The organism is Cognatundibacterium jejuense, assembly GCF_014284255.1.
GTDB lineage: Bacteria > Pseudomonadota > Gammaproteobacteria > Burkholderiales > Burkholderiaceae_D > Undibacterium > Undibacterium jejuense.
Window position 1 is genome coordinate 230,687 of sequence record NZ_JACOFV010000002.1, and the last position, 115,343, is coordinate 346,029.

A 115,343-nucleotide genomic window follows, 5' to 3' on the forward strand; every position below is an offset into this window, starting at 1 on the left:
CGAATTTGCAGCGGCTTGCCTGGATTCAATTGCCTGCCTGATACTGCCAATTTTGCTGGAAATTTCAGCAATCTGCTGCTTCCCCTCCGGGGTTTTAGCAGAATCACAATTAACGCAATCAGATAACTGATGCTGATATTGATCTAATTGTGCCTGCAACGCACCAGCAGACGCTGCCGCAGAAGCAGCGCCACCGCTCGACGAACTGGAAGGATCTATCGCTTGTACCATATTGAACTCCTGATCAAAGTCATATCGTCGTCAAATAATGAACCCGGCAAATCAAGACGATGTTTTCTTTGGTCGTACGACAGAACCTTTACTTACACAAAACAATAAAAATTTTTATAGCTCAGGCTTTTCAATTTGTTTCTTGACCAATTTTGCCTCTGAGCTGGCTGTCCAATCAGCAATACCTTTCGCCATAGAAACAAATTCGCTCGGCATCATGATAATCGTGGTGGTGTTTTGCTCCGCGCCAACTTCGGTGATCATTTGCATGCGACGTAGTTCCAGACCGGCTGGGTTTTCCATAATCAAACCCGCGGCTTCGCGTAATTTGAGTGCAGCTTCGAGTTCCGCTTCAGCCTTGATGATACGGGCACGTTTCTCACGCAATGCCTCAGCTTCTTGTGCCATGGCACGTTGCATCGATTCCGGGATTTCGACATTGCGCATTTCTACGCGGGTGACTTTAACGCCCCAGGGTTCTGTCGCGGTATCAATCACCTTACGCATATCAGTGCCGAGACGTTCTTGTTCCTTGAGCACATCATCCAAGGTATGACGACCAATCACGTTGCGCATTGAGGTTAACGCCACTTGCACTACGGCGCCGCCCACATCAACGACTTCAATGACTGATTTAATGGGATCAGTCACCGAATACCAGATCACCACCGTCACTTTGACAGGCACATTGTCTTTGGTGATGGTTTCTTGCTGATCAACCGAGGTGGTTATCGTTCGAATATCCACCATTCTTTGCCATTCGATTGCAGGGATCAGCCAGTACAAACCCGGACCACGGATGCCTTGTAATTTACCCAGCCTGAATACGACCCCGCGTTGATATTGATTCGCGACTCTAAAACCAGCCAGTACAAAAATAAGGACGACAAATAAGACGAAGAACATGATATTTCTCTCTCAATGAAATCTGCACTTGCGCTGCTTCGAATGAAACAGCAGCCTGAACAAAATTGCTAAAGAGATTGTATGCCTTGCATCGGTACAAGTCACTGAGAATTACGCGCAACCAGGGCCGCGATGAAATACCAACTCCTCTACCGCTTCTCCGCCAACCAGATGCTGTTCAATGATCTTATCCATGTTTTGCGGCGTGACATTGTAGTACCACAAACCATCCGGTTGCACGCACATCACCGGCCCACCTTTGCAGGCAGCGAAGCAACTCACGCGGCTGCGCTTAACCCGTAACTCACCTTCACTCAGACCAGCCGCCTTGAATTTATCCCCAAGGCTATCGAATAAGGCCTGTGCTGCGCCGTCTTCAGCACAACGTGGCCCCGTACAAATCAGAATATGCCGTTTGTATGCGCCAATTTTTGGTTTCACGACTTCACTCATGCTTCCCCCTCCATCACCATTTCTGTCGCACCATCATTGCTTGAAGATTCCACCGCTTGTTCCAACGTACTCTGTATATAGTCAAGCGGCAAATGGTGGCGCTTTGCTAATTCGATCGCACTGATACCTGCTTGATGATCCGCATGCAAATTCTCCAGCCAGCCAGTTAAACCAGTCGATAAAGAGCGACCTGCTTTTTCACCTTCATGGGTAGCATGACCATCCATAGAGTATTTGTTGGCATAACCACGCGGGGTTACCATGCGCCCTTCGCGGATGAAGGTATTACTGTTACCAATCAACACCGTCGTCAACATGCCAATGTCGCAATCGCTCATTTTTTCCAGGGTAGTGAATTCGATTCTCTGCTTGGGACGATAAGCTGATTTCACGATAGCGACTGGCGTATTCGGATCGCGGTGTCTCAAAAATAATCGTTGTGCCTCAACAATCTGTTGTGTACGGCGACCACTCTTAGGGTTGTACAAAGCACAAACAAAATCTGCGGCAGCCGCAGCATCCAGCCGGCGTGCAATGACAGTCCACGGTGTCAACAAATCAGACAAAGAAATCGAACAAAAATCATGCGTCAGTGGTGCCCCGACCAATGATGCGCAAGTGTTCAGGGCAGAAGCACCGGGAACGATTTCAACCTCAACGCCAGTCGCTGGTGTCCAGCCAGCCTGAAATAAGACCTCAAAGGTCGGCCCTGCCATACCATACACGCCCGCATCGCCAGAAGAAATCAAGGCGACCTTTTTGCCTTGCTGCGCAAATTCCAGCGCATGAATTGCTCTGTCCAATTCTTCGGTCATGGATTTACGGATGATTTCTTTACCAACAATCAAATCCGCAACCAGCTTGATGTAAGTTACGTAGCCGATGATGGTGTCGGCTTCGGCGATGACATCACGCGCTCGCTGGGTCATGTGTGCGTGACTGCCGGGACCGATGCCGACCAGAGAAATTTTCCCGCCAGATTGACGCGATGGTGATATGTCGATTTCCTCGGCAGTAGCTTGCTGCTCAGTCTGAACTAGTTGATTCATGATGGAATTTCCGCAATTGAAATAGTGACGTTCTTACCGCAAACGCCTTGATGTTTATATTTCTCCAGAACTAATGCTGGAGCTGCCTGGGTTGACTTTTGTATATTCATCGCTGGCTGATAACCCGCCCCCAATAAAGCTGCCGCTTCTGATACCGAAGGCGTGCCTACGTACTTCAAGACCGTCATTGATGGATTAGCAACCGGCACTTTAGCTAACTCATGTGCGGGGTAACACTGCCAAGCTAAGCCAAGACGTTTTGCCAAGGCGATGAAAGCAAATTCATCTGCCTTCAGATCAATCGTTGCGACACACATGATCTGCGACTCATGTGCAGATATCAGTTGCAAGGCTTGCGTCAAAGCCGTCTGCACGGTCAGCAAAGGTGTGTCGCGGTCACATCCGAGACCAATACTGTAATAGCGCATATCAGGCAGTAACCGGAGGACGGTAAACAACCAGACGTTCATGCAGTTGTTCCCAACAGGCGCGAGTGATAACTTGATGCGTGACCCATAACACCGCTGAGAATTTGCTGACATCGACGTCGTCAAAGCGGTCAAACAAATGAATATTGGGGGGCAAGGGATTTGTCCGATTCCACCAGTTTTTTTGTCCGGCTTCCTGCACAAAAGCAATTGCATCGCCGTTCACCACATGAGCAGAGACGCGGGTGATATTGATTTTGGGTGCTTCCACCTGCCAACCCAAGTCACGACCGAGAATATCAACCGGAATTGTTTTACCTACGTCAGATGCGGTGGTCAGTACAGGGGTCGCCTGCAATAAGGTGGCAATCTTTTCTGCCCATTCGTTCGCACCGCCCACATGACCCGACAAAACGGGAATAACGAATTGCGCGGCATCGTCGACCACAATCACGCCGGGATCCTCGTCTTTGTTTTTCAGATGAGGCGCGATCAAACGTACTACAGCACCAAGTGATACAAAAAATACGACCTGATCAAAATCCGCCATCAATACCGCAATTTCATCGCGAAACGCGCCCGTATAGGCGCGTACCGGATTGCTGATATTGTTCATCAAACCAGAAAATTTTTCTGCAACACAGACATGAGCCTGAGGCAAAAGCTGCGCCAAAGCGGCTGTTTGCTGTGCGCCATGCTTTGTAATCGCTACCAAGACAATCCGTGGTTCATCCGGAGTAAACTGAATCACTTCGTTATTTGTATTCATGCTGGGATTTCCTGTCTATTTTCGTCGAAAACTACACTTTCATTGGCAACCAAGCTGTCGATTTTCCGGCAGCCACGTAACAACTCACCGCGTTCTCGCTGAGGATTTTTAACGATGAGCAAAGACAAATAATTGACCTTCTCACCTTTGAGCGTCGCCACATCCGTCACGATACGTTCGACTGGCGAACCGGCTTTTTCTATGAAGCGTGCATGTGGTAATAAATCACGGCGTGCTAATAAATCAATCAGGTCATCGAGTAAAGGCTTCACCTTCATCAGCACCAAGGTGTCGAAATCATTCAACATACTTTCCACCGCGCCGATGCCGTAAGCGGCAGGGACAATCGCAATGGTGTCGTCTTGTTCCGACAGCGGTATTTGCAAAGTTGCGCAAGCTGCATTGAACGAATTCACGCCAGCGATAATCTCAATATCCGCTGTCGCATCAAGCTCGAGCAAAGTACGAGCGAGATAACAAAAGCTGGCGTAGGTTGAAGCATCGCCTTCAACCAAAAATAAAACATCGCGTCCGGATTGCAATAATTGTTGAACTGTTTGCGCAGCCTTGAGCCAATGACGTGCGAGCTTTTCGACATCATGCGTCATCGGGAATAACAAAGCCTGGTGCTGTTCTGGCAAAGGCAAACCAGCACGTAGAACGATATCTAAGGCGTAGCTTTCTTTGCGCAAACTACGGATAGGATAGGTCCACACCGTATCAGGGCGCTGTAATTGCAGCCACGCGCTACGCGTGATCAAACCAGGATCCCCCGGCCCCAGCGATAAGGCAATCAACTTGCTCATACGTCCGCCCTGGCTTGCGCACACACCAGCCACACAGGATTTTCTGCCGCCATTCTATGCATATGCAATATTGGTTTGCTACGTGACGCTTGCAGGCTGATCACATCCCACTCTGCATCCGTCTGCTTTAAGACGGTGATGGCGGTGGAGAGATTTTCGAGTGTGACGAAATTCATTACTAACTTGCCATTTGGTCGAAGACGTTGCAAACAAAGTGAGATGAGTTCATTCAACTCCCCGCCAGAACCGCCGATAAAAATCGCATCAGGCACTGGCCAATGCTCCATGCCAGCAGGCGCTTTGTCGTGGACTAAGGTGTAATTACTGAGGCCAAACCGACGCCAATTCGACAAGGCGATTTGACTATCTTCGGGATTTTTTTCTATCGCATAGACATGACCACGGCGACACAAGCGTGCCGCCTCCAAACCGACCGAACCGGAACCTGCGCCGATATCCCACACAATGCTATCCGCACGCAATTGCAGACGCGCCAGCGATACCGCGCGAACTTCTTGCTTGGTGATCAGACCCTTTTCTGGATGTCTTTGATGAAACTGGTCATCAGCAAGGCCAAACAGCACCGGTTCTCTTTGCATATCAGTGCGCCACAGCAGCATCACATTTGGATCACCAAAGCGCATTTCAGTCGCGGCAGAGACACTAATATCGGTGACGATACGTTCCTCATCCTGACAAAGGCGTTCACATACCGCCATCTCATAATCGTCTTGCAGACCTTCGATGACCAACATACGTGCAATCCTGTCCGGTGCATTGTCTGGCCCGGTTAAGATCGCTAGCCGTGCATGCTGCCGTATATCTTGCATCAAACCGTACATACCGTGACTGGCGTCGCTACCTTGCGTCCATTCACCCGCATCTTTTGCATGTACTGAACTAAATTTCATTTGCTGCCACGGCATGCCCAAGCGGGCACACGCCAATTGCAAGGTCGATACATTGGGAATCACTTCTATCGCTTCGATACATAAATGCGCAGCCAAATAGGCAGCGATGCCATAGCATAAGGGATCGCCTGTCGCCAGCACCACCACTCTTAAGCCATCGCTCTGCGCGGCACGTATCCATTCAGGGACCTGAGATAGTGCGCCGCTCAGCGGCCTTTGCTCTGCTGTGGGTGCAATATGGTTTTGAAATATTTCCAGCGTGCGTCGTGCACCGATAATCATCTGCGCATTTTGTATATGCAACAAAGCATTAGCGGATAAGCTGGCGATGCCGTCGTCGAGCACCCCAACAATACGGCAGCGTGGATGGGTAGGTAAGCTGTCTAACATAAATTTTCTGACCTTACTTCTGCAATCTTGCGACCATCGAAATCGCAGACCAGTACATGTAATTGAAATTGATCCGGATAGCGCGCGTTCAGCGTCTCAATCACGCGCTCCGCCAATACCGTATGAAATGCCACAGAAAGACCTAGTAATTCCATCTGCTCGCTGGCATACCTCGCGGTTTCTCCGGCAGCAATCGCCGCGCAGACTTCAGCTGGTGCGCCGAGGCCAGTTGCAATGTTTGCCAACAAACCGGTATCCACTTCAGCGCGTCCGGCGTGGGTAATTTCTTCACCTTGGGCAATCTTGGTGAGCTTGCCGACCATGCCACCGATGATGACTTTTTTGATGTGATGCCGGCTGGCAGCACTCATGGCATAGCGTAAAAAATCGCCCATTTGCACAAACGCCGCAGCGGGCAAATGCGGCATTTCGTCCATGACAAATTTTTCTGTACGACCGCCAGTGGTCAATACCACGACATCATGCCCCAGCGTGCTTGCGACTTGCACGCCTTGCACCACACTGGCTCGATAAGCCGCCGTTGAATAAGGTTTAACGATGCCAGTGGTGCCCAGGATAGAAATACCACCAAGAATGCCCAAACGTGCATTGAGCGTCTTCTTCGCCATTTCTACGCCTTGCGGAACAGAAATCATAATTTCTATCCCGGCGTCGTCCAATAAGCCTGAAGCGACGGCCTTCACATTCGCAAGAATATTCTTGCGCGGCACTGGATTAATGGCCGGACCACCAACCTCTAAACCCAAGCCCGGCATGGTTACTGTACCAACACCAAAGCCACCCGAGAGCAATAATTGCCCCGCCTCCGGCAACAAACGCAAATCGGCAGTCAGATGTGCTTTGTCGGTACAATCGGGATCATCGCCAGCATCCTTGATCACCATGGCATGGGCACGTTGTCCGTCGCAATATCCATCCTGTACCGCAAAAGCCACCAGATCACCATTCGGTAAACAACATTCAACCTGATCCGGTACGCTGCCAGTGACTAAGCCTATCGCAGCAGCCCGTGCCGCCGCAGCAGAACACGCACCCGTCGTAAAACCAGTACGGGTACCACGCGGCGTCTCTTTCTTCATCATGGATGTTCAGCAGCCTCAGCCAGACCAAGTAAGGCATGAATCGCTGCCACTACTAAGGTCGACCCACCTTTACGACCACGAATCACGATCCAGGGCACTTGCTGTTCCAACGCCATCAAGTCTTTCGATTCCGCCGCCGAGACAAACCCGACTGGCATCCCCACCACGAGTGCAGGACGTACCCCGCGTTCATGAATCAGTCTGACCAGTTCGATCAAGGCAGTCGGTGCATTGCCTATACCAACAATCGCGCCATCCAATAAACCTAAATGATGCGCACGTCGCATCGCCTGAACAGCGCGCGTCGTTCCTTGCTCTTTTGCATCAGCAATGACTTGTGGCTCCGAAATAAACTGATGCGTTGTCATATTGAAATGCGCGAGTCGTGGTTGCGATAAGCCGACGCAGATCATTTCTACATCAGCAACAACACGCGATGTTCTGCTGCGTATCGCCGCCACACCCGCACGTATCGCATCGGGGTGAAAATCCGTTAAGCCATTGAAATCAAAGTCTGCATTCGCATGAATCATGCGCCTGACGACTGGCCATTGCTCCGCAGTATAAGAATGGCTGCGCACTTCACTGTCAATCACGGCAAACGAATCATGTTCTATCGCGCGTCCGGCAGCGGTGAGCTGTTCGGTGATCACGTTATTGTTCATCATTTATCCTGCTACCGAATCTGCGGCATGGGGGTGGTCGTGGTGATCATGATGTTCATGGTGGTGCGCATGGTACGCATGTCCGTGATCATGAGTATGCTCATGATCATGGTGGTGATGCTGCGCATCATCGTGATGATGTCCACCTAAACCATGTTCGACCGCAAAATCACGGAACTTACAGCCATCACAAGGCATTTTTGAATCCTGATGTCCATGCTGCAAATCATGTACACGCTGTTCCAGCAATTCAAAGACTTCTTTTTCAAATCCAAAATAAGTGCTCGCGGTAAAGCGTATGTGTGGATATTGCATCTTCAAATGCTCAACCTGACGTTTGATGCGTTCGACCAGCGTGCCGTTGTACAAATAATAAGGCAGCACAACAATCTGCGTCATTCCCAGCATGTTTTGCCGTTGAACGACTTTTTCTATACGAGGATAAGTGATGCCGGTGAAAGCCAAATCGACCAATTCATGATCACCTTCTTCCATTAACCAGCGCGCCATTTTTGCCATGTCACCGTTAGCTTGACGGTCAGACGAGCCGCGCCCCAAAACGATGACACCTGTCGTCGTCGGATCGGGCATATCTAAAGCTTGCATCGCTTTGCGTAAGCGGCGTTTGAGGATGCTCAGGATAGGATCACAAGCCGTTAAGTGCGGTGCGTATAAAAACAGCGTTTGCGGAAACTTGATCCGCGCGCCATCAATCGCTTGCGGAATATCCATTTTCACGTGCCCCGCCGCATTTAAAATAAGCGGCAATACCAACACACGATCTGCGTGTTCTGCGGCGCGTGCCAGGCCAACACTCATCGTGACTTCAGAAAATTCGATGAAGCAAACCTCAATGCGCCAATCAGGTTGACGCAAACGCCATTGCGCTGCGAACTCTAAAATTTCATCATTGCCGGAAGCCTCGCGGGAACCATGTCCGACTAACAAAATCGTATCTTTTTTCATAAACTCTCTATTGAATGAGGAGTGGCCGCGCTATTTGCATCAGGCGACGAAGGGGCAGCATCAGCATTGGTGGTCGCCGTGACACTGGCGCGACGAAAGCGATGAGTAAAACTAGCGTCATACAGCTTTGATTTGATCAGAGTCGTCCATTGCCGCGCCCCTAACGTCGGGCTGGCAATAATCATGGCCTGGCTTGCCACTTTCGCTTCACGACACAATTGTTGTATCGTTGAAATCGTGCCACGGATGATTTTTTCCTGTTCTGGCCAACTGGCTTTGTGGACGACCAATATTGGTGCATCAGGAGACCAGCCAGCGGCGATCAGCGATGCCGTTACCCGTCCGAGTAAAGTGATACTCAAGAAAATGCACAGCGTCGTGTGATGGCTGGCAAGTTCTTCCAGCGATTCACCTTCTGGCATCGGCGTGCGCCCTTCCACTCGCGTCAAAATGACGGTTTGGGTGATCTCGGGTAAAGTCAGACTCTCGACCGCAGCCGCGGCGGATGCCATTGCCGACGACACGCCAGGCACGACTTGTACCGCAATACCCGCTGCATCCAGCGGTTGAACAACTTCAATCAACGCACCATATAAACCCGGATCTCCGGTTTGCAGTCGTATCACGGTTTGGTGTTGATGTGCCTGCGCTATCAGCCATGTCGCCATTTGCTCCAGAGTCATTTCTTTAGAATCAGCAATCACGCAACCAGGCGGCGCCCAGCGCGTGGCGGCTTCATTCACCAGTGACCCGGCAAACAAAATGGCACCAGCACGGGCAATCAGATCGCGTCCTTTGACTGTCAACAGATCAGGATCACCCGGTCCCGCACCAACAAACCAGACCGTGCCGGGTTTGTCAGTCGTCTCAATCTGCTTCATACGTCAGAACTAGACGCGATGGAAGGAGCAGACAGCGTGCCTTCGGACAAGCACAAGGCGACTAATTTGCTATGCGAGAAACGACGTACCAGCCATAAAATACCCAGGCTAAAAACCGGCTCCAGCAACACCAAGCTCAGATAACTGGAAGCAAATTGAGCCCATGCCAGAAGCGAGGTCGCGGGGTTGGAAATCGCTAACCAAAAGCCCACCATCAAAGTAACGCCGCTGTAATACATGGCATCGAGTTTGAGCAAGGTAGTGACATTAACGCTCTGCAACTTGCGTCCAAAGCTGTAATGCATCGCCATGAGAGGTACTGCAAGGCTCAGACTATTCACTGCCAGATGCACCAGATCTTGTGGTTCAAATAAAGCGCCTTGCAACAACAAGCCTAGTGCAAAGCCAAACAAAGTAGGCAAAAATCCAAAACTCAGATAAATAGGAATAGCACCAATAAAATGCAGTTCCGATGGCCCCACTTGCATGTGGAAGGCCTGCATAAACATAGAGAAGAAAATAGCCGCCAGCGCTGTACGCAATAGCAAAGCGGGGCGACAAAATAATTGCGGTAAATAGCCGAGATATACTGCGGATGCAGTCACAGCGGCAAAAGCCAGTTTAGCCGGAGCAATAATGCCTGGTTCGATATGCATAGCGATTCCTCATCAAAAGAGTCAATCATCGCCAGCGCGTGTCATCATCAAGAATGATGAATAGAAAAAAATAACATCTCTCTTTGATCCTTAGCTAAGCCAGAATCAAAATCAAAACAAAGGCGCAACAGCATATAGCAAAAGCCAAAGCAAAAGCCAAAGCCATTGAAACTCAGGAACGCCAATTGAGAGTACGAACGTCATTTTTCACCCGCACACCCGCGTGGCAAAAAATGGCAATCTGGGAAAAGAAATGGATACGGAACGCGTGCGCAAGCACGGATTACGCAAGCATCGCCCACCGCGAAATTGCCGCTAGTGCATAAGGCCGGTATCAGGACTGATGAGCGGAAAAAATTCCAGCTGACGCGCCTTCCCATGTAAAAAACACAGTGGCATATTGCGCAGCATTAACCGAAGTTAACTCATTTACCTTTGCGGGGGCAGTGCCGGGTTTGCGATGAAACTGAAATCATCGACGCACCGGCTTCCCGTTTAATTTTTTTGCGGAAAACAAAAAAACACCTTAACACGATAAGAATTCTACCTGATTTTTTTATGAATCTGAAACAACTTATTGCGCTGATTTTTCAAAACGCTTTGACAACACAGAAATTCTGAAACCGTTTTAATGCGTAATTCCGCCGCTGACGTGAATATCATGCGCAGTGTGCAGTGTTGTTTCTAACATCAATCGTATTGCTGCCGTCATCGTTGTGACTGCCATGCTTGCTGCCCCCGGATGAGCAGCAGCCTGATCCGGTGTATACGGCACATGAACAAAACCCGCACGCTTTACGCTTGGGTGGTTAGGCAATAAATGCATCAAGCCATAGAACACGTGATTGCAGACATAGGTACCGGCGGTATGCGATACCGATGCCGGAATACCGTGCTGCCGCAAAGCTTGTACGATGGCTTTGATCGGCAAACTACTGAAATAGCCTACCGGGCCATGTTCTGCTACCGGCGTATCGATCGGTTGCTGCCCGATATTATCGGGAATTCTCGCATCGTTAATATTAATCGCTACCCGCTCAACCGTGATATCGGCACGCCCCCCAGCCTGCCCCAGACTCAACACGACTTCTGGCTGGTGCGCACGCATTGCATCCTCCAGCACTTGCAAGCAAACATCGAACTCAGATGGAAGTTGAAGGCTGATAATCCGTGCATCGTCGATCATCTGGCCATCGAGCACCTGCACCGCATCCCACGAGGGATTCGTCTTCTCAGCACCAAATGGGGCAAAGCCGGTCAATAAAATTTTTCGCATCAAAACCACCACACTTCATTTTAAAAAAGCTAAAAAGTACATCAGCACAATATTGCAAGCCAATACCATCAGCGCCGTTGGTATCTGTGTCTTAATTACCAGATACTTATCTTTTAACTCCAATAATGCTGCAGGCACAATATTGTAGTTGGCGGCCATTGGTGTCATTAAAGTACCACAATAACCGGAGAACATCCCTATTGCGACCACAACAGCAGGATTTGCATGTTGACCAATAATCAAAAATGGCAATGCTATCCCGGCGGTCATAATCGGAAATGCCGCAAAGCCATTTCCCATAATCATCGTCATGATCGCCATACCAACACAATAAGCAATGACAACGCCAATACGACTTTCCGGATTGACCACCAGACTCATCAGGTTTTGTATCGACTGACCAGTATGTGCAGCAACGAAAACCCCACCCAGCATCGCCAACAATTGTGGCAACACCAAAGCCCACCCCAGCGCATCAATCAAACGACGAGACTCGCGCACTGCCTGCAACGGAGTGCCACGTGTCACTAAACATGAGAAACCCAATGCGCCAATACAAGCAAGAATCAAAGAAGCCAGCGTCAAATTAGATTGATCCAGCAAATACCAATCACCGAAGCATATCGTTTTACCGAACAAGGTCAGCAACACGGTCAACACGGGGATCGCTAACGCGGGCAAGAAAATTTTCATGCCTATTTTTTTTAATTTCTCCTGGAATTCTGCATCCGGCAAAAAACGATGCGCGCCCATACCTAGAAAATTAAATCCCGCAATCAGTGCCAGCAATAAAACGATAACGCCATTGATGCGATAAGCGAGTGATTTGCCAAGCTGCGCGACCATCAGGTCACCGAATAAAAAACTGACGCTGAACAAAAACCAGAACAAACCGGTTGCTCCGCGTTTAGGATTCGATTCATCGCGCCATGTCATCAATGCGACCAACAGCAAAATCGTACCGATGACATAAAAAATAAAGTGGATATTAAAAATGCTATTCATTATGCGCTCGCTTTCACAATTGCTTGCTGTGCCAGACGCCATGCCTGAACCTCGGTCGCAATTTTTGCGTCCAGACGTGACAGTCTGACCAGATGAATCAGCAAGGCGGCAATCGCGGTTGGCAGTCCCCATAAGCCGACGGTCAATGGTTCAATCTGGCCAACGCCGTTTTCTTTCAAAAATGTCGTCATCAATAACACAGCGCCAAACGCAATAAAGACATCCTCACCAAAAAACAAGGCGATGTTGTCACAGGCCGCTGCATGCGCCGCAATCCGGTCGCGGAGTTCTGGTGGCAAATCACCGTAAGCATTTTGCGCCACACCTTCTGCCATCGGTACCAACAAAGGACGTACTGTCTGCGCTTGTCCACCTAAGCTTAACAAACCCAGCATTGCAGTTAATTCACGCACAACAAAGTACAGCATCAAAATTCTTCCGGTGGTGGCGCTGCGTATGCCACTGACCCATTCTTGCGCGCGCTCGCGCAAGCCATAGTGTTCTAAAAGACCAATAATGGGCAGAATAAGAATAGAACTGGACAACTGCCGGCTATTTAAAAATTTCTCGCCAAAGGTTTCTAATAAAGTGCCAAAATCCAGACCTACCGCTAGACCTGTCACCAGCCCGGCGAGCGTGACGACCATTAAAGGATTAAAGCGAAAAGCAAATCCAAGCACGATGATGGGAATGCCGATGAGCGGTAAATAAAGTTGTATATCCATGTGTTTGTCTCCATCTTTTTGTAGTGCGAGTGCAACCCGCACAGATTTTAGTTTTACGGCTTTTGGCGGATTCCACCCGCTCTATAGACTTGCCGTTACTACAACTCCTTTTTGTTGTAATTGTTCTTGCAAAGAACGTGCGAGTTGCAATGCATGTGCACCGTCGCCATGCAGGCAAAGGGTGTCTATGTTCATCTGTAACTCTTTGCCGTCAATACTGATTACGCTCTGTTGCTCCACCATGTGCATTGCTTGTTGCAGAGCCAACTCTACTTCATCAATCGTTGCACCGGGTAGTTTGCGCGATACCAGACTGCCATCGCTGTTATAACGACGATCTGCAAATGCTTCTTCTGCAACGTTCATACTTGCGCGGCGCGCGGCATGAATTAATTCACTGCCAGCCAGACCGACTACTTTCAATTGTGGTCCTGCGGCAGCAATCGCTTTAACTATCGTTTCGGCAAGCCTGACATCACGTGCCGCCTGATTATATAAAGCACCGTGTGGTTTGACGTGAACTAGCTCGGTGCCTTCCGTTTTGCAAATACCCTGCAACGCACATATTTGTTCCAACACCTCGTCGTAGACTTGTTGCATAGGTAAATGCATTTCAGTACGACCAAAGTTTTCACGATCAACAAAACTAGGATGAGCACCGATCGCCACACCGCATGCCATCGCAGCGCGTACCGCTACACGCATGCTGTGCGCGTCACCGGCATGGCCACCACAAGCGATATTGACTGAACTGACGCAAGCCAGAATCGCCGCATCATCAGCACCGCCTTCACCTAAATCAGCGTTTAAATCTATCGTTCTACTGTTCAAGATTTTATTTTCCATACAAACTCCATTCAAACCGGTATAGCTCATTTTGCCATTGCTTACGGGCAGCTTTTGCGCCGTCCAGATCAGTTTCTACAAAGCAGAATTGTCGCCCCAACGGCGCTTGTGCAAGCTTCCACAAATCGGCAGCAATCACTACTGCAATGCGCGGATAGCCGCCAGTAGTCTGGGAATCCGCCAGCAATACGATGGGCTGCCCATTGGGTGGCACCTGCACCACGCCTGGTAAAACGCCATGTGATAACAAATCGCAGCTTTCACTTCTTTGCAAAGCTGTGCCCTGCAAGCGGTATCCCATACGATTACTTTGAGTACTGACCGTCCATGCCTGTTTAAAAAAACTTTGACGGCTGGCTTCATCAAACAAATCAAATTCAGGTCCACGTAATACCCTGACCTCGGGCGTCCATTGTCGTTGCGGCGTTCCTAACTTATTTTTTAATGGATAGGTAACGCCTAGCGGTAAGCGGTCCCCTTTTTTCAAAGCGCGCCCTGCATGACCGCCAAATCCGGCTCTGATGTCAGTGGAACGTGATCCCATCACAACTGGCACATCAATACCGCCATCAAACGCCAGATAAACACGGGTGCCCGATTTGGGACCCCGTAAGCGTAACTTTTGTCCCTTTTTGACTGGATAACGCCAGCCGCACACCAAGGCTTGCTCATCCAGCGTTGCATCAAAATCAGCACCACACAAAGCGACCCAGCCGTCGCGCATAAAGCGAATTTCAAATGGACCGGCAACCACTTCCAAACCTGCCGCCGTGCCGGCATTGTTCACCAGACGATTCGCCAGCCACATCGCAGGCGCATCCAATGCCCCTGCCTGGGCGACGCCCAGGTGGCGAAAACCGCTACGCCCTTGATCCTGAACGGTAGTTTGTATGCCTGCACGTAGAATCTCAAGCATGTTTATCTCCCATCTGTTCTGAAGCGTCAACGGGAACAAATCGTACGATATCGCCGCTTTGCAAAAGGCTGGGAGCCCGCCGATGCAAATCAAATAAGCGCACATCAGTGCGCCCGATAATTTGCCAGCCACCGGGGCTGGTTACCGGATAAATGCCAGTTTGTTGCCCACCTATCCCGACGGATCCGGCAGCTACTTCCAGACGCGGTTCGGCACGTCTTGGCGTTGCCAGCGTTGCGGGCAACCCGCCCAAATAGGCAAAACCTGGCTGAAAACCCAAAAAATAGACCCGGTATTCCGCCTGACTATGTGCAGCGATAACGGCTTGTTCGCTCAAGCCCGTGTGAACAGCCACTGCCGCCAGATCGGGGCCATATTCACCGCCATAATGAACCGGAATTTGAACTTCACGTGGTGTAAATTGTTCAATCTCGACCAATTCCCATAGTGTTTTCAGGCGTGCCAGCAAGGCCTGACCTTGTTGAAGTTCGGGATCAAAAATGAGCGTCAGATTATTCATTCCCGGCACCACATCGATACATACGGCCTCACTGATGATCACCTGAGCGATCGCCCAGATGCGGCGTTGGCAATCTAAATCGACCGGGGAACGCGAATACAAGACTGCGGCGTTTTCGCCAGACAAATAAAAATCGACGGATGTTTGCGGCAGGATATTTTTCATATTGTCCAGGTCATTTGCGCTTAGGATGAAATTGAATTCAGACAAGAATCCTAACAGAATTGCGTGACGGCGAAAAAACAAAAAATTTCATCTGTCGCCGCGTATTGTCTTTCTATTGCCAACGCAATTGGTGCTTACATTCAGGCCGCTTCTACGATATATTCTCAGCAATAAATGATCTCTGCACCGGTTTTCCCCAGGAAGGACTTTCCTTGCGCTTTATCCACACATCTGACTGGCATCTAGGCCAGACATTGCATCAATTTGAACGTAACACGGAGCATCAGGCTTTTCTCGACTGGCTGACAGCCACGCTGGTGCATCAAAAAGCCGATGCTTTGCTGATATCCGGTGATATTTTTGATACCGCCAACCCTTCAGCCGCAGCACAAAAGCAGTTTTACCGCTTTCTGCAACAAGCCAAAGCCGCGCAGCCGCATCTGCAAATTGTGATTATTGCCGGCAACCATGATTCTCCGGGGCGCATGGAAGCACCTGCACCACTGATGGAAAGTCTGGACGCTACGGTCATCGGCTTTGTACCACGCAATCCAGATGGGAATATTGACCTGCAACGTTTAATAGTGCCACTACGCAATGCAGCTGGCGATATTGCGGCGTACTGCATGGCGATTCCATTTTTGCGTCCCGGCGATGTGCCGCGCATTGAAGATGCCAAAGATCCTTATATGGAAGGTATTGCACTACTTTATCAACAGACACTGGAATACGCTTTGCGCCTGCGCCAACCGCAACAAGCAATTATCGCGCTCGGGCATTGCCACATGACAGGCGGTGAAATTTCAGAAGAATCAGAACGCCGCATTGTCATCGGCGGCACTGAAGCTTTATCAGCAAACATGTTCGATAATCAAGTGGCATATGCTGCTTTAGGGCATCTGCACCTGGCACAAAAAGTCGGCAAACAAGACCATTTGCGTTATTGCGGCAGCCCGATCCCCTTATCATTTGCCGAAGTCGATTATCAACATCAAGTGTTGCAAGTTGATCTGGACGGCGAGCACGTCAGCGACATTACACCCTTATTTGTGCCACGCGCCGTGGAACTGTTGCGGGTGCCGCGTCAACCTCAGGTGTTAGCCAAGGTATTGGTGGCTTTAACCGCACTCGATATCCCGCGTGATACACCTCCCGATCGTATGCCGTTTCTGGAGGTGCGAGTCTTACTTGACGCCCCAGAACCTGGTTTGCGCGCCACCATAGAACAGGCACTGGAAGGAAAACCTGTCCGATTAGCGAAAATCGAAACCAGCTTCGTCAAAAAAAATGCGCAAGTCAGCGATAACAATACCATGGCTGAACTAGAAAAATTGCAACCCGATCAGATTTTTGAGCGGCTGTATCAAAGTAAATATGGCACTGAAGAAGGCACCACAACACCACCAGAATTAAGCAAAGCATTTGCCGAACTGATGCTGGGAACAAGCGGAGAACAAGCATGAAAATTCTCGCGCTCCGCGGAAAAAATCTGGCATCACTGGCAGGCGAATTTGCCGTCGACTTTGAACAAGAACCGCTGCGTTCGGCTGGCCTGTTTGCAATTAGCGGTCCGACAGGCGCAGGCAAAAGCACCTTGCTTGATGCCCTATGCATGGCCTTGTATGAAAACACACCACGCTTGGTCAGGGCTGGCGGCAACAAAACGCTGCCAGATGGCAAAGAACTGATCTCGCAGCAAGATACTGGCAATCTTTTACGTCGCGGCACTGGCGAAGGTTATGCTGAAGTAGATTTTGTCGGTAACGATGGTGTGCAGTATCGCGCCCGCTGGAGCGTCAGACGTTCGCGCAACAAAGCCAGCGGTAGCTTGCAACCAACCACCATGACACTGCATCAGCTACCTGAGCTGCTACCGATTGGCGGTAAGAAAACAGAAGTCAAAGAAGAAATCGTTAAACGTATAGGACTCAAGTTTGAACAATTTACGCGTGCAGTGTTATTAGCGCAAAATGAGTTCTCCAGCTTTCTAAAAGCGGATGACAACGAGCGTGGTGAATTGCTGCAAACCTTAACCGGTAGTGTGATTTATGAAGAACTGTCAAAACGCGCATTTCAACGCGCCAAGGATGAGCGCGACGCGCTAGACCGTTTTCATTTGCGTCTGGCTGATAACAAACCACTCAATGACGAAGATCGCGAACAACTGAAAAAAGATATTCAGCTCGCATCAGAAAAATTGAAACAGCTTGATGCCTATGTGGAAGCAATCGATCTGCATTTGCGCTGGCATCAGGATGCCATCAAACTTGCGCAGCAAGAACAATCAGCATCAGAGGCCGCACAACAGGCTGAACAAGCACAAACAGCCTGCGCTCCGCGTTATGCCTTGTTGCAACAATTGGATGCGGTGCAGAGCGCACGCCCTATCGTCGCTGATCTCCAGCGTTTAAGTAACAACATTATCCAAGATACGGCGCGCATACAAAGTACACACATACAGCTGGAAGAAATCAAACAGCAAGAAGCGTTAGCAAAAACTGCATTGCAAACTGCCGCAGAACAATTACAAGCAAGCGAACAAGTCCAGGCAGATGCCGCAGGTGATCTGGACCAGGCAAAACTGCTTGACGCTAACATTGCACATTTGCAGCCGGTACATCAGACTTTGCAACAACAATTGGCGCAAGCAACCCAACAAACCGGACAAGCGAATGTCAGCTTTAACGATAAACAAGTCCTGGTAAAACAATGCGAGAAACGTGCGCAAAACGCACAGACGTGGTTGCAACAACATGCATCACTGCGAGTGTTGGCAGAACAATGGCCAGGTTGGGAGCGCCTGTTTAAACAAGCGGCGCAAAACCAACATGAACTTCAAACGCAACAGCAGCGCGTTGCACACTTTGATGAGTTCCAGCAAACACAGCAAGCGACGTTGGAACTACAGCAACGCACCTTCATTGACGCCCAAGAGCAACTTGATGCCGCAGAACTGCAACGGCAAACGTCAGCAAAGTTGTATGCAAGTATTGATCTTGCTGCGCTTCAACACGCAAAGCATAGCGCCGAACAACAACGCGATCAGATTCATTCTGCCACGCAGCTAGTGCATCAAAGACACGAACACCAACAACGCGTAAATAAGTTACAAGCGCAGATAGCACAGTCAGACGAGGCAATCAAACAAGCGAACCGTGAGGCAGAGCAAGCGCAAACGCTGCTTCCGGCAGCAAGCGCCGCACAACAACAAGCGGAGCAAGCGCTCAAAGCTGCCGAACTAGCGTGCGCAGCAAACGTTGAAGCCTTGCGACATCAATTGCAAGACGATGCGCCTTGTCCGGTTTGTGGCGCAACTGAACACCCGTATGCGGCGGAACAACCGCAATTACACGTGCTGCTAAAAACACTGCAAGAGCAAATGCACGCATGCCGGCAACAAGAGCAATATCATCGCGACCATTTGCATCAACATCAGACGATCGCCAACCAACAAAGCCAATTACGCCAGCGCTTGCAGCAAGAAGCCGATGGCTTACTTCTTCAATGTCAGACACACGAGCAAGCATGGCGACAACACCCTTTGAACCGGACCGCACAGAAAATCAAATTAGCGACAAGCGAGGCGATATTAGCGTGGTTTGAGCAATCCTTGATCGATGTTGATCAGCAACTGCAAACATTCAAAAATAGCGAGACGCAGCACCAGCAAGCAATGCGTGCAAAAGATGCAGCGCAAGCCGCGTGGGATAAGTGTCAGATTTTTTTCACACAAACTAAAGAAGCACTGCAAGCGACGCAACTCGCCTTACAACACACACAAACGCAACGCGACCACGCTGCAACACAGGTGCTGAATGCACGACAAACCTTAGGTCATACGCTTGATGAATTGGATGCCGCTTTTATCGTCCGCAACGCACATAGCGATGTCGAGGACAACGAAAACAATCTGCGCGATACCTGGCGTGATCTATGGCAGGCTGCACCTCTGGCGTTTCAGCAAAATTGCGAACAACAAGCGCAACAATGGCATAGCCAACAGCATCATCTGCAACAGGCGAGTGAAGAACTGACAGCACTGCAATTAGCACTTAATACGCTCGCCAGCACCCAGCAACACGCGCAACAAGAGCAGCAACGCCTGAGCCATGAATTGCAAATATGTGTACAACAATTGCAAACACTTCAGCAACAACGTTTGCACTTATTTGAAGGTGAAACTGTCACCAACGTCATAGAAAAATTCAACGCGGCAATACAAACTGCAAAATCACAAGTAACGACAAACACCGAACATCTGAGTACACAACAACAAGCACTGATTCGGTCAAATGAAGCTCTGGCACAAGCACAGCAACGACTCGCACAACATCAGCAAGAGCAAGGTCAGACGCAACAGCAGTTAAATCATTGGCTGCAACAACAGCATCAAAAAAATTCAGACAGTGTCCTGGATGAAACCGGATTAAACGCCTTGCTGCAGCATAGCAATGAGTGGATTACTACTGAGCGTCATGCATTGCAAGTCATCGCTAATGCCAACCAGCATGCGCGCGCCGTGTGGCAAGAACGCCATCAGCAAAGCGTGGCACACCGTGAGCAATTACCAGCTGCCTTGCCCGCGAACATGGGCACTGATGGCGAAACGCTGGAAATTGCTACCGACGAAGAAAACAATACGATAGATGTCTCTGAACGCTCCACAACGCAGAGTGATATGCTCAGTGTGTCTTCTCTGCAAGAACGCCGGGAGGTGTTAAGTCAGCGTCAGCAGCAAGCACAGGCAAGTCTGATTCAGCTACAAGCAAATATCAGGCAAGACGATCAACGCCGTATGCACGCTGCTGACCTGCTTGAAGACTTGCAAACACAAGAAAATCGTTACCGTGTCTGGGCGCAATTAAATGATTTGATCGGCGCTGCCGATGGTAAAAAATTCCGTAACTATGCGCAGCAATATACGCTCGACGTCTTGCTCGCTTATGCCAATCAACACCTGCATCAACTCGCCCGCCGCTACCGCCTGCAACGCATACAAGATAGCCTGGGGCTGATGGTCATCGATCAGGACATGGGCGATGAAAACCGCTCGGTTCATTCCTTGTCCGGCGGTGAATCTTTCCTGGTTTCATTGGCACTTGCACTTGGACTCGCATCACTGTCAAGCAACCGCGTCAAAGTGGAATCCCTGTTCATCGACGAAGGCTTCGGCAGCCTCGACGCCGACACCCTCAGAGTCGCCATGGACGCCCTCGACAGCCTGCAAGCCCAAGGCCGCAAAGTTGGCGTGATCTCGCATGTACAAGAAATGACGGAACGCATTGCGACCAAGATTATGGTGCAGAGAACGGCGGGGGGAAGAAGTGTGGTTAGCGTGGGGTAACAAGAGTTCACAAACGTTTTAGGTATCAGAAAAAACAACCTATGCATAAAAAATCAGTCAGCATTAAAATACCAACAGCTTAAATTATCAGGAATCCAGCATGCAATTTAATGAAGTTTTATCCGCCCTGCCAGAGATCAACCATCTGGCGGCGATCGAATTATTTGATGGCGACACTTTGATAGCGAGGATCGACAACAAACCAGGTTCAGCAGGAAGCGTGCGTGTCTATCATGCTTTAGCGCAGGAGTTTGAAGTGATCAATACTGCTGCGGCAGCGAAGGGATTGATCTTGTACGCGGAACACACCGCTGACGCGATTGCGTTTCCGGGTAAGCATCCGAACATCGACCGCTTGCTGAGTGTCGAAGAGAATCAGCAATGGACGGTAAAGCTTATCCCTTTGGAACAAGCGTAATTTTGTAGGGCGGGTGCAAGCCGCCCTGGCGTAACTCTTACACCATCATCGAAGCACTCTTAGGACTACGCAATAAATCCGTCAGCACTTGCCAACGTAAATCCTGATCTTGCGTACCTGCACGTCGCTCTATGTATGCCTGCACCACGTCTTGCCCCAAATTGTAGTTAATGACATAGGAGCGCAGATTTTCGATAAAGCGCACACGTTGTTCTGAGCGTTCAGCATCCGATAGACTGTATTTCATCAACATGGCAATCGCTGTTTCACGATCTATTTCACCATCAAGGTATTGCTTGGCGACCATGTTCCCGGCATAAGATAATTTTTGCAGCACCGCCTGAATTTCATAATAGCGCTCGGCTTTATCAGGATCGATTCCCGCTAAAGGAAACAAAACCTGCTTCTCAAATTTCATACGTTCGGCATGCGGGAAAGCGACTTCGATTCCGTAATTGGCGCTACCCTCGGCGAGGAAAGACATGGGTGAATATAAAGGTGAAATTGCATATTCAATCCAGGCTTTTTCTTTCACTAATTCATTCTCGATCAATACATTAAACACGTGATGCCCCGGATAAGCCTCATGGCTGGCCAGATCAATCGCACGACTGATAAACATCGGAAAATCGGTATTCACTTCGATCAGACTATGGCTATTGCCTTTGTACCAGTTGTAAGCGCTCCAGACTTTATCGGTCACGTATTCAATCTGAAAACTTTCATGCTCAGGCAAAGCGATATATTTTCTGGTGCGGGCACGTGCTTCGTTAATCGCTGCGGTAAAGACAGCATCGAGTTTTTCACGCGGGATTTCGAAATCTTTATTGTAGGCAGACAACCGTGGATTCAGTTCTCCGCTGCCGGGCAATAAATCATTTAACTGTGCCAGCGTCAAATCCAGATCTGCCGGAGTCAGATGGGGTGACACGGCATCATACAAAGCTTTGGTCTCATCATCGAAAGCCAGCGTATGTCCTGCCAAACGACCCACATGGGCGCATACGGCACGCAGTTGCAAAATCAAAAACGCTTGTCGTTCAACCTGGTCAGCGGGAGCGGCAGGTAAATTTTTTGCTTGTTCCAACAACTCATCGGCGTGCGCTTGCAATTCAACAAGTGGCTTCTGAGTCATTTGCTCACGCCATTCTGCAGGGCCGATATAGGCATCGACGTAGCTGTCGTCATGTTGGCCAACAGCAAGCACCAGCTTGACGTAGGCTTCGGCGATTTGATTTAAATTCATACCTTGCTCGTTTCAGTTTTTTTGATAAATTGAATGGGAAGAATCGTTCTCAACAGTAAGCACAAATCTTAAAAAGATACTCAAAGTCGTAAGCATATACCATTAGGCTGGTAGCGAGTAAATGTAGGCAGCAGCACCGATTGAACCGAACACATATTGCTTTATTTTTGCATACGGCGTCTAATTCGGCTTTCGGGTTTGCGTGGGCAAGCCTTTACTTTTTCGACAGATGACACATGATAGATGCTTTAATTTCAGGAAGAATGTACGGTCGCGCTGATGAGCGTAGCGGACAAGGTGGTTCATTGTATGTGACATGCAAAGTACGCGCCACCACCGACGAAGGCGATACGCTGATGTGCAATGTGATTGCTTTTAACGATAACGTTCGTAACACCTTGCTCGCTTTAGAAGATGGCGAAAGCGTAGCACTCTCAGGCGCACTGACACCAAAAGTGTGGACCGATAAACAAGGGAAGACAAGACCTGCCGTTGACTTAATCGCGCATGCAGTGTTGACGAGTCATTTGACACAAAGAGAAACGGACTTCGAATAATCTCAAAGCCCGTTCTTCGTATTTGTTTTTCTTTACCTCTTTGATTCGTGTGGCTTTTAAGCAAAGACCGAGGCTGCATGCAAAATGTAAATTACGGCAAACCGTTACGCCCTTACTGCATAAACGCTGCACGCAAACTGAGTCGCTCATATTTGCATTTAGAAAATCTTCATATGCCGGTTCCAGTTTTATATACTGGCCGCAATGACTTGCTGATCGGTGTAGCCTGAAATTGATGGGGACTTAATTTTCAGAGGAGAGAATTCAGTTTTTTTTACTTTATTTATCAAAAATAAAACACGGTAAAACAATACGCAGAAAAATACGAAAAAGAATAATTGAAGTCTAGTTCCGATCGCACATTATTTAACCTTATTTCATATAAATAGCATTATTAAAATGCTCCTCATTATAGATGTAAAAATTTATTTAAAATCCAGAAAAATTAGTTGACCGCAGTAAATCTCAGGAGGACACTTAGTACCTCTTGCTGCGGGTAAAGCGATGAGCATCTTACTTTCACCAGATATACGCACGGTCATTTTATTGCTATTTGCTGGCAACCTGCTAGCGATCGTGATGCTGAGTGCTTATCGCCGAAAAGAAGGTCTGGAGTTAGCTTACCGTCGTTATATCGCAGGAAAAATTTTTCAAGCACTCGCCTGGATGCTGATCGGTGCGCGAGGCACCATCCCTGACTGGCTATCGGCAGATGTTGGCAATGGCAGTCTGTACGTGGGATTTGCTTTTGAGGGGCTGGCTTTTGTCCTGCTGGAACGACGCGAAAAAAAGTTCACCCGTTTGTATGCCGCCGTGACCATCACGGGCATTTTCCTTTTTTCGATGTTTAGTACCACGCCAGCACTGAGAGTCGCACTTTCATCAGCGTCCGTCGGATCAATTACCGCAATGACGGCGATATTGATGCTGTACTCAATACAGGCCTCTCGCTTACGTGTTCTGGTTGCATGTTTCTACATCGCCTTCAGTATCATGCTTGCCTGCCGCGTTGCTTATGCCGTTCTTTATCCCAATCAAATATCGGTATTTCAAAATGGGCCGATTCAGGCTTTCACCTACTTGATGACATTTGCATTTACCTTGGTTGGTGGTGCTGGTTTTTTATTGTTACTCAAGGAACAAAGCGATGATGCCCTCGCCATCGCAGTCAATGAATTGCAAATCAGAGAAACCTTGCTCACCAATATTTTTAATACTTCAAGTGTCGCCATATTTTTGGCAAATGACGATGGCTATATCAGTATGGCCAATCAACGTATGGCAGAAATGTTTGGCCGCACGATAGATAGCTTGATCGGTAGCCCTTATTTAGACTGTGTTGCGGAAGCGCAAAAAGATGAAGCGCATGACCAACTACAAAAATTACTCAGTAGTGAAATCTCTTTTCTCAAACTAGAGCGTGAATATAGTCGCCCTGACGGTAGTCATTTCTGGGGCCAGTTAACGGCCACTCACATGCATGATGGTCAAAAAGTCGGGCATCAGTTAGTCGGTGTCATCGCCGATATCACGGATCTTAAATTAGCTGAAGTTAATATGCGGAAAATGGCGCATCACGATCCGCTCACCGGATTGGCCAATCGCGCCTTATTTTCTGATCGGCTACAACAAGCAATGATGGTTGCAAAGCGAGATCAGACCCGCTTCGCTTTACTGTATATTGATCTGGATAAGTTCAAACTGGTCAATGATAGCTTTGGTCACCAAGTCGGTGACAAGTTATTGCAAGAAGTGGCTCTCCGAATATCTCGCTGCGTGCGTGACTCAGATATTGTGGCACGTGTTGGCGGTGATGAATTTGTCGTTTTGCTGCGGTCTGTGAACACAACTGAAAATGCTTTATTGGTAGCAGAAAAAGTACGTATAAGCCATGCCAAAAACTTTAAAATCGAAGAGCATGACTTAGCTATTTCTTGCAGCATAGGCGTCGCTATGTACCCGGATGATGGTACGAGTGAAACCGAACTGTCAGCAAAATCCGATGAAGCGATGTATAAAGCTAAACATGGTGGTCGTGATCAGGTTCAATTTGCTACTATCACAACTACCAACAATTCACTATAGTTCATCAACGAATTCATTCTTTGGGTAATGGCATCGCGGCACGATTTGCAATGTCTTGCGCCGCCATCTGATCACGCTGCAAATGGGCAATCAAAGGCTGATTGGGATCGGCATTTCCCCATTGATCAAAATACACCAGCTCTTCAATCGGCAAACGCGGTAACCAGCCTTTGGTTTCCAGTTCCGGCTTGGGATAAAAATGGCTCACATAACCTACACACAAATAGGCAATCGGAACGATATGTTCTGGGATTCCCAGCGCTGCTTGCAATTCATGTTCATGAAAAATGCTGACCCAGCCTACCCCTAAACCTTCAGCGCGGGCAGCTAACCAGAGATTTTGAACAGCACAAACGCTGCTGTATAAATCCATCGTTTTCATATGCGTGCGTCCAAGCACCACGCTGCCAGTGCGTTCGCGGTCACAGGTAATACAAATGCCTATCGGCGCATCACGTATGCCCTCCAACTTTAGCTGTTGGTACGTATTGCGCTTTTCGCCTTCAAACATCGTCATTGCTTCGGCATTGGCTGATATATAAGCTTGCTGCACGCGGGTTTTGATTTCTTCCGATTTGATCAGTAAAAAATTCCATGGTTGCATAAACCCGACCGAGGGGGCGAAATGTGCCGCGGTCAAAATGCGGCTTAACACCGCATCATCAATGGTCGTGGGTAAAAACTGACTACGCACATCGCGTCTGGAAAAAATCGTGTGGTAGATCGCATCACGCGCTTCTTGCGAAAAGGTGTGAATATCCGAGGTGTCGGAAACTGGAGTTGTTTGCATGAATTCCCCTAATGCAAATAAATTGGGGGCAGCCTGACCAAGCTCCCGGTGACATTTTCAGGCCGGTCTTCTGACTCAGATTCATTTGAGACTGGCACCTTCCCGCACATTTTATGTCGCAGTGGCATTTTACCAATCACATCCTCTTTACAGCGTTGGGCACGTGACGGATTCACACCGTCTTCCCGATTCTCCCGACATGATTGCCAGGCACCTGAAGGGATGGATGATGCTGCTGAATGGCCCCGATTGTCAAGGCAATCATGGACTTACGCCATTTTTGAATAAACGGCATGAATATAAAAAAAACCCGGATCAACAGGGGCGCGTTGATCCGGGAAAAGGGTGAGTACTCGATGATTAATTCAAATTAAAAGCGATAAGTAACCGATGCCTCAAACGCACGACCAAAAATGGGGCGCGCCATAATCACACCGGAACCAGCGCCCAACACACGGGAATCGCCCTCCGTCAAACCTAAGGTATTGTTGAGATTGGTACCAGTTAAACGGAACTCAAGCTTGTCGCCGACGACAGCAAGAATGCCAGCATCCAGCGTATTGTAAGAGGGTAAAACTTGCTGATTCTGAATATCCGAATAGCGTTTTCCAATGTAGCTGTAGGTGCCGTACATCTTAATAGAACCCCAGGAAGTTGGAACACGGTAGCTCGGTGTCAAACGTGACTGGAATTTTGGCTGACGTTGCAGTTGATTGCCGTTATTGCTTGTGCCGGTAGAGCTATCGATGCCTTGAAAGCCGGTATATTTTCCATCTTCATAGTCACCCGAAAATGCCAACTGAAAATTAGTGAAAGGTCGCCATGCACCTTCAAATAAGGCACCATTAGTCTGTGATCCATAGTTGTACCAGACCGTAGAGCCATTCGTCAAAATCTGGCTTTGTTGAATCCCCGTAAAGTCTTTATGGAACACTGAGGCATAGAGAGAAAATTCAGAATTGACTGCCTTAATCCCAACTTCATAGGTCTTGATATCCTGCACCGGTGCTGTGGCAGATGTTCCTGCATCGCCACGAATATCGTCAAACTGTGGCATTAAATGACCTGAATTGACGCGTGCATACAGATTCACATTCGGTGTCAGTTTATAGCCGCCACCAAGTGTCAGGGAGGTCGCATGGTCGGTCTGAGTGACGGACTGATAAGTACCCGTAAGTATACTTGTGCCTTGGTTATAAAGATGCAGTGGGTTGCTATCGATATTTCCGGATGTGATATTTCCTAAGGTTGCATTCACTCTTTGGGTCTCATAGCGCAGACCTGCGTCCAGTGTCAGTTGAGGATTCAGCTTCCATTGATCCGCTATAAAAAAAGCCGTTTTTTGCCCGTTGTAGCTATCATGCTGCGCATACGAGACCGGACCATCGATACCATTATTTGAAATCACCGCACCATTATTCAAAATGACGTTGATAGGCTTAGGATTGGATGTCGCTGTCATCAACACGCTATTGCCGAGATACCACAAATCTTGTGAAGAATAATCAGCCAGGAAAGTACCAAACGTAAAGGTATGATCTTTCATCAATTCTTTGCTAAATTTGAGTTCATCGGTTGTCGATCTGATTTGCTTATCGACGTACCACGCACCTGCATTGAGCACTTGCTGGTTAGGATCTACGGCACCGCTGCCATCTGTGTAGGTAGCGGTACCGCCAGTTGCCAGGCCACCGGCTATCACAGTTGCGCTATTACCGTTCGCTTTAGTCAGGGCGGCATTGAGGTAACTACTCATCGTCTGCGGAACACTACCAGTGAAAAACGCATTGGTTTGCATATCGCCGCTGACGTAATTCAATTTGTTACTGACTTCCCAATCATGAATTTTTTGATTGAAGTCAATGCCAAACGTATGCACATCAGCACCACGTCCGTTTGCCATATCAATGTTTTGCGTCTGACCGGGAGCAGTTTGTATGGTGAAGAAGCGTGTTTCGTTGCCGTACAAGGATCCGGTTAAAGGATCAAACCCGGGAAAGGCACCAGTGGGTACGCCCGCCGCTGAAGCGCTGACCGGAATGGCTGTGAAAAATAAATTCTTATCTTTCAAGGTTCTTGCATATAAGGTCACTTTGCCATCATCTAATAATCGGGTCAGCGTGCCAGTGAGTTGGTAACCATCATTGGTAGGAAACTGGCTATCACGAACGCCGTTATCTGTGCGATAAAAACCGCCGATCGTCGCAAACCAGCCATCCGAAATTTTGCCGCCATAATAGGCATCGTAGCGTCGTGCATTTCCCGTCCCAAACGTGGTACGGAGCAAACCTTCATCGCCGCCTTCTCCTGTCTTGAGAATAAAGTTCATCGTTGCGCCTGGCTGTCCGTTCGACAGTACGGTATTTGGCCCACTGACTAAGGCTTCCATATGATCGATGGTGTCATCAAGACGGAACATCGAGGAGTTATCCATGAAGGACAAGGTAGGAGCAGGAAAAATCGGTGCGCCATTCAATTGTATGGTCACATAATTGGCGTCGCCGCCACCTGGAAAACCTGCGACCTCAATGTTAGGGCCGGTTTGACCACCAGAGGTTTCTGCATACACGCCCGGAACGATTTTAAATAAGTCTGCGGTGGAGAGGGGCGCAGCTTCTCTCATCTGTTCTTCTGTCGCAGTGGTGATGGAATAAGGCGCGTCGACCTTGCGCAAACCGCGCCCCAAGGCGCTACCAGTGACAACGACTTGTTGCGCTTCGGCAGGCTTATTTTCTGGTGCAACGAGAGTGCTGCTGACTTCGCTGGAATTTGGTGTGGCATCCGCCGCACTCGCCTGATTAATCAGGCTAAGCACGGCCAAAGTGATACTGGAAAGTAAAAATGGACGATGAACTTGCATAAGGTGTCTCCGATAATTTTTAAAAAGGTGGTTCTATTCTGAACCTTGGTGAAACTGAGAAATTCGCCCTGGGACGACTTCTATTTTGTTGCGTTAAATTGTTTGTGCACTCTTTTTACTCATCACTTTTTGGTCACGATCTTTTTTTGTAACCTGATCAATTTTTTGATCAAACAGTGGCGGATAAGCATATTGAAACAGTCAATGTTATCGATGTCAATCATTAAGTGTTATCGATAACATTTGATTTAAATTGATGTTGCTTTTTACTGAAAATTTTCTGAAATACAAACTCTGAAACCACTGCAACAGTGCGGCTAAATCAACTTTAGCGAGCACTTAGTCAACTGACGGTGCTAGTTTTTTTGCTATGCCGTGCCAAGACTGACCTGCTCGACTTCTGATTGAGCGTCTAACGCCCTTCTGAAAAGGAACAATGAAGGAACCATAATACCAAGCGGGATCAGCGTCAGATAGAACGCCGTTTGTCCGCTAAAATGGGCAAACACTAATCCTGTAATCAATGATCCCGTCGTTCCGCCAAGTGCCGAGAAAATGACAATGAGTCCTGTCATTGCCGCATGTTGATAGGTCGGCAGAGCACTCAAAATCAAAGAATTAATGACCGGATATATCGGCGCCATAAATATACCAATCAATGGAAATATGAACGCGGCTAAAGGTGCATTTCCCCATCCAGTCACCGCTTCCGTATGCAATGCATGCGTCAATGGCAAGGTCAGGAATATCAATCCTGCCATAAGACACAGGCAAGCACTCAACATCGTTAACCAATGCACTTTTTTGAGTAATAAACTAAATCCCATGCGACCGATCGCACTCGATGCGGCAAGAATACTTGTCATTTGTACCGACAAGCTGAGTGGCAATTTCATAATTTCGTTATTAAACGTTGGCAACCAGGAGGTAATACCTTGCTCCACCAGGACCGATAAAAAAGCTGCAATCAGAAATAAATATACGAGGGATTTTCTAGTCAGTATCCACATCAGCGAGAAGCCTTTTGATTCAGAGGTACCCGCTATCCTGCCATCCGGACGCGCCGCACTTTCATCAAGCGGCGTTGTTGCGAGCAACGCAAACGCCGCAGCGCATAAGCAGGCCAATACCCAATACACTTGCAGCCAATGACGCGATGTCATATCCGCAGAATCAATGAAATAAGAAAATACCCAATAGCCGCTAAGTACGCCAAGCATGAATATTCCTTCAAGCATATTCATGAACTGCGCGTGCTCCTGTGCCCCCTTGGTAATGAGGCCAATCGTGGAATAAATCGATACCTTGATCAAAGAAAATGAAATACCACAACACATAAAAAACAAACGCGTACACATAAAGCCTGGCCACAAAGGCATGGCAATACACGCAAAAAACATCAATCCCAGTGCGATCAGTATCGATTTTTTATAGCCAAGGCGTGGTAAAAAAGCGGCACCGAGAAACGATGCAGCAGCAATTGATAAATCTTTAAATGCCTCCAAAATACTGGCATCTGATTTACTGACATCAAAACTATTGATCACTTGCAAAATGACGGTGCCGACGCTGTTCAGTAGCATGGCGAAGAGAAAATAAATCAGGAATAGGGCGATGCCAATACGTGAATTTTTCATTTGTTAGCTCTTGTCTCTGATGTTATATATTTTTATGCATTGTTAGGTCTTACATTCGCTTGCATCTCTTCGTATGCATGATCGAAACTTTAAATCGCTAATTGACGGCATAGTCGTTTAGCAAAAAATGTCGCAAATCTGGAATAACCAGATCTGCGTCTGTCAACACATTTGCAGAACCAATACCAAGTGCAAACATACCCGCAGCCTTAATCGATGTAATTCCCGCCAATGAATCTTCAACACCGATGCATGCGCTTGGATCGATGCCAAGATGATTTGCTGCTGTTAAAAAAATTTCTGGATGCGGCTTGGTATGGGTCAATAAAGCAGCATCAACGACATCGTCAAAGCAATCACGTATTTCTAATCTTTCCAGAATAAAAAAAGCATTTTTGCTGACTGATGCAAGACCTGTTTTCAAGCCAGCAGAACGCACTGCTTCTAATGCTTCGCGCGCTCCTGGTAAAAGATCGGCAGGAGTCATTGTGGCAGTGAGTTGCTGATAATGCTGGTTTTTTTTGTTCGCCAACACTTGCTTTTCTTCATGCGTGTAGTTGCGAGATGACTGACGCAATATCAATTCCAACGATGCCATTCTATCGACACCTTTCAAGCACTCATTAAAGGTTTCATCAAAATCAATCCCCTGTGTTTGCGCCAATTCTCGCCATGCTAAAAAGTGGAAGTGCGCCGTATCCGCGAGCACACCATCTAAATCAAAAATAACGGCTTCAATTGCTTGCTTATTCATCCTCATACTCATCTTTCTATGTCTATTTCAAAATAAAAACACATCGCTGTTCCGGATTGAGGTGCATACTTTGTTCACCGTGATGAAAATGTATTTCATCACCATCAACCAGGCGATATTCGGTGCCCTCTTTATCTATCCGGATGTTTAATGTGGCACGCTTAAAGTTAATTTGAAATTGATAGTGCTGCCACTGCTGAGGTAAATTGGGTGAAAAATGCAGTTCTCCGTTGATCATCCGCATACCGCCAAAGCCATAAGCGATACACATCCAGGTTCCTGCCATTGCAGCTGTGTGGATACCATGTTTAGTATTGTTATGTGTGTCATCAAGATCGAGGCGCGCCGTTTCCATAAAGTAGGAATAAGCTTTTTCATGTTCACCAATTTCTGCTGCGATAATGCTAAAAATGCAGCTAGAGAGTGATGAATCATGCGTCGTGATTTTTTCGTAATACTCAAAATTACGACGCTTTTCAGGTAGCGTGAACTGATCGGTCAGCAATAGCATAGCCAATAATAAATCAGCCTGCTTACAAACCTGATGGCGATAAATAACGAGGGGATGGAAATGTAATAAGAGCGGATATTTATCATCCGTTGTATCTGAAAAATTCCATATTTTTTTACTCAGAAAGCTATCATCTTGCGCATGAATTTTTAACGCTTCGTCATACGGCAAGTACATGCTTTGCGCGGCTTTACGCCACGCGATGATTTCTTCATCTTGCAAGCCGATATGTTTCTTAATCCGCGAGTAGTCAGCCGCAGATTTTTGCTGTAATTGTTCTACCAGACTCAAGGCAAACTCTAAGTGCGCTTTTGCCATCGCATTGGTGTAGTAATTATTATTCACTAGCGCTGTGTACTCGTCGGGGCCGGTTACTTCGTTGATGCAAAAAACCTCAGGTCGGCTTGTCGGATAATGTCCCAGATCTAACCAGATACGCGCTGTTTCCCAAACCATTTCGGCAGCGCCGTTGACGATAAAATCATTATCGCCAGTGGCCTCAAGATACTGTTTGACCGCATAGGCAATATCTGCGTTGATATGGTACTGCGCCGAGCCTGCAGGAAAATACGCCGAGCATTCTTCGCCACCAATGGTCCTCCATGGGTAGAGTGCACCTTGTTGATGTCCCATTTCTCGCGCTCGCTGACGCGCGTGAGCTAGACCGCGATATCGATATTCGAGAAGTTTTCTGGCTATTTCTGGCTTGCTGTATAAGAAAAAAGGCAGGATGTAAATTTCGGTATCCCAGAAGTAATGTCCCTCATACCCCTCACCACTCAACCCCTTGGCAGCGATATTCGTCTGGCCATCACGCCCAACTGATTGCAGCAAATGAAATTGATTAAAGCGTATCCCCTGCTGAAGCGCTGGGTCGCCTGCAATTTCCACATTTGCTTTCTGCCAGAACGCATCCAAATATGCCGCTTGTTGCGTTGCCAGATAATCAAACCCTCGCTGGCAGGCCTGCTCAAGATATTCAGCACTGCGTTCCATCAAACCGTTTGCAGGATAATCACGAGATGAGAAATAGCTACCAAATTTGCATAAGGACAGACAGCGGCCTTGTTCAATCTGTGCACTGAAGTAGCGTTCTAGCACCTGCTGCTCGGCGCTGCCGGTGGTTTCTTCTGCTGTCCAATCCTCGCTGGCATGAGCAATGGCGCTCACGAGGTGAAATTCGCTATGGGTCGTTTTATGCTCCATTGCCTGCATCGTTGGCGTATTTTGATACCGCTGGATCTTTAATGGCGGTGTGCTGATTTTAGAACCAACGCGCGGATCGTCCCCGGCTGCTAAATTTTGTACATTGGCGTCAAGTGTCGATACAAGACGTAATGTCGCATTGAAATTGAGTGCCGTTACACGATAGCGTATCGCGTACAAATGGCGCTCAACAAAACTCACGAGGCGTTCAGATTGCACCTCAATTTGACGCCCTTTGGGCGACTCCCAACGTACGATGCGCGTCAATATTCCTGTTTTAAAATCCAGCTCACGCTGATAACTAAGAATTCGTCCATTCGCCAGATTAAACACCTCATCCGCCAGCCACAACTCCAACCCTTTGCCATTCGGCAGGTTAAGCATAAAGTGGTTATTTCTTGCCAATCCGAACGCATTTTCGGGATAAGTAATTGGCTCCGACTCATAAAAGCCATTGAGATAATTGCCCTCTTGTGAACTACCCGCCGGACCGCAATATGACTCTTCATGCGTCCCACGCAACCCTATCGTGCCATTGCCCTGCGCAAATAAACTCTCCAACAAATAGTTATTTTTAACATCGTAACTTCCTTCGGAAATTTTCCAGGAATCAAGCGCAAACGTGTGATGAGAATCGACAGGTAATGACACGGTAATTGTCTCTGTAATTGAAATTACGTTCATTGAAACAAAAAATGTTATCGATGTCAATTCAAATTAAATCAAAAAAAAATACCGTTTTAATAGTTACATTTAAATTAATTTATATAAAGAAAGCGCAATAAAGATAACTAACTTATCCCCATGGTCTCTGCTGATGGCAGTCAAGCATATTCATCACAAGCAAAGTCAACATGAAATAATTTGGCAGCAAGATGGACGCTTTTTGAGAAGTAATCATTGAAATTAGCTATGTGCTTTGCCGAACAGAACCAATGCTGAACAACATGTAAAAGTAATTGCATGCGGTTCGAATTACAAGACGCGCTTTGCCGACGGTTCGAAACAGGCTAAAAAATGCTACTCCTCACAATTAAAGGATTTAAAATGAAAATCGCAATCACATTGTTATTGGTAGGAGGCTCAATTGCCTTCGCTGCGCCAGTAATCGCGGCGACGGCCGAAGCCCAAACAACCTATGATGCTGCCAAAAATAGCGCCGCTGCAGACTATAAAATTGCCAATGCGCGATGCGACGGAATGGCGGGAAATGCAAAAGATGTTTGTGTTGCGGAAGCTAAGGCTGCACGCATTCAAATCGAAGCCAATGCTAAAGCGGTGTACAAAGGTACTGTAAGTGAACGAAGCAATGCCCGCAAAGACATTGCAAATGCTAACTATGATGTAGATAAAGCTAAATGCGAAAACCAAGGTGGCAATCAAAAAGACGTATGTATTAAGCAAGCCAAGGCGACCATGACGGCTGCCAAAGCCGACGCAACCGCTGATAAAAAAGTGATCGACGCGCGCACTGACGCACGCGATGATAAGCAAACAGCTAATTACAAAGTCGCAGTAGAGAAGTGCGATACACTATCTGGCGCAAGCAAAAATACTTGCATAGATTCTGCTAAAACAAAATACGGACAATAGTCGCATAGGCTAAAAAAAACGCAGTGCAGTAGCCGAAATTTAGGTAAAAAATGGCACTGCACAGCGACATTTTTCGCCAGCTTTTTGTTCCTTCTTTGAGCATGTATCCAACTTAAGCGGCGATGATCGATACCCGGAATCTCTGGGAGCACTAACCAATAATTTTACGTTCTACAATTTGTTCCGTCATGAATAAAACATGCTTTGGAGAAGACAATGAACCTGCTTTTCAAAACGGCCTTTATGACCGCGACCCTGACTTTGTCAGCACAAGCGATGGCACAAATCACGCTTTATGAAAATAACGAATGGCGCGGACGTGCTTTTTCAACTTCACGTGAAATTGGCGATTTGAATCGGTATGGTTTCAATGATAAAGCCTCGTCTATCATTGTCGAGAATGGCCGTTGGGAAATATGCGATAACGCTGGTTTTGGAGGCAAATGCATGATTCTCCAAAAGGGGAATTATCCCTCACTAAGTGCTATGGGTATGAATGACCGGATATCCTCAGTAAGGCCCGTCAATCATAGCGATCACTACGACAATGAGGTGCCACAGCAAACAGGACCTGCATATGAATATCGCCGTCGTCCAGATGAAGATATTTTTCAGGCGCAAGTTACCTCAGTACATGCAGTGTACAGTGCTGCAGAACAGCGCTGCTGGACCGAACGTCAACAGGTTAATGAACCTTCCCATAACAATGTCGGTGGCGCAATCGTTGGAGGCATCCTCGGCGGCGTGCTTGGCCATCAGATAGGCGGCGGAACCGGTCGTGATATCGCCACTGCAGGCGGCGCCGTTGCGGGCGCAGTTCTTGGTTCCAACGTTGGGTCTAACTCTGGAGAAAGCTATTCAAAAAACGTTCAGCGTTGTCGGACGGTACCAAATCAAGAACCCGATTCATGGGACGTTACCTACGATTTTGGTGGTTATGAACACCATATGCAAACACGCCATGCGCCAGGAGCGACCATTTCTGTGAACCGCAATGGTGAACCTCGGCAATAAATTTTCTTCTGAAGTATTTGATAGCATAAAGATTGAGCATTATTGGGCTCACAGGAACTGAATAGAAACTATCAATAACAAATTCACGTTCAGCTTCGACAACATAATCAACTAGTCCTACGATTAAATCATGCTTAAGCTATCGATGAGATTGAATATCAAAATATATCAAACTTCAATTTAAAATTGAGGTTTCGCTCGGGTAATGCCACCGCGTTCTATCGCTTTGATTCAACACGTCCTACGTAAAAACTCCATTCTTTGCTACTAACCTCATTCGCGTTCGTTAGCGGATCCTTGATAAACGATAGGATTATTTTCAACACCAAAAATTCTTAGTTGCGTAGTAATCAATATTAATTCAGCTAAACTACGAACCTCCTTGTTTTGATATTACAGCGCCGGTAAACTTAGACGATGGAATCAGAAATCCGCAATTGGTCAGCAATTTCTTTGTTTCATTCACCCTTGAATACCAAGCGAAGAACTCCGGATTCTTGCATAGATAAAAGATGATTTTCATCGACGCAAGGCGGAGCAGCAAATACAAATATCGGCCAATTTTTCTGTGAATGCCTGGGTTATTTCCCCAAAGCAGGCAGATCGCACTCTCCGGACCATTCATACAGAATCAAAGAAAAAATTTTGATCGACAACTTTGAGATGAACAGTCTCTTGATAGCTTCTTTACAGACATCGGCTATTTTTTTGTAAATTCTTTGTACGTACTTTTGTATACTTAGATTGTGTCAGTCAATTAGTGACTTATGCCAACAATATGCCATATTTGTTCTGACAGTCAGTCAATTATTTTTTCTCGTTATCCATATGAAACTTCAACCGACAATGTATCACTTGTGCGGTATGGCCATTGCTTACGGTATCGTTTTATTTTTACCGATGCTGGTTGATTTTATGTATGAATCTCAAACCGAATTAATGATGATCGGCTGGCTCAATATTGGATTGATAGTCATGGTCACAAAACGGATTCCTTTTCCTGCACCAGACAGAAAACGTATCGATGTGATTGGCGCACTGAAAACTTTATGGTGGGCATTTTTCTGGCCAAATTATCTGGTGAAATAAATTGAGGCTTCTTGATAAAATCTATATAAATTCGCGCCAAAAATTAGCAACATCTTGAGTTCATACTTATTACGATAGAGGCCATATTCATTTTACTTAACAGGTAAATTATGCGTCTCTCACAACTTAAATATCATGATGACCGTTCAATGCTCAGTGCCAGAGAGCGCTTTGAGAACGCGCAGAAATTAAAAACCCTTAAGGTCTATCTTTTGGTCGAAGTCATCGCAGTGGTATTGATCGCTTACCTGGCAACAAATCTCAGCTAAGGTACGTTGTTATTTTGTGCCACCGCGGCACTGACATAATCGTGCAAAAATATCCATGAGCACCTTGCGTTCACTCGTCGCTGGCTTTAGTTTAGCTGGGATATTTTTGCTGATGATCTGTAGCGCGGATATCGTAAGCAGAAAAAAAACTGCACTCAAACATCAATTGCCAGCATTGCCAGGAATGTACTTTTCTGAGATCGAGAAAGATTCTCAAGCAGATTTGATAGTTCCCTACGCCACTGCGATAGCCAACACAAAAAGCATCAATCAGCGTAATGTAAATCCGCTGAATATCTCTCTGAATGAGGCGTTAGCCCAAGTCGCAAAAATTGCACGCTTGCGGCATATTGAACCTTCTGCGTTGAATGAGCTGGTGCGACAAAGCCAAATGCCTGCTGATGCAAGTCGTCGTGAGTATCAGGTGAATCTGCTTGTACTCAATCTCTGTCTTGATCTGTATGTCACCAACAAAGCAAACCATAAAGAAGATTTAAGTCTGACCCAGGTAAAGAAATCAGGCCGCTAGCCATTAATGCAATCCATGGTTATGCAATAGTAAATCGTTTCATTTGAACTCCTTGCCTCCCACCTATAAGCTTAAATCAAAATTAGTCTCCATTTTTACGCCACTTTTACAGGGCATCATCAGCATTTTAGAGATTCTTTACGTACATAGGGCTATCTTTAACAGGTCGCCAATAATCACTGAGCACAACATGAATCATACAAAATCAGCTTCACAGCAAGCGCGCTTTCCATGGAATAGCTATGGCAATAGTCAAAGTAATGCCGTCAACAGTACACCAAATTTCAGGAATAACAATAAGTCTAATGTCGTAGGGCCTAATGTCGCAGCACCTAATGTCACAGCAGTGGCCTATCGCGTCAAACGTCACACGATACAACAGGATTTCATGATGCGCATCACAATAGACAGCGACAGCGCCAGTCAATTCAGGCATTTAATTCTCAACACTTGTGGTGAACAAGTAACCTTTATGCGCATGCAAGCAATTGAACATGCGAGCCGCCTTAAAGTCTGGCTATGTTTATCCAAGCCAATTGCCGACGAAATCATTCATGCAATTGTTAGTACCTTACCCAATGCAGAATTCGGTCGTATGACACCATTGAATACAGCATTACGTCACTGATTTCATAAAAAAATTAGAAACTTATTTGGTAACAAAGGTAGCAGCATGAGTATATTTGAAGGCATCTGGGTGCCAATCGTGACACCGTTCCGTCGACAAGAAGTTGATCTTAACGCGATACAAAAGCTTGCGGGAGATTTGTACAAATCCGGTGTCAACGGTATCGTCGTCTGTGGCACCACAGGAGAAGCCGCGATGTTAGACGAAGGCGAAAAAGCCCAAATCCTGGCAGCCATACAAGAGGTCGTCCCTTCGACGTTCCCTCTCGCTATGGGAATTCAAGGTAGCGATACTCGCAGTACTGCGGAAAAACTCACCAAATTAGAAAATTTTGGACAACCCCCAGCTGCTTACCTGATTTCTGCTCCAGCCTATGTAAAACCTTCACAGGAAGGCATACGTTTGCATTTTGAAGCGATGTGCGCAGCAACAAAGCTGCCTATCATCATCTATAACGTTCCATCCAGAACGGGCGTCAATATTGAGTTTGAAACAGTGAAAGCTCTATCGCAATATGGACAGCATGAGCAAATCCTGGCGATCAAAGAGTGCAACGGCAAACTGGAACAAACGGCGCGTCTGATCAAACAAACGAAATTACAAGTCTTATGCGGTGATGATGTCAGCCTGTTTGACTTTTTGTCGATAGGTGGTCATGGCGCGATCTCCGCTGCCGCACATTTACGTCCAGATTTATTTTCGTATCTACGACATTTGATCATTGCCGGAGAAACCTCCGCCGCCGTGCTGCTGTTTAATCAAATGCTGCCAATGATACGGCTGTTGTTTTGCGAACCGAATCCTGTGCCTATCAAAGCTGCTCTCTCATTGTTAGGCTATCTTCAAGAAGAATGCCGCCTGCCCATGACTCCCATGTCAAAAGTTGGAAAGCAGTTTCTGGCCAGAGAATTAGAAGTATTTATGGCAATCAAAAAGCCAGAAATAACACCACCAAAAGTCTCCTATGCGTATCACCCTGCATTAATCCACTAAGCGGCGCAGATCATGATCGTTACTATCACCAATGACAACGGGCAAATAGATCAATCAATGTTAGCTGACGCTCGCGCTACTTTGCGTGTCAGTTCTGGCAGAAGCGTGATGGTATATCCATGATTTCCATCACGTCCTTCGTCGTGTTACTTTTTGTATTGATCTCTTCATCCACAGTGAAAAATTTCAAGCTAAAAACTAACAAGGCCTCTGAGTTAGAACCGACAAGAACTTCCGGTGACCAAAACCGTTTATTTTTATTATCGATCCTGTTAATTGGTTTGATCTGTGCGTACGTCATTTCGTCGTTAGCTGTCTGGGACAAAACCAACCAGGCCAGCCTACAAATTGGTGCCGGCATCTTGCTGTTTTTACTCGCCATAAAGACCAATTTCACACCTCACATTAAAGAAAATATTCGACAACAACAAATCACCAGAATAGTAGAAAACACCGGCATGATGAGCGGCGTTGCAGTCTTAGTTTTGTTATGTATGTCGCAAAACAGCGGTCTGAATGATTACCTAATGAGCTTCTGTTCTATGGCAGCGGGGATTGTCATCTTCGAGCAATTTTCGAATAAATGGGGCCAATGCAACACATTTTTAATGCTGATATTAAGCATACAAAAAACCCTGGGATTACTGCTATGTGCAATTGCGATTGAAAAAATTCTGCGAGGATTACATCTGTATATTTCTTGATTTTCTCAGCTTAATTAAGATGAATAAAAATCAGCTTGCATGAATCAAAAAGAGAAAATCCTGTTTGTGAATATCATTCTTTTTCTATGGAGAATCTGATGCTGGTCAATATCATTGCCAGTCCCGGCGAACTCTCTTATCTTTATGCCTCTGAGCTAAGCAAAACCTTGAGTCTGCAGCGTGCCAATGCAGGTCGTAATGTTCTTTTTGTTTCACAGAAAAAACCCGTGTGGAATATCTACGAAGTAAAACATTATCCGACGCCGTACAACGTAGTATCTGGACATTTACTTAAAGAGCTGGAACGGGTACGACCCTATTACAACGATGTATTTGTAACCTCTCCTCTGCATCATCAGGTCGCTAAGCCGTTGAGCGAAATCAGCGATATGACAATTCTGAATACCGACGCTTCTTATCTGAGTCAAGAAAATTTAGAGAATTTAAGACAGCAAATAAAAGAAGAAAATTCATCCTCAAAAAAGCATACGCTGGTTATTGTCGTTAATTCCAATACTACTGACGATACCACCGACGCTAACGATTTAGCTAAAAATACGCAGTTATATCTCAAATCCATAACGCAACATATCTCAATTCAATTACTCTTTTATGGAAAGGGTAAAAGTCTCGACAGCATAGCGAAAGACTTGTATCAAATCGTATTCCGCAATCACGAAATCTGTCACATCAATCAGCATTAGTGATGAAGAAACGATTATTTTTCCGTGGCGAATATAGGAGATAGCAAAGTCTGACAGGAATACTATGCAACTTATCCATAGCCTGATCGCGACATTCTGTCCATGTGGCACCAATATCAATGATTTTATATAGAGGTGTTAAACCGTGTTGAACAAAATTCAGCCTCAAATATTTCTAAACTCTTCGCAGATCATGGAAACAACGATGCACATCAACTTCACTGCCATCAAATTTGCACGGCACTACTTAATCATTTAGTATTTGTGGGGGAAAACTACTCAAATGCATAGTACCTCCAACGCGATTCACTTTTCACTTTATTCTTTTTTCTCAACGCCTGCGGAAGTGAAGCTTAAACATGAACCAAAATCCCACCAAAAGCACTTCTTTTAAATCTACCGTTGTTGTCGCCATGGCTGCCATCGGCATTGTTTTTGGTGATCTTGGTACGAGCCCACTCTATGCGTTACAGGCAGCGTTTGAAGGAAGCGCAGCGGTATTGCCAAACGTAGCTAATGTCACCGGCATCGTATCGCTCTTTTTGTGGTCATTAATATTGATGGTCAGTCTAAAATACGTGTTTGTATTAATGCGTGCTGACAATCGCGGAGAAGGCGGTATTCTGGCGCTCATGGCCTTATTGGTTGGCAATAGCACGACCGGTAAGTCAAAGAAAAAAACCATATGGATTTTATTAGCGCTGGTTGGCATGGCGATGCTATATGGTGACGGAGTGATTACGCCTGCGATATCAGTCTTGAGTGCGATTGAAGGGGTAGAAGTCGCGACGCCCGCTTTCCATCCTTATATAGTTCCACTGACGATTGTCATTCTGATTGGCTTATTCGCAATTCAACCATACGGATCAGGCAAGGTGGGTGTGGCGTTCGGTCCAATTCTGCTAGTCTGGTTTATCGTTATTGGTGCCATGGGGATCGTCTCAATATTTGAAACACCCGCAATATTGAAAGCGTTCAATCCTATTTATGGCGCAATCTTCTTCAAAGAGAACGGCGGTAAAGGCTTTATCGCTCTTGGCGCGGTGGTACTTTGTTTAACTGGTGGAGAAGCGCTGTACGCCGATATGGGGCATTTTGGCCGCAAACCAATTCGTCTTGCATGGTACGCAGTCGCCTTGCCCGCATTGGCACTCAATTATCTGGGTCAGGGCGCTTTGCTGTTGCGTCAGCCAGCCGCAGCCAGTCGCCCATTCTATTCACTAGTACCAGATTGGGGTTTATATCCTATGGTGATTCTGGCGACATTAGCTACCATCGTAGCAGCACAGGCCTTAATAACTGCAGTATTTTCTTTAACCAGTCAGGCAAGTCATCTGGGACTTTCACCACGCGTTAAAACCGTGCACACTTCTGACAGTACCGTTGGTCAAATTTACTTGCCAGGATTGAATTGGGTATTAATGCTGGGTACGATTGCCGTAGTGTTGATGTTCCCCTCCTCCGCGCAATTAGCGGCGGCCTTCGGACTTGCCGTATCGACGACGATGGCAATCACTACGATTTTATTCGCAGCTCTCGCAAAAAGCCGCTGGAAATGGTCCAACTGGAAAATTGCCGCCGTTGCCGGTGTCTTCTTTACCATCGACCTCGCGTTCGTTGGTGCAAATAGCTTGAAATTTATGGAAGGTGGTTGGTTATCAGTCCTCATCGGTACTGGTGTTTTACTGATTACCTATAGCTGGTTCAGAGGTAGCTCGGTACTGTATTCTTTGCGTGACAACTCAGGTATCAGCCTTGAAAGTCTGGTTGAAAGCCTTGCGATATCACCTCCATATCAAGTCAAAGGAACAGCCGTATTTTTGACTGAACAAATAGTCAACGTACCAACCGTATTATTCCACCACCTGAAACACAATCAGGTTTTGCACGAAAAAACGATTATATTGACTTTAAAAACCGATGAAACTCCACGAGTTGATGATAATGAACGATTGGTGATTGATGAATTACAACTTGGTTTCATCCGCATCGTAGCCCGGCATGGTTATATGGAAGAACCAAATGTCCCACGCATGTTGGAACTCGCAGAGCTAAAAACAGGACACCATTTTTTTGATGAGATGACTACGTCGTTCTATCTCGGTCATGAGACGCTGGTCATCAATGAGGGTAGCGGCAACTTACTTCGTCGGCTGATATTGAATATATTTATATGGTTTCGAAAAAACGAAAATGATGCCACTTCACGCTACCACATTCCGCCTAACCGTGTAGTCGAGATGGGGGCAAGATTAGAACTGAGTGAAGCACGCTAATTCAACACAACATAGTTATTCAATTTTAAATCGATCTTCCTTAATGCACTTAAAAGTGTTGATGGGGCAACTCAATCGTTGCCCTTTCTGCGCATAATGTAAAGCCAAACTCGTCACCACATGCTAACTTTCTGCCAAATGCAGAATAGCAATAAAATGGACGTTTCCCTTCCCAAACGGCATCGCAACGTGTCGGAACGAGAACGGGTTGCCCCCTCCCTACGCAATGAATAAGCTGCGATCAGCAAGGCATGACAACACAGACAGTACTCCAGTACGGCAAGGCGTCATAACGCAGTTAGGGCGGTTTTATATTTCCGGATAGAGGGCTTACGTAAAATCGTCCCAGCAAGGCATGACAACGCAAACAGTACTTTAGTACGGCAAGGAGTCATAACGCAGTTGGGGCGGTTTTACGTAAGTCCTCTTGGTTTAAAATCAATTAATCTGCCATAATCAACACCACTGCCATTACCCCACAGATCGCCCCGCAATACTGAAAGAACCGGAATGCCAAATCAGCCGAAGACCACAAAAAAAACCGACACCAACCGCACGATGGAAGATTTAGCGGCGCTCGCCGGGGTCTCGTCGATCACCGTTTCTCGCGCCTTGCGAAATAGCCCCTTAGTTACGGAAAAAACCCGTGAAAAAATTCAACAAATTGCTGAAGCACAAGGCTATCGTCTGAACTTAAGTGCCCGCAATTTGCGCCTGCGTAGCAGTTATTCGATCGCGGTTGTAGTTGAAATGACGCCTGCTAAAGATCGTCCTATGTCGGGCTCTTATCCTTTGGAATTATTAGGCGGAATCACGCAAGAGTTGACTTCTGCCGGGTACAGTGCGGTACTGACGTCCAAACAACTGATTAATACGTCACCGGTACAAGGTGCGGATGGAATTATTCTGCTTGGTCAGGGTTCGCATGGTGAGGCGCTGAAAGAAATACAGAAATGTGGTTTGCCGCTATTGGTCTGGGGTGCGCCACACAAGGATTTTTCTTGTATCGTCGTCGGTAGTGATAATTATGCTGGCGGTGCCAGTGTTGCTGAATATTTTCTTGCAGATGGTCGCAAGAAATTTCTTTTTCTTGGCGATATTAACCACGCTGAAATCGAACAGCGTTATTTAGGGTTTGAACATATTGTTGCGCAATCTGGTTGGCAAGTTGAGAAGATGCAACCAACTGCGTTTACTTTTGAAGCTGGTTACGATTGCTTACTTCAACAATTACAAGCACCAAATTTTCCGTTCGATGGCATTTTTGCTGCGAGTGATTTACTGGCGATGGGAGCAATCCGTGCTTTAACTGAACACGGCTTAGATATTCCTAAACAGGTTTCAGTGGTTGGCTATGACGACATTCCTAGTGCGGCTAGTTTTGTCCCTCCACTGACCAGTGTGCATCAATACCTACACGATGGCGGTGTTCTGCTGGCGAAAAAAATTCTGTCGCTGATTCAAGGAGAAAATGTTGAATCGGAGATGTTACCAACTTTGTTAGTAAAACGTGAAACCTGACAGTTGGTATAAAAAAATCTTAAGACACAGCAATAAATGGCGACTATAAAATTCATGTTGCCTTGCATTCTGTATCGTTGTTTGCGATATGAATAAATACCAATTTTTAAAAATTAAAGGAATTTACCAAAATAATCAATAACTTAGCAAGTTGTAACAAAGTATAATAACGCTACTCAAGTAGTCCACTTTGCAAGATAATAATATTTCTCATAAGAAAAATAATGTAGCTTTGCGATTTCAGTTGACGTAGAGAATTTGAATTTTTTTGCTTCAGCTTGCCTGGTTCCACATGACATTAAGACATTCCATCATCACGACTGAAACTGGATTCGATGCGCTCGCGTCAGATTGGCGCACGCTTGAAGCTGAAATTCCTGATTTGCTGCCGTTTCAGACATTCGACTGGAATCGCCTGTGGTGGCGTTTTTTCTCAGACACTTCTTTGTTTCACCGCGATGAACTAGCTATTTGTGCGATGTATGACAATGAAAAACTGGTTGCGGTAATGCCATTATGCAATACCCACATAGGTTTTTACCGGTTTCATGTTTATCGTTATGTCCGTCCGTTCGGTGCTGATCCCAATTTAACCGAACTGAGATTACCTCTTGCATTGCCAGCATACAAAGATAGCATTTTGCGATTTTGGGAGACTATGTCGAGGCAAGAAATAGTTGGCCTGGCGGAGTTTCAATTGATTCATACGCAGGCGCATGCTGAACATTTTTTGACGCATAATCAAGAAATACATCCTTTAAGTAGTCGTACTATTCCTAATTTCGTTCTCCACCTGAACGACGATTGGCACACATTTAAAGCGAAGCTCAAGCGTAATATCAAAGAATCACTCAGGCACTGCTACAATTCATTAAAACGTGATCAGTTACATCCAGAATTAAAGCTGATCGAAGGTTCAGAAAATCTGAAGCTAAACATCACAAAGTTTTTTGCCTTGCACACTGCGCGCGCTTCTGCGGATGCTGATGTGTCACATCCTGACTATTTTGCAAAAGCTCAACACAAGGATTTTATCCTCGCACTTCTTGATTCTGAGTTTTCCCGTCGTTGTATCATGTTTAGCCTGGAATTAAATGGCGAACCTGTCGCTATGCGCTTGGGCTTTAAAATGAACGATGAGTTGTATTTATACTACTCAGGCTATGATCTCACTTATAGCAAATACAGCGTGATGACCACATTGGTTGCAGAAACCATTCAATGGGCGATAACACAAAAAATTCAACGCATTAATTTGTCTGTTGGAGAAGACGTTTCAAAGACCCGCTGGGGTCCTGAGGTGATCAATTATGTGGAATATCATTGTGTGAGAAATAATTTTCTACGACGCACTTTTGGACAAAATATATACCGCTTGCGACAATGGCGAAAAAATACCCTGCTCAGAAAATTAAATCAGGCCTGAGAATATCAATTAACTATCCCAGATACCAATCGGTAAGAGCAACATAGCCATCCTGGCAAGCGACAACCACCGTTAATCCATTCGTCTGCACAACTTGTCCCGGTTGATGGGTGGGCGGCTCTTGCCAGGCATAACCCGTTTTGATAAAAAGTCGTTTCTGATTGACGTAGGCAATGCACTCCAAAAGACCAAAGGCTCGCAATTGCTTTTTGATGACATAAGCAGACTGATAAAAATCTAAGGTTCTGTCTTCATCTTTAAACAGTGGCCAGTATTCACCTTCGGTCTGCGGTTTTGCACTTTGCCACAAATTGATAAAGTTTAATGCCACGCGCAAACCAAGACGAGCTTCTGCCATCTGCAATTTGATACTCAAGCTTTCGTGTGTATCGTACTCGTCGAGAGCAAAATTTTCGCTATCAAGAATCGCACCTGTATCAAACTCGTGTTCTATTTTGTGACAAGTCACCGCCCATCGCTGATGCTTATCTAAAATCGCTTTAATCTGAGGATAAGGTCCACGTCCAAGCGGGAGTGGGGCTGGATGGAAGTTAATCGCAAACGGAAAACTAGAACGCCAATCTGGAATGCGCCAGTTATAGCTCCCAACTACCAGCACATCGCAACCCAGATCCTTTAGCGCCGTTAGTTCCTGCTCATTAACGCGAGATAACTGAATAGGAATTTTGTTTAATTGCGCCAAAGCCACTATCGCTTTGTTACTACTTAAATGATTTATTTCAGGAACAGAAAAAAGTTTCACCGGTTGCCATCCGGCCTGCATCAGCATTTCGAACAATTTAAGGTTTCTGTCACAACCGGCAAATGCAAAGCGCATGATTTTCTCGTTCTTAAAACGCTGATTCTGTGGATCCGTTTTCTGCTGAGTTCGACACTGTCTTTGTGTACGTGATGTCGTTAGCATTTACAATATGATGCGACATTAAACTGTTTGGTATGTAACTTTTTGGATCGGCATGTATGGAAGTTTTGACACACGCTCCCACAATTGCTTAATCATGTTTTGATGCCAGATAACAGAACATAATTGAACGACGGGAATCGATGACTAGTCTTGAACAAATTGCCAATCGTTGAAAACAACAAAGCCGTCTTTGCATGCAATCACAATGTTAGACGCATATTCATGCGCCACCTGACCAATCGCTAAATTATGCGGCTCAAACCACGCATAGCCGCTTTTCACGCGGGCTTCCTGATGATTGACTCTCGCACAGCATTCAAGCTTGCCAAAAGCCTGTAATTGCAAGCGTATCTGATGCACAGAAGTAGCGAAATCGATGGTGCGATCAGCCGCTGAAAACAAGGGCCAATAATCGCCCTCTGACTGTATGCTAGCTGCGTCCCATAAAGCACCGAATTTCTGACCAATCTGTGCCGCTAGTTGGGCAGCAGCGATTTGAATTTTAATATTCAAACTTTCATGCGTATCAAATTGATCGATTGCAAATGTCTGGGCTGCAAGAATTGCCCCTGTATCATAGGTGGCGTCGATCCGATGACAAGTGACCGCCCAGTGGCGATGTTCGTGCAAAATCGCATTTACTAAAGGATATGGGCCTCGTCCTATTGGCAATGGCGATGGATGAAAATTGATTGCATACGGCAAATGCTCATTCCAGTCAGGAATTTTATAGTTGTAACTACCAACGACCAAAATATCGCAAGCAAGCGCTTCCAGCGCCAGCAAATCATGTGGGCGCAAGGGATCGAGTTGCAATGAGATGTGATGATCATTAGCACAAGCGAGCAAAGCGCCGTGATAAGCAATGCCTTCTTGTTCAGGAACAGAGAAAATTTTGACTGGTTGCCACGATGCAGCAACCAGTGCCTCAAAGATGCTCAGATTTCTATCGCAACCTGCAAAAGCAAAGCGCATAAAATAAGCTCAAAGTGAATGACGTTTTTGCGAAAATACAGACATCAATTTAACCAACTCCCCCCGATTTACCCTAGCATGTAGGCGCGATCATTGTTATCACTTACAACACCCGATACGCCAGTCGATCAAGTCGGACGGAACTTAAACGTGCAAGCAACTTACGCACTTCATGCGGATAGTCGCGTACTTTCTCTAATTGGCGGTAATGGTTAATGACCGAAGTATGTTGCATAATGCTCACCAGTTCGGCATTTCTCTGGTTCTGCAATTGATGCTGAGGATCGTGGATCAACAACGCATTTTCCAAATCTAGCCGGAAAGCACGCGGATTAAGGTTATTACCCGTCATCAGCGCATAGTCTTCGTCGATCCACATCCCCTTCAGGTGATAGGTATTATCCCCGTCCTTCCACAAGTGCAAATTCAATTGCTGATGTTTGATTTCTGACTGATGTGATTTCGCAAAACGACGCAGATTCGCTTCATACAAATACGGTAAGGCAGCAATCACCTTGAACGGCTGATCGGGTGGAATGTAAAAATCATTTGCTGCTTTATCACCGACGATAACATCGACCTTCACACCACGCTTTAAAGCGCGATTGATTTCTCGTGTGACAGCTAACGGGAAATTAAAATACGGTGTGCAAATCGTAATTTGTTTTTTACTTGCGGCGAGTAACTGACATATCACGCGATTAAGCGGATTATTTTTACCAACACCAACGAGAGGAGAGACACTCAATACGTCAGTATTTTGCTTAATATCTGCATCAAAACTGTAACGTGCTTTTTTTAAATTTGCCCGAAAATCGCGTATTTCGGCACGAATACTGCGCGTGCCTGGTGGATCAATTCTATCCAAGCGATGAACCGCAGCACTACACAATAAATGCCTGCGAATGAAGTCCACCATGGTGTTGGCCAAGGTCGCATTTTGGATCAACAGGTAGCGATCATGCCGGTATTTTTCTTGTTGATGCAAATAAACATTATTGATACTGGCGCCGCTATAAATGACACCGTCATCAATGACAAATCCCTTTAAGTGCAAAACGCCAAACAATTCGCTGGTCTGCACCGGAATGCCGTAAATGGGTATGCATCCTTGATGTAGGGCGCTTTGTTCCTGATACCAGGCGGCATTGCCCATCATCTTGCCAACTTGCTTTGCTTCACCGATCAAACCACGCTGCGCCCTATGCCAATCGACCAACAACGCAATATCCAGCGCAGGTCGCGCTGCCTTTGCCGCATACAAGGCGGCCAAAACTTGGGCACCAGCTTCATCATGTTGCAGATACAGACTACATAAGTAAATCCGGTGTTTCGCTTTGGAAATTTGCTTCAGTAATTCTTGACGATATTCTGCCGCACTCAGCAAAATCTTGACCGATTCCGGCTTCATAGGAATAGCGGGCAATTGTTCAAGTGCAGAACGCGGACGTTGGAAGCGCATAGCGGAATCGTTAGTTAAAAACACGCTGATAGTAGCATTGTGACTGAGGCTAAAACAGTCTCCACGTAAAAAAATTGTCTTTTTTAATACAAATTAACGGCGGCGCCAGACTTGCCACCGTTCTTTGCCAGCAAACACGGGAATGGAGTCAGAAACTGAACTGTCCTCTAGCAACTCAAAGTACGGCTCAAGCAATTCTTTCCAGCGTTCTCTATGAATAGAAAATGGTGGACCTTTCTTACTGGCGTCAGCCGCATCATCAAAAAAGAAATAGCCAGCCAATAAACCATCAGCTGATAGCAATTGAGACCAGCAGTTCACAATTTGTTGACGCAAATCCGGTGGTAAGGCACAGAAAAAAGCACGCTCGTAAATCAGCTCCAAAGGCTGTTTGGGTACATAGGTGAAAAAGTCTGCCTGAACGATATGCTTACCCAAACTACCTAAGGCTAACTGGGCACTCTGTACGGCTGCGGGTGAGAAATCAATGGCAGTGACATCCCACCCTCTTTCAGCTAACAATGCGACTTCATAGGCATTACCACACCCAGGTATCAGGCAACGCAGAGCAGCAGATCTGGCTGCTACAAAGTCTCTGAAATCTTGTGGCACATCGCCCTTGTCCCAAGGCATAAATTTTTTCTCAAAACGTTCATCCCAAAAGTCTGGATTGGTAGGATCGCGTTGCATAAAATTTGCCATGGCCATCCGCTTATTCGACGAAATAAAAATGCAGCAATAATTGTGCGGCAATAATACCGATGAATAATCCAGCACCAAAATAAACGATCACGCGCAATAGATTATTGGTGCGACGCTGTTCAATCAGCAATGCATTTAATGCGTCTGAATTGTCAGTTCGCTCGCCAATTCTGGTCAATGCCTGATGCGCCAGACGTGGTAACTGCGGGAATATATGGCTGTAACGTGGACCTTCTGCTTTCAGTTTATCCAACAAACCGCGCCAGCCGACTTGCTCATTCATCCAGCGTTCCAGATAAGGTTTCGCGGTTTTCCATAAATCCAGATCGGGATCAAGCTGCCGTCCTAGTCCTTCAATATTCAATAAAGTTTTTTGCAGCAACACCAATTGCGGCTGAACCTCAACATTGAAGCGACGTGATGTCTGGAACAGGCGCAATAGCACTTGTCCAAATGAAATATCCTTCAATGGACGATCAAAAATCGGTTCGCAGCATGCGCGTACCGCCGCTTCTAATTCATCTACGCGGGTTTCTTTTGGCGCCCAGCCAGACTCAATATGCGCTTCAGCCACGCGCTTATAATCGCGACGGAAAAACGCTAAAAAGTTTTGCGACAAATAATCTTTATCAAAATCATTCAAGGTACCGACGATGCCAAAATCAAGTGCGATATAACGTCCAAACGTCGCCGGGTCAGTCGACACCAGAATATTACCGGGATGCATATCAGCATGAAAAAAGCCATCACGGAAAATCTGCGTAAAGAATATCGTCACGCCATCACGCGATAGTTTTGACATATCAACACCGGCTTCGCGCAAGCGTTCTGTTTGCGAAATCGGAATACCCTTCATACGCTCCATTACGATGACGGAGGATGAACAATAATCCCAATGCATTTCCGGCACCAGTAGCAAGTCGGAATCCAGAAAATTACGGCGCAACTGACTACCATTGGCAGCCTCACGCATCAGATCCAATTCGTCGTGCAAATATTTGTCAAACTCGCCGACTACTTCGCGCGCTTTTAAGCGTTTGCCATCTGCCCACAAGGTTTCTAACCAACCGGCGGCGACCTGCATCAAAGCAACGTCTTTATCTATCGTGTCCTTCATGCCCGGCCGCAAAACCTTCACAGCCACTTCACGCCCATCTTTAAGTGTCGCAAAGTGAACCTGAGCAATCGATGCAGAAGCGACGGGGATGCGCTCAAAGTTGGCAAATAATTCATCCGGATGCGCGCCCAGCGATTTTTTTATTTGGGCAATCGCCAGATCAGGATCAAATGACGGAACGCGGTCTTGCAGCTTAGATAGCTCATCGGCGATGTCTGGTGGCATCAAGTCACGACGCGTTGAAAGTACCTGACCAAATTTAACGAAAATCGGTCCCAGATCTTCTAACGCCTTGCGCAGACGCTCGCCCCGGGGCGCGGATAAATCACGCCAGAACAACAAGGTTTCTACGAATTTTGCAGTGCGAGGAATTTTAAGACCCGAGATCGCAATCTCGTCGATACCATAACGCAGTGTTACACGGACTATTTTTATTAAGCGCAAAAATTTGAAAATCATCCACGCATCCTTTCTAGTTTTTCGATGCGCTTGATCAAACGTTCAACATCATCGCGAGTTTTATTTATCAGAGTTCCAAAAGAATTTACTTCCGCTGGGCGTACCAGCAAAGGGTTTTCTTCGAGAAAATATTCCGCCAGATTTTCCTGGATTTTTTGATGCGTTTCTTGTGCAGTTTTGGCCAGATACTTAGCTCCAGAAACCATACGCACAGCCGCAACATCACCGAACAATTTACTTAAATCTGACTCGGCTTCCCAGCGTAAATTTTGACTTACATAAGAAATTGTATTGGCAAAGTCAGCATCGCCTTCGATTTTTACATACGAAAAGGCTTTTTCGCGATTCTGTGCCATCAAGGGTAAATCACTGGGTTTAACGCGTATCGTCACATCAGGTGTGGTGGATGCTTCAGCATTTTCTAATAAGCCATCCGCAGCCACTTTTAAGCGTATTTGCATTACTTGTATATCAATACAAGCGATTTTTCCAGCGTGCGGCAGAAGTTTATCTCTGGCCCATTTTTCTTGTGCCAGCAAATGATTAATAAAGGGTGCGCTTGAGATCATATCGGGTTGAAAAGACGATAGCAAAATGGTTCCTGAGGATAAGCCCTGCTGCATTGGTGGCTAAGCCGGTGTGACAGAAATGCTTATTTTCAGTTGGAACAAGAATTATGCAAAATCAGCGTTTAGGGTGATGGACAATGTCTTAACATCCTTGTTGTCCAAAAAACCACCTAAGACAACGCTATTTTTGTATAAGCCCTATAAAAAACCGCCCGGCAATGCTGCGGGCGGTCTCAAGTTTAACAGCTAATCGAATTATTGATCTTTGATCTTTGATCTTCGATCTGCATCAGGATAAGTGCATTTGATCAGAGCTGTTGAATACCTGCTAAGACCCAACCACCTTGACCATTGACTGGTTTAGTCAAGTTCCAGACTTCAGTAAATGGTTCTGCCGGTGCGTTTTGTGCCTCTTTGATCATGCCTGTGAATTTCACGCTGGCCAGATGATCGTTACCCGTATTTTCGATTCCCAGCAATTCAGCATCGATAGATACGACATCCGTGACGTTTGCCGTTGTACCACGTTCCTGAATTTCTAATTTCAATTCAGCATACATTTCTGGTGTGGTGAATTCACGCAAATCATTAATATCTGCTTTATCCCATGCAGCTTGCAAACGAATAAAGTAGGTTTTTGAATTGCGCAAAAATGCTGGTACGTCGAAATCAGCAGGAATATTCCAGGTTGCAGCCGATACTGGCGCTGCAGCAGCACTTTGCATAGGTTGCGGGTCAATACGTGAACCTATCTCTGGCGTTGCAGTATTGCTCATACCCGCATACGCAGGCTGATCAAAACGCGATGCAGAGCTTGGCGCATTGCTATTGCCACGGAACAAACGGATCACAAAGAAAATCGCAAAACCGATCAAGGCAAACGTCAGCAAAGAACCTAACATACCAGCAGCCGCGCCACCAAAGCCAAAGTGTGACAAAGCCGCACCTAACAAGGCACCGCCAACCAAACCGCCAACAATACCTTTCCAAGGGCTGGCTGGCTTAGGCGGCACAGCAGGTGCTTGTGGAGCTGCCGGAGCCGCTGCAGGCGCAGCCGGACGTTGTTGATTCAGATTATTGGTATTGGACGGTGTCGCCGGTGCTGCCTGACGAGACACATTGTTTGACTGGCGGCCAACAGAGCCACCGCCACCCATGCGTTTTGCGTCGGCGTCATGCATCGTCATTGCCAATGTACTGGCAACCATTACCATGGCGATTAAAAATTTTTTCATTTTGTTCATTCCTTCAGAGTGCTGAGTAGTAACTAAATTGCGAGCTAAATTGCGAACTAAGCTGCGAACTAAGTCGCAAATTATCCTGCAAACTAAGCTGAGATTCCTCTTGCAGCACACAACAGGTATGCTGCTACAGCTTAATGCCAGTGTGCAAAGCTGCCACGCCAGCTGTTAAATTGAAATACTGAACTTTTTCAAGCCCAGCAGTTTCCATCATGTTTTTCAGGGTTTCCTGATCCGGATGCATGCGTATGGATTCCGCCAGATAACGATAACTTTCGGCGTCTCCTGCAATTTTTTGCCCCATCCAAGGTAAGATTTTGAATGAGTACAAGTCATACGGTTTCTGTAAGACATCAGGAACCTTAGAAAATTCCAAAACTAATAATTTTCCACCCGGTTTTAATACACGCTGCATTTCTGCCAGAGCCTGATCCTTGTGTGTCATGTTGCGCAGACCAAAGGCCACCGTGACGCGATCAAAATAGTTATCAGGAAATGGTAACTTTTCGGCATCACAGAGCAAGGTGGGGGTAATCAAGCCTTTATTCAAGAGGCGATCGCGTCCAACTCGCAGCATGGACTCATTAATATCGGTATGCCAGACCTCACCCGTCTTACCAGCTTGTTTGACAAACTCTTTGGTCAGGTCGCCAGTGCCGCCAGCGATATCGAGCACTTTGAAGCCCGGGCGTACGCCAGCCTGGGCGACGGTGAAAATCTTCCAGATGCGATGCAAGCCGCCAGACATTACATCGTTCATGATGTCGTATTTGGCAGCAACCGAGTGAAATACCTCAGCAACTTTGTGCACTTTTTGGTCTTCTTCGACTGTGGTGTAACCGAAATGGGTAGTATTGCTCATGATCTCAAGACTCCTATGGGATGCGGCATTATAGGGGAAGTAGTTGCGAAAGGCATCAATTGGAAAGGAATTAAATTGCAATTAATACAATTTAATTCCTTTGTGTAAGCTATCACGGCGCGCAGATTTGTTAATAATGAGGGGCGAAATTTGACGTGTCGTAAGAACCGAGGCAAAACTTAATGGCTGAGAAAAGCATTATTTATCAGCTTTTCTACCTTCCGGTATATCAAGCCTCCTCATCCCTGCCCTCGTCTCTGCCGTCCTCCCGCTTGCGGGAGAAGGTTTTTTTAGACATTATTTGCGCATGATCAATGACTCTGATGCTCATGTTACCCCGAGTATTTCATGTTGTTGAATTAAGCTTTATTCGCTTGCTTGCGGCAACGCAATACTACGTAATTGAAAGCGGCCATCGTCGTTAAACAGCCAGGTTTCGGAAACATCAAAACGACCGCCTCGCAAGACACGAGGATTAGGGGCTGGAAATGGCGCGCTATTTTGCAGACTAGCGAGCGCCGTCGTTTCCGCATACTTATCCTGATTACTGCGGACTATTTCAGCCTTGACTAAGCGACCGTCTGCCGCCAACACATAATGAACAACGACGACCGAACGGAGCATCGCTTGTGGATTGCCGACATACACAAAATTGGCATTCATTTGCGCTATTTTGCTGGCAATTTCTACTTTGTAGTTATCAACAGAATCTGCGACAGAGCGCGTACTACTTGATGCTTTTTGTACTTCCATGTTGCGACCGGAAGTACCCGAGGGCAAGGGAGCCGGTCTGGTATAGAAATCATTCGGGTATTGACTAACGCAGGCGCTCAGCAAACCCGACATCGTAGCGATGATGAAACGCTTTTTCATGATTGTCTCCAGAAAAAAACGCTGACCTTTAAGTTATTGTTAATCAGTCAGAACTGATACGGTTAACGTCACTTGCCGACATGACGCTGACCCTAAAATCATCTATCTGGTAACTTAAAGTAAAAATCAATCGCTATCAATGCACTAATGTGAGTGACCACAAGAACTGGCCTTTGCTTGCATAGGTGCATCGCGTCCCGTTTCATCGGGGTATCCTGCGGCTTGCAAGCGCTGTAAATAGTCCTGCCATAGCTGCGCCTGATTATCACCCAACCAATACAGGTAATCCCAAGTAAAAATACCCGAACTATGTTCATCAGAGAACATTGGCTTTACAGCGTAATTGCCAACTGGCTCTATGCCGATCAATCCCACATCGCGCTTACCGGTTTGCAAGGTTTCTTGTCCTGGGCCATGCCCTTTGACTTCAGCGGATGGAGAATAAACGCGCATTAGTTCAAACGGGATAGAGAATGCTTTGCCGTCGTCAAAACTAATTTCGAGCACGCGTGATTGAGTACGTGCATTGAGGGCGGTAGGTTGTGGTTTGTCGTGACTCATCGTTTGCAGTTTCAGTTGTTCAGTTTAGCGCGTATCGCTGCGCGTAATTGCGGCAAGAGTTTGCGCCGTGCATCTACGGTGCTGACTTCAGGTGCGCTAGCATTTGCTGCCGCCCATACTGGATTTGGGAAATGCGCATCGTCGGTATAACGTGGAATCACATGCCAATGGACATGTGGAACCATATTACCCAAACTAGCCAGATTGATTTTATGCGGCTGCATGATTTCTCGAACCACGGCTTCAGTTTGCCATACGACTTGCATCAAAGCCCCTCTGTCAGCATCACTCATGTCCGTCATTTCTTTAACATGTGCATTCCAGATCACACGACAAAATCCCGGATAATTTGCATCATCAACCAGAATAACGCGCCACTGAGCGTTACTGACAATCACATCGCCACGGCTACTATCGCAGAGTTCGCACCGCACTTCTTTACCGTCAATACTCACACTAAGACCCTTTCTATACCGCCGTTGTTGGCTTTGGCAACGTATTCAGGCATCCAGTTTTCGCCCAGAATATGCTTCGCCATTTCAACCACGATGTAATCAGCATCGGTATTGCTGTCATCGTTATAACGTGACAAACCTTGCAAACACGACGGGCACGAAGTCAGAATTTTGACATCGCCAGTAAAGCCATCGGCACGCAACTTATCTGCGCCCTTGGTCATTTCGCTCTCTTTACGGAAACGAATCTGTGTAGAAATATCCGGACGCGTCACTGCCAAGGTACCAGACTCACCGCAACAACGATCATTCTTTTCGATTTTGACATCGCCATTGCTGCCGGTAATCAAGGCATTCACGGTCTTCAATGGGTCTTGCAATTTCATTGGCGTATGGCAAGGGTCGTGGTACATATAACGCGTACCAGTGACGCCTTCGAGTTTGACGTTTTTCTCCATCAGATATTCATGGATATCAACGATACGGCAACCCGGAAAAATCTTATCGAATTCATAGGTCGACAATTGGTCGTAACAAGTACCGCATGACACGATGACGGTTTTAATATCCAGATAATTAAGCGTATTGGCCATGCGATGGAACAAGACGCGATTATCGGTCATCATTTTTTCCGCTTTGTCGAACTGGCCACTACCACGCTGCGGGTAACCGCAGCATAGATAGCCTGGTGGCAGTACGGTTTGCACGCCAACATTCCACAACATCGCCTGCGTTGCCAAACCGACTTGCGAGAACAAACGTTCTGAACCGCAGCCAGGGAAATAAAACACTGCTTCTGTATCGGCATTGGTCGTTTGTGGATTACGAATAATCGGTACTACTTTATCATCTTCAATATCTAACAATGCGCGCGCAGTTTTCTTAGGTAAATTGCCCGGCATTTTTTTGTTGATGAAGTGAATCACCTGCTCTTTGATCGGAGCTTTACCGACGCTGGCCGGAGGTGCTTTGGTTTGCTTCTTGGCAAATTTTTTCAGCAAATCATGGCCAAAGCGTTGGGCTTTGTAGCCCCAGCCTATCATTACTTCACGAGTCATATTAATCGTCGCCGGATCCGTCGCGTTCAAAAAGAACATCGACGCAGCAGTACCCGGATTAAATTTTTTCTGACCCATTTTACGCAGCAGATTGCGCATATTCATCGACACATCACCGAAGTCGATATCGACCGGGCATGGGTTCACGCATTTATGGCATACCGTGCAATGATCAGCCACATCAGAAAATTCATCCCAATGTTTGATCGAAATACCGCGGCGGGTTTGTTCTTCGTATAAAAAGGCTTCGACTAACAGGGATGTCGCCAGGATTTTATTGCGTGGCGAGTACAACAAATTCGCCCGTGGTACGTGCGTCGCACACACCGGTTTGCATTTGCCACACCGTAAGCAATCTTTAACGCTGTTAGCAATCGCACCAATATCGCTTTGCTGCATGATGAGAGATTCATGCCCCATCAGGCCAAATGAAGGCGTGTAAGCATTGCGTAAATCCGCAGCAAAATCCGGCAGGTTCAGCAATTTACCTTTATTGAAGCGCCCTTCAGGGTCAATGCGTAGTTTATACGAACGGAAATCTTTGATTTCGTCTTCGGTCAAAAACTCAAGCTTGGTAATACCAATGCCATGCTCACCCGAGATCACACCATTGAGCGAACGTGCTAAGACCATGATGCGTGCCACTGCATGATGCGCAACTTGCAGCATGTCGTAGTCGTCAGAATTAACTGGCAAATTAGTATGTACATTGCCATCGCCTGCGTGCATATGCAAAGCGACAAACACGCGGCTACGCAAAATTTTCTTGTGAAGTGCTACGCACTCATCGAGAATTAATTTAAACGCTGCACCATTAAATATCTGGCGTAAATGCGCACGCACTTCGGTTTTCCATGAAATGCGAACAGTGCGATCCTGTACGATAGAAAATACGCTGGCGTCCGGCTGACGTTGTAATCTTTCATCAAACACAAATGCCAGCTTATCGAGACCGAGTTCTAGCAAATCTGCCTTTGCATCAGCCAAGGGCTTGTCCAGATTGTTCAGTAGGTAAGTCCAGCGTGCCTGCGTTTGTTTCAGCAAGACCTCGGTCTGATTAACGCGGTCTTCCAGCATTTCTTCAGCAGAAATTTCATCCGCTTCTGCATCTTCATTTTTACCTAGCGGCAAATGTGGTTTAGCAAAAAACTCTTGCAAGGCCGTAACCAGTGCTAGTTTATTTTGTATCGACAATTCGATATTGATGCGCTCAATGCCATCGGTATATTCGCCCATACGATCGAGCGGGATGACTACGTCTTCATTGATTTTAAACGCATTGGTATGTTTGGAAATAGCGGCCGTTTTTGCGCGATCGAGCCAGAATTTTTTACGTGCTTCCGGACTCACTGCCACAAAACCTTCACCCACACGCGTGTTCGCTATGCGGATCACTTCCGAAGCGGCTTGCGCTACGGCGTTTTCATCATCACCAACGATGTCACCAAACAGCGCCATCTTAGGCAAAACACCACGCTTGGATTTAGTGGTGTAACCAACGGCACGCAGATAACGTTCATCCAGATGTTCCAGGCCAGCCAGAATCGCACCGCCTTTTTTTGTTTCACTATCGAGGTAATCTTTGATTTCTACGATGCTTGGAATCGCGTCACGTGCCTGACCGAAAAATTCCAGACAAACAGTACGTGCGTATTTTGGCATCTTGTGCAAAATCCAGCGCGCCGATGTAATCAGGCCGTCGCAACCTTCTTTTTGCACACCGGGCAAACCAGCAAGAAACTTATCGGTAACATCTTTACCCAGACCTTCTTTGCGGAAGACGCGGCCTTTGATGTCGAGTTGTTCGGTTTTGAAAGGCTGCTTCTCACCGGGGTGTGTCCATTCCAGTTTAAACTTGGCAAGTTCAACATCGTGAATCTTGCCTAGGTTATGTTCCAGACGAGTGACTTCCAGCCAATCGCCATTTGGATCAACCATCTTCCACGAAGCCAGATTATCGAGTGCCGTGCCCCACAACACCGCTTTTTTACCACCGGCATTCATGGCAACGTTGCCGCCTATGCAGGATGCTTCAGCGGAAGTCGGATCAACGGCAAACACAAATCCCGCCTTTTCAGCCGCATCAGAAACCCGTTTGGTCACCACGCCAGCACCGGAATAAATCGTTGCGTAATCACGATCCACACCTGGCAAGCGCGTCATTTCGACTTCGCCGAGTTGTTCTAATTTTTCGGTATTAATCACTGCCGACATGGGCGTCAATGGAATCGCGCCGCCGGTATAACCGGTGCCACCGCCGCGAGGGATAATGGTCAGACCGAGTTCAATACAGCTCTTAACCAAGCCAGCCATTTCATCTTCAGTATCCGGCGTCAACACAACAAATGGATATTCGACGCGCCAGTCGGTTGCGTCAGTCACGTGTGAAACACGGCTTAAGCCATCAAATTTGATATTGTCTTTGGCTGTATAGCGTGACAATAAGCGATTCGCTTTTTTACGCAAATCGTAGGTATCGCGAAATTCTTTAGAAAAATCGGCAACCGCTTTACGCGCTGCCTGCACTAGCGTTTCTACGCTATTGCTGCGTTCCGCATCGTCGTCATTCGCTGTGTTGACGCGGCGTTTTTCGACTTCTGCCAGACGATGATTTAAAGCGTCGATCAAATCCTGACGGCGCTTAGGATTATCCAGCATATCGTCTTGCAAATACGGATTGCGACGCACCACCCAGATATCACCCAGCACTTCGTACAACATGCGTGCGGAGCGGCCTGTTTGACGTTTGCCACGTAATTGATCCAACAATTGCCAGGCATCTTCGCCGAGCAAGCGGATCACAATTTCGCGATCAGAAAACGAGGTGTAGTTATACGGAATTTCCCGGACACGGGTCGGTGCGGCACCTTGCGGCGAATCTGCAAGCAAGGCCTGAATGTGGGCTGGAGCGTTCATCAGAGACGTGGTTAGACGGATTGCAGACCAATACCTGAAAGTTCAGCAAACCGCGGTTTACTGAGTCGGCGTGGTATCAGTCCTGGATTTAAAGACTCATTCTAGCGTATTGCGATGCACCATGCGGCAACAGCCTTGAAGTTTGTAAGGCAATGATAGGTATTTGTGGCAATTTTCCAAAGCTTATTCGGGGAAATGTACGATTTATTTTCAAAAACCGTCTTTAGTTGCAAGATAGCAATGCAAATTATGAAGCCTATTAAAACTTGCGCATCTTAATGTCTAAAAACATGTAAAACCTGTCTACATCTGGGATAAGTGATTGTGCAAGCACAGAAATTTGTATGTACTATTTGACACATAGTGCAAGCTTGGCTTTACACTGTCACTCCGTTATTTTTTTACCAGGGGATCACTTTGTTAAAAGATGTTGTCCGTAGGCTGCTTGGATTATCAGGGTTGCTATTGTGTGGTGCAGTACATGCAGAAATTACGCCATGTCGGTTGCCTGATTTTCCGCAAGAACTTCGTTGCGGTAAAGTCGAGCGGCCTTTAAATCCAGATGACGTCACTGGAAAAAAAATCGATATTCAGTATGTCATTTTGCCATCGCAAGATAAAAATAAATTACAAGACGCGATATTTTTACTCGCTGGTGGTCCTGGGCAAAGCGCAATCAATGTCGCCAGTTTTGGGCAAGCAATACTGAGTCGCCTTAACAAACGTCGTGATATCGTGTTTGTTGATCAACGCGGTACTGGGCGCAGTGCATCGCTGGCTTGTCCTGAAGTTGAAAACGCCGCTGATGTCGAGAATGAAGATCAGATGCTGAAAAAAACCGAGGCATGCCTGGCACGGTTAAAAAAGCTTCCTTACGGTGATTTACGATTTTTTAGCACCAGCATCGCGGTGCAAGATTTAGAAGCGGTCAGAAAGCAACAAGGCTACGACAAAATTAATCTGGTGGGTGCATCCTACGGCACACGGGTTGGCCTTGAATATATGCGGCAGTTTCCGCAATCAGTGAAGCGTGTTGTACTTGATGGCGTGGTGCCACCAGAGATGAGTTTGCCATCGGGCGATGCGCAGGCGGCACTTGATGGCGTGTTTGCGGATTGTGCAAAGCAAACTGCATGTAATGCCAGCTACCCAAATCTGGCGCATCGATGGCAGCATTTGTTGGCGAGTATGCCTAAACAAATCAGTGTCATTCATCCACGCTTAGGCACGCCATTGAACTTTGAAATGCGCCGCGAGTTATTGCTGAGTCTGGTGCATAAAACTTTATACACATCGACGACTACTAGTGCTTTGCCTTATGCAATTACGCAGGCAGAACATGGAAATTATCAAGCGTTGGTGACTTTAAGCGGTGCCACCAATTTACCTGGCCCAGGCTCAATTAATTATGGCATGCACTTTTCTGTCTGGTGTTCTGAAGCTTTCTCTCATCAGTTGCCACCGGCTAAAGATGAGTTTGAACAAATGATGAATCACATGTATGAGCGCACGTGTAAAAACTGGCCGCGCGCAACAATTCCGCCAGAATTTTTCACCATCCCCCCTGCACAGTCACCTGTGCTTTTGCTCAGCGGTGGGATTGATCCGGTGACACCAATACGTCATGGCGCGGCGGTAGCAACAGCACTGGGTGCAAATGCCATCCATGTCACTTTGAACAATGCCGGGCACGGATTGATGGCACAAGGTTGTGTACGCGATGTTGTGTACCGTTTTTTGAATACGAAACAAAATAGTGATGCTCTGAAAATTGATAGTAGTTGCGTGCGACCTATACCCCGCCCTTTAGCCTGGCAACCGTTGCAGGAATCTAAGGAGCAACAACCATGATTATCGTCAATGACTTACATAAAAAATTTGTCCGCCACGACAACCCCAGCATTAAAAACTTGCGTGACCTCACACGCCTGATTGGTTTGCAAAAGAAAACTGAGCAAGTTGTCTATGCCGTCAATGGCGTGAACTTTACCGCAAATGATGGCGCGATCACAGGCTTACTTGGTGCCAATGGCGCAGGTAAAACCACGACATTGCGTATGGTGGCTGCATTGTTGCAACCCGATATGGGAGACGTCATGGTCGATGGTGTTCAGGTACGGGCTGGCGTGTCATCGACGCAATCGCAAATGGGCGTATTATCTGACGCCCGTGGTTTGTATCCACGTCTGACTGCACGTGAAAACATCCACTACTATGGCATTTTACACGGCATGACACAGGAAATGACTATTCACCGTACGGAGCAGCTCGCCGAATGGCTGGATATGCGGCAATTATTGGATCGCCGCACAGATGGCTTTAGTCAGGGCGAACGCATGAAAACTGCTTTGGCACGCGCCTTAGTCCACGATCCTAAAAACATTATTCTCGATGAGCCAACCAATGGACTTGATGTCGTGGCCACACGGGCATTACGTGAATTCTTGCGCTGGTTGCGCTCTCCGGAAGGCGGTGCAAAATGTATCATCTTCTCTACCCACATCATGCAAGAAGTAGAGCGTCTGTGCGATGACGTCGTGATCGTGGCGCAGGGCCGCAATGTGGCGCGTGGCAGTGTAGAAGAATTGATGCAACAGGCTGATGAGTCGAATTTTGAGGACGCCTTCGTGCGCTTAGCATTTTTAGAAAAGCAGAACTTGACTCAAGGAGGTCATCAATGAAAGCGTTGCTGGCTATCATCCGGAAAGAGCTAAAAGATGCGTTGCGTGATCGCCGGACCTTAATGACGGCGTTGTTTAGCTCATTACTCGGCGCACCGTTAATATTGCTGGTGTTTTCTACCGTGCTTTCACAAGTCGAATCACAAGAAGATAAGCGACAGGTGCTGGCGGTCGGTATGCAATACGCACCGCAGTTAGAAAATTTTATTTTGCGTCAGGGATACCAGATTAAAACTGCTCCTGTTGATTACGAAGCAAAGTCGCGCAGTAAAGAAATTGATCAACCTGTGCTGATCATTTCCGCTGACTTTGAAGAAAAATTATCACACGGTGAAAAAGTGAATCTCGAAGTCGCCTACGATACCTCGAATCGGAACGCAGAATTTGGTGTCCGTCCACTACGGCATTTGCTCGATAGTTATAATCAGGAAGTCATGTTAATGGGGCTGACCATGCGTGGCATTTCATCCGAACTGCTGCAATTGATAGAGGTGAAAGAGCGGTATTTACAAAAACAGGAAGAACGAAAAACTTCAGTAACTGAGATGTTGCCGATGATGGTTTTGATGGCGATTGTTGTTGGTGGCATGTATGCAGCAATCGACACGACCGCCGGAGAACGTGAGCGCGGATCACTCGAGCCTTTGATGATGAATCCGGTCAATGGGTGGCAACTGGCGGTCGGTAAATGGAGTGCTGTTGCGCTGGTGGGTGTGGGGGTCGTTATATTGACAATAGCGAGCTTTTTTCCATCGCAATGGCTGATCAAAAATGACACCTTAAGGGCTGAGTTTCAGTTTAATTTTAAAGACGCCATGTTTTTTCTGATGATTTTGATACCTCTGGCAGCGAGCGTCGCAGCGATGCAAATTGCCGTTGCGCTTGACTGTAAAAGTTACAAAGAGGCACAAGTCAGAAACCAGATCGTGTCCATGTTTATTCCTTTCGTTTCACTCATACCCATCATGTTTCCAGGAAGAGAGCCAGCGTGGTTCAAATGGATTCCGGTACTGGCGCAAAATCAAATGATGAATCAGGTCTTGCGCGGGGAAGCATTGAATTATCTGACAGTTACCATTGCTTTGTTCGTATGTGCTGGATTGACATTCCTTAGCCTTGCCTATATTGCACAAAAAATGCGTAAAGTGGTGATGAGTTAGAGCATTAGGTGACATGAAAAACCCCATTGATCAACAATGATCAATGGGGTTTTTTTATATCGCATCGATTCGGTATTGCCTAGTTAAAGACGCCGGTGTCTGATCAATACTTGCTCAGTTTTCTGAAAATATTTTGTCAGCTTTTCAACCATATAGACGGAACGGTGTTGACCACCAGTGCAGCCTATAGCAACAGTCAGGTAACTGCGATTATCTTGTTTAAAAGCAGGTAGCCACTTAGTAATGAAGTTCAGGATATCCAGATACATATCTTGCGCCATTTCCTGATTATCCAGAAAACGTATGACTGGTTCATCGCGGCCAGTAAGAGGACGCAATAGAGGATCATAGTGTGGATTCGGAATCATACGGACATCAAAAACCAGATCGGCATCCAATGGTACACCGCGCTTGAATGCAAATGATTCAAACATCAGAGTTAATGGTGAACGTTGAATCTGCACTACCACTTTTACCCAAGCACGTAACTGATTCGCGCGCAAATCTGTCGTATCAATTACGTGCGCCAAATTTTGAATACCAGCCAAAATTTCCCGCTCTTCTTCTATACACTCAACCAGACTCAGGTCGACATTCGAAGCCAACTCCATCGCCAGACGATGTGACAAAGGATGGCTGCGACGGGTTTCGGAAAAGCGTGCGACCAAAGAATCGGTGCTAGCGGTTAAAAACAATACCCTGACATCATGTCCCAGATCACGCAGATCCTGTAGTGTTTGCGGCAAACCTGAGAGTAAATGTGCGCTACGGGAATCGATAGAGATTGCCGCGTTGGTATGATCTTCCTGGCTCAGAGTTTTAATCAGACCCGGTAATAAGCTGGGGGGCAGGTTATCGACGCAATAGTAACCAGCATCTTCCAATACGTTAAGCGCAACCGACTTTCCGGAACCGGAGATGCCTGAGATAAGTAATATCTGCATATTAATCTCCGGCTTCCATCGCCCGACGTTGTCTTTCCATGAAGTCTTCTAACGTATTAATACCGCGTAGTTGTAAGATAGTATTACGCACCGCCGCCTCCAACAGAACCGCAATATTGCGCCCTGCAGCGACAGGAATTACCACTTTACGGATAGGCAAACCCAATACATCTTCGGTTTGCGAATCAATTGGCAGACGTTCGTAATTTTCTTCCAACGTACTGCGTCGAACCAGATGCACAATCAGTTTCAGACGCATTTTGCGACGCACTGCAGTTTCACCAAAAATGGTTTTGATATCTAGCAAGCCCAGACCGCGTACCTCTAGCAAGTTTTGCAGTAATTCAGGGCAGCGACCTTCTATCATGTTCGGTGCAATACGCGAAAATTCGACCGCATCATCTGCGACCAAGCCATGGCTACGTGAAATCAGTTCTAGCCCCAATTCGCTCTTACCTAAACCTGATTCACCGGTAATGAGTACACCAACGCCCAGTACGTCCATAAAAACACCGTGCATCGTGATACTTTGCGCGAGCTTTTTAGACAGATAAACTCGCAAATAATCAATCGCCTGTGCTGATGGATAAGGCGTAGAAAATAGTGGGATATTATTGTCGTCGCAGGTGGTCAGAAACGGTGGTGGTGATTCCAGCCCTTGGGCTACGATCAATGCAGGTGGGCCGCCAGCGACCAGTTCACGGATCAAATTTGCGCGCGAGGCGTTGGATAAGCGGTTGTAATAAGCGAGTTCCTGATGCCCCAGCACTTGTATGCGTCCCGGATGGATCAAGTTAAGGTGGCCGACCTGATCTGCTGATGAAGCTGCATCGCCAGTAATTTGCTTATCTGCACCTGCAAAACCGGCAAACCAACCCAGTTGCATGATGTCACGATTGTCATCGTAGATTTTTTGTATCGTTAATTCGGTAAATAAGGGCATGGCGATAAAGTAAATCCAGCGACAACAAACAGGTTAATCAGGGTGCGGCTGATATATCCGGGCGCCACGCGAGAATTTTCTCGTAAATAACACTGGCACTCGGTTCAGAATTGAGTTCATTACGAAAGCTCTCGTTTGAAAGCATTTCTGCAATTTCAGATAATATCTCAAGATGCTGTTGCGTGACATTGTCCGGCATTAGCAGGAAAATCAATAAGTTTACGGGTTGCGCATCCGGAGACTCAAACGGAATGGCTTCTTTTAACCTGACCAGTGCGGCGATCGGTGCTTTGAGTCCCTTGATTCTGCCATGTGGTACAGCGACACCGTGGCCTAAGCCAGTGGATCCCAAGCGTTCACGGGCAAACAGATTATCCGAAACTGTAGAACGGGCAATGCTGCAATTATTTTCAAACAGCAAGCCTGCCTGTTCAAAGGCCCGTTTTTTACTGGATATCTCTAAATCCAGAAGTACATTGGCTAAAGGAAGAATTTTTGCAATATTGGTCATGGTGCAAGATCTGGTTACAGCAATAAAATAGGTGGCGCGGCGCTGAATTGAACCAAATTATAGGCTTCTTTTTATAAACTTGTTTAAATAAACATGCTCTTACAACTGCCTGTTGTTCTGAAGTAGCTTCTCAAATTGTTCCACAGGCAGGGGTTGACTAAAATAAAAACCTTGCATTTCCTGGCAACCAGAGTCAGTCAAAAAGAGCATTTGCTCAGCATTTTCTACACCTTCTGCGGTCACACTCATTCCTAAAGCCTTGGCCATCGCAATAATTGCATGGGTCAACACGACAGAATCCTGATTAGCCGGAATTTTATGAATGAACGAGCGGTCAATTTTTAGATTATCGATAGGAAAACGCTGGAGATATGAAAGCGAAGAGAATCCAGTGCCAAAATCATCCAATGAAATACTGACGCCAAGTTTTTTAATGGATTCAAATACCGGCAACAGTAAATCCAATTCCCCCATTAACAAACCTTCGGTAATCTCTAACTGCAATGCGGATGGAGGCAATTTTGTTTCTTGCAACGTATGTTCAATAAATTTACACAGACTCGGGTCTTGAAATTGCTTAGGCGATATATTGACACTGACCACAATATCTGGTGCCAGATGCGCACGCCATGCGCAGGTTTGCCGACAAACCTGCTCTAACACCCAACGCCCTAAGGGCAGAATTAAACCAATTTCTTCGGAAATAGGAATAAATTCAGTTGGCGGTATGAGTCCCATGCCGGGCATTTGCCAGCGTACCAAGGCTTCGGCGCCAACGATACGTGAAGTTTCCAAAGAAATTTTTGGTTGGTAATACACCAAAAATTCTTGTTCTGTCAGCGCCCGGCGCAAGTTGGTTTCCAGCGCATAACGATGCTGAGCCCGCACATTTAATTCAGTAGTAAAGAATTGATAGTTATTTCTTCCCGACTCTTTAGCATGATACATCGCTGAATCAGCGCAGCGCATCAACGTTGCGGCATCACTCCCATCGTGTGGGAATACGCTGATACCGATCGAGGTGCCAAGATGATATTCATTGCTATCGATCAAAAATGGATCGCGCATTTTTGCCAGCACACGCTCCCCAAGATCACGTAAAAACTGGGCATCAGGAACGTTCTCGACAATAATCACAAATTCATCACCTCCCAGGCGCGCTAATAAATCGGTCGAGCGTATGCAAGAATTTAAACGTCCTGACACGTCTCGCAATAACATGTCACCAGCTGCATGTCCGGCTGTATCATTCACATTTTTAAATCGGTCGAGATCGAGAAATAACAGAGCTACGCGTTGCTGATGTCTATAGGCATCGCTTAATGCTTTTGTGAGTCTGAGATTCAATTGATGACGATTTGGCAGCCCGGTTAATGCATCAAACGATGCCATAAAGTTGAGCTGACGCTGGGTTTCCCGGACTTCGGTGGTATCGGTAAATGAAATTAACACTGCCGAAATGGAAGCATTACTCTTCTTAAAAATGGGCAAACAATTCACCAGTAACCAAACAACCGATCCATCGCTAAGTTCGACACCGGTAGAGAGATTTAAAATTGGAGTACCATTCTTAAAGACAAAAGAGGCAGGATCATCACCCAGCTTTAGCATCTGTCCGTCTTCACCAAAAATGCGTTTGAAATAGCGATGACGACGTCCAACGTTATTGACATCACCAATTTTTAAAATACGCAAGGCGCTAGGATTGCTAGTGATAATTTGACCACCTGGCGCAATCACCATGATACCTTCAGATAAATTGGTGACCACGGAGCGATAGCGTTCTTCGCTTTCCTCCAGGCTTTGTTCCATATTTTTTTTATCGATCGCCAGACCAATCAGGTCACAGGCATCGACTATCATCGCGTGTTCATCGTCGGTCGGGCTATGTGTCTCTTTGCAATACACATCGACAGTGCCAAGTACGCTGTTAAAGGCAGTGGTGATTGGTACGGACCAGCACGAACGCAAACCATGTGCTATAGCGCTAGATTTAAATTTTTCCCAGATAGGACTGACTTCAATATCCTGAACAATAGTCAAGCGATTGTAGAAAATCGCTGCCGCAGATGAGCAACTATTGATCCCAATCGGAATATTGCGTAACTGTTGAGAGAATTCTTCCGGCAATCCCGGACCTGCACCAAAATTGAGTGTCTGCGTACTTTGATCGAATAAGCTGATAGCGCACATGGAACCATTTGCCAACAGACGTTCCATACGGTCGCAGACATCTTCCAAAATATGCGACAAAGGTTTATCCAACGCGATCATTTCGAGAATTTCTTTCTCGTGATGCAGTGCTTCTTGCACCCGGTTGGCTTTGGCTTTGACCGGGTCGCTTAGTGACAGTTGATGAACTTTCGCTGTCGCACCTTGCTGCGGTGCTGCTTCACGCACGCTGATTAAAATCGCGGCTTGCGAATGATAACTAAATTGCCTGCTTTGAACTTCGATATCAATTGATTGACCATCGAGGCGTATGCATTGGTAAAACTGTCTATCCGGTGTATTTGGAGAGCCCGGATTTTTAAGTAGTTGTTTTACTGTTTCGTGATGGCGTGCAACCAGAAAAGTCTCAGGCTTTGAGCCTATCAACTGATGCAATCCGGTTGCTTTCATCAAATCGAGGCCTGCTGGATTTGCGTAGGCAATGCAATCGTCAATTAAAACGTATATTGCGCCGGGGAGATGTTCAAGTAAGCTTGGGTACCAGTCATGGTTGACCATTTGTTCACGGGCACTGGCACTGAGCAAAGTAATGGGCGATATCACGAAAACAATCTAAAAAAAACAATTTAATTTATCTACGATGTTTGTGCGGTCAGGAAGTTTATTTCCGGCAGCAATCATGGCAAAGAGTGCGCATGTTCGTCAACATTTAATTTAAATTTGACGAACTACGTTGTCGGAAATTTCCATCCTCTTTCAAAACTACAGCAACCATGAAGAGAATAAATTAATTTAAGTCTATACGAACAAATAACAAAAGTACGTCACCGTTACCTTTGTTCTTAGACAGACGAGGTACATACGCAGCCATCAGTTTTGTATTTTTTGTACCGATAGAAGCGACCGGCAGTGCGATAGGGAATGGGACGCCTTTAAAATAATCTGTGCGGCTGATCAGCGAATAGGTGTAACCACCGCCAATTTCAATATTACCTGCGATGGGTTTCATCCACTGATAGGCATAACCTGCCATAGGCTGAGGTTTGTAGTGCGAATCAGAAATGATCATTGCATAGAATAATTCTTCATTGTCTTTTTCATCTCGGATGGCTTTAGTAAAACCCAGACCCCAGGCATTTTCGTTGAGTTCTGAAATTTTTTCAGGCGTGTACGTATTGCGTCCATGATGTGCGAGACCGGACAAGTTAAGCGACATTGCGCCTTCATCGACAATCTTTGTCATCTTGCGCTTGGCTCTTTCATACCAACCCGGTTGATCTTCGGCCGGCACTTGAGCCATAGGGGCTCCGGTTGCAGATGCAACTGGCGATGATGCCATCGCGCTTTCTACGACAGGCTGCGGTGTTATTTGTGCCGACGCTGTTGAAGCGACTGCCAGGCTTAAAAGTAATGTAGAAATGCTGATGCATTTGCCTAAAAATGGCGTTCGGGAGTTCATGGCTTAATTTAAGGAAAAATAAAAGAAAATTTAAAAATAAACAGAAATTAGAAAATTATTGGCGCGCATTTCTACCGTTGCCGGGTTGCTGACCGGTTGAAAAATTACTACGCCACGGATTAATATCGAGACCACCACGACGGGTGTAACGCGCATACACTGCTAATTTTTGCGGTTTGCAATGCTGCATAATGTCGACAAAAATTCTTTCTACACACTGTTCATGGAATTCATTGTGATTGCGAAAACCAATCAGGTAACGCAACAAACTTTCCTGATCAATTTGCGATCCTACATAACGAATTTGCACACTGCCCCAATCCGGCTGCCCAGTCACCAGACAATTCGATTTCAGCAGATGCGATAGCAGCGTTTCCTCCACTGGTGCTTCGTCGTGATTGGCGCTTAACAATGCAGGATTAGGAGTATAAGCATCGACTTCAATATCGAGTCGGTCAAGCAAACGACCTTCCAGTTCCTGCATTTTCAGTTGACTAAAATTTTCTGATAAACATAAGCTGACATGTACTGACGCACCAACTGCCGCTGATAAATCTTTTTTGAGTACATCAGTCAACGCTTCCGGACTGGCTAAACGTGTCTGATTAAAACTATTCAAATAGAGCTTGAACGATTTAGACTCAATAATATTTGCCGATTCCGCAGGTACTGTCACTGTGGCAATCGCTACTTGTGGTTTACCGCGTTGATTTAACCACGACACTTCATAGGCGTTCCAAATGTCCACGCCAAAAAATGGCAGGTTCGTAACGACGCCAATTTCCGCGCGCTTTTCGGCGCGCGGAATCGGGAATAGTAGTGAAGCATCATATTCGGCTTTATACGTCGCCGCTTTACCTAACAAAGATTGTTCAGGTGAATTAGTAGAGGTAGCGTCAGTCATTGCAAGTTCTATCGTAGTCAGCTTAAAGTTCGGCCAAAAAAATCAGCCTAAAAATAATTGGTAAACGGGGTTTTTACTCTCATCCCAGTAGCGATACCCGAGTGTGGATAAAAATTCGCGGAAAATTTTCATTTCCTTTTTCGGCACCTGTAAACCCACCAACGTACGGCCATAGTCTGCGCCGTGATTGCGATAGTGGAATAAACTGATATTCCAGTTCGGAGCCATGCTATTAAGGAAGCGCATCAACGCTCCTGGTCGTTCAGGGAACTCGAAGCGGTACAGCAATTCATTTTCCGCCAGTACACTCTTGCCACCCACCAGATGACGAATATGCAGCTTGGCTAATTCATCGTGCGTCAAATCGAGAGTTGCAAAGCCATGCTTTTCAAAATTCTTCGCAATTTTGCTTGATTCGAGTTTGTCATTGACCTGGATACCGACAAAAATATGCGCAGCTTTTTCATCGCTGATGCGGTAGTTGAATTCAGTCACATTGCGCGCCCCAACCAGTTCGCAGAAGCGTTTAAAGCTACCGCGTTCTTCTGGAATGGTGACGGCAAAAACGGCCTCGCGTGCTTCACCGACCTCAGCGCGCTCTGCAACAAATCGCAAACGATCAAAGTTCATGTTAGCACCGCAAGCGATGGTCACCATAGTTTCATTTTTAAGCGGCTTTTTATTCGCTTTGGCGCGTTCGATGTAGGCTTTGCAACCAGCAACAGCCAATGCACCAGCAGGTTCCAAAATACTGCGTGTATCTTGAAACACGTCTTTAATCGCAGCACACACTGCGTCGGTATCGACAGTGATGACCTCATCGACATACAGCTTCGCCAGACGGAAGGTTTCTTCACCGACTAATTTGACTGCAGTGCCATCAGAAAATAAACCGACATCATTGAGAGTCACGCGCTTGCCAGCTTTCAGACTACGCGCCATCGCGTCTGAGTCGGTAGTTTGTACACCGATGATTTTTATTTCAGGGCGAATAGCTTTCACGTACGCTGCAACACCTGCGATCAAACCTCCGCCTCCGATTGCCACAAAAATGGCATGGATAGGTTCCGAGCGTTGGCGCAAAATTTCCATACCGACTGTCCCTTGTCCTGCGATCACATCTGGATCATCAAACGGATGGACAAAAGTCAGCTTACGCTTTTTTTCCAATTCCAACGCATGGCCATACGCATCTGTAAAAGAGTCGCCAAACAGCACAACTTCTACATTCTCGCCACCATGCGACCGCACAGCATCAATTTTGACTGGCGGTGTGGTGGTGGGCATCACAATCACGGCTTTGCAGCCCACGCGTTTAGCACTTAATGCGACGCCTTGTGCATGATTACCAGCGGATGCACAAATCACACCGCGCTTTAATTGGGCTGGCGTCAGGTGAGCGATTTTATTGTAGGCACCACGGATTTTGAAGCTGAACACACTTTGCATGTCTTCACGCTTGAACATAATTCGATTATCCATACGGGCTGACAGGCTGGGCGCAAATTCCAGCGGAGTTTCAAAGGCGACGTCGTAGACGCGGGCAGTCAGGATCTTTTTCAGATAATCGGTGCTCATAAGCTTCAGAAGTAAGGTGAATTAATAGTTGAGATTTTTTACAGTTTTTACAGAAATCAATGACAGCAAACAATCACAGCGTGATAACACGATCTCGTCGACGAAAGTAAGGGTTGTGCCAGTACTTCAGCTATTAACAATGATACCTGAGCACATTTGTAATGAGGCTTTCAGATCATTTCCGACAATTGCTTAATAGTAATTTAATGGTAATTCTTTAGAATAAAGCCTAGCTATTATAATGGATGCCCTTTAGCCTTACCTCACGAATCCATGATAGACGCAGCCATTCATTGGTTATTAAATGTTTTAGCGGTACCAGAAATCGGTTTAACCTCAGTCTTTTTGATCAGTTTCATTTCTGCAACGCTGATTCCTCTTGGCTCAGAACCTGCAGTATTTGCAGTCATCAAAGCTAATCCGGAATTATTCTGGCCAGTATTAATTGTCGCGACGATAGGTAATACCCTGGGTGGTGTGGTTGATTACGGCATGGGTTATGCGGCAAAACAAGCTTTCAGCCGCGAACGCGACAGTTTCTGGTTTGCCTGGCTCAAACGCTTTGGACCTAAAACTATGCTTTTAGGCTGGCTGCCCGTTATTGGCGATCCGATTTGTACGCTGGCGGGTTGGCTGCGTTTGCCATTCTGGTCTAGTGTTGGCTACATGGCGATTGGTAAATTTTTACGCTACATCACAATGACCTATCTTTTATTAAAGGTCCCGGATGGCTTTTGGCATCGCGTCGGTGAATTACTAGGATAAACAGACCGAAGTTGTTTGTTGTTGTGACAAGCTCTTATATTTGTAGTCAAGTTGTCTTATTTCTTGTCTATACTTTTACGACCGTCTATCAGTTTTTGTTTATCCAAACTGACAGGTGTCCAGATAGTTAATGAAAAATCAATATCAAAATAACGATAAATTGATACATTCTGGCAACTAGTCTGGGATAATGACGCTTTCATTTCACTTCATCCTTAAGAGGACTAAGAACATGCAGCAAGCAAATACGCCACGTCGTGGCTTTATTCAAGGCATGATCGCAACAGCTGCCGGTGTGACACTGACAACATCTGCTATCGCTAAGAATACTGATGTTAAAACTGTTGTTTTGGATAACGCCAAATGGTCGCCACGCAACCATGACTTGGTTGCCGCATTGATCGCCAAGCATGGCATTACCAGCAAAAAGTACTCTGCAAAGCGTAAACCGTATGCCGTATTTGACTGGGACAACACCAGTATCATGAACGACTGCGAAGAAGCTTTGTTGATGTACCAAATCAATAACCTCGCGTTCAAGCTGACGCCTGCTGAGTTTTCCGCGATCATTCGCCAAAACGTTCCTGCTGGTAATTTCGCGCCAGATTATAAAAATGCAGCGGGCACAATCGTTGACCTGGATAGCCTGTGCACGGATCTGGATAGCGACTACGCATACTTGCATGCCAATTACAAAGGTATGGCAGGCAGCATGAGCCTGGCACAAATCGCAGAAACGCCACAATTCCAGGATTTCCGTTCCAAACTGTATTTCATGTATGAAGCAGTAAATGACACGCATGGTGTTAATGTTGGTTATCCATGGGTTATTTACTTCTTCGCGAACATGACAGTGAGCGAAGTGGCTCAACTGGCAGAAGCATCCAACGATGCAAATCTGGGAATGGGCTTGTCTAAAGTTAAATACACCAGCCCGGCATCGTTGCCAGGCAAAGCTGGTGTCGTAACGACTGCACATTTCCACGGTATCCGTTTGTGTACAGAAGTTGCTACATTGATGGACACTTTCCGTCAAAACGGCTTTGACGTTTATGTCAGCACTGCTTCGTTGGAGCACGTTGTGGGCGTATTCGCTTCCAATCCAAAATATGGCTACCATGTACCACGTGAAAATGTATTAGGCCTGCGTTTGGAACAAGATGGCGAAGTATTGAAAAATGCTTACCGCAAAGACTGGCCTCTGAACTGGGGTCCAGGCAAATCTGTCGTGATCAAGCGTGAATTGGTTGCAAGTAAAGGCTACGGTCCAGTGTTTGTTGCTGGCGATAGCGATGGCGACTACGATATGTTGCGCGATTTCCAGGACACAGAATTGGGTCTGATCGTGAACCGTCTGAAAAAAGGAAAAATTGGTGAGTTGTCTAAATTAGCTGCCGACAGCATCAAAGAAGCTCATCCACGTTTCGCATTGCAAGGTCGTCAAGAATCGACAGGTAACTGGTTGCCTGTCGAAACCACACTGAAATACGGCAAAACTTCAGTAGCATTGGTTGGTTAATTATTTACCTGAATTTTCCTGAATTTGCCTGAATAGCTTATTGAATAATTTTTCTATAAGCTATATATAAGGCTTTGCACTTAGCAAAAACGCCCATGCTGAACATGGGCGTTTTTTTATTATCCGAGGCTTTCAGTCAAAACACTGCCCACCTGGAATCTCATTTTCATAACATTGACGAAATTGATGCATCGCCCCCAAGCTCAGGAAACGCTGGGTTGAATAAGAGTTTTTATGTTTCAGCTGCTAAAGACATTAACAAAGTCTTGATCGGTGCAGGTAATGCTGCATCACGCATTTCGGATAAATTCATCCAAACATGCGTATCCTCAGAAACTACAGAATATCGCTGATCCAACGCAATAAAGAGTGGTTGAATATGTAATTTAAAATGAGTAAACACATGCTCTATCAACGGCATTTTTCGCATGCTGCCCACTTCGCCAAATTGAGCGATTGCTTGTTGTAATACATGCTCGTCAATGCTATTTTGTGGAACATCTTTTTCCAATGCCGTCATTCCATTCAACTCTGGCAAAGATAACAGACCGCCCCAAATTCCACTGTCTGGGCGACGCTCAAGCAAAACCTGGTTATTGCTGAGCAAAACTAACATCACAGCATGTTTTTCTTTGATCTGCTTTTTCGGCTTACGGGTTGGTAATTCGGCGGTGCGATTTTCCGCGTGTGCCACACATCGCGCTTGCAAAGGGCACCGTGGGCAGGCCGGACTGCTGCGGGTACACAAGGTCGCACCCAAATCCATCAAGCCCTGGGTATAGGCTTCTATGCCAACTTCGGGCAACAATGCCATTGCCCTTTGCCATAAATCATCTTCGATTGGTTTGCTGCCAGGATAACCTGCGATACCAAATACTCGTGTAAATACGCGTTTGACATTGCCGTCCAAAATCGCTGCCGTCGTGCCATAGGAAAAAGCCGTGATCGCCGCTGCCGTCGAGCGTCCTATACCGGGTAGCTGCTCCAGCAACAAAGGATCGACTGGAAAGTGTCCATCATATTTTTCGACAACCTGCTTTGCACATTGATGCAAATTACGAGCACGGGTATAGTACCCAAGACCACTCCAGTGCGCCATGACAGATTCTGCGGGTGCTGCAGCGAGATCAAATACAGTGGGATAGCTTTGCAGAAATTTTTCGTAGTAGGGAATAACTGCCGTTACCTGAGTTTGCTGCAACATAATTTCCGACAGCCAGACGCGATAGGCTTCGCGGCTTTGTTGCCATGGCAGCAGATGTCTGCCATGTTGCTTTTGCCATTGAATGACGGCATGTGAAAAACTGGGATCAACAAATTCAGGATGAATAAAATTGGCGGCCGCAGCCGCCGGAATACGACGTTTCATGTAATTTTTAAGCGGCTGCCCGGAGTGCGTTTAAGTCAGCCGACAAGGCTGCTTTTAATTTATTTTCGAGAGCAAGCAGTGAATTTTTCTGTGCATCTACTTCGCTTTGCAGTGCTTCGAAGGATGCGATTTTATCTTCCAGACTGTCAGTTGCCATGTGAATACGTTGTATCGACTGCATGCGATTTTTCAGTTGCGCTTTATGTTCGCGAATTTGGGCTTCCAACGGCGCCATCACCACTTTCTGCCACGCTTCGACATCCTTATTCGCTTGCAAGAAATTTTGTTTTACACGCGCAGCAACGGAATCAAAAAACTTATGTACCAATGCAACGCGAGTATTAGTTAGCATCGTGGTTGCGCTGAACTGCTTTTGGTAAACCACTTCAATCGCTTCCAATTCTTTAATATATTTTTCCAGAGAAAATGCCATCGGCGCTGACAATGCCAGACCGTGTTCGGTAGAAAATTTGCGATACATGACCGACATCATTTCTGAAATTTCATCGGTCTTTTTATTCGACACAATCAGATTCAATTTAACCTGAGCAAAAAACTGCTTGATCGCATCACGTAAACCAACGGATAAATAACTTTTTTCCATCGTTTCCCGGGTTTTGCGGATTTCTTCACGCAATATATCCATTCCAAGGCTGGTGTAGACCTCGGTCGACAATTTAGTGAAGACCGCACGCGTTCCCTGCATGCGAATCAGACTGGCATCAAATTCTTTTTTCTCTGTATCAACACGTTTCATCATGTGTTCAATGACATTCATATTCTTGCCGCGCAAACTCTTTAATTCCAGCATTTGCTCAACCACATTACGGCCACGTGAGTTGATGATCGCTTGTTGTGCGTTGGTGATCTCAGCAATCTCAGCAGCCAATTGCGAGCGGATAATACTTTGTTTGGCAGGAATCAATTCTTTAGACAGCGCGTATTCGAGTGCTGGCAAGCGGCTCTTTGCCAATAATGGTGCGTCTTTGTTGATTTTAGCAACCAGGCCTTTTTGTGCAGATACTGGAAAAATCTGCTTTTCCTCCAGCGCCAAGGTGTGCGCTACCGTCGCCACCTGACGTGCCAACTGGGTTTCAATTTCTTCGTGGGTGCGTAATTCGTCCCACATACTATCAATTTTATTTAACACCACCATACGGCCAGGACCACTGCCGATATGATTACGCCAGACGTCAATATCGCTCTTGGTGACGCCGGTGTCAGCAGCAAGGATAAACAACACCGCATGCGCGTTCGGGATCAGATTCAAGGTCAGTTCTGGTTCCGTACCGATTGCATTTAAGCCTGGTGTATCAACAATAATCAAACCTTCTTTGAGCAAAGGATGTGGGAAATTCACAATCGCATGACGCCATTGTGAAATTTCAACCATGCCATTTTCATCCACCTCAAGTGCTGCGTCCGGGTCTTCTTCATCAAATAAGCCGTATGACTTGGCAACGTCTATCGTCACCTTCTTCGTCAGGCTAACTTGTTTGAATGCTTCTAACATACCGTCGCCGGAATTAATATTTAAGGGCAAGACCGTCCAGACGTGGCTCTGCCCCTTGTACTCACTGGTCGATTGCGTTTCCGAACGGGTTTCTATCGGCAATAAACGAATGCAAGGTGGAATTGTGTCGTCGTACAACAATTCGGTTGGACACATGGTTGTACGACCAGCAGACGAAGGCAAAATACGCTGACCGTAATCAGCGAAAAAAATCGCGTTAATTAATTCTGATTTACCGCGCGAAAACTCCGCGACGAAGGCAATCGATAATTTATCATCGACCAGACGCTCCATCAGACGCGACAGACGTTGATCTGCCGCAGCATCAGCCATATCTGATCCACCAATCCAGGCACGATATTGCTCGAGCGCCCGGGCGACACCCTTGCGCCATTCGCTGTACTCTTGGAATTTTTGAACCAAATTGCTCATGTTTCCCTCAGTTAATTTTCTATTCGTTTAGTATATATGGAAGCGTGAGAAAATACGCGCAAAACGCGCAAACACGGCGATTTGAGACAACAAAAGCCAATTATTTCTGGCAAAATACACAATAAAAACTACTTCTTTGTCCCTGACGTATTTGTCGAATAGGCGTCTGGCAAATTCGACATGCCTCACCAGCGCGGTCATACACAAAGTAATTTTGCTGAAAATAACCACTTTGACCATTCACACTAATAAAGTCTTTCAGCGTGCTGCCACCCTGCTCTATCGCCGCGGCCAATGTCTCACGAATGGCGCTGACCAGCAAATTATAACGAGCCAGACTGATGCGTTTTGCCTGAATTTTAGGATTAATACGCGCTTTGAATAAGCTTTCTGACGCGTAAATGTTACCGACCCCAACCACAATGTCCCCGGCTAACAACACTTGCTTAATCGGGGCACTACGCGTTCTGCTCTCCTCAAACAGAAGTTCAGCATTAAATCCGGCTTCTAGTGGTTCCACACCCAAGCCACTCAATAAGGGATGATGTTCGATGTTGCCGTCTTCCAACGCATGCCAGAGCACTGCTCCGAAGCGCCGCGGATCAGTCATCCTCAAGCATTGTTCGTCGATAATAATGTCAATATGGTCGTGTTTAGCCGCCGGCGTGTTACGCGGCAAGATGCGTAAGTGTCCGGACATGCCTAAATGAATCAGCACAGTGCCATGGGTAAAGTTCAACAATAAATATTTACCACGACGTCCCGTTGAGAGCACCTTTTGTCCAGCCAAGAGGGCGCGCAAATTTGCCGGGAATGGCCAGCGAAGACCTTCGCGTCGCAAAATAACATCAGTCACCACGCGTCCCGTCAAATGCGGATCCACACCACGGCGCGTCACTTCAACTTCAGGTAATTCAGGCATCGTCTGGAACTTTTATTGAAAAAATGGTTCTACAATTAGCTTTTTACAAGAAAAAACCTTAGGCGCAACAATGTCATAATCAACTTATTCTGTAAATCATCTATGTCTATATCTACGTCTGTTATTCGGGTGTTTACCGAAAATCGCCTTGTCTTTACAATTTGACACAAGACTTATACCGTTTTATCACTGATTAGTCATTGGCGAAAATACACACCTTGAATACTTCAGCGTAAAATCAGCCATCAACGCTCATTTCGGATTCGTCTTGAAAACTATTTCTGCTTCTGTCACTACCTCCATTGTATCCGCACTTCGCCCAGCGGCTTATCTCACTTGTGCTGCGCTATTATCAGCGTGTGCCAGTTTAGGAGGTAAGACCACCAGCACTGGTACTGATACCAATCATGCCCACGAAGCTGCACAAGCGGCATTAGCCGCAGACAAGGATTTGAATGGAGCAGCACCTCCCGTCATTGAAAATAAAGAAAAACTACCAAATGCGGTACTCACTGATGAGCTGTTTTACAAAATACTAACCGCTGAAATTGCCTATCAGCGAGGAAGCTGGCAAGCAGCCTATGTCACTTTACTGACCACCGCACAGCAAACCCGCGACCCCAGACTCGCCCGACGTTCTGCTGAAATCGCTCTAAGCGCCAAGCAAGCGGGCGAAGCATTAGTGGCGATACGCTTATGGCGCGAACTGGCTCCAGATTCCAATGAAGCGACTCAGTACTACCTCGGCTTCATGGTCATGAATAATAATTTGTCTGAGATCAAGCAAGTATTTACAGAAAAATTAGCCAACGCAGATAGCAAGCAATATGGCGTGATCATGCTACAAGCGCAGCGCTTGTTATCTCGCGCACGAGATAAAAATGCTGCATTTGACGTGCTTGAAGAAATTCTTGCACCATACAAGGCATTGCCGGAAGCTCACCTTGCGCTGGCGCAAGGCGCCTACAACAAGGGAGATGGTCAGCGCGCAATCATTGAAGCGAAAATCATGCTCGCGGCACATCCTGAATCGCAATTGGCGATTCTGACAATTGCGCAGGCCTCGGCGCAACCTGATGCGGCACAGGCTTTAGCAGGATTTATTGCGAAAAATCCTGGCGCGCGCGATATTCGCCTGGCATATGCCAGTATCCTCATCGATCTCAAGCAATTCGATAAAGCCCAGGAACAATTTCAACTGCTGTTGCGTGACACTCCGGATGACCTCAACTCGATGTACACACTTGGCGTGTTGGCACTGGGAAAAAATCAATTGCAGCAAGCGGAAGAATATTTTTTACGCTACTTAAAAACGCTTGAAGAAAAATCAGAGGATCGCGACGCTACATCTACCTACATGAATCTGGCGGGGATTGCGATAGATCGTAAAGACTACAAATCTGCACAGGAATGGCTAGCCAAAATCGAGTCATACGAAGGACGCAATCCGGCCTGGTTCAATGCGCAATTGCGGCGCGCCAGCCTGCTTATCAAACTCAGTAACACCGACGAAGCGCTGAGTTTATTGCACGAACTCAAGCCAACAGCAGAAAATGATCAACTTCAGGTAATACAAACAGAAGCACAAATCTTAAGAGATACACGACAAACTGATCGCGCCGAACAAGTTTTCAAAGCAGGTTTAGCAGCACATCCGAACAGTCCGGATTTAATGTATGACTACGCGATGTTATTAGAATCTCAGGATCGTGTACTACAAATGGAAACGCTGTTGCGGAAGGTGATTGAACTAGCTCCCAATAGCCAGCATGCATACAACGCGCTTGGTTATTCCTTTGCTGATCGCAATATAAAGCTCGAAGAAGCCTTGGTGCTGATAGAAAAAGCTAATCAATTAGCGCCGGATGATCCGTTCATTCTTGATAGCCTCGGTTGGGTGAAGTTCCGCCTTGCCAAATACGATGAGGCAGAAACCGCCTTACGTCGCGCCTACGAACTACGTCCGGATGCCGATATTGCAGTACATCTTGGCGAAGTCCTGTGGCGCGCAGGCAATAAAGACAAGGCGGTCAAATTGTGGCGCGAAGCGCGCACCAAAGACCCGGAAAATTCATCACTAAAAAGCACTCTGGATCGCTTGAACGTCCATCTGTAGAGCCTGGACCAGAATCCTTCTTTGACGGCCGAATTGCTTGCATTTGGAAATAAATCAAATGCAAGCAAATTCAGGCCAGCACATACCAATGCAACTAAAATCATCAATACATGATATTCAAATATAGCCGATGGCTAACGCTATCTGTGATGTTCGCCAGCGTAATACTGTGCAGTGCCTGCGCCAGTATTGGCATGCAACAAGGGCAAAATAGCGTCAATGCGACCAGCTTCGATTCGCGCACCTATCAAGACAACATACAACTGAGTGGAAAAATATCGGTACGCTACGAAAAAGATAATAAGCTGCAACAATTGCCAGGCAGCTTTGAATGGGAACAAAGTGGCCAACATCTGCGTATCAATCTCTTATCCCCACTTGGTCAGACCCTGGCCAGAATTACCTTAGACGATAACAGAGCGATACTAGAACAAGAAGGTCAATCTCCACGTTATGCGCAGAATCTCGATCAATTACTGCAAGAGAGTTTGGGCTGGTCACTTCCGGTTGCCGGCATGCGCGACTGGCTACAAGGCTTTATTCCGCAGGAAAATGGTCAGCGCCAGGCTTTAATTCGCGTAGATCAGACTCTGCAAAATAGTGGCTGGACTTTACGCTACGCTAGTTGGCAAGATCATACCGACCTACCAAAACGCATAGAAATAAGTCGCTATACACAACAAGCTGGCAATGTCAGTATCAGTATTTTTATCCAGGCTCCAAACCCTTAAAGCACTTGCTTATCAATATGAAACAAACGCGCATCCATTGTCAGGCACCAGCTAAGCTCAATTTATTTCTTCACGTGACCGGCCGCCGTGCGGATGGATACCACTTATTGCAAACCGCCTTTCAGCTCATTGATCGCTGTGACACCATGGATATTGCAATTCGTACAGATAATGCCATCGTGCGGACCAACGATATTCCCGGCGTATCCGCTGAGACTGATCTGATCGTCCGCGCCGCCCAGCTATTGCAGCAGCACACAAGATGCCAGCTCGGCGCAAATCTCACGCTAAATAAAATTTTGCCTATGGGTGGTGGCGTTGGTGGCGGCTCATCGGACGCTGCTTCGACTCTGATTGCGCTAAATCATTTATGGCAAACCGAACTCAATAAAGCGGAGTTAATGCAATTAGGGTTACAATTAGGCGCTGATGTCCCCTTTTTCATCTTTGGAGAAAACGCTTTTGCAGAAGGTATCGGGGAAGAATTGCAGGTAATTCAGACGCCAGAACGTTGGTTTGTAGTGATAGAACCAGGGGTGCAAGTTCCGACTCCAGCAATTTTTTCTGCAAAGGAGTTGACAAGAGACAGTAAGCCCGTCAGAATAGCGGACTTTTCCAGCACTGCTGAAATGTTTTGGAAAAATGATCTGCAAACAGTTGCCTGCGCACTGTTTCCGGTAGTTGACGAAGCGGTTACTTGGCTGTCACAATTCGGAAACGCGAAGATGACAGGATCCGGAGCTTGTGTTTTTTGTGCTTTTGCCGATGAAGCGGCAGCAGACAAAGTAATTAACCAAGTCCCAGATCGCTGGGTATCATGGAAAGCAAAAGCGCTGAGTCGCCACCCGATGGCAGACTTATTGTAGAAGTAAAAATTTGGTCTGATGCCGATTTGAAGTTGATAAAAAATTCGACAAAAAATCAGGACGACAGACAAACGGTTGTGTAGGGGAATCGCCAAGCTGGTTAAGGCACCGGATTTTGATTCCGGCATGCGAAGGTTCGAATCCTTCTTCCCCTGCCATTAAATTAAAGCCGCCGCATCAATGTGCGGCGGCTTTTTCAGTTTTTATCTTTGATTAATTTGCAAAAAGCTATGTAAATTAATCAAATCCTCAAAAATTCAGCCGATAGGTCCCGCCATGGCAAACGCGCGCGCAAATGACAATATGATGGTCTTCACTGGTAACGCTAATCCTGCATTAGCAGCTGGTGTCGCCAAACAACTGGGCATTCCTCTCGGTAAAGCAGATGTTTCCAAGTTCTCTGACGGTGAAGTGATGGTCGAGATCAATGAAAACGTCCGTGGCAAAGATGTCTTCGTTTTGCAATCCACCTGCGCACCAACCAATGACAACCTGATGGAAATCATGTTGATGGTTGATGCATTAAAACGCGCTTCTGCTGGTCGTATTACGGCAGCGATTCCTTACTTTGGTTATGCCCGTCAGGATCGCCGCCCACGTTCAGCACGTGTTGCGATCTCTGCTAAAGTGGTTGCCAACATGCTGGAAGAAGCAGGCGTTGACCGTGTTTTAATTATGGATTTGCATGCTGATCAGATTCAGGGTTTCTTTGATATTCCGGTAGACAACATCTACGCATCACCAATTTTGTTGGGTGATCTGGTTGCAAAAAATTATGACGATTTATTAGTCGTCTCTCCTGACGTTGGTGGCGTGGTTCGTGCCCGTGCTTTAGCAAAACGTTTAGGTTGCGATCTGGCAATTATCGACAAACGTCGTCCAAAAGCCAATGTATCCGAAGTCATGAACATCATCGGTGAAGTTGAGGGCCGTAACTGCGTGATCATGGATGACATGGTTGACACTGCAGGTACATTGACGAAAGCCGCAGAAGTATTGAAAGAACGTGGTGCCAAGAAAGTATTGGCGTACTGTACCCACCCAGTCTTGTCCGGTCCGGCAATTCAGCGTATTTCGCAATCGCCACTGGATGAATTGGTCGTTACTGATACGATTCCATTGTCTGAAGCTGCAAGAGCATGCTCCAAGATTCGTCAGTTATCTTGCGACAGCTTATTGGCAGAAACTTTCCGCCGCATCACTAAAGGCGAATCTGTCATCTCTTTGTTCACAGATTAATACAACTCAATTTTTTCTGCGCCCTTGCTACTTTTTTAGCAGGGGCGTTTTCTCTGTATCCCTGGTCGCGGGGGTGCAAAACCGCAAGTTAGCTCTTGCATATTTTGGAGTAACACCATGAAAGTTATCGCATTTGCACGCAAAGAACAGGGGACCGGAGCGAGCCGCCGCCTGCGCAATGCTGGCCAAACACCTGGCATCATCTACGGCGGCCCAGAAGCCCCAGTATCCATCACTCTGGATCACAATGCGCTGTACCATGCATTGAAAAAAGAAGCGTTTCACTCTTCTATCCTGGACATGGAAGTTGACGGTAAAGTAGAAAAAGTTCTGTTGCGCGACTTCCAAGTCCACGCATACAAACAATTAGTATTGCACGCTGATTTCCAACGCGTTGATCCTAACCAAAAAATCCACGTTAAAGTGCCTCTGCACTTTGTTAACGCTGACGTATCCCCAGCTGTTAAATTGCACGCTGCTGTTATCAGCCACGTTGCAGTTGAATTGGACATCTCTTGCTTGCCAGCAGATTTGCCAGAATTCGTTGAAGTTGATCTGTCCAAACTGGACGCTGGTCAATCTATCCACGTATCTGGCCTGGTATTGCCAAAAGGCGTTACAGCAGTTGTACACGGTGATGACGCTACTGTTGCTATCGCTACAGTACCAGCTGGTGCCGTATCTGCTGAAGCTGAAGCAAAATAATTTTTGCTTCTCGTTGCAACCGTTTGCAACATGCAAAAATGATGAAAGCCACCTTCGGGTGGCTTTTTTTATGTTGTTGAAAAAATCAGATCTCGAACGAAAATAAAAAGCTCTGTTAGGATGTGGCTAATACATGGCTTACCACAATTCTTCCTGGATCATTTTGTGCTCCCGGACAGTGTTTTATGCCTGCCTTAGAAATAAAGCTCAATTGGAGTGAACATCCGTGATCATCAACAATAAAAATTTCCTCAGATTCGCTATCTTCGCGGCATTCAGTCTCAACGGCCAGCTCAGTCAGGCGCAGATTGCTGCCAATGTTCGTTATGACACCAATTTTCCTATCGTCAGCCCAGTCAGCAACCCCAACGGCATGGTCGTCACCGAACAGGCATTAGCAACGCAGGTTGGCGCAGATATTCTGAAACGCGGCGGCAATGCCGTCGATGCGGCCGTCGCAGTCGGTTTTGCACTAGCGGTCGTATTACCGAATGCAGGAAATATTGGTGGTGGTGGTTTTATGCTGATTCACGATGCCAAATCTGACAAAGACATTGCATTAGATTTTCGTGAATTAGCGCCTGAAAAAGCGCACCGGGACATGTATCTCGACGCCAATGGCAAAGTTATTCCCAATAGTTCAATATACAGCCACAAAGCGATTGGTGTTCCGGGTACGGTTGCTGGCCTTGATCTGGCCTTACGTCAATACGGCACGATGCGCCTGTCTGACGTTATTGCCCCGGCAATCAAGCTCGCGGAACAAGGTTTTAACATCAGTCCGCATCTGGCTTCTTTGCTGGAGGCTGATCAGGAACATTTAGGCAAATGGCCCGCCAGCCGCGCCATATTTTTCAAAAATAACATCCCTTTAAGCACTGGTGAAAAACTGGTTCAAAAAGATCTGGCACACTCGCTGAGACTGATTGCGGACCAAGGTCCGAAAGCATTTTATGAAGGCGAGATTGCAAAAAAAATCGTCGCCGAAATGCAGCAACATAACGGCATTATCTCCGCCACCGATCTGAAAAATTACAAAGCGATAGAACGCATTCCAGTTACGGGAAATTATCGCGGCTATCAAATCGTTTCTATGCCGCCACCTAGCTCTGGCGGTGTACATATTGTGCAGATGTTGAATATGCTTGAGCATTTCCCACTGAAAGAACAAGGCGCCAACAGCGCCAAAACCTTGCATGAGTTAAGTGAAGTGATGAAACTGGCCTATGCCGATCGTTCAGAATACCTCGGCGATCCAGACTTCTTCAAAGTGCCGGTTGCCGGACTCACATCCAAATCTTATGCAGATGCGCTGGTAAAGAAAATCGACCTCAACCATGCGACCCCGTCTGAGAGCATCAAGCCAGGCACCCCGGTCGCCTACGAAAGTGATCAGACAACCCACTATAGCGTTGCTGATAAACATGGAAACGTAGTAGCGACCACTTACACATTAAATTTAAATTTTGGTAGTGGCATCGTAGCGGCCGGTACTGGCATCGTCCTCAATGATGAAATGGATGATTTTTCAATTAAAGCTGGCGAGCCGAATACCTTTGGCTTAGTCGGCGGTGCAGCAAACGCCGTGCAGGCATTTAAACGCCCACTCAGCTCGATGTCGCCAACGATCGTACTCAAAGACAACAAGCCATTTTTAGTCACCGGCAGCCCGGGTGGCAGCCGTATCATCACGACGACACTACAGACCATTATCAACGTGATTGATTTTGACATGAATGTCGCTGAGGCAACTATTTCTCCACGTGTACACCAGCAATGGATGCCAGATCAGCTGCGCTACGAAAAAGGAATTAGTGCAGATACCTTGTCTATTCTGGAACAAAAGGGACAGCACCTGAAACAAGCTCAAGTTCTGGGAAAGACGCAAACCATACAAATCGGTGAAGGTATATTTTTCGGCTTTTCCGATCCGCGCAATCCAGATGGAAGCGCGCTGGGGTATTGAAGTGCCATGGCAAGTTTCAAATTGGATAGGGTTTAACTATATTCACTAAAAAAACTGCGCCATGCACTGTATGTAAATGTAAAGTGAAGGAAGAACAGAGATAAACACGTAATAGGTTGCAACGTAAGACATGAGACTCAAAAAGAGATTGGCAATGTCAGCATACTAAACCTGACCTTCCTTCGTGAAAACGAATTAAAAGTGTGTTGTATATACGATTTTTGACATAAAAGACCGACACGTCAGTTAAATTCTAAAAGTTCCTGCTCGGTCAAAATTTCATGCATACGAATGTCATGTACTCCACGATCAAATTCGCTAAGAGCCGAATGATAGGCAATACCTACCGCATGACATTCGGTGTGCAAAGCCAGTGTACGGTCATAATAGCCGCCGCCATAACCCAGACGATATCCTTGCGAAGTAAAGCCCACACAAGGAATCAATAACACCTCTGGTACGATCAAATATTCACGTTGAGCGGGTAAAGGGATGCCATAGTCATCCCTCGTCATCGAATCACCCTCCTGCCATGCCAGAAAGCGCAAGGGCGCATTTTTTTCAACAACCCAAGGCAATGCCAGTTGTATGCCCATTTGCGTCATTGGCGAATAACAAGCGCGTAAATCGGGTTCGGCATGAATAGGCCAATAGACACCGACACTGCTTGTTCGATGCTGTTCACACCACGTCAGCAAACTTGACATTAGGAGTTGATCCCACTGTTGGCGGATTTCAGCCGGAGTTTGCCTTCTTCGCGCCAGCAACTCTTTCCTCAACACTTTACGTGTTTGATCGACATTTACATTCGCACTGTGTTCTGGAGAGTTGGGCTGTGTCATACTGTCAAATATGTAAGTGTGCAGGATCAAGTTAAAATTTTCTGAATAGATTATTTCTGAATATTGCCTGAGAGTACAAATCCCCTCTCTTTCAGGGAAATTTTATCTGTGTCTTCTACTATCAATATCAAGATGCCTGTAAAAAAAAGCTTATTTGTAATCACGATGTTAGCAGGTCTGACTGCATTTTCTACTCTATCTGCATCAGCGGCTAGCCTGAATTTCGTCAACGATGATGACCGCTTCATGGCGCTGCGCGATGCGGCATTTCATGACGACCCTGTCAAAGCCGATCTCCACGCAGCTGCACTGACGCAATATGAGATTCACTCCTACGTTGATTATTACCGTATCAGGGCGCATCTTTCCAGAGCATCCAATACCGAGATTTCCGACTTTATTAACAAATACGAAGGCAGCGCGATTGCTGATCGTATGCGTAACGACTGGCTAAGCTTGCTGGGCAAACGAGGAAATTGGGATCTGTTTGACCAGCAATATCCTTTGTTTGTCGTCGCCGATGATAATCAGTTGCGTTGCTACGCCGTGTTGTCCAAAGCGATTAAAGGGCAAAAAGTCGACAATGAAGCCAAAAATTTACTCAATGCCCCACGTGACTACGGGGATGGCTGCTATAACCTGGTCAGCTATCTGACAGATAACGGTCAATTCACACAGGCTGATCTTTGGACGCAAATGCGCATGGCTGCCGAAAACGGCGCCCAGCCATTAGCACAGCGCTTAGGCAAACTACTGGACTTACCTGATAAAAAAGTCAGCCAGATATTTGATAAGCCAGAAAAATTGTTCAAACAAGGTCCGGAAAATAATAAATCCAGCCGCGAACTATTTGTGCTTGCCTTAGGCCGCATCGCCAAAAATGATCCATCGGGCGCAGCGGAATTATTATCGCGTTTTAGCAGCAAACTCAGTGATGCACAACGCAGCAATGCATGGGCACAAATCGCCTTGCAATCAGCCTTAAAGTTAGAACCTGAAGCCCTCGCCTACTGGGTCAGAGCTGATGGCGCGACGTTTTCTAATGAAGCCTACCAATGGCGCGTGCGCACTGCACTGCGCGAAGGTGACTGGAAGCTGGTCAAGAGTGCCATCAATGCTATGCCGCCAAATTTAAAAAGCGATCCTGCATGGGTCTATTGGTTAGGTCGCGCCTTAAAAGCAGAAGGTAAAAATGATGAAGCGCGTCAGATTTTTTCCAGCATTGCAGATCAGATACATTTTTACGGCCAATTGTCTTTAGAAGAAAATGGCCAAAAAATTGGCGTACCAATTACCATCAGACCCATTAGTGCGGAAGAGCTCGCACCGATGGAAAGAAATCCTCATCTGCAACACGCATTGAAGTTCTATTCCATGAATTTGCGTACCGAAGGAACCCGCGAATGGAATTGGGAGTTACGCAAATTCAATGAGCGTCAACATCTGGCAGCAGCAGAATTAGCCCGTAAAAATAATTTGCTCGATCGCATGGTCAACACCTCAGACCGAACCAGAGGGGAAGTCGATTTCAACCAGCGTTATCCAACCCCGTTTAACGAAAGTATGTACAAAACGACACAAACACTCGGTCTGGATATGGCTTGGGTGTATGGTTTGATACGGCAGGAATCGCGTTTCATTATGTCAGCCAAATCCCATGTTGGCGCATCCGGTCTAATGCAAATCATGCCTTCAACAGCACGCTATGTGGCGAAAAAAATGGGCTTAGGAGACTTTGTTCCGGCACAGGTCAATGACGTTGATACGAATATTGTACTTGGTACCAATTACCTGAACATGGTGCTCACTGACTTAGGTGGTTCGCAAGCACTGGCATCTGCCGCCTACAATGCGGGGCCAGGTCGACCACGTGCATGGCGCGCCAAACTCAGCCGCCCTGTCGAGGGGGCAATTTTTACCGAAACGATACCGTTCAATGAAACGCGTGGTTACGTCAAAAACGTGTTATCCAACGCGACGTATTACGCAGCACTGTTTGAAAAAAAACCGCAATCGCTCAAAGCCCGACTGGGAGTTGTAGTGCCGAAAGGCATGTCTGCCAGCGATGCCGATTTACCTGACGAGTCAAAACAATAATGCAAGATACAGAAATCCATCCAGCGCTGGCTCAGATCATGAATGAACATCGGGCACGCATGTTGCTCGTGATTGGCAATAAAAACTACTCCTCATGGTCGATGAGACCTTGGGTATTGATGAAAGCGTTTGGCATTCCATTTGAAGAAATTCGTATATTGCTCGGGCAACCCGACACCACATCGCGCATTGCGGAATATTCAACAGCGGGTAAGGTTCCGGTACTCGTCGCTAACGACATTACGGTCTGGGATTCACTTGCTATTTGTGAATTTTTGGCCGATCAGTTTTCTATTTTAAATTTATGGCCGGAAGATGTTGCCGCCCGAGCACATGCCCGCAGCATTTGCGCAGAAATGCATGCAGGCTTTTCATCATTGCGCTTTGATATGCCAATGAATATACGTGCATCTTTGCCCGGTAAAGGCCGAACACTGGGTGCGCAAGCTGACATTGGACGTATTTGCGAAATCTGGGAAGATTGCTTTTCCCGCTATGGTGCTACCGAATATTTATTTGGATCCTTCTCGATTGCAGATGCTTATTTCGCACCGGTTGTGATGCGCTTCCGTACCTATGGTGTGTCTCTGGCTCCCGCATTGCAAGCTTATGCAGACCGCATTGCGATTCATCCGGCGGTATTGCAATGGATGCGTGAGGCGAATGCAGAAACTGAAACCATGGCATGGCATGACGCTCGTTCAGAAAAGTAATCATGAAACAAACCTATATTGTCGGCGGTGCAGTTCGTGATGCACTGCTGGGCTTACCAGTACAAGATCGCGACTACGTCGTCGTTGGCAGCACACCAGAACAAATGCTGGCAGAAGGATTTCGTCCTGTAGGTAAAGATTTTCCGGTTTTTTTGCATCCCAAAACCAACTCAGAATATGCCCTCGCCCGTACCGAACGCAAAACTGCGGCAGGCTACAAAGGCTTTGTGTTTCATACGGACGAACACGTCACTTTAGAACAAGACCTCATCCGCCGTGATTTAACGATCAATGCCATGGCACAAGACGAAGCGGGCTTGATTCATGATCCTTTTGGTGGTCAACGCGATTTGCAACAACGCGTATTTCGCCATGTCTCGGATGCCTTTGAAGAAGACCCAGTTCGCATCCTACGTCTGGCCAGATTTGCGGCACGTTTTTCCGTCGCACCCCATGATTTTTCGGTCGCACCGGAAACCATGGCGCTAATGAAAAAAATGGTTGATGCTGGTGAAGTTGATGCCTTGGTTCCTGAACGCGTCTGGCAAGAATTAGCACGCGGTTTAATGGAAGTGAAACCTTCACGGATGTTCGAGATATTACGTGCTTGTGGAGCACTCCAACGATTGTTGCCAGAACTAGATGCACTCTGGGGTGTACCGCAACCTGAAAAATATCATCCAGAGATTGATACTGGCGTCCATATTATGTTGGTCATCGACTATGCGGCAGCACAAGGCTATTCGCTGCCGATACGGTTTGCAGCGCTTTTGCATGATCTGGGCAAAGGCACGACACCGCCAGAACTCTGGCCACGTCACCACGGCCACGAAGAACGCAGTGCCAAACTGGTCGATATCGTGTGCCAACGCTTAAAAGTACCCTCTGACTGCCGTGATCTTGCCTATATGACAGCGCGTGACCATGGCAATGTAGGGCGCGCCTTGGAAATGCGACCAGCAACAATCGTTGACATGTTCATGCGTAATGATGCCTTCCGTAAACCTCAGCGCTTTATTGACATGTTGCGTGCAGCAGAATGCGATTGTTTCGGGCGCAGCGGTTTAGAAAATATCGATTTTCCACAACCGGCGTTCTTAGAAGCAGCCTTGCATGCAGCGCAACAAGTGAATGGGGGTGAGATCGCGCACCAGTGCGCAGATCATCCACAACGCATACCAGAAGCCATACGCGAAGCAAGAATTTCTGCGGTGCAGCAATTTAAAAAGTAGATGATTTCTTCGTATTTGAAGGGTTTTCTGGAATAATCGGTAGGGATCGCCTACAATACTTTGTGCGCTGCACCAATTCATCTGCAGCAAGGAGCCATTATGAATCCTACCGATATATTTCCCGTCAACTCTAATCATTTGGGTAATCACTCAAAACCCACCATTTATGTTAAAGAGCTATCAGAAAAGGATAGACACCGCATACTCCGGCATTTTCTTGCACTGGAAGAAAGTGATCGTTTATTGCGTTTTGGCACCTATTTACCAGATGCAATGGTCGAGAAATATGTGGAAGGGCTCGATTTTTCGCGCGACAAGGTATTTGGCGTGATGAGTCATCATTTCAGATTGGTCGGTGTTGGTCACCTGGCATTTGCGCCACGCAGCGAAAAAGACGAAGCCACTAACAAAGATACGGTCGCAGAATTCGGTGTTTCTGTTTCTAAAACCGCACGCGGTAAAGGGGTAGGCGCCAAATTGTTTGAACGCGGCGCGATCCACTGCCGTAACGCCGATGTGGACACACTCTACATGCATTGCCTTTCATCGAATCAAACCATGATCCATATCGCAAAAAAAGCTGGTATGGAAATTCACCGAGAATACGGGGAGGCAGATGCTTATCTGAAACTCTTACCCGCAGACGCTGTGAGCGTGTTGCGTGAAGCAGTACAAGAGCAAGTTGCCGCCATTGATTACACCATCAAAGCCAATGCTCGTGCAGCAGTTAAATGGATCAGACATTTGCCGGGGTTGAAGGAAAAATAAGTCTCGCAGGCAGGTGCAAGCAGCGCTGCTCTAAGGGGCGGACAACATTGGCGGATTGAATCTGCAGTACTGAATTGATGATCTCAACCTAAACCTCAGCCCGCGCCCAACACTGGCAACGCTGTTGTCTCTTTTATCTGTTGCAAAGCAAAGCTCGATTTCACATCCAGCACCGCTGGATGACGCAGCAAGGTTTCCATCATAAAACGCGAAAAATGGTTCATGTCCTCGACATGCACGCGCAATAAATAATCCATTTCGCCCGTCATGGCATAACAAGCCACCACTTCCGGCCATTGCGCAACCGAAGCGGAAAAATCATCACGTGGCGAGCGTGATGCGCCCTTACCCGGGTGATCGCTGTGCTTCTCCAAACGTACGTTGACATAGGCCAGCAAACCTAAACCAATTTTTGCGGGCTCCAACAAAGCAACGTATTTGCGTATCACGCCGCTTTCTTCGAGACGCTTAATGCGACGCAGGCATGGCGACGGGGAAAGATTAATACGTTCCGCCACTTCCTGATTCGTCAGTTGTCCGTCAGCTTGCAGAATAGCAAGAATTTTACGGTCGATTTTATCGAGCACAATCTCAGTCATAAAATGCCATGTAATGATAAATTAAAGCAATATTATTGCGCATATTTAAAAATCTTTGGGTTATTTTGAAATTTTATGGCGCGTTTGTCGGACTATACTGATAGCTTGATCTACGTCAAAGCACTGGTATTTAAACAGCATGGCGTAGCGAGTGATAATGCTTTCCGATCACAGCTTGCAGTTGATCTGAATGACGAAAACTCGACAATATTGACTTACGTTGACACCTTTAGTTGACACCTTATAACGGAGACCAGCATGACATTCCAGACTTGGGAAAACCCAATGGGTACCGATGGCTTTGAGTTTATCGAATATGCCGCACCAGATCCAAAAGCACTCGGCGACTTGTTCGTCACGATGGGCTTTACCGCGATTGCTAAACATCGCACCAAGGATGTCACTTTGTACCGTCAAGGCGATGTCAACTTCATCATCAATGCTGAACCAGATTCTTTCGCACAAAAATTTGCCCGCAAGCACGGTCCATCCGTATGCGCATTTGCGTTCCGCGTGAAAGATGCAAACGCAGCCTACAAACGCGCTTTGGACTTAGGTGCATGGGGCTTTGATAATAAAACTGGCCCAATGGAATTGAATATTCCAGCAATCAAGGGTATCGGCGATTCTTTAATTTATTTCGTTGACCGCTGGCACGGTAAAGACGGCGCAGAAGCCGGCGCGATCGGCAATATCAGCATTTACGACGCCGACTTCGTGGCATTGCCAGGTGTGCCTTCCAACCCGGTTGGCAATGGGCTGACTTACATCGATCATCTGACACACAATGTACATCGTGGTCGCATGAAAGAATGGGCAGATTTCTATGAAACACTGTTCAACTTCCGTGAAATCCGTTACTTCGATATCGCTGGCAAACACACTGGCCTGAAATCGAAAGCGATGACTTCCCCATGCGGCAAGATTCGCATTCCTATCAATGAATCGTCAGATGACAAATCTCAGATCGCTGAATACCTCGATCTGTACCACGGTGAAGGCGTACAGCACATCGCGATGGGTACCGACAATGTCTACAAAACAGTCGGCGACATGAAAGCGGCTGGCGTGGTGTTCCAGGACACCATCGACACGTATTACGATCTGGTTGATCGTCGTTTGCCAGGTCACGGTGAAAACCTCGAAGAACTGCGCAAACTGCGCATTCTGGTGGATGGTAAGAGCACAGAAACATCACGTGAATTGTTATTGCAAATTTTCACGACGACAGTCATTGGCCCTATCTTCTTTGAAATCATTCAGCGTAAAGGCGATCAAGGTTTTGGTGAAGGTAACTTCCGCGCCTTGTTCGAATCGATTGAACTGGATCAAATTCGCCGCGGTGTGTTGAAAGATGACAAGGCTCCTGCCTGATTATCCTGCAACACGCGATTTAATATGAGACAACGACAAAAGGCTGACACTTCAATATGTCAGCCTTTTGTCCTTAAAAAGAAAATATAAAATGGATACGACAACTCTTGATACCACCGTCTCGAATGCAGATTTTCTGGCCACTGTCGCCACCAAATCTGACGGTGCAGCACTGCGCGGCGATTACACGCACGCGGATGAACACTACGTCGTTCAACAAAACTGGGCAGCGTATACCGAAGAAGAACATGAACTCTGGCGCAAGCTATATCAGCGTCAGATGAGCTTGCTTCCAGGTCGTGCTTGTGATGAATTTATTGAAGCACTGCTGCAAATGAACGCTGCCAACGGTATTCCGGAATTTGAAAAAACCTCGAAAGAACTGTATGCCGCAACGGGCTGGACTATCGTTGCCGTGCCTGGTTTGATTCCGGAATTGACGTTCTTTGAGCATCTGGCAAATCGGCGCTTCCCGGTCACGGTCTGGTTGCGCAAACCAGAAGAATTTAATTACATCGTTGAACCTGACGTGTTTCACGATTTCTTTGGTCATGTACCGATGCTGTTCAATCCAGTGTTTGCCGATTACATGCAGTTGTATGGCAAAGGTGGCTTGAAAGCGATGAAACTGGGTGGGCTTGATCAACTCGCGCGTTTGTATTGGTACACCGTCGAATTTGGTCTGATCAATACCAAAGATGGCATGCGAATTTATGGCGCTGGTATTTTATCCTCCGGCGGCGAAGTCGAATTCTGTCTGACACCTGGCACCACATCACGCCATATCCATCTGGACATCGAGCGTTGCCTCAATACCTTGTACAAAATCGACAGCTATCAAGAAACCTATTTTGTCATCGACAGCTTCCAGGAATTGTTTGATGGTACGGCACCCGATTTCAAACCGTATTACGACAAACTCAAGCTGGGCGAAGCATTCCCTGCCAACAGTTTATTACCTGGCGAAGTAGAACTTTTGCCGTAAGCCTTCTTTACCATACTCCCTGCTAGTATATAAAAAACGTCCAAATATCACGTTGATATCTGGACGTTTTTTTCAATTTTATAAGGGAGTATATCTGATTACGTGCTATTGAACTGATATTGGAATCGCAGTCTGACGCCAATACACAGCATCCTCTCGCACCATCAAACCATTGATGATCATTTCACGCCGCAAAGTCGCATAATCTTCATGAAAGCCCAAAAAGAAGCGATTAATTTCCGGTTCAGAATATTTTTTTGCGACATCCAGCTGATTAACCAACCACTGCAAAATCACCAGACGCTTTTTCCGTTGCTCAGGAATTTTAAGCAAACGCCCGTTCTGTATAAACGTCTTCAACACACGCTGCGCCTCCGCCTCGGTTGATTGCAAATCCAAGGCACTTTGTTGCACATCCCAAACTCTTTCAAAACGTTCAATGCGGCTTGCTTGCATACGCTGTTGTGCCAGACGCAACCAGCTAGCTGATGCATAACCAGCCACCAGATCGTTAGCAATCTGCGCCCATACAGGTGCATCAGGAGCTATCCCCAAAGCACTGATGTAATCGGCACTGACCACCAAATATTGATATCGATACGGGAGCAAATACTCCTGCGGTTTTGCTTCTAGCTGTGCGAGAGCCTCAGCGTAATTTGCAAACCAATGATTGGTATAACCGCTGACTTCTGCACCATGCCAGAAATCACCCATATCGGTGTTCGCAACCGAGTTACCACCTAAAACCTCGCGCGCATGTTCCCAGTGCTGAAAGCCACAATCCGCCGCTGCCAGATTCAGACAATGGCGCAACTGCCATTGTTCAGGTATCTCCCAACGCTGCTTGCGGCTCAAAATAAGCGCACGTTTGCTGGCCGCATTGTTGCTACTTTCCAGCAGCTTAAGTAACAACCGGGCACGAGTTTTTATTTCATTCGTCAAGGCATTCATTGCTGATCTCCCGAGCTCATAGCGAAGAGATGAAATGAGGCCGATAAAAATTCCAGATTTTTTTGAGGTGTACGAGAGATAGGAAATGGTCGAACGGTACAACAAGACTTAAACATGACAGGCTCCAATTCGCTTATCGACGACCCGCTGACGTCAAACGAAAATGGCAATATCACATTAATAAAGTGAAAGAGCTGTGTGATTTAGCAGGGTGAGAGCCTCTTGAGCGGGCAGGCGCCCCTTTGCACCTGTGTGGTGATTGTAGGGGCGTTTATGTTAACTTGTCAACGCGCAGATTCCCGCCATAGCAGGAGCGAATATGACTGGATACTAATAGACCGAGGGTTCACCCTCAGGCCGGGTCTTAAATCGCTTATGTGCCCAAAAATATTCTGATGGCGCTTTTAAAATTTCTTGCTCAATAAACGCATTCATCTGACGGGTGGCAGTGGTCATATCATCTTCGCCAGGATAATTATCCCAAGGCGTATGAAAGGTCACTTTCCAGCCGCGGTAATTGGGCAGCATGGTGGCAATCACCGGCACGATTTTGGCACCGGTACTGGCAGCCAGACGCGGCATGGCGGTCAGCGTCGCGGCAGGGATGCCAAAGAAGGGAATAAATTCGGCATTTTTCATACCAAAATCCATATCTGGCAGCATGAAATACGGCAATCCATCCTTGGTCATGGCACGGATGATAGGTTTAACGCCTTCTGCACGGGAAAACAATTTAACCGGGCGAAAACGTGAACGACCACGGCGCAAGGCACGATCAAATACCTTGTTACGCTGTTCGGTATAAATCGAACACAAAGACGATTCCAACATCACCGCAACGCCTGCAACATCCAGACAAACAAAATGCGGGCACATCAAAATGGTCGGACCTGCTTTGATCACGTCCAAGGGCACTCGTGGTTCGATCTGAATCAAACGTTTTAATCGGGCTTCGGAGCCCCACCACAAAATACCGCGCTCAAACACGCTACGCGCATACATCTGAAAATGTTGTTGAGCGATTTTTTCGCGTTCTGCCTCACTCAGATGCGGCATGCATAAACGCAAATTGGTCAAAGCAATATGGCGGCGTTTTGGAATCAAGGTAAATAAAATACTACCAACTCCCTCACCTAAGCGTCCCAACACTGGCAAAGGTAGCCAGTGCAACAACCACATCAACGCGAGCACCAGCCTCATGCTTGCTCCCGCGCTGTTGAAGCCTCAGGGCCGTCAACGCCTTCCGGTTTTTTATAGCGGTTGTAACTCCAGAAATATTGGCCAGGTGAGCGCGCAATCAGTTTTTCCATAGAGCGGTTAATCGCTTCCGCTTGTTGTGTTACGTCGTCCGTCAATTCCTCGTCAAACTTCACAAAACGCACAACATAGCCTTTGCCATGCGGCAGACGCTCAGCATACGTCAGAATAATCGGTGCCCCATTCATGCCGTGTAATTTGGCTGACAAGGTCATGGTGTAGGCTTTTTTACCAAAAAAGTTTGCCCACACGCCCTCACCTTCTTGCGGTACCTGATCTGGCAATAAACCAATCGCCTCGCCTTTTTTTAAGGCCTTGGCCATAATACGCACGCCCGACAAATTGGCAGCCGCCAGCAAGAGATTGTCACGTGCGCGCGCGCCTTCGATCAAAGGCTTCAATGCTGCCTTACGAGGTGGGCGATATAACACGGTCAAACGGGTACGGGCGGCGATCATTTGCGCCACGATTTCAAAGCAACCCAGATGCGGGGTTAATAAAATGACGCCTTTTTTCGCATCTAAGGCTTGTTGTAAGAGTTCCCAATTTTCCATTGTGGCAGTCGCCAAAACCCGTTCCGGTTTGGCGCACCAGATAAACGGCAGCTCTAACACGTTCTTACCGGCTTCGCGGATAGCATCGCCTAAATGTTCAGAAAAACCAGCACGGGCAAGGTTTTCTTGCAGGCGACGACGATAAGATCCTGATAACAAATAGACGATACGTCCCAGTAAGGCACCGATAAAATGCAACACTGGCAGAGGGAAAATTGACAATAATCGGAATAGAGTGACGAGCATGAGGCTGATCAAGAATATAAGAAAAAATGAAGGGTATTCGACACAGCTTGAATAGAAGGCGTAAAATATCACACATTGGCAAGCTTTGGACGTTCTCAGGAACCCTAAAAGCAAGCTACCGCCGAGTTAACAGACAACTTGCGAGGCGGTATATAAGTTCCGCTAAAGCGTCGCAGGTTCTCTTTCCGACTGCGGCACAATTTTTTACGGTCATTTTTTATAGGAGCCTGCGATGGCAAATGATTTCCTTTTTACCTCAGAATCCGTGTCCGAAGGACATCCGGACAAAGTCGCTGATCAGATCTCTGACGCGATTCTGGATGCGATTCTCGAACAAGACCCACGTTCCCGCGTTGCGGCTGAAACCCTGACCAACACTGGTCTGGTTGTTCTGGCTGGTGAAATCACCACCAATGCCCATGTTGATTACATCCAGGTAGCACGCGACACCATCAAGCGTATTGGTTACGACAATACCGACTACGGCATCGATCACAAAGGTTGCGCCGTGTTGGTCGCTTACGACAAGCAATCGAATGACATCGCGCAAGGTGTCGATCGCGCCAGCGACGACTATCTGAATATCGGCGCTGGTGACCAGGGACTGATGTTTGGTTACGCTTGCGATGAAACACCAGAATTGATGCCAGCACCGATTTACTACGCGCACCGTCTGGTGGAGCGTCAGGCACAATTGCGTAAAGATGGCCGCCTGCCATTCTTGCGCCCGGATGCAAAATCCCAGGTCACCATGCGCTATGTCGACGGTAAGCCACACAGCATTGATACGGTCGTTCTGTCGACACAACATAGCCCTGATCAAAGCGAAACAGCGACCAAGATGAAGCAATCTTTCATCGATGCTGTGATCGAAGAAATCATCAAGCCAGTGTTGCCGAAAGAATGGTTGCAAGACACCAAATATCTGATTAACCCGACTGGTCGCTTTGTCATCGGCGGCCCACAAGGCGATTGCGGCTTAACTGGCCGTAAAATTATTGTCGACACCTACGGTGGCGCATGCCCTCATGGCGGTGGGGCTTTCTCCGGTAAAGATCCTACGAAAGTTGATCGCTCTGCTGCTTACGCTGCACGTTACGTGGCAAAGAATATTGTCGCTGCCGGTATCGCCCGTCAATGCCAGATCCAAGTCGCATATGCAATTGGTGTGGCTCGTCCTATGAACGTGACAGTGTACACCGAAGGCACAGGCGTGATCCCTGACGAGCAAATTGCGGCATTGGTGAATGAGCACTTTGACTTGCGTCCACGCGGCATTATCCAAATGCTGGATCTGTTGCGTCCTATCTATTCCAAAACCGCCGCCTATGGTCACTTTGGTCGTGAAGAGCCAGATTTCACCTGGGAACGCACAGATAAAGCAGCCATCTTGCGTGCCGCTGCTGGCTTGAAATAATCATCAGGAGTTGAAGTAGAGATGCAATGGAGTCCGTTGAAAAATAGTTTCATTGCATCTTGCTGCAACCGAATTCGATTCAAACATAAATCTAATGCCGCGCTATTAATGGCGGCTTTTTCAGGCTCACTTTTTGCGGCTACCACACCTGCAAAGCCCGCTGCGCCAGCACCCGTTGTCAAGCCCAAAACCGTCACTGACTGGTGTACCCCTTTAGCAGCAAGGTTACCTAAGGTATCCGTCGACGATTGTCGCAATACCAAATTACAACCAACCGGAACCAATTCATTAAATGGCTTCCCTTTGCTTGCGCGTGATTTAAGCGCCAGCGCCAAACACCCGCATGCCATCAAGGTTTTACTCATCGGCGGAATACACGGTGACGAGCAAACCGCTTCTGCGATTGTGTTCAAATGGCTGGAGAATATCCAAAAAAGTAGCGAACAAGAGTTCCAGTGGAAGGTCGCCCCTATCATCAATCCTGATGGTTTACTGGCCCCTAAACCACGTCGCATGAATGCACATGGTGTCGATTTAAACCGCAACTTTCCCACACCGGACTGGCAAAAAGAAGCGCCCGCTTATTGGTCCCGCGTCACCCGCAGTGACCCGCGCCGCTACCCTGGCAAAGCGCCCATTTCTGAACCAGAAAGCCGCTGGGTCTATGACACCATAGAGAAATACAAACCGAATGTTGTGATCTCAGTACATGCCCCTTTTGGTGTGCTTGATTTTGACGGACCGACATCTCCGCCTAGCCGTTTTGGTCGATTGATCTATAACCGGGTTGGTGTGTACCCTGGCTCATTAGGCAATTACAGCGGTATTCACAAAGATATTCCAGTCGTGACGATAGAACTGCCAAACGCCAGCCAAATGCCCCCCGATGCTGAAGTCCAACGCATCTGGCTAGACATGCAAAAATGGATACGCCAAAACATCGTGACATCAACGAAGACAGTTAAACGTCTTTAAACACGTTTATCACCAGATCTCGCTGTATGAAGGCTCTGACACTGATTGCCTAGCTAGCTATCAGATTGCAGTCAAGACCCGCTCATTGTCGAAACAAATAATCCCCTGATTTTAGTAAAAAGAGTTGATACATTAAGTTACTTTAAATTGAACTTAATTTTTATTTATTTTTTTATCAGAATATTATTTAAAATAAGATCAAATAGCTAAAATTTAAATTATTTCTCAATACGATCCGAATGTTGTTTTGATACATTACGACATATTAGACATTCCTTCGACGCAATTTCTCTGATTAACTCACAGGCGTTATCAGCGATTCGCATTGACATTAAATCTTCAATTTAAACATTGGCACACGCTAATTGCTGGTAATCCACATCAATAAGTTCATAGATAAAAATTACCGGAGAACAATATGACGTCTTGCTTTCAAACGCAGCACTTGTTAAGAACCATCTCTTACGCAGTTTTTTTGCTCAGCTCATCGCAGGCTTTTGCAGCAGAGCGCATCAATCTCGATAACTTTGCGCCCCCAGACCAAGGCAAACAAAGAAGCGTTACGGTAACGCCATTCAGTACGCATCAATTATTGGGTTTATCCAACGATGAGCTCAAACCAGTTCGCAGTCAACAGTATCCAAATGGAAAAGTCGTCACACGTTATCAGCAATATCATCAAGGCGTCGCTGTGTGGGGCGAGACTATTACAGAACACCTAACGCCAGGTCAGTCGCAAGCGATTTTAACTGGCACGATGCTCCGTGACGTTCAAAAGGATATTCCCAATGCTAAGCCACTCTATCAACCTGAACAAGCGTTAAACTTTGCCAAAACACAGGCACAAACAAATAGCACCGAAAATGAGCAAACCCATTTGTATGTGCGTCTCCACAATGATCAGACTGCACAATTAATTTATTTGGTTTCTTTTGTAGATACCTCGCGCCCTAACCAGCCTTCGCGACCACATTTCATTATCGATGCAAATACGGGGGCTGTTCTTCAAAAATGGGAAGGATTAACCCACGCAGAAACTGGAACCGGTCCCGGCGGCAACAGCAAAACCGGACAATATGAATATGGCAGCACACCTGGATTTGGCTTTCTGGATGTCATGGCCAACGGTGGTAATTGCAAACTCAGCAGCACCAATGTTGATACCTACAACATGAACAATAGTAGTTCAGGCACCGGCACCCTACAAACTTTCACCTGTCCGCGCAATACCATCAAACCCGTCAATGGCGCCTATTCGCCAATGAACGATGCCCATTACTTTGGTAATCAGGTATTCAATATGTATCAAACCTATCTTGGCGTACGCCCGATTACACAGAAACTCAAAATGAAAGTGCATTACGGTGTTGCCTACGAAAATGCATTTTGGGATGGCAATAGTATGAACTTCGGTGATGGTGCATCAACCTTCTATCCTCTGACGGCGTTAGATGTTACCGGCCACGAGGTAAGCCACGGTTTTACAGAACAAAATTCCGGATTGATTTATAGCGGAATGTCCGGCGGCATGAATGAAGCATTTTCAGACATCGCAGGTGAAGCGGTCGAGTATTTCGTCAAGGGTAGTAACGACTTTAAAGTCGGCGTGGACATCTTCAAGGCACCAGGCGCATTACGTTATATGTACAACCCACCAATGGACGGCCGCTCGATAGACCACGCCAGCAAATATAACGCTAACCTCGATGTGCACTTTTCCAGTGGCGTCTACAATAAAGCTTTCTATCTGCTCGCCTCAAGCCTGGGCTGGAACACGCGAAAAGCCTTTGAGGTCATGGCAGATGCGAATCGTCTTTATTGGAGTAGTAATAGCACGTTCGATCAAGGCGCCTGTGGTGTAGAAAAAGCAGCAGCAAACCGCGGCTACAAAGTTGCAGACGTCACCACAGCATTTAAAACGGTGGGAGTAAGCTGTGCTTCTGTACCATCAAAGGTTTCGCTAACCAACGGGGTTGCTGTTACGGATATAGCTCTACCACCAGGCGCAACTCAACTCTTCACGATTGACGTACCTGCAGGCACCAAAAAACTGAGTATCAAACGCTCTGGCGGCAGTGGTACAGAGATCTATATCCGTGCAGATAGTGCGCCAAGCACATCCAGCTACGACGCCAAATCTGCAGGCTCTGGCACAACTACCACACTCAGCATTTTGTCACCCAAGTCTGCGACTTATTACGTTTTACTCAATCCAACACAAGCAATCAGTGGCGTTTCTTTAGTCGCTACTTACTAGGCTTGCCACCAATTACTTCTAGCTTTAGAAAAATTCACTCGTTTTAAGAACTTTTAAGCATTTCTATTTCACTTTACTCTGACTCCTTGGAGAATCCGTTGCATAGGGATGCAGCGGCTTTTTTTTAAAGTTTAGATTATGATTCATTGCCGTATAAAAAATGTGCTGTTGATGATGAACGATCATCAACAACCTATCATTCATCGAGACAACACCGGAGAACCAATGAGACACCCATCCCAATACCTTGCCGCTTTTTATCTATGCAGCGTTGCCAGCTTAAGCTTCGCGCAAAGCCAGGACCCATTTTTATGGCTGGAAGATGTCACCGGAGAAAAAGCCCTGGATTGGGTCAAGCTGCGCAATCAGGAAACCCGCGGCAAGCTCGACAATGATGCAGGTTTTCTACAATTACGTGGTGGTTTGCAAGTCATTCTCGACTCAAAAGACAGAATCCCTGGCATCACCAAAATGGGTAATGCTGTCTACAATTTCTGGACCGATGCCGAACATCCAAGAGGCGTATGGCGTAAAACGACCTTAGAAGAATATCGTAAAACTGAACCAAAATGGGAGACTGTCTTAGACATCGATGCATTGGCAAAAACTGAAAAAGAAAATTGGGTTTTCAAAAACAGCCAATGCCGCGAACCAGCCTATGATCGCTGTTTGATTGAACTCTCTCGCGGCGGTGCCGATGCAGTGACCTTGCGTGAATTTGATCTGCAAAAAAAGCAATTCGTCAAAAACGGATTTAACTTGCCGGAAGCAAAAATGACCGTCGATTGGCGTGATCTGAACACTGTGTTTATCGCGACAGATTTTGGCAAAAACACATTGACAGAATCAGGCTATCCGCGCTTGGTAAAAGAATGGAAACGCGGCACACCACTGACCGCAGCAAAACTGATATTAGAAGGTAAAACCACCGACATGTCTGTAGCTGCCTCAGATATTAGTCATGCTGGTCAACACCACGAATTAGTTCAGAGACAAATTGATTTTTATAGTTCTGAACAATATTTGCGCGAACACGGCAAATTAAAAAAGCTCGCCGTACCTGCGCAATCTGATCTCGGATTTTTTGAAGATCAATTGCTGATCACGTTAAGAGAGGCATGGACATTATCAGGTAAAGCCTATCCGTCGGGTAGTGTGTTAGCTATCAACTTCGCTGCATTTCAAAAAGGCGACAGAAACTTTAATACTTTATTCGAACCCAGCGACAGCACTTCTTTCACGGGTATTACAGCGACTCGTCACTATCTACTCTTGCAAGCTTTGGACAATGTGAAGAGCAACCTCAAAGAATGGTCGCTCAAAGATGGTAAATGGGTCATGCGCGAAGTGGCACTGCCAACTTTAGGTAGCGTCAACGTCACTCCGATGGATGCAGAAAAATCAGACGATTACTTGCTCAGCTATTCCGACTATTTAACACCTAGCGTTTATCTGTTGGCACAGGGCGGAAATGACCAGCGAACTATTTTAAAATCGGCACCAGCCTTTTTTGATGCCAGCCCTTATGAAACCGTGCAGCAATTTGCTACCTCAAGCGATGGCAGCAAGATTCCGTATTTTGTTATCAAGCGTAAAACTATTGCTTACGACGGCAACAACCCTACCCTTTTGTATGGCTATGGTGGATTTCAAATCTCGTTGACACCATCCTATTCTGGTTCTTTGGGTAAAGCCTGGCTGGAAAAAGGCGGCGTGTATGTGGTCGCCAATATTCGCGGAGGTGGCGAATTCGGTCCGCGCTGGCATCAGGCGGCACTCAAAGAAAACCGACAACGTGCCTATGATGATTTTGCGGCTGTCGCCAAAGATTTGATTAGTAGCAAAATTACCAGCCCACAACATCTTGGCGCCATGGGTGGTAGCAATGGCGGCTTACTGGCGGGCGTCGCCCTGACCCAACATCCAGAACTCTTCAATGCTGTAGTAAGCCAGGTTCCCCTGTTGGATATGCAGCGCTTTAACAAATTGCTCGCAGGTGCTTCCTGGATGGGAGAATATGGCAATCCCGACATTGCTGAAGAATGGGCTCACATTAAGAACTATTCGCCTTATCAAAATGTCAAAGCTGATACCAGCTATCCTAATGTTCTTTTTATTACATCCACCAGGGATGATCGTGTACACCCTGGTCATGCGCGTAAAATGGCGGCGAAGATGTTAGAGCAAGGTCACAAGAACGTCTGGTATTTTGAAAATACTGAAGGCGGCCATGGTGGTGCAGCAAATAATACCCAACGTGCTGATATGAGCGCCATTACGTATACTTTCTTATGGAATATGCTGAAGTGGGATAATACCTCCTATATTGTGCATTAATCGTACATTCATCGTTCATTGAAATCCGCCATTTCAGGTGGATTTCCTCTGACGATCCGTTATCCTCAAGGGGGTAACGGATTTTTTATTTAAGAATTGACATGACACTGTTTCAACTACTCAGAGAATTCATACGGCGTCACTGGCAACATTATTGTGCTGCTGGTGCCATGTTGCTGGCTGTTGCGGTCATGACAGTCTTAATTCCGCGGCGTGTCGGTGCGGTAATTGATGGCATGGTGAATCATCAACTAGATCAGCACGGCTTACTGGAACAGCTCGCCTACTTACTGTTGATGGGCGTTGCTATTTACTTTCTACGGGTTGGCTGGCGCATGCAATTATTCACAGCGTCGTATCAGCTTGGCGCAGAATTAAGAACCCGCTTATATCAACGACTGAGTTTACAAGGACAAAGTTTTTTCCAACAACAACGCACCGGCGATTTAATGGCTTTGGGAACCAATGATGCTGATGCGATCGAATTGGCGTCAGGTGAAGCCGCGCTGGCTGGTTTTGATGGCTCGTTAACTTTTGCGCTGGTGATCGGCATGATGTTGCTCGGCGTTGATTGGCGACTAGCTTTGGTGGCGTTATTACCCTTCCCTTTAATGGCCTGGGCCTTTAAACGTATTACTCACCATGTCCATGAAGCTTCACGTGATTCACTCGACCGTTTCAGCAAACTCAATGATCAAGTGCAAGAAACCCTGGCCGGGGTTCGCACTTTACGCGCTCTGGGTCTGGAACAACGCAGCGCCAGTCAATTTGCCGAATTGGCAGAAAACGCTGCCAATGCAAGCTTATCTGCCCAACGTTGGGAAGCCGCCTATGAACCGGCGGTCGGTATTACTTTGACCTCGGCTGGCGCACTAACGCTGGCAATGGGCGGCTATCTGGTATGGCACGGTGAAATGAGCATCGGCATGCTGACCAGTTTTACGATGTATCTTGGGCAGCTGATCTGGCCGATGTTTGCTGCTGGCTGGGTGTTATCCCTGTTAGAACGCGGCAAAGCAGCCTGGAACCGTTTAGAGCCTGTGTTGAATATGGAATTATCGATAGAAGATCATGGCACAGTGACGCAAGCACCAAACGGTGTTGTTAGCTTACAGCACATTCACTTTTCTTATCCCTCGCAATCACGCGCTGCACTCGATGATGTTTCAGTATCGATTATCCCGGGCAAAACTTTGGGCATCGTCGGTCCGACTGGCGCAGGTAAATCCAGCATCATCAAATTATTATTACGCCAGATAGAAACCACGCAAGGTCAGGTCGTCTGGGGTGAGCATGCGATCGCCGATTATCGGTTGCAGACCTTGCGTTCAGCAATCAACTGGGTCGCACAAGAACCATTTTTATTTTCCGCTTCCATTGCAGAAAATATTGCCCTTGCCAGACCAGGTGCGACGCGTGCAGAGATTATGCATGCAGCAAATCTGGCCTCAGTGCACGATGACATCATTCGTTTCCCTCAGGGCTATGACACGCCTGTCGGCGAACGCGGCGTGACTTTATCCGGTGGGCAGCGCCAACGGGTCGCCATCGCCCGTGCATTACTCACCGATAGCCCGCTGTTGCTGCTCGACGATGCGCTATCTGCGGTTGATACGGAAACCGAAAGCCGCATACTTCAACATCTGACCACGCTACGTAAAGAACAAAGCAACCGTAGCGCTGTTATTGTCAGCCATCGCCTGAGTGCGGTTGCCAATGCGGATCATATTTTGGTCTTACGAGATGGAAAAATTACTGAACAAGGAACCCATGCCGAACTGCTGGCGGCAAAACATTGGTACGCCGCACAATGGCGCTATCAGCAATTGGAGGCAAGTTTAAATGCCGCGTGATATGCAGGTCTCCGAACCAAAAACACCGCCATCAGAAAAGAAAATGGCCGTGCAATTACTGCTGGAATCAGCACGTCCCGAAAAATCGCAGGTCATCTGGGGCATCCTCTTTTTACTGATCGCGGCAGGTCTGGAAGCACTTGGTCCTCTGCTAGGCAAAGCCTTCATTGATCGCTATCTGTTACCGCATCAAATGGATATGCAAGTTGTTGCTGGTTTGTTGTGTGCTTACGTGATCACAGGCTGGGGCGCTACCTGGCTGCGCTATTTGCAATTAACCCGACTGGCTGGCGTTGCGATGCGCTCTGTACGCCGGTTGCGTGAACGAGTGTATGGACATGTGTTACGCCTGCCGATGGCATTTTTTGATAAAGCCATGACCGGCCAATTAGTCAGCCGCGTCACGAACGATACTGAGGCTGTCAAAAATTTGTATGTACAGGTTTTGTTTGTAATGCTCGATAGTTCTATCGTCGTTATCGGCGCCTTAGCAGCAATGGCTTGGTTGGACTGGCGTTTGATGTTGATCGTGACGATGCTGATACCTGCCGTGGTGATTATCGTCTGGTTTTATCAACGCTGGAGCGCACCAGCCGTCAGCAAAGCACGACAATTGCGCAGCGAGATCAATGCGCAGGTCGCTGAAAGTATTAGCGGCATGAGCGCATTGCAAGCGAGCAATGCAGAGCAACGTTTTGACGAACGTTTTACCACGACCAATCAATTACATTACCGCGCCAGATTGGATGAACTCAGAGCAAATGCGTGGTTACTGCGTCCGGCTTTGGATTTCTTAAATTCAGTCTTGCTGGTGGTCGTCATTTATTGCTTTGGTCAGCGCAGTTTGTCCGGCATCGAAGTCGGTATTTTGTATGCCTTTGTCAGCTATATTGCACGGGTGGTTGATCCGCTGATTCAAATCACTTTGCAATTCGGACAAATACAACAAGCAGTGGTTTCTGCGGCGCGCGTCAATACCTTGTTGCATGAACCACTTGCGCACTCGGCACCGACCAACGCGCTGATGGAATCTGGTGAAGTACACATTTCTCACCTGACGTTTGGCTATGCACCAACGCACCCGGTTTTGCATGACATTAATTTATTTATTCCTTCTGGCTCTTTTTTTGGTATCGTCGGTCATACTGGTAGTGGAAAATCGACACTCATGAGTTTATTACTGCGCTTTTACACGGCACAATCCGGCAGCATCACCATTGATGGTCGCAGTATTGCTGATTTTTCAGATGAGCATTTCCGCGCCAGCGTAGGACTGGTTCCGCAAGAACCATTTTTGCTCGCCGCCAGTGCAAGAGAAAACATCACGATGGGCAGAGACATCAGTGAAGCGGATGTGATTGAAGCAGCCAAAGCTGCGCATGTACACAACTTAATCCTGCAACTGGAACAAGGCTACGATACCCCATTAGGTGAAGGTGGTGCACGCTTGTCTACTGGTCAAAAACAATTGATCGCCATCGCCCGTGCGCTGGCAGGCAAACCAAGAATTTTATTTCTTGATGAAGCCACTTCACACATCGATAGTGAAACCGAACAAATTGTACAGATTGCCTTAAGCGAGTTACGCCATCAAGTCACAATCATTGCCATCGCCCATAGACTGTCGACCATCCGCGACGCGGATTGCATCGTCGTGTTAAACCACGGCAAATTGGCAGAACGTGGCAAGCATCAGGAATTGATGCAAATTGATCGGGGCATCTATCAAAAACTGTATTTGCTGCAAACCCTGGAAGAATAAGGAAAACGAATGAAATTGATACTCGCCCTGGCGGCGTTCATTGGCGCGATGCTAATCGCAACTGCAGCTTATGTATTTTTGGTGCTCGCACCTGATTTGCCAGCACTCGATGCAATCACTTATTATCAACCCAAAATACCACTACGCATTTACACCGCTGACAATGCCTTGATTGGCGAGTTTGGTGAAGAGCACCGCGATTTTGTGCCAATTAAAGACATTCCTGATGTGATGAAAAATGCGTTGTTGTCGATTGAAGACGCGCGCTTTTATGAACATCACGGTGTTGATTTCATTGGTGCCGGACGCGCACTTGTTGCCGATCTTGGCGGTGGCTTTCACCAGGGAGCCTCCACCATTACGATGCAAGTAGCACGCAATTTTTTCCTGTCCCAAGAAAAAACGATCACGCGTAAAATCAAAGAAATTTTATTAACGTTCAGAATTGAAGCAGCCCTGAATAAAGATCAGATTTTAGAACTGTATATGAACCAGATTTATCTGGGACAGAGAACACATGGTTTTTCCAGTGCCGCGAAAACCTACTTCGGCAAACCACTCAATCAAGTCACGCTTGCTGAGGCAGCGATGTTGGCGGGCATACCGCAAAATCCTGTGCGCCATAATCCGGCGGTCAATTTTCAGCGTGCCAAGCAAAGGCAAATGCTCGTACTAAAAAGCATGCTCAATAAAGGAATGATTACTGAAGCGCAATTTGATGAAGCAAGCCACGAACATCTGACCGTCACTGGCAAACAAATATATGACGCGCATGCGGACTATGTCGCAGAAATGGTACGCCAGAACATCGTCGCTGAATATAAAGATGCTGCGTACACCTCTGGCATCAAAGTCTATACGACACTGCTCAAAGCTGATCAGGATGCTGCCTATGAAGCGGTGCGTAAAAATATTATGGATTACGACCAGCGCCACGGCTATCGTGGTCCGGAAGCCTTCATTACCTTGCCAGCGGATGAAGACGAACGTGATGATGCGATCGATGAAGTACTCAAAAAACATCCGGCCAACGATAAGCTGATTGCAGCAGTGGTAACCAATGCCAGCAGCAAAGTGGTGCAAGCTGAAACAGCCTCTGGTGAAAATATAGAAATCAATGGTGACGGCTTGCGTTTTGCAAATAGCGCTCTCCAAAGCAAAGCTAAATCAGATTTGAAGATTATTCCAGGTGCCATCATTCGCGTGATTCAAGACGCTAAAATGCGTTGGAGCATCACGCAATTGCCAGAGGTCGAAGGAGCGTATGTATCACTGAATGCACAAACCGGCGCCTACCGTGCATTGGTTGGCGGTTTCGATTTCAATCGAAAAAAATTCAATCATGTGACCAGCGCCTTTCGTCAACCTGGCTCCAGTATTAAGCCATTTATTTATTCTGCGGCACTGGAAAAAGGTTACTCTCCGGCGACATTAATCAACGACGTACAACTATCTTCAACGACAGAAGAATCCCTCAAATGGGATCCCCGCAATGATGATGGCAAGTATGATGGCCCGGTCACTATGCGTAGCGCTTTAGCACAATCGAAGAACGTGGTCTCAGTCAGGATCTTAAAAAATATCGGCGTCAACACAGCGCTCGAATGGTTACCACATTTTGGATTCAGTAAAGATAAACATCCTAATAACCTCACCCTGGCGCTCGGTACCGGACAAGTCACACCAGTCCAACTTGCCACTGGTTATGCCGTGTTTGCGAACGGTGGCTATCAGATTACACCTTGGTTAATCAGCAAAATCACCGATGCACGTGGTAAGGTACTAAGTGAAACCAAAGCCCCTGCCGTAGCGCAGGATAGTGATCGTGTTATCGATAGTCGAAATGCGTTTATCACCGACAGTATGCTGCGTGAGGTCGCTTTACGTGGCACGGGTGCCGCCGCTGATCAGAAATTAGGCAGACACGATATTGCAGGCAAAACCGGTACCAGTAGTGAAGCAGTAGACGGTTGGTTTGCCGGCTATGCAGACAATATCGTTGCGGTTGCATGGATGGGCTACGATGATCCTAAATCACTCGGTGGACGTGAGTTTGGTGCGACCTTAGCTTTGCCAATCTGGATCGACAGTATGCGCGTCAGCCTCGCAGGAAAGCCAGAAACCCAAAGAAATGCGCCGGAAGGTGTGAGCAATGTCGAGGGCGATTGGATGTACACCGAATTTCTTAATGGCGCCGGAGTCAAAGGCGTCGATTTAGATGAAGCTAGTGCTGCAACACCGGCGGCCTCGACCGGACAAGCAGTGACACCATAACCAGCAAAAAAAAAGCCCGCAGCGTTAAATCTGCGGGCAAATATCCTGACCTTTGGAGGAGAAGCAGTAGGATGGCGTCATGATACTCAACAGGCATGACAAGAATATGACAATTGTCGGCAGCGCTTATCAAAAATACCTGCTAAACAATTTCCCAAATACATTTCACGAATTACGACCTAATTCCCCCTTTGTTCCCTGCCTTGGTTTAACTCGTCCATTTGTACACTATCCCTGATAAAACTACACTCAGGGCGAGCCATGTCGACCGGATACCGCAATTACCGTACCCTCCCTCAAGAACCAAAATTCTTGCACGGCACGCCGGGGAGCATCTATATTTTGCAAAATGACGGCTTGCGTCCAGGCTTATTCAGGATCGGTGCTACACGCCGCTCTGGCGTATCTAAGGCAATGGAATTTAATCGCGATATGCAGAATATGCTACCGGGAAGCTATGAATGCGTATTTGAACTGCATACCAAAGATTGCGGTGCCGCATTAGATGCCATCACGCAAAAATTTTCACTGTGCCGTCATGGCAAAAAAAACCTAGATTTTTACCAACTCGATCTTGAAGAAGCCAGCAATACGATAATGAGCATCATCGCTGACATCAATAACCTGGCGATTGAAAGAGCAAGATCCCGCCAACAGCATGCCCCAGAATTAATGCGCCATTTGTTACCAGAGTTGCCAGATTCAGAACCAGCAAATAACCCTAGCTTCACCCAACCACCGCCAAGCTTTTTGAGAAAAGCATTTGAATGGGTTGCGAGTTAAGCCGGTTAATATTTTTCTCGCAATTAAAAAGGGAGAAAATCGTCAAACGATTTTTCTCCCATTTTTGCATTTTAAGCGGCGTTTTTAAGTCAGAATGGCGGCCCGCACCCGACCTACAAACGCTCGTCTTTTCTGCATGGTTTTATATTTAAGCAACCTGCGCCATCGTCGGCAAAGCACGCAAAGCACTAAAGCCAACTTCCAGATCAGCTAACAAATCTTCTACGGCTTCCAGACCAACGTGCAAGCGCAGCATTGGTGCAGTCCATTTTTCTGCATTGATGGTGCGGTAATTTGATGGGCAAGTCGGCAAAATCAGGCTCTCGTAACCGCCCCAGCTAAAACCGATACCGAACAAGCGCGTACGGTCAATCAATTCTGCCACCTGCTGCTTCGTCACATCACGATGGAAAACTGCACCCATTAAACCGCATGCATATTCGGGGCGGAAATCACGTTTCCATAATTCGTGCCCTGCTGTGCCTTCCATCGGTGGATACAATACTTCGGCGACTTCTGGTTGTGATTGCAACCAACGTGCCACAACTTTTGCGCTTTCGCGATGTACTGCCAGGCGTGCTGCCATGGTACGCAAACCACGCAAAGCTAAAGCGGCATCATCACCACCGATTGACATACCCAATTGCTTGTAGGTATCGCGTACACGATGTTGCAAAGCTTCATTCGTCAAAATTGCACCCATTAATGCATCCGAATGACCGACGATGTATTTAGTAGCAGCGTGGATAGACACATCAATACCGAGTTCAAACGATGCCCAACCAATTGGGGTCGCCCAGGTACTATCTGAAACCACAACGGCACCACCTGCATGAGCAACGGTTGCGATAGCGGGAATATCTTGCACTTCAAATGTTAAAGAACCAGGAGACTCCACAAAAACAACTTTGGTATTTGGCTGCATCAGCGCGGAGATTCCTGCACCAATCAAAGGATCGTAGTAAGTCGTCGATATGCCATTTTGTTTCAATAGGCCTTCACAAAATTGGCGTGTTGGATCATAAGTAGTATCGACCATCAGCAAATGGTCGCCAGGCTTCAATAAGGCCAACAGGGTCGTTGTAATTGCGGAGAGACCTGAAGGTGTCAACATACACGCTGCGGCGCCTTCTGCCGCGCATAAAGCCTGTTCCAGCGCCATGGTCGTTTCGGTGGCGTGACGCGCATATACGCGGCGTGTGCCATTGGCTTCTTGCAAAGCGGCGCAATCAGGGAACAACATGGTCGATGCGCGAACCAGCGGCGGATTCACCGGACCGTGATGATCTTTGCCTTTACGGCCAGCATGGGTCAGACGGGTCGCAGTTTGCAGATGGAATTCGTGCTTGTTCATGATTGCTCCTGGTACATAATTATTCTGATATTGAGACTTAGCCAGTGTTGCTAAGCAGACAGGACTCCATCGTAACAATCATGAGCAGAAATTTTTTACTAAATATTTTATAAAAACATGGTATTTTTAGAAAAATTTTCTAATATAGTGAAATCATGGATAAAAAAGATCTAGAAATTCTCCATTTTCTACAAAAGGATGCATCAATTGCATTATCGGATCTGGCACAAGCAGTACATCTATCAGTGACGCCCTGTTGGCGACGTTTGCAGAAACTGCAAGATGAAGGTGTGATTCGTCAGCAAGTAGTTCTCTGCGACCCGGTCAAACTCAATCTCGGGCTTACCGTGATGGTTACACTCAAAGCTGCGCAACATAATGAGAAATGGATGCAGAAATTTATCGGCGGCGTCAAAGACATTCCGGAAATTGTCGAAATTTTGCGGATGAGCGGTGATATTGATTACCTGCTCAAAGTCCATGTGCCTGACATGGCAGGCTTTGATCAGGTATACAAAAAATTAGTGAAGGTCGCTGACTTGCAGGATGTCAGTTCCAGTTTTGTCATGGAAGTGATTAAGAGTACGACCGCATTGCCGCTCGATTATGCGATTCTGAAACAAGCACGTGGAAGTTAATTACCAACTTCCACGCCGTCGGGATGGCTGTATCAGCCGCGGAAACGGTAATGTTCTTGCGTGAACAAATCGATCCCGCATTGCAGATTTTCTATCCAATCCAGAAATGCGTGAATCGCTTCTTTGCCAACAAAATAGCGCCCATGTTGCGGTACCATCATGTCAATATCCATCTCTCGGACCATGTTTGCCCATAGACGGCAAACTTTATTGGACACCATGTAACGCTTGTGGAAGCCACTCATGGTATGGAGTTCCTGGAAAAAATCTTCTTTGGTACGCATAGGCTTCTGGATATCATTTGCATCCACCATCGATGCGCCCATATCTCCTGAAAATAAAATTTTGGATTTGCTATCGTAAAATTGAAAATTACCTTCCGCATGCAAAAAATGCGCAGGTACGGCGTGTATTGTTGTATCACGCAAACGTATCGGCATACCTTCATCGGGAATACCAATAATACGGCCATCAGCGCGATTCAGATTACAAAAATGTGGCACAAAACGTGACCATAATTTGGATACATACAAATTGCATTCAGTACTGAATAGCCATTTGTCTAACGCACCAATAATGTCGGGATCCTGATGCGATGCAAACAAATACTTCAGCTGTTGTTTAGGCAAATACTTGTGCATCGCCAGCACTAAAGAGTTATACGTCAGATGCCCTGATGGGTCGATCAATGCTCCTTCACCATCAGAGACAATGAGAAATTGATTGGCCTGAACAGCATGATCACCGGCATCTTTGACCAGATCATTAAACATCAAACAGATGTGTTTGCCGTCGTTAAAAAGTTCTATTGCCAATTTATCTCCCGTCTTCGATGTCGTCAAAAATATGACAATCGATTGTAGTCAGTACAGGAGTAGTAATCTTGATACAGATCAAAACGTCAGCTCAGATAATAAAATAGGTGTAATCAAACAAAAAAAACCCACTCTTTTTAAAAAGTGGGTTCGGAGATCTAACGAAAGAGTACAACAAACTGCGACAAATTTAGAATACGCCCTGTACTGCAACGGATAACAATTTGTTGTCACCAAAAAATTTGTATGGATACGTCGATTTATCTTTAGAGACGTCATACTGAATTTTTAGAGCCATATTTTTACGTACGTCCCACCGTAGCGAGAAAATTTGCGTATCCCGTCCCTCTATCGGTTGCGCCACAGTGCGATAGCGTGAGTAGGTGTACATCGGCGTAAATCCTTTGTAGTTATAACCAACTCCTACCAACGCGTACTTGTACACATTATTCAAGCCTTGTGTCTGATCAACCTGAGAAAAATGATCTACCTCAGTTTTGATCAACCAGCTTTTATAATCCATATTTGCGGACAAGCCCATAATTGTGGTTGAGGCATCATTAACCGCAGTGCTTGGACCGAGAACAGGATCGTTAATAATTTCTGTTTCTTTATGGTGCATGACCATAGCGCGTACATCAAATATACCGTTATTGACTGAAACCGAGCCGCCAAAAATGCCTTTCCAGGCATCACTGGTCGGTACCGAGTTGTTATATATATTTGAATAATAAGCGTCATTACCTTGAGTGTAGCTACCCGTCCAGAC

Annotated in this window: 99 protein-coding genes, 1 tRNA gene and 2 riboswitches (2 of these 102 running past the window's edge); of the genes, 45 read left to right on the forward strand and 55 right to left on the reverse strand. The window is 46.7% G+C overall.

Translation table 11 applies throughout. The features are described 5' to 3' along the window. From H8K32_RS03445 to pxpB, 19 genes are all read right to left on the reverse strand, one after another. Positions 1-231: the 5' portion of a FlxA-like family protein gene (locus H8K32_RS03445; protein WP_186911081.1), read on the reverse strand. The gene continues 204 nt to the left of window position 1, outside the view; only the first 231 of its 435 coding nucleotides appear in the window; its start codon is at positions 229-231; its stop codon lies off the left edge, out of view. 114 nt (positions 232-345) lie between these two features. Then, positions 346-1,137, reverse strand: coding sequence for a slipin family protein (locus H8K32_RS03450; RefSeq protein ID WP_186911082.1), 792 nt, complete (start codon positions 1,135-1,137; stop codon positions 346-348). Between the two features lie 111 nt (positions 1,138-1,248). Continuing rightward, positions 1,249-1,590 carry a (2Fe-2S) ferredoxin domain-containing protein gene (locus tag H8K32_RS03455; protein ID WP_186911083.1) on the reverse strand — a complete coding sequence of 114 codons (342 nt, stop codon included), beginning with the start codon at positions 1,588-1,590 and terminating at the stop codon, positions 1,249-1,251. Beyond that, positions 1,587-2,639, reverse strand: a complete 1,053-nt coding sequence (cobJ, locus tag H8K32_RS03460; RefSeq protein WP_186911084.1) for a precorrin-3B C(17)-methyltransferase — start codon at positions 2,637-2,639, stop codon at positions 1,587-1,589. The genes H8K32_RS03455 and cobJ overlap by 4 nt, the downstream gene beginning before the upstream one ends. Further along, positions 2,636-3,109 carry a cobalamin biosynthesis protein gene (locus H8K32_RS03465; protein ID WP_222613005.1) on the reverse strand — a complete coding sequence of 158 codons (474 nt, stop codon included), beginning with the start codon at positions 3,107-3,109 and terminating at the stop codon, positions 2,636-2,638. Before H8K32_RS03465 ends, cobJ begins: the two co-directional genes overlap by 4 nt. Further along, positions 3,069-3,836, reverse strand: a complete 768-nt coding sequence (locus H8K32_RS03470; RefSeq protein ID WP_186911085.1) for a cobalamin biosynthesis central domain-containing protein — start codon at positions 3,834-3,836, stop codon at positions 3,069-3,071. Before H8K32_RS03470 ends, H8K32_RS03465 begins: the two co-directional genes overlap by 41 nt. Beyond that, positions 3,833-4,642: a precorrin-2 C(20)-methyltransferase gene (gene cobI, locus H8K32_RS03475; RefSeq protein ID WP_186911086.1), complete on the reverse strand. Its 810-nt coding sequence runs from the start codon at positions 4,640-4,642 to the stop codon at positions 3,833-3,835. The genes H8K32_RS03470 and cobI overlap by 4 nt, the downstream gene beginning before the upstream one ends. Further along, positions 4,639-5,943 (reverse strand): precorrin-6y C5,15-methyltransferase (decarboxylating) subunit CbiE, encoded by a 1,305-nt coding sequence (gene cbiE, locus H8K32_RS03480; RefSeq protein ID WP_186911087.1) that lies wholly within the window; start codon positions 5,941-5,943, stop codon positions 4,639-4,641. Before cbiE ends, cobI begins: the two co-directional genes overlap by 4 nt. Beyond that, on the reverse strand, positions 5,937-7,046 hold the full coding sequence (locus H8K32_RS03485; protein WP_186911088.1) for a cobalt-precorrin-5B (C(1))-methyltransferase: 1,110 nt from the start codon (positions 7,044-7,046) through the stop codon (positions 5,937-5,939). The genes cbiE and H8K32_RS03485 overlap by 7 nt, the downstream gene beginning before the upstream one ends. Further along, positions 7,043-7,714 (reverse strand): precorrin-8X methylmutase, encoded by a 672-nt coding sequence (locus tag H8K32_RS03490; RefSeq protein WP_222613006.1) that lies wholly within the window; start codon positions 7,712-7,714, stop codon positions 7,043-7,045. The genes H8K32_RS03485 and H8K32_RS03490 overlap by 4 nt, the downstream gene beginning before the upstream one ends. Then, entirely contained in the window at positions 7,715-8,677 is a 963-nt protein-coding gene (locus H8K32_RS03495) for a sirohydrochlorin chelatase (RefSeq protein ID WP_186911090.1), read from the reverse strand. It lies immediately after the preceding gene. Beyond that, the gene (gene cobM / locus H8K32_RS03500; RefSeq protein WP_186911091.1) at positions 8,674-9,558 is read right to left on the reverse strand and encodes a precorrin-4 C(11)-methyltransferase; all 885 of its coding nucleotides are present in this window, start codon (positions 9,556-9,558) and stop codon (positions 8,674-8,676) included. The genes H8K32_RS03495 and cobM overlap by 4 nt, the downstream gene beginning before the upstream one ends. Next, positions 9,555-10,214, reverse strand: a complete 660-nt coding sequence (locus H8K32_RS03505) for an energy-coupling factor ABC transporter permease (protein ID WP_186911092.1) — start codon at positions 10,212-10,214, stop codon at positions 9,555-9,557. Before H8K32_RS03505 ends, cobM begins: the two co-directional genes overlap by 4 nt. 309 nt (positions 10,215-10,523) lie before the next feature. Beyond that, positions 10,524-10,757: riboswitch (cobalamin riboswitch) on the reverse strand. A gap of 85 nt (positions 10,758-10,842) precedes the next feature. Further along, positions 10,843-11,490 (reverse strand): pyroglutamyl-peptidase I, encoded by a 648-nt coding sequence (pcp, locus tag H8K32_RS03510; protein WP_186911093.1) that lies wholly within the window; start codon positions 11,488-11,490, stop codon positions 10,843-10,845. 15 nt (positions 11,491-11,505) lie between these two features. Further along, positions 11,506-12,495 (reverse strand): DUF979 domain-containing protein, encoded by a 990-nt coding sequence (locus H8K32_RS03515; RefSeq protein WP_186911094.1) that lies wholly within the window; start codon positions 12,493-12,495, stop codon positions 11,506-11,508. Continuing rightward, positions 12,495-13,220: a DUF969 domain-containing protein gene (locus H8K32_RS03520; protein ID WP_186911095.1), complete on the reverse strand. Its 726-nt coding sequence runs from the start codon at positions 13,218-13,220 to the stop codon at positions 12,495-12,497. Before H8K32_RS03520 ends, H8K32_RS03515 begins: the two co-directional genes overlap by 1 nt. Before the next feature lie 81 nt (positions 13,221-13,301). Continuing rightward, a complete protein-coding gene (locus tag H8K32_RS03525; RefSeq protein WP_186911096.1) occupies positions 13,302-14,066 on the reverse strand; it encodes a 5-oxoprolinase subunit PxpA in 765 nt (254 codons plus the stop codon). After that, positions 14,056-14,982 carry a 5-oxoprolinase subunit C family protein gene (locus H8K32_RS03530; RefSeq protein WP_186911097.1) on the reverse strand — a complete coding sequence of 309 codons (927 nt, stop codon included), beginning with the start codon at positions 14,980-14,982 and terminating at the stop codon, positions 14,056-14,058. The genes H8K32_RS03525 and H8K32_RS03530 overlap by 11 nt, the downstream gene beginning before the upstream one ends. Next, entirely contained in the window at positions 14,975-15,667 is a 693-nt protein-coding gene (gene pxpB / locus H8K32_RS03535) for a 5-oxoprolinase subunit PxpB (RefSeq protein ID WP_186911098.1), read from the reverse strand. Before pxpB ends, H8K32_RS03530 begins: the two co-directional genes overlap by 8 nt. 212 nt (positions 15,668-15,879) lie before the next feature. On the opposite strand from pxpB, the gene H8K32_RS03540 reads away from it, so the two are divergent. The 3 genes from H8K32_RS03540 to H8K32_RS03550 all read left to right on the forward strand — a co-directional run bounded on the left by H8K32_RS03540 (position 15,880) and on the right by H8K32_RS03550 (position 21,429). After that, the gene (locus tag H8K32_RS03540; RefSeq protein WP_186911099.1) at positions 15,880-17,130 is read left to right on the forward strand and encodes an exonuclease SbcCD subunit D C-terminal domain-containing protein; all 1,251 of its coding nucleotides are present in this window, start codon (positions 15,880-15,882) and stop codon (positions 17,128-17,130) included. Beyond that, positions 17,127-21,011, forward strand: coding sequence for an AAA family ATPase (locus tag H8K32_RS03545; RefSeq protein ID WP_186911100.1), 3,885 nt, complete (start codon positions 17,127-17,129; stop codon positions 21,009-21,011). The genes H8K32_RS03540 and H8K32_RS03545 overlap by 4 nt, the downstream gene beginning before the upstream one ends. Positions 21,012-21,111: 100 nt before the next feature. After that, positions 21,112-21,429, forward strand: a complete 318-nt coding sequence (locus tag H8K32_RS03550; RefSeq protein WP_186911101.1) for a DUF2322 family protein — start codon at positions 21,112-21,114, stop codon at positions 21,427-21,429. Positions 21,430-21,466: 37 nt separating this feature from the next. Here H8K32_RS03550 and H8K32_RS03555 read toward each other — a convergent pair whose 3' ends face one another. Beyond that, entirely contained in the window at positions 21,467-22,675 is a 1,209-nt protein-coding gene (locus H8K32_RS03555; protein ID WP_186911102.1) for a hypothetical protein, read from the reverse strand. 236 nt (positions 22,676-22,911) lie between these two features. Here H8K32_RS03555 and H8K32_RS03560 point away from each other — a divergent pair, with 236 nt between their 5' ends. Together H8K32_RS03560 and H8K32_RS03565 are read left to right on the forward strand one after the other, a co-directional pair. After that, entirely contained in the window at positions 22,912-23,232 is a 321-nt protein-coding gene (locus H8K32_RS03560) for a single-stranded DNA-binding protein (protein WP_186911103.1), read from the forward strand. Between the two features lie 504 nt (positions 23,233-23,736). Next, positions 23,737-25,317 carry a sensor domain-containing diguanylate cyclase gene (locus H8K32_RS03565; protein ID WP_186911104.1) on the forward strand — a complete coding sequence of 527 codons (1,581 nt, stop codon included), beginning with the start codon at positions 23,737-23,739 and terminating at the stop codon, positions 25,315-25,317. A 13-nt stretch (positions 25,318-25,330) separates the two neighbouring features. On the opposite strand, the gene bluB is transcribed toward H8K32_RS03565, so the two are convergent. The 5 genes from bluB to H8K32_RS03590 form a co-directional block, all read right to left on the reverse strand. Then, on the reverse strand, positions 25,331-26,107 hold the full coding sequence (bluB, locus tag H8K32_RS03570) for a 5,6-dimethylbenzimidazole synthase (RefSeq protein WP_186911105.1): 777 nt from the start codon (positions 26,105-26,107) through the stop codon (positions 25,331-25,333). A gap of 43 nt (positions 26,108-26,150) precedes the next feature. Further along, positions 26,151-26,340, reverse strand: a riboswitch (cobalamin riboswitch). A gap of 137 nt (positions 26,341-26,477) precedes the next feature. Further along, positions 26,478-28,967, reverse strand: a complete 2,490-nt coding sequence (locus tag H8K32_RS03575; protein ID WP_186911106.1) for a TonB-dependent receptor domain-containing protein — start codon at positions 28,965-28,967, stop codon at positions 26,478-26,480. A gap of 368 nt (positions 28,968-29,335) precedes the next feature. Further along, the gene (locus tag H8K32_RS03580; RefSeq protein ID WP_186911107.1) at positions 29,336-30,604 is read right to left on the reverse strand and encodes an MFS transporter; all 1,269 of its coding nucleotides are present in this window, start codon (positions 30,602-30,604) and stop codon (positions 29,336-29,338) included. Between the two features lie 97 nt (positions 30,605-30,701). Then, the gene (gene pgmB / locus H8K32_RS03585) at positions 30,702-31,358 is read right to left on the reverse strand and encodes a beta-phosphoglucomutase (protein ID WP_186911108.1); all 657 of its coding nucleotides are present in this window, start codon (positions 31,356-31,358) and stop codon (positions 30,702-30,704) included. Positions 31,359-31,380: 22 nt separating this feature from the next. Continuing rightward, complete coding sequence (locus H8K32_RS03590; RefSeq protein ID WP_343067922.1) at positions 31,381-33,726, reverse strand: glycoside hydrolase family 65 protein; 2,346 nt, start codon at positions 33,724-33,726, stop codon at positions 31,381-31,383. 396 nt (positions 33,727-34,122) lie between these two features. Here H8K32_RS03590 and H8K32_RS03595 point away from each other — a divergent pair, with 396 nt between their 5' ends. The 12 genes from H8K32_RS03595 to H8K32_RS03650 all read left to right on the forward strand — a co-directional run bounded on the left by H8K32_RS03595 (position 34,123) and on the right by H8K32_RS03650 (position 45,821). After that, positions 34,123-34,668: a hypothetical protein gene (locus H8K32_RS03595; RefSeq protein ID WP_186911110.1), complete on the forward strand. Its 546-nt coding sequence runs from the start codon at positions 34,123-34,125 to the stop codon at positions 34,666-34,668. A gap of 216 nt (positions 34,669-34,884) precedes the next feature. Beyond that, complete coding sequence (locus H8K32_RS20545; RefSeq protein ID WP_281388354.1) at positions 34,885-35,682, forward strand: beta/gamma crystallin-related protein; 798 nt, start codon at positions 34,885-34,887, stop codon at positions 35,680-35,682. An 828-nt stretch (positions 35,683-36,510) separates the two neighbouring features. After that, positions 36,511-36,771, forward strand: coding sequence for a hypothetical protein (locus tag H8K32_RS03605; RefSeq protein WP_186911111.1), 261 nt, complete (start codon positions 36,511-36,513; stop codon positions 36,769-36,771). 110 nt (positions 36,772-36,881) lie between these two features. Beyond that, complete coding sequence (locus H8K32_RS03610) at positions 36,882-37,040, forward strand: hypothetical protein (RefSeq protein ID WP_186911112.1); 159 nt, start codon at positions 36,882-36,884, stop codon at positions 37,038-37,040. Positions 37,041-37,095: 55 nt separating this feature from the next. Further along, entirely contained in the window at positions 37,096-37,569 is a 474-nt protein-coding gene (locus H8K32_RS03615) for a potassium-transporting ATPase subunit C (RefSeq protein ID WP_186911113.1), read from the forward strand. Positions 37,570-37,759: 190 nt separating this feature from the next. Further along, positions 37,760-38,197: a hypothetical protein gene (locus tag H8K32_RS03620; protein ID WP_186911114.1), complete on the forward strand. Its 438-nt coding sequence runs from the start codon at positions 37,760-37,762 to the stop codon at positions 38,195-38,197. Between the two features lie 45 nt (positions 38,198-38,242). Further along, positions 38,243-39,190 (forward strand): 4-hydroxy-tetrahydrodipicolinate synthase, encoded by a 948-nt coding sequence (gene dapA / locus H8K32_RS03625; RefSeq protein ID WP_186911115.1) that lies wholly within the window; start codon positions 38,243-38,245, stop codon positions 39,188-39,190. Positions 39,191-39,309: 119 nt separating this feature from the next. Next, complete coding sequence (locus H8K32_RS03630; RefSeq protein ID WP_186911116.1) at positions 39,310-39,894, forward strand: hypothetical protein; 585 nt, start codon at positions 39,310-39,312, stop codon at positions 39,892-39,894. Between the two features lie 98 nt (positions 39,895-39,992). Then, positions 39,993-40,598 carry a hypothetical protein gene (locus H8K32_RS03635; RefSeq protein WP_186911117.1) on the forward strand — a complete coding sequence of 202 codons (606 nt, stop codon included), beginning with the start codon at positions 39,993-39,995 and terminating at the stop codon, positions 40,596-40,598. Positions 40,599-40,957: 359 nt separating this feature from the next. Beyond that, a complete protein-coding gene (locus H8K32_RS03640; protein WP_186911118.1) occupies positions 40,958-42,874 on the forward strand; it encodes a potassium transporter Kup in 1,917 nt (638 codons plus the stop codon). 510 nt (positions 42,875-43,384) lie between these two features. Further along, positions 43,385-44,395 (forward strand): LacI family DNA-binding transcriptional regulator, encoded by a 1,011-nt coding sequence (locus H8K32_RS03645; RefSeq protein ID WP_246447097.1) that lies wholly within the window; start codon positions 43,385-43,387, stop codon positions 44,393-44,395. A 292-nt stretch (positions 44,396-44,687) separates the two neighbouring features. Then, on the forward strand, positions 44,688-45,821 hold the full coding sequence (locus tag H8K32_RS03650) for a GNAT family N-acetyltransferase (RefSeq protein WP_186911119.1): 1,134 nt from the start codon (positions 44,688-44,690) through the stop codon (positions 45,819-45,821). A gap of 13 nt (positions 45,822-45,834) precedes the next feature. Here the strand turns inward: H8K32_RS03650 and H8K32_RS03655 are convergent, their stop codons facing one another. The 12 genes from H8K32_RS03655 to H8K32_RS03710 all read right to left on the reverse strand — a co-directional run bounded on the left by H8K32_RS03655 (position 45,835) and on the right by H8K32_RS03710 (position 59,996). Further along, positions 45,835-46,659: a methionyl-tRNA formyltransferase gene (locus H8K32_RS03655; RefSeq protein ID WP_186911120.1), complete on the reverse strand. Its 825-nt coding sequence runs from the start codon at positions 46,657-46,659 to the stop codon at positions 45,835-45,837. 231 nt (positions 46,660-46,890) lie between these two features. After that, entirely contained in the window at positions 46,891-47,721 is an 831-nt protein-coding gene (locus H8K32_RS03660) for a formyltransferase family protein (protein ID WP_186911121.1), read from the reverse strand. 103 nt (positions 47,722-47,824) lie between these two features. Further along, the gene (gene pssA, locus H8K32_RS03665; RefSeq protein WP_186911122.1) at positions 47,825-49,183 is read right to left on the reverse strand and encodes a CDP-diacylglycerol--serine O-phosphatidyltransferase; all 1,359 of its coding nucleotides are present in this window, start codon (positions 49,181-49,183) and stop codon (positions 47,825-47,827) included. Between the two features lie 93 nt (positions 49,184-49,276). Next, positions 49,277-49,885 carry a methyltransferase gene (locus H8K32_RS03670; RefSeq protein ID WP_186911123.1) on the reverse strand — a complete coding sequence of 203 codons (609 nt, stop codon included), beginning with the start codon at positions 49,883-49,885 and terminating at the stop codon, positions 49,277-49,279. Between the two features lie 10 nt (positions 49,886-49,895). Next, a complete protein-coding gene (gene ubiB / locus H8K32_RS03675) occupies positions 49,896-51,461 on the reverse strand; it encodes a ubiquinone biosynthesis regulatory protein kinase UbiB (RefSeq protein WP_186911124.1) in 1,566 nt (521 codons plus the stop codon). Beyond that, positions 51,458-52,030, reverse strand: coding sequence for a ubiquinone biosynthesis accessory factor UbiJ (locus tag H8K32_RS03680; protein WP_186911245.1), 573 nt, complete (start codon positions 52,028-52,030; stop codon positions 51,458-51,460). The genes ubiB and H8K32_RS03680 overlap by 4 nt, the downstream gene beginning before the upstream one ends. A 308-nt stretch (positions 52,031-52,338) precedes the next feature. Continuing rightward, positions 52,339-53,265 carry a Tim44 domain-containing protein gene (locus H8K32_RS03685; RefSeq protein WP_186911125.1) on the reverse strand — a complete coding sequence of 309 codons (927 nt, stop codon included), beginning with the start codon at positions 53,263-53,265 and terminating at the stop codon, positions 52,339-52,341. Positions 53,266-53,398: 133 nt separating this feature from the next. Further along, positions 53,399-54,133, reverse strand: a complete 735-nt coding sequence (gene ubiE, locus H8K32_RS03690; RefSeq protein WP_186911126.1) for a bifunctional demethylmenaquinone methyltransferase/2-methoxy-6-polyprenyl-1,4-benzoquinol methylase UbiE — start codon at positions 54,131-54,133, stop codon at positions 53,399-53,401. Positions 54,134-54,499: 366 nt separating this feature from the next. Next, positions 54,500-55,006, reverse strand: coding sequence for an energy transducer TonB family protein (locus H8K32_RS03695; RefSeq protein ID WP_186911127.1), 507 nt, complete (start codon positions 55,004-55,006; stop codon positions 54,500-54,502). 144 nt (positions 55,007-55,150) lie between these two features. Next, on the reverse strand, positions 55,151-55,567 hold the full coding sequence (locus H8K32_RS03700; RefSeq protein WP_186911128.1) for a gamma-butyrobetaine hydroxylase family protein: 417 nt from the start codon (positions 55,565-55,567) through the stop codon (positions 55,151-55,153). 11 nt (positions 55,568-55,578) lie between these two features. Beyond that, complete coding sequence (locus H8K32_RS03705) at positions 55,579-56,022, reverse strand: HIT family protein (protein ID WP_343067923.1); 444 nt, start codon at positions 56,020-56,022, stop codon at positions 55,579-55,581. Next, positions 56,019-59,996 (reverse strand): DUF3683 domain-containing protein, encoded by a 3,978-nt coding sequence (locus H8K32_RS03710; protein WP_186911129.1) that lies wholly within the window; start codon positions 59,994-59,996, stop codon positions 56,019-56,021. Before H8K32_RS03710 ends, H8K32_RS03705 begins: the two co-directional genes overlap by 4 nt. Before the next feature lie 417 nt (positions 59,997-60,413). Between H8K32_RS03710 and H8K32_RS03715 the strand changes: the two genes are divergently transcribed. Genes H8K32_RS03715 through H8K32_RS03725 form a run of 3 tightly spaced genes read left to right on the forward strand, consistent with a single transcriptional unit; the run spans position 60,414 to position 63,837 of the window. Continuing rightward, the gene (locus tag H8K32_RS03715) at positions 60,414-61,847 is read left to right on the forward strand and encodes an alpha/beta hydrolase (protein ID WP_186911130.1); all 1,434 of its coding nucleotides are present in this window, start codon (positions 60,414-60,416) and stop codon (positions 61,845-61,847) included. Beyond that, positions 61,844-62,677 carry an ABC transporter ATP-binding protein gene (locus H8K32_RS03720; RefSeq protein ID WP_186911131.1) on the forward strand — a complete coding sequence of 278 codons (834 nt, stop codon included), beginning with the start codon at positions 61,844-61,846 and terminating at the stop codon, positions 62,675-62,677. The genes H8K32_RS03715 and H8K32_RS03720 overlap by 4 nt, the downstream gene beginning before the upstream one ends. Beyond that, a complete protein-coding gene (locus tag H8K32_RS03725) occupies positions 62,674-63,837 on the forward strand; it encodes an ABC transporter permease (protein ID WP_186911132.1) in 1,164 nt (387 codons plus the stop codon). Before H8K32_RS03720 ends, H8K32_RS03725 begins: the two co-directional genes overlap by 4 nt. Positions 63,838-63,920: 83 nt before the next feature. Here H8K32_RS03725 and rapZ read toward each other — a convergent pair whose 3' ends face one another. The 7 genes from rapZ to ilvA all read right to left on the reverse strand — a co-directional run bounded on the left by rapZ (position 63,921) and on the right by ilvA (position 72,348). Continuing rightward, positions 63,921-64,781, reverse strand: a complete 861-nt coding sequence (gene rapZ / locus H8K32_RS03730; protein ID WP_186911133.1) for an RNase adapter RapZ — start codon at positions 64,779-64,781, stop codon at positions 63,921-63,923. 1 nt (position 64,782) lies between these two features. Continuing rightward, positions 64,783-65,724 carry an HPr(Ser) kinase/phosphatase gene (hprK, locus tag H8K32_RS03735; RefSeq protein WP_186911134.1) on the reverse strand — a complete coding sequence of 314 codons (942 nt, stop codon included), beginning with the start codon at positions 65,722-65,724 and terminating at the stop codon, positions 64,783-64,785. 37 nt (positions 65,725-65,761) lie between these two features. Beyond that, positions 65,762-66,235: a PTS sugar transporter subunit IIA gene (locus H8K32_RS03740; protein WP_186911135.1), complete on the reverse strand. Its 474-nt coding sequence runs from the start codon at positions 66,233-66,235 to the stop codon at positions 65,762-65,764. Between the two features lie 99 nt (positions 66,236-66,334). Next, positions 66,335-69,010: an EAL domain-containing protein gene (locus tag H8K32_RS03745; RefSeq protein ID WP_186911136.1), complete on the reverse strand. Its 2,676-nt coding sequence runs from the start codon at positions 69,008-69,010 to the stop codon at positions 66,335-66,337. Positions 69,011-69,194: 184 nt separating this feature from the next. Beyond that, a complete protein-coding gene (locus H8K32_RS03750; protein ID WP_246447098.1) occupies positions 69,195-69,866 on the reverse strand; it encodes a hypothetical protein in 672 nt (223 codons plus the stop codon). Between the two features lie 55 nt (positions 69,867-69,921). Next, positions 69,922-70,770 carry an NADPH-dependent 7-cyano-7-deazaguanine reductase QueF gene (gene queF / locus H8K32_RS03755; protein WP_186911137.1) on the reverse strand — a complete coding sequence of 283 codons (849 nt, stop codon included), beginning with the start codon at positions 70,768-70,770 and terminating at the stop codon, positions 69,922-69,924. 42 nt (positions 70,771-70,812) lie between these two features. Then, positions 70,813-72,348 carry a threonine ammonia-lyase, biosynthetic gene (ilvA, locus tag H8K32_RS03760; protein ID WP_186911138.1) on the reverse strand — a complete coding sequence of 512 codons (1,536 nt, stop codon included), beginning with the start codon at positions 72,346-72,348 and terminating at the stop codon, positions 70,813-70,815. Between the two features lie 273 nt (positions 72,349-72,621). Between ilvA and H8K32_RS03765 the strand changes: the two genes are divergently transcribed. Both H8K32_RS03765 and H8K32_RS03770 read left to right on the forward strand, forming a co-directional pair. Continuing rightward, the gene (locus tag H8K32_RS03765) at positions 72,622-73,113 is read left to right on the forward strand and encodes a YqaA family protein (RefSeq protein ID WP_186911139.1); all 492 of its coding nucleotides are present in this window, start codon (positions 72,622-72,624) and stop codon (positions 73,111-73,113) included. A gap of 232 nt (positions 73,114-73,345) precedes the next feature. Further along, positions 73,346-74,632 (forward strand): HAD family hydrolase, encoded by a 1,287-nt coding sequence (locus H8K32_RS03770; protein WP_186911140.1) that lies wholly within the window; start codon positions 73,346-73,348, stop codon positions 74,630-74,632. 232 nt (positions 74,633-74,864) lie between these two features. Here the strand turns inward: H8K32_RS03770 and mutY are convergent, their stop codons facing one another. The 3 genes from mutY to mutM all read right to left on the reverse strand — a co-directional run bounded on the left by mutY (position 74,865) and on the right by mutM (position 78,868). Next, positions 74,865-76,001 carry an A/G-specific adenine glycosylase gene (gene mutY / locus H8K32_RS03775; RefSeq protein ID WP_186911141.1) on the reverse strand — a complete coding sequence of 379 codons (1,137 nt, stop codon included), beginning with the start codon at positions 75,999-76,001 and terminating at the stop codon, positions 74,865-74,867. Positions 76,002-76,008: 7 nt separating this feature from the next. Next, complete coding sequence (locus H8K32_RS03780; protein WP_186911142.1) at positions 76,009-77,946, reverse strand: dynamin family protein; 1,938 nt, start codon at positions 77,944-77,946, stop codon at positions 76,009-76,011. Positions 77,947-78,046: 100 nt separating this feature from the next. Further along, entirely contained in the window at positions 78,047-78,868 is an 822-nt protein-coding gene (gene mutM, locus H8K32_RS03785) for a bifunctional DNA-formamidopyrimidine glycosylase/DNA-(apurinic or apyrimidinic site) lyase (protein ID WP_186911143.1), read from the reverse strand. Between the two features lie 268 nt (positions 78,869-79,136). On the opposite strand from mutM, the gene H8K32_RS03790 reads away from it, so the two are divergent. The 7 genes from H8K32_RS03790 (at position 79,137) to ggt (ending at position 86,491) form a co-directional block, all read left to right on the forward strand. Beyond that, the gene (locus H8K32_RS03790; RefSeq protein WP_186911144.1) at positions 79,137-80,984 is read left to right on the forward strand and encodes a tetratricopeptide repeat protein; all 1,848 of its coding nucleotides are present in this window, start codon (positions 79,137-79,139) and stop codon (positions 80,982-80,984) included. A 110-nt stretch (positions 80,985-81,094) separates the two neighbouring features. Beyond that, on the forward strand, positions 81,095-81,715 hold the full coding sequence (gene lolB / locus H8K32_RS03795; RefSeq protein WP_186911145.1) for a lipoprotein insertase outer membrane protein LolB: 621 nt from the start codon (positions 81,095-81,097) through the stop codon (positions 81,713-81,715). A gap of 17 nt (positions 81,716-81,732) precedes the next feature. Further along, a complete protein-coding gene (gene ispE, locus H8K32_RS03800) occupies positions 81,733-82,581 on the forward strand; it encodes a 4-(cytidine 5'-diphospho)-2-C-methyl-D-erythritol kinase (protein ID WP_186911146.1) in 849 nt (282 codons plus the stop codon). Between the two features lie 81 nt (positions 82,582-82,662). Further along, a tRNA-Gln gene (locus tag H8K32_RS03805) sits at positions 82,663-82,739 on the forward strand. A 118-nt stretch (positions 82,740-82,857) separates the two neighbouring features. After that, positions 82,858-83,820, forward strand: a complete 963-nt coding sequence (locus tag H8K32_RS03810) for a ribose-phosphate pyrophosphokinase (protein ID WP_186911147.1) — start codon at positions 82,858-82,860, stop codon at positions 83,818-83,820. 117 nt (positions 83,821-83,937) lie between these two features. Beyond that, positions 83,938-84,525, forward strand: coding sequence for a 50S ribosomal protein L25/general stress protein Ctc (locus tag H8K32_RS03815; protein WP_186911148.1), 588 nt, complete (start codon positions 83,938-83,940; stop codon positions 84,523-84,525). A 262-nt stretch (positions 84,526-84,787) separates the two neighbouring features. Then, positions 84,788-86,491, forward strand: coding sequence for a gamma-glutamyltransferase (ggt, locus tag H8K32_RS03820; RefSeq protein ID WP_343067926.1), 1,704 nt, complete (start codon positions 84,788-84,790; stop codon positions 86,489-86,491). Between the two features lie 242 nt (positions 86,492-86,733). Here ggt and H8K32_RS03825 read toward each other — a convergent pair whose 3' ends face one another. Continuing rightward, entirely contained in the window at positions 86,734-87,333 is a 600-nt protein-coding gene (locus H8K32_RS03825; protein ID WP_186911149.1) for a 5-formyltetrahydrofolate cyclo-ligase, read from the reverse strand. A 108-nt stretch (positions 87,334-87,441) separates the two neighbouring features. Here H8K32_RS03825 and H8K32_RS03830 point away from each other — a divergent pair, with 108 nt between their 5' ends. From H8K32_RS03830 to H8K32_RS03845, 4 genes are all read left to right on the forward strand, one after another. After that, positions 87,442-89,430: a lytic transglycosylase domain-containing protein gene (locus H8K32_RS03830; protein ID WP_343067924.1), complete on the forward strand. Its 1,989-nt coding sequence runs from the start codon at positions 87,442-87,444 to the stop codon at positions 89,428-89,430. Then, positions 89,430-90,143 carry a glutathione S-transferase family protein gene (locus H8K32_RS03835; protein ID WP_186911150.1) on the forward strand — a complete coding sequence of 238 codons (714 nt, stop codon included), beginning with the start codon at positions 89,430-89,432 and terminating at the stop codon, positions 90,141-90,143. Before H8K32_RS03830 ends, H8K32_RS03835 begins: the two co-directional genes overlap by 1 nt. 2 nt (positions 90,144-90,145) lie before the next feature. Continuing rightward, positions 90,146-91,375 (forward strand): multifunctional CCA addition/repair protein, encoded by a 1,230-nt coding sequence (locus tag H8K32_RS03840; protein ID WP_186911151.1) that lies wholly within the window; start codon positions 90,146-90,148, stop codon positions 91,373-91,375. 99 nt (positions 91,376-91,474) lie between these two features. After that, positions 91,475-92,143, forward strand: a complete 669-nt coding sequence (locus H8K32_RS03845) for a GNAT family N-acetyltransferase (RefSeq protein WP_186911152.1) — start codon at positions 91,475-91,477, stop codon at positions 92,141-92,143. 95 nt (positions 92,144-92,238) lie between these two features. Here H8K32_RS03845 and H8K32_RS03850 read toward each other — a convergent pair whose 3' ends face one another. After that, a complete protein-coding gene (locus tag H8K32_RS03850; protein WP_186911153.1) occupies positions 92,239-92,742 on the reverse strand; it encodes an Lrp/AsnC family transcriptional regulator in 504 nt (167 codons plus the stop codon). Between the two features lie 75 nt (positions 92,743-92,817). On the opposite strand from H8K32_RS03850, the gene H8K32_RS03855 reads away from it, so the two are divergent. From H8K32_RS03855 to phhA, 3 genes are all read left to right on the forward strand, one after another. Next, a complete protein-coding gene (locus H8K32_RS03855; RefSeq protein WP_186911154.1) occupies positions 92,818-92,979 on the forward strand; it encodes a hypothetical protein in 162 nt (53 codons plus the stop codon). A gap of 21 nt (positions 92,980-93,000) precedes the next feature. Next, a complete protein-coding gene (hppD, locus tag H8K32_RS03860; RefSeq protein ID WP_186911155.1) occupies positions 93,001-94,116 on the forward strand; it encodes a 4-hydroxyphenylpyruvate dioxygenase in 1,116 nt (371 codons plus the stop codon). 91 nt (positions 94,117-94,207) lie between these two features. Then, positions 94,208-95,101 carry a phenylalanine 4-monooxygenase gene (gene phhA, locus H8K32_RS03865; protein ID WP_186911156.1) on the forward strand — a complete coding sequence of 298 codons (894 nt, stop codon included), beginning with the start codon at positions 94,208-94,210 and terminating at the stop codon, positions 95,099-95,101. Positions 95,102-95,206: 105 nt separating this feature from the next. On the opposite strand, the gene H8K32_RS03870 is transcribed toward phhA, so the two are convergent. From H8K32_RS03870 to H8K32_RS03880, 3 genes are all read right to left on the reverse strand, one after another. Beyond that, the gene (locus H8K32_RS03870; protein WP_186911157.1) at positions 95,207-96,052 is read right to left on the reverse strand and encodes a DUF2087 domain-containing protein; all 846 of its coding nucleotides are present in this window, start codon (positions 96,050-96,052) and stop codon (positions 95,207-95,209) included. A 330-nt stretch (positions 96,053-96,382) separates the two neighbouring features. Continuing rightward, on the reverse strand, positions 96,383-97,252 hold the full coding sequence (locus H8K32_RS03875) for an LpxL/LpxP family acyltransferase (RefSeq protein WP_186911158.1): 870 nt from the start codon (positions 97,250-97,252) through the stop codon (positions 96,383-96,385). Continuing rightward, positions 97,249-98,109, reverse strand: coding sequence for a lysophospholipid acyltransferase family protein (locus tag H8K32_RS03880; protein ID WP_186911159.1), 861 nt, complete (start codon positions 98,107-98,109; stop codon positions 97,249-97,251). Before H8K32_RS03880 ends, H8K32_RS03875 begins: the two co-directional genes overlap by 4 nt. Positions 98,110-98,341: 232 nt before the next feature. Here H8K32_RS03880 and metK point away from each other — a divergent pair, with 232 nt between their 5' ends. From metK to H8K32_RS03920, 8 genes are all read left to right on the forward strand, one after another. Continuing rightward, positions 98,342-99,526 carry a methionine adenosyltransferase gene (gene metK, locus H8K32_RS03885; protein ID WP_186911160.1) on the forward strand — a complete coding sequence of 395 codons (1,185 nt, stop codon included), beginning with the start codon at positions 98,342-98,344 and terminating at the stop codon, positions 99,524-99,526. Between the two features lie 108 nt (positions 99,527-99,634). Further along, the gene (locus H8K32_RS03890) at positions 99,635-100,501 is read left to right on the forward strand and encodes a M14 family zinc carboxypeptidase (protein WP_186911250.1); all 867 of its coding nucleotides are present in this window, start codon (positions 99,635-99,637) and stop codon (positions 100,499-100,501) included. A gap of 418 nt (positions 100,502-100,919) precedes the next feature. Continuing rightward, positions 100,920-102,758 (forward strand): M4 family metallopeptidase, encoded by a 1,839-nt coding sequence (locus H8K32_RS03895; RefSeq protein WP_186911161.1) that lies wholly within the window; start codon positions 100,920-100,922, stop codon positions 102,756-102,758. 225 nt (positions 102,759-102,983) lie between these two features. Next, a complete protein-coding gene (locus H8K32_RS03900) occupies positions 102,984-105,095 on the forward strand; it encodes a prolyl oligopeptidase family serine peptidase (RefSeq protein WP_186911162.1) in 2,112 nt (703 codons plus the stop codon). A 101-nt stretch (positions 105,096-105,196) separates the two neighbouring features. After that, positions 105,197-106,948 (forward strand): ABC transporter ATP-binding protein, encoded by a 1,752-nt coding sequence (locus H8K32_RS03905; protein ID WP_186911163.1) that lies wholly within the window; start codon positions 105,197-105,199, stop codon positions 106,946-106,948. Then, positions 106,938-108,710, forward strand: coding sequence for an ABC transporter ATP-binding protein (locus H8K32_RS03910; RefSeq protein ID WP_186911164.1), 1,773 nt, complete (start codon positions 106,938-106,940; stop codon positions 108,708-108,710). The genes H8K32_RS03905 and H8K32_RS03910 overlap by 11 nt, the downstream gene beginning before the upstream one ends. 9 nt (positions 108,711-108,719) lie before the next feature. Further along, positions 108,720-110,984, forward strand: a complete 2,265-nt coding sequence (locus H8K32_RS03915) for a penicillin-binding protein 1A (RefSeq protein WP_186911165.1) — start codon at positions 108,720-108,722, stop codon at positions 110,982-110,984. 261 nt (positions 110,985-111,245) lie between these two features. Then, a complete protein-coding gene (locus tag H8K32_RS03920) occupies positions 111,246-111,767 on the forward strand; it encodes a hypothetical protein (RefSeq protein WP_186911166.1) in 522 nt (173 codons plus the stop codon). Between the two features lie 148 nt (positions 111,768-111,915). Here the strand turns inward: H8K32_RS03920 and metC are convergent, their stop codons facing one another. Next, complete coding sequence (gene metC / locus H8K32_RS03925; protein WP_186911167.1) at positions 111,916-113,121, reverse strand: cystathionine beta-lyase; 1,206 nt, start codon at positions 113,119-113,121, stop codon at positions 111,916-111,918. 155 nt (positions 113,122-113,276) lie between these two features. Between metC and H8K32_RS03930 the strand changes: the two genes are divergently transcribed. Next, positions 113,277-113,759 carry an Lrp/AsnC family transcriptional regulator gene (locus tag H8K32_RS03930; protein ID WP_186911168.1) on the forward strand — a complete coding sequence of 161 codons (483 nt, stop codon included), beginning with the start codon at positions 113,277-113,279 and terminating at the stop codon, positions 113,757-113,759. Between the two features lie 32 nt (positions 113,760-113,791). On the opposite strand, the gene H8K32_RS03935 is transcribed toward H8K32_RS03930, so the two are convergent. Both H8K32_RS03935 and H8K32_RS03940 read right to left on the reverse strand, forming a co-directional pair. After that, on the reverse strand, positions 113,792-114,574 hold the full coding sequence (locus H8K32_RS03935) for an oxygen-binding di-iron domain-containing protein (protein WP_246447100.1): 783 nt from the start codon (positions 114,572-114,574) through the stop codon (positions 113,792-113,794). A gap of 190 nt (positions 114,575-114,764) precedes the next feature. After that, on the reverse strand, positions 114,765-115,343 hold the 3' portion of the coding sequence (locus tag H8K32_RS03940) for a hypothetical protein (RefSeq protein ID WP_186911169.1). 585 nt of this gene lie beyond the right edge of the window; only the last 579 of its 1,164 coding nucleotides appear in the window; the start codon falls outside the window, past its right edge — the gene reads right to left on this strand; the stop codon is at positions 114,765-114,767.

What these genes read in the sequence shown, in the direction of transcription:
- H8K32_RS03710 (WP_186911129.1), bottom strand. Translation starts at nt 59,996, where the DNA reads ATGAACGCTCCAGCCCACATTCAGGCCTTGCTTGCAGATTCGCCGCAA.
- H8K32_RS03740 (WP_186911135.1), bottom strand. Translation starts at nt 66,235, where the DNA reads ATGACCAATATTGCAAAAATTCTTCCTTTAGCCAATGTACTTCTGGAT.
- H8K32_RS03700 (WP_186911128.1), bottom strand. Translation starts at nt 55,567, where the DNA reads ATGAGTCACGACAAACCACAACCTACCGCCCTCAATGCACGTACTCAA.
- H8K32_RS03640 (WP_186911118.1), top strand. Translation starts at nt 40,958, where the DNA reads ATGAACCAAAATCCCACCAAAAGCACTTCTTTTAAATCTACCGTTGTT.
- H8K32_RS03450 (WP_186911082.1), bottom strand. Translation starts at nt 1,137, where the DNA reads ATGTTCTTCGTCTTATTTGTCGTCCTTATTTTTGTACTGGCTGGTTTT.
- hppD (WP_186911155.1), top strand. Translation starts at nt 93,001, where the DNA reads ATGACATTCCAGACTTGGGAAAACCCAATGGGTACCGATGGCTTTGAG.
- H8K32_RS03580 (WP_186911107.1), bottom strand. Translation starts at nt 30,604, where the DNA reads ATGAAAAATTCACGTATTGGCATCGCCCTATTCCTGATTTATTTTCTC.
- H8K32_RS03525 (WP_186911096.1), bottom strand. Translation starts at nt 14,066, where the DNA reads ATGGAAAATAAAATCTTGAACAGTAGAACGATAGATTTAAACGCTGAT.
- H8K32_RS03485 (WP_186911088.1), bottom strand. Translation starts at nt 7,046, where the DNA reads ATGATGAAGAAAGAGACGCCGCGTGGTACCCGTACTGGTTTTACGACG.
- queF (WP_186911137.1), bottom strand. Translation starts at nt 70,770, where the DNA reads ATGACTGACGCTACCTCTACTAATTCACCTGAACAATCTTTGTTAGGT.
- H8K32_RS03635 (WP_186911117.1), top strand. Translation starts at nt 39,993, where the DNA reads ATGCTGGTCAATATCATTGCCAGTCCCGGCGAACTCTCTTATCTTTAT.
- metC (WP_186911167.1), bottom strand. Translation starts at nt 113,121, where the DNA reads ATGAACAAGCACGAATTCCATCTGCAAACTGCGACCCGTCTGACCCAT.
- H8K32_RS03465 (WP_222613005.1), bottom strand. Translation starts at nt 3,109, where the DNA reads ATGAACGTCTGGTTGTTTACCGTCCTCCGGTTACTGCCTGATATGCGC.
- H8K32_RS03845 (WP_186911152.1), top strand. Translation starts at nt 91,475, where the DNA reads ATGAATCCTACCGATATATTTCCCGTCAACTCTAATCATTTGGGTAAT.
- H8K32_RS03725 (WP_186911132.1), top strand. Translation starts at nt 62,674, where the DNA reads ATGAAAGCGTTGCTGGCTATCATCCGGAAAGAGCTAAAAGATGCGTTG.
- pxpB (WP_186911098.1), bottom strand. Translation starts at nt 15,667, where the DNA reads ATGAAAAATATCCTGCCGCAAACATCCGTCGATTTTTATTTGTCTGGC.
- ilvA (WP_186911138.1), bottom strand. Translation starts at nt 72,348, where the DNA reads ATGAGCACCGATTATCTGAAAAAGATCCTGACTGCCCGCGTCTACGAC.
- H8K32_RS03650 (WP_186911119.1), top strand. Translation starts at nt 44,688, where the DNA reads ATGACATTAAGACATTCCATCATCACGACTGAAACTGGATTCGATGCG.
- H8K32_RS03630 (WP_186911116.1), top strand. Translation starts at nt 39,310, where the DNA reads ATGATTTCCATCACGTCCTTCGTCGTGTTACTTTTTGTATTGATCTCT.
- ubiB (WP_186911124.1), bottom strand. Translation starts at nt 51,461, where the DNA reads ATGATTTTCAAATTTTTGCGCTTAATAAAAATAGTCCGTGTAACACTG.
- H8K32_RS03915 (WP_186911165.1), top strand. Translation starts at nt 108,720, where the DNA reads ATGAAATTGATACTCGCCCTGGCGGCGTTCATTGGCGCGATGCTAATC.
- hprK (WP_186911134.1), bottom strand. Translation starts at nt 65,724, where the DNA reads ATGCCCTTATTTACCGAATTAACGATACAAAAAATCTACGATGACAAT.
- H8K32_RS03545 (WP_186911100.1), top strand. Translation starts at nt 17,127, where the DNA reads ATGAAAATTCTCGCGCTCCGCGGAAAAAATCTGGCATCACTGGCAGGC.
- ubiE (WP_186911126.1), bottom strand. Translation starts at nt 54,133, where the DNA reads ATGAGCAATACTACCCATTTCGGTTACACCACAGTCGAAGAAGACCAA.
- H8K32_RS03575 (WP_186911106.1), bottom strand. Translation starts at nt 28,967, where the DNA reads ATGCAAGTTCATCGTCCATTTTTACTTTCCAGTATCACTTTGGCCGTG.
- H8K32_RS20545 (WP_281388354.1), top strand. Translation starts at nt 34,885, where the DNA reads ATGAACCTGCTTTTCAAAACGGCCTTTATGACCGCGACCCTGACTTTG.
- dapA (WP_186911115.1), top strand. Translation starts at nt 38,243, where the DNA reads ATGAGTATATTTGAAGGCATCTGGGTGCCAATCGTGACACCGTTCCGT.
- H8K32_RS03825 (WP_186911149.1), bottom strand. Translation starts at nt 87,333, where the DNA reads ATGACACAGCCCAACTCTCCAGAACACAGTGCGAATGTAAATGTCGAT.
- pgmB (WP_186911108.1), bottom strand. Translation starts at nt 31,358, where the DNA reads ATGAATAAGCAAGCAATTGAAGCCGTTATTTTTGATTTAGATGGTGTG.
- H8K32_RS03550 (WP_186911101.1), top strand. Translation starts at nt 21,112, where the DNA reads ATGCAATTTAATGAAGTTTTATCCGCCCTGCCAGAGATCAACCATCTG.
- H8K32_RS03765 (WP_186911139.1), top strand. Translation starts at nt 72,622, where the DNA reads ATGATAGACGCAGCCATTCATTGGTTATTAAATGTTTTAGCGGTACCA.
- H8K32_RS03720 (WP_186911131.1), top strand. Translation starts at nt 61,844, where the DNA reads ATGATTATCGTCAATGACTTACATAAAAAATTTGTCCGCCACGACAAC.
- H8K32_RS03605 (WP_186911111.1), top strand. Translation starts at nt 36,511, where the DNA reads ATGAAACTTCAACCGACAATGTATCACTTGTGCGGTATGGCCATTGCT.
- H8K32_RS03470 (WP_186911085.1), bottom strand. Translation starts at nt 3,836, where the DNA reads ATGAATACAAATAACGAAGTGATTCAGTTTACTCCGGATGAACCACGG.
- pssA (WP_186911122.1), bottom strand. Translation starts at nt 49,183, where the DNA reads ATGCGCTTCCAACGTCCGCGTTCTGCACTTGAACAATTGCCCGCTATT.
- cbiE (WP_186911087.1), bottom strand. Translation starts at nt 5,943, where the DNA reads ATGTTAGACAGCTTACCTACCCATCCACGCTGCCGTATTGTTGGGGTG.
- mutY (WP_186911141.1), bottom strand. Translation starts at nt 76,001, where the DNA reads ATGAAACGTCGTATTCCGGCGGCTGCGGCCGCCAATTTTATTCATCCT.
- cobI (WP_186911086.1), bottom strand. Translation starts at nt 4,642, where the DNA reads ATGAGCAAGTTGATTGCCTTATCGCTGGGGCCGGGGGATCCTGGTTTG.
- H8K32_RS03455 (WP_186911083.1), bottom strand. Translation starts at nt 1,590, where the DNA reads ATGAGTGAAGTCGTGAAACCAAAAATTGGCGCATACAAACGGCATATT.
- H8K32_RS03565 (WP_186911104.1), top strand. Translation starts at nt 23,737, where the DNA reads ATGAGCATCTTACTTTCACCAGATATACGCACGGTCATTTTATTGCTA.
- H8K32_RS03810 (WP_186911147.1), top strand. Translation starts at nt 82,858, where the DNA reads ATGGCAAACGCGCGCGCAAATGACAATATGATGGTCTTCACTGGTAAC.
- H8K32_RS03875 (WP_186911158.1), bottom strand. Translation starts at nt 97,252, where the DNA reads ATGAGGCTGGTGCTCGCGTTGATGTGGTTGTTGCACTGGCTACCTTTG.
- H8K32_RS03560 (WP_186911103.1), top strand. Translation starts at nt 22,912, where the DNA reads ATGATAGATGCTTTAATTTCAGGAAGAATGTACGGTCGCGCTGATGAG.
- lolB (WP_186911145.1), top strand. Translation starts at nt 81,095, where the DNA reads ATGATATTCAAATATAGCCGATGGCTAACGCTATCTGTGATGTTCGCC.
- H8K32_RS03910 (WP_186911164.1), top strand. Translation starts at nt 106,938, where the DNA reads ATGCCGCGTGATATGCAGGTCTCCGAACCAAAAACACCGCCATCAGAA.
- H8K32_RS03490 (WP_222613006.1), bottom strand. Translation starts at nt 7,714, where the DNA reads ATGATGAACAATAACGTGATCACCGAACAGCTCACCGCTGCCGGACGC.
- H8K32_RS03505 (WP_186911092.1), bottom strand. Translation starts at nt 10,214, where the DNA reads ATGCATATCGAACCAGGCATTATTGCTCCGGCTAAACTGGCTTTTGCC.
- mutM (WP_186911143.1), bottom strand. Translation starts at nt 78,868, where the DNA reads ATGCCTGAATTACCTGAAGTTGAAGTGACGCGCCGTGGTGTGGATCCG.
- H8K32_RS03855 (WP_186911154.1), top strand. Translation starts at nt 92,818, where the DNA reads ATGGCGCGTTTGTCGGACTATACTGATAGCTTGATCTACGTCAAAGCA.
- H8K32_RS03770 (WP_186911140.1), top strand. Translation starts at nt 73,346, where the DNA reads ATGCAGCAAGCAAATACGCCACGTCGTGGCTTTATTCAAGGCATGATC.
- H8K32_RS03655 (WP_186911120.1), bottom strand. Translation starts at nt 46,659, where the DNA reads ATGCGCTTTGCATTTGCCGGTTGTGACAGAAACCTTAAATTGTTCGAA.
- H8K32_RS03895 (WP_186911161.1), top strand. Translation starts at nt 100,920, where the DNA reads ATGACGTCTTGCTTTCAAACGCAGCACTTGTTAAGAACCATCTCTTAC.
- H8K32_RS03595 (WP_186911110.1), top strand. Translation starts at nt 34,123, where the DNA reads ATGAAAATCGCAATCACATTGTTATTGGTAGGAGGCTCAATTGCCTTC.
- H8K32_RS03670 (WP_186911123.1), bottom strand. Translation starts at nt 49,885, where the DNA reads ATGGCAAATTTTATGCAACGCGATCCTACCAATCCAGACTTTTGGGAT.
- cobM (WP_186911091.1), bottom strand. Translation starts at nt 9,558, where the DNA reads ATGAAGCAGATTGAGACGACTGACAAACCCGGCACGGTCTGGTTTGTT.
- metK (WP_186911160.1), top strand. Translation starts at nt 98,342, where the DNA reads ATGGCAAATGATTTCCTTTTTACCTCAGAATCCGTGTCCGAAGGACAT.
- H8K32_RS03880 (WP_186911159.1), bottom strand. Translation starts at nt 98,109, where the DNA reads ATGCTCGTCACTCTATTCCGATTATTGTCAATTTTCCCTCTGCCAGTG.
- phhA (WP_186911156.1), top strand. Translation starts at nt 94,208, where the DNA reads ATGGATACGACAACTCTTGATACCACCGTCTCGAATGCAGATTTTCTG.
- H8K32_RS03815 (WP_186911148.1), top strand. Translation starts at nt 83,938, where the DNA reads ATGAAAGTTATCGCATTTGCACGCAAAGAACAGGGGACCGGAGCGAGC.
- cobJ (WP_186911084.1), bottom strand. Translation starts at nt 2,639, where the DNA reads ATGAATCAACTAGTTCAGACTGAGCAGCAAGCTACTGCCGAGGAAATC.
- H8K32_RS03680 (WP_186911245.1), bottom strand. Translation starts at nt 52,030, where the DNA reads ATGATCTCAAGCGCACCCTTTATTAATCATTTGCTGGCACAAGAAAAA.
- ispE (WP_186911146.1), top strand. Translation starts at nt 81,733, where the DNA reads ATGAAACAAACGCGCATCCATTGTCAGGCACCAGCTAAGCTCAATTTA.
- H8K32_RS03890 (WP_186911250.1), top strand. Translation starts at nt 99,635, where the DNA reads ATGGCGGCTTTTTCAGGCTCACTTTTTGCGGCTACCACACCTGCAAAG.
- H8K32_RS03520 (WP_186911095.1), bottom strand. Translation starts at nt 13,220, where the DNA reads ATGGATATACAACTTTATTTACCGCTCATCGGCATTCCCATCATCGTG.
- H8K32_RS03850 (WP_186911153.1), bottom strand. Translation starts at nt 92,742, where the DNA reads ATGACTGAGATTGTGCTCGATAAAATCGACCGTAAAATTCTTGCTATT.
- H8K32_RS03610 (WP_186911112.1), top strand. Translation starts at nt 36,882, where the DNA reads ATGCGTCTCTCACAACTTAAATATCATGATGACCGTTCAATGCTCAGT.
- bluB (WP_186911105.1), bottom strand. Translation starts at nt 26,107, where the DNA reads ATGCAAACAACTCCAGTTTCCGACACCTCGGATATTCACACCTTTTCG.
- H8K32_RS03920 (WP_186911166.1), top strand. Translation starts at nt 111,246, where the DNA reads ATGTCGACCGGATACCGCAATTACCGTACCCTCCCTCAAGAACCAAAA.
- rapZ (WP_186911133.1), bottom strand. Translation starts at nt 64,781, where the DNA reads ATGCAGATATTACTTATCTCAGGCATCTCCGGTTCCGGAAAGTCGGTT.
- H8K32_RS03750 (WP_246447098.1), bottom strand. Translation starts at nt 69,866, where the DNA reads ATGAACTCCCGAACGCCATTTTTAGGCAAATGCATCAGCATTTCTACA.
- H8K32_RS03835 (WP_186911150.1), top strand. Translation starts at nt 89,430, where the DNA reads ATGCAAGATACAGAAATCCATCCAGCGCTGGCTCAGATCATGAATGAA.
- H8K32_RS03780 (WP_186911142.1), bottom strand. Translation starts at nt 77,946, where the DNA reads ATGAGCAATTTGGTTCAAAAATTCCAAGAGTACAGCGAATGGCGCAAG.
- H8K32_RS03555 (WP_186911102.1), bottom strand. Translation starts at nt 22,675, where the DNA reads ATGAATTTAAATCAAATCGCCGAAGCCTACGTCAAGCTGGTGCTTGCT.
- H8K32_RS03515 (WP_186911094.1), bottom strand. Translation starts at nt 12,495, where the DNA reads ATGAATAGCATTTTTAATATCCACTTTATTTTTTATGTCATCGGTACG.
- H8K32_RS03840 (WP_186911151.1), top strand. Translation starts at nt 90,146, where the DNA reads ATGAAACAAACCTATATTGTCGGCGGTGCAGTTCGTGATGCACTGCTG.
- H8K32_RS03495 (WP_186911090.1), bottom strand. Translation starts at nt 8,677, where the DNA reads ATGAAAAAAGATACGATTTTGTTAGTCGGACATGGTTCCCGCGAGGCT.
- H8K32_RS03695 (WP_186911127.1), bottom strand. Translation starts at nt 55,006, where the DNA reads ATGAAAAAGCGTTTCATCATCGCTACGATGTCGGGTTTGCTGAGCGCC.
- H8K32_RS03685 (WP_186911125.1), bottom strand. Translation starts at nt 53,265, where the DNA reads ATGAAAAAATTTTTAATCGCCATGGTAATGGTTGCCAGTACATTGGCA.
- H8K32_RS03930 (WP_186911168.1), top strand. Translation starts at nt 113,277, where the DNA reads ATGGATAAAAAAGATCTAGAAATTCTCCATTTTCTACAAAAGGATGCA.
- H8K32_RS03905 (WP_186911163.1), top strand. Translation starts at nt 105,197, where the DNA reads ATGACACTGTTTCAACTACTCAGAGAATTCATACGGCGTCACTGGCAA.
- H8K32_RS03660 (WP_186911121.1), bottom strand. Translation starts at nt 47,721, where the DNA reads ATGCGCTTTGCTTTTGCAGGTTGCGATAGAAATCTGAGCATCTTTGAG.
- H8K32_RS03620 (WP_186911114.1), top strand. Translation starts at nt 37,760, where the DNA reads ATGAATCATACAAAATCAGCTTCACAGCAAGCGCGCTTTCCATGGAAT.
- H8K32_RS03870 (WP_186911157.1), bottom strand. Translation starts at nt 96,052, where the DNA reads ATGAATGCCTTGACGAATGAAATAAAAACTCGTGCCCGGTTGTTACTT.
- H8K32_RS03615 (WP_186911113.1), top strand. Translation starts at nt 37,096, where the DNA reads ATGAGCACCTTGCGTTCACTCGTCGCTGGCTTTAGTTTAGCTGGGATA.
- H8K32_RS03900 (WP_186911162.1), top strand. Translation starts at nt 102,984, where the DNA reads ATGAGACACCCATCCCAATACCTTGCCGCTTTTTATCTATGCAGCGTT.
- H8K32_RS03645 (WP_246447097.1), top strand. Translation starts at nt 43,385, where the DNA reads ATGCCAAATCAGCCGAAGACCACAAAAAAAACCGACACCAACCGCACG.
- pcp (WP_186911093.1), bottom strand. Translation starts at nt 11,490, where the DNA reads ATGCGAAAAATTTTATTGACCGGCTTTGCCCCATTTGGTGCTGAGAAG.
- H8K32_RS03530 (WP_186911097.1), bottom strand. Translation starts at nt 14,982, where the DNA reads ATGCTTGAGATTCTACGTGCAGGCATACAAACTACCGTTCAGGATCAA.